Annotated in this window: 111 protein-coding genes, 1 tRNA gene and 1 pseudogene (2 of these 113 only partly in view); 25 read left to right on the forward strand and 88 right to left on the reverse strand. The window is 37.7% G+C overall.

Annotation, left to right across the window (positions count from 1 at the left end):
• The 9 genes from IGJ00_RS09515 to rpsB all read right to left on the reverse strand — a co-directional run.
• Nucleotides 1–2707: the 5' portion of a PolC-type DNA polymerase III gene (locus tag IGJ00_RS09515; RefSeq protein WP_065096790.1), read on the reverse strand. Its footprint begins 1646 nt before the window's first position; 2707 of the gene's 4353 nt are visible here — the first part of the coding sequence; the start codon lies at nucleotides 2705–2707; its stop codon lies off the left edge, out of view.
• Between the two features lie 404 nt (nucleotides 2708–3111).
• Entirely contained in the window at nucleotides 3112–4821 is a 1710-nt protein-coding gene (locus IGJ00_RS09520) for a proline--tRNA ligase (protein ID WP_010735191.1), read from the reverse strand.
• Nucleotides 4822–4879: 58 nt separating this feature from the next.
• Complete coding sequence (gene rseP, locus IGJ00_RS09525) at nucleotides 4880–6148, reverse strand: RIP metalloprotease RseP (protein WP_019723222.1); 1269 nt, start codon at nucleotides 6146–6148, stop codon at nucleotides 4880–4882.
• A 199-nt stretch (nucleotides 6149–6347) separates the two neighbouring features.
• Nucleotides 6348–7148 carry a phosphatidate cytidylyltransferase gene (locus IGJ00_RS09530; protein ID WP_023519848.1) on the reverse strand — a complete coding sequence of 267 codons (801 nt, stop codon included), beginning with the start codon at nucleotides 7146–7148 and terminating at the stop codon, nucleotides 6348–6350.
• A complete protein-coding gene (locus IGJ00_RS09535; protein ID WP_142433746.1) occupies nucleotides 7145–7951 on the reverse strand; it encodes an isoprenyl transferase in 807 nt (268 codons plus the stop codon). Before IGJ00_RS09535 ends, IGJ00_RS09530 begins: the two co-directional genes overlap by 4 nt.
• Nucleotides 7952–8131: 180 nt before the next feature.
• A complete protein-coding gene (gene frr, locus IGJ00_RS09540) occupies nucleotides 8132–8689 on the reverse strand; it encodes a ribosome recycling factor (protein ID WP_023519849.1) in 558 nt (185 codons plus the stop codon).
• Between the two features lie 3 nt (nucleotides 8690–8692).
• Complete coding sequence (gene pyrH, locus IGJ00_RS09545) at nucleotides 8693–9415, reverse strand: UMP kinase (RefSeq protein ID WP_010735186.1); 723 nt, start codon at nucleotides 9413–9415, stop codon at nucleotides 8693–8695.
• 234 nt (nucleotides 9416–9649) lie between these two features.
• The gene (tsf, locus tag IGJ00_RS09550) at nucleotides 9650–10531 is read right to left on the reverse strand and encodes a translation elongation factor Ts (RefSeq protein ID WP_010735185.1); all 882 of its coding nucleotides are present in this window, start codon (nucleotides 10529–10531) and stop codon (nucleotides 9650–9652) included.
• A 102-nt stretch (nucleotides 10532–10633) separates the two neighbouring features.
• Nucleotides 10634–11416 carry a 30S ribosomal protein S2 gene (rpsB, locus tag IGJ00_RS09555; protein WP_010735184.1) on the reverse strand — a complete coding sequence of 261 codons (783 nt, stop codon included), beginning with the start codon at nucleotides 11414–11416 and terminating at the stop codon, nucleotides 10634–10636.
• Nucleotides 11417–11790: 374 nt separating this feature from the next.
• On the opposite strand from rpsB, the gene IGJ00_RS09560 reads away from it, so the two are divergent.
• The 5 genes and pseudogenes from IGJ00_RS09560 (at nucleotide 11791) to IGJ00_RS09580 (ending at nucleotide 16885) form a co-directional block, all read left to right on the forward strand.
• Nucleotides 11791–12270 (forward strand): arginine repressor, encoded by a 480-nt coding sequence (locus IGJ00_RS09560; RefSeq protein ID WP_010735183.1) that lies wholly within the window; start codon nucleotides 11791–11793, stop codon nucleotides 12268–12270.
• 404 nt (nucleotides 12271–12674) lie between these two features.
• The gene (locus IGJ00_RS09565; RefSeq protein ID WP_438844366.1) at nucleotides 12675–13655 is read left to right on the forward strand and encodes a hypothetical protein; all 981 of its coding nucleotides are present in this window, start codon (nucleotides 12675–12677) and stop codon (nucleotides 13653–13655) included.
• A 45-nt stretch (nucleotides 13656–13700) separates the two neighbouring features.
• Nucleotides 13701–14684 (forward strand): hypothetical protein, encoded by a 984-nt coding sequence (locus IGJ00_RS09570; protein ID WP_438844367.1) that lies wholly within the window; start codon nucleotides 13701–13703, stop codon nucleotides 14682–14684.
• A gap of 45 nt (nucleotides 14685–14729) precedes the next feature.
• A complete protein-coding gene (locus tag IGJ00_RS09575; RefSeq protein ID WP_438844368.1) occupies nucleotides 14730–15713 on the forward strand; it encodes a hypothetical protein in 984 nt (327 codons plus the stop codon).
• A 188-nt stretch (nucleotides 15714–15901) separates the two neighbouring features.
• Nucleotides 15902–16885: pseudogene (locus IGJ00_RS09580) on the forward strand (hypothetical protein).
• A gap of 16 nt (nucleotides 16886–16901) precedes the next feature.
• Here the strand turns inward: IGJ00_RS09580 and IGJ00_RS09585 are convergent.
• The gene (locus IGJ00_RS09585; protein WP_438844369.1) at nucleotides 16902–17327 is read right to left on the reverse strand and encodes an EndoU domain-containing protein; all 426 of its coding nucleotides are present in this window, start codon (nucleotides 17325–17327) and stop codon (nucleotides 16902–16904) included.
• Nucleotides 17328–17519: 192 nt separating this feature from the next.
• Here IGJ00_RS09585 and IGJ00_RS09590 point away from each other — a divergent pair, with 192 nt between their 5' ends.
• On the forward strand, nucleotides 17520–18503 hold the full coding sequence (locus tag IGJ00_RS09590; RefSeq protein ID WP_438844370.1) for a hypothetical protein: 984 nt from the start codon (nucleotides 17520–17522) through the stop codon (nucleotides 18501–18503).
• A 20-nt stretch (nucleotides 18504–18523) separates the two neighbouring features.
• Here IGJ00_RS09590 and IGJ00_RS09595 read toward each other — a convergent pair whose 3' ends face one another.
• The 5 genes from IGJ00_RS09595 to arcA all read right to left on the reverse strand — a co-directional run bounded on the left by IGJ00_RS09595 (nucleotide 18524) and on the right by arcA (nucleotide 26563).
• Entirely contained in the window at nucleotides 18524–20557 is a 2034-nt protein-coding gene (locus IGJ00_RS09595) for an EndoU domain-containing protein (RefSeq protein WP_438844371.1), read from the reverse strand.
• 355 nt (nucleotides 20558–20912) lie between these two features.
• Nucleotides 20913–22604: an arginine--tRNA ligase gene (gene argS, locus IGJ00_RS09600; protein WP_195514519.1), complete on the reverse strand. Its 1692-nt coding sequence runs from the start codon at nucleotides 22602–22604 to the stop codon at nucleotides 20913–20915.
• A 537-nt stretch (nucleotides 22605–23141) separates the two neighbouring features.
• Entirely contained in the window at nucleotides 23142–24095 is a 954-nt protein-coding gene (gene arcC, locus IGJ00_RS09605; protein ID WP_142433756.1) for a carbamate kinase, read from the reverse strand.
• Nucleotides 24096–24208: 113 nt separating this feature from the next.
• The gene (gene argF, locus IGJ00_RS09610; protein WP_010735175.1) at nucleotides 24209–25228 is read right to left on the reverse strand and encodes an ornithine carbamoyltransferase; all 1020 of its coding nucleotides are present in this window, start codon (nucleotides 25226–25228) and stop codon (nucleotides 24209–24211) included.
• 105 nt (nucleotides 25229–25333) lie between these two features.
• Complete coding sequence (gene arcA / locus IGJ00_RS09615; protein WP_062805084.1) at nucleotides 25334–26563, reverse strand: arginine deiminase; 1230 nt, start codon at nucleotides 26561–26563, stop codon at nucleotides 25334–25336.
• 459 nt (nucleotides 26564–27022) lie between these two features.
• Here arcA and IGJ00_RS09620 point away from each other — a divergent pair, with 459 nt between their 5' ends.
• Nucleotides 27023–27724, forward strand: coding sequence for a Crp/Fnr family transcriptional regulator (locus tag IGJ00_RS09620; protein ID WP_023519859.1), 702 nt, complete (start codon nucleotides 27023–27025; stop codon nucleotides 27722–27724).
• A gap of 110 nt (nucleotides 27725–27834) precedes the next feature.
• On the opposite strand, the gene IGJ00_RS09625 is transcribed toward IGJ00_RS09620, so the two are convergent.
• The 27 genes from IGJ00_RS09625 to galE form a co-directional block, all read right to left on the reverse strand.
• Nucleotides 27835–29253, reverse strand: coding sequence for an oligosaccharide flippase family protein (locus tag IGJ00_RS09625; RefSeq protein WP_010735172.1), 1419 nt, complete (start codon nucleotides 29251–29253; stop codon nucleotides 27835–27837).
• Nucleotides 29254–29257: 4 nt separating this feature from the next.
• Complete coding sequence (locus IGJ00_RS09630) at nucleotides 29258–30424, reverse strand: nucleotide sugar dehydrogenase (RefSeq protein WP_438844372.1); 1167 nt, start codon at nucleotides 30422–30424, stop codon at nucleotides 29258–29260.
• Nucleotides 30424–31596 (reverse strand): O-antigen ligase family protein, encoded by a 1173-nt coding sequence (locus IGJ00_RS09635; RefSeq protein WP_238046352.1) that lies wholly within the window; start codon nucleotides 31594–31596, stop codon nucleotides 30424–30426. Before IGJ00_RS09635 ends, IGJ00_RS09630 begins: the two co-directional genes overlap by 1 nt.
• On the reverse strand, nucleotides 31596–32753 hold the full coding sequence (locus IGJ00_RS09640; protein WP_238046350.1) for a glycosyltransferase: 1158 nt from the start codon (nucleotides 32751–32753) through the stop codon (nucleotides 31596–31598). The genes IGJ00_RS09635 and IGJ00_RS09640 overlap by 1 nt, the downstream gene beginning before the upstream one ends.
• On the reverse strand, nucleotides 32750–33394 hold the full coding sequence (locus tag IGJ00_RS09645; protein WP_108173774.1) for a CatB-related O-acetyltransferase: 645 nt from the start codon (nucleotides 33392–33394) through the stop codon (nucleotides 32750–32752). Before IGJ00_RS09645 ends, IGJ00_RS09640 begins: the two co-directional genes overlap by 4 nt.
• On the reverse strand, nucleotides 33391–34515 hold the full coding sequence (wecB, locus tag IGJ00_RS09650) for a non-hydrolyzing UDP-N-acetylglucosamine 2-epimerase (RefSeq protein ID WP_108173775.1): 1125 nt from the start codon (nucleotides 34513–34515) through the stop codon (nucleotides 33391–33393). The genes IGJ00_RS09645 and wecB overlap by 4 nt, the downstream gene beginning before the upstream one ends.
• A 3-nt stretch (nucleotides 34516–34518) precedes the next feature.
• The gene (locus tag IGJ00_RS09655) at nucleotides 34519–35628 is read right to left on the reverse strand and encodes a capsular polysaccharide biosynthesis protein CapF (RefSeq protein WP_108173777.1); all 1110 of its coding nucleotides are present in this window, start codon (nucleotides 35626–35628) and stop codon (nucleotides 34519–34521) included.
• Nucleotides 35625–36647, reverse strand: a complete 1023-nt coding sequence (locus IGJ00_RS09660; protein ID WP_438844373.1) for a polysaccharide biosynthesis protein — start codon at nucleotides 36645–36647, stop codon at nucleotides 35625–35627. The genes IGJ00_RS09655 and IGJ00_RS09660 overlap by 4 nt, the downstream gene beginning before the upstream one ends.
• A 2-nt stretch (nucleotides 36648–36649) precedes the next feature.
• Nucleotides 36650–37861: a glycosyltransferase family 4 protein gene (locus tag IGJ00_RS09665; RefSeq protein WP_238046348.1), complete on the reverse strand. Its 1212-nt coding sequence runs from the start codon at nucleotides 37859–37861 to the stop codon at nucleotides 36650–36652.
• Between the two features lie 10 nt (nucleotides 37862–37871).
• A complete protein-coding gene (locus tag IGJ00_RS09670) occupies nucleotides 37872–38846 on the reverse strand; it encodes an ATP-grasp domain-containing protein (RefSeq protein ID WP_108173806.1) in 975 nt (324 codons plus the stop codon).
• Between the two features lie 11 nt (nucleotides 38847–38857).
• Complete coding sequence (locus IGJ00_RS09675; protein ID WP_238046346.1) at nucleotides 38858–39373, reverse strand: GNAT family N-acetyltransferase; 516 nt, start codon at nucleotides 39371–39373, stop codon at nucleotides 38858–38860.
• Nucleotides 39360–39983 (reverse strand): sugar transferase, encoded by a 624-nt coding sequence (locus IGJ00_RS09680; RefSeq protein WP_438844374.1) that lies wholly within the window; start codon nucleotides 39981–39983, stop codon nucleotides 39360–39362. The genes IGJ00_RS09675 and IGJ00_RS09680 overlap by 14 nt, the downstream gene beginning before the upstream one ends.
• On the reverse strand, nucleotides 39958–41091 hold the full coding sequence (locus tag IGJ00_RS09685) for a DegT/DnrJ/EryC1/StrS family aminotransferase (RefSeq protein WP_108173752.1): 1134 nt from the start codon (nucleotides 41089–41091) through the stop codon (nucleotides 39958–39960). The genes IGJ00_RS09680 and IGJ00_RS09685 overlap by 26 nt, the downstream gene beginning before the upstream one ends.
• 16 nt (nucleotides 41092–41107) lie before the next feature.
• A complete protein-coding gene (locus tag IGJ00_RS09690) occupies nucleotides 41108–42925 on the reverse strand; it encodes a polysaccharide biosynthesis protein (RefSeq protein WP_071867867.1) in 1818 nt (605 codons plus the stop codon).
• A 21-nt stretch (nucleotides 42926–42946) separates the two neighbouring features.
• Nucleotides 42947–43687, reverse strand: coding sequence for a tyrosine-protein phosphatase (locus tag IGJ00_RS09695; RefSeq protein ID WP_071867866.1), 741 nt, complete (start codon nucleotides 43685–43687; stop codon nucleotides 42947–42949).
• A 17-nt stretch (nucleotides 43688–43704) separates the two neighbouring features.
• Nucleotides 43705–44382: a CpsD/CapB family tyrosine-protein kinase gene (locus IGJ00_RS09700; protein ID WP_065096447.1), complete on the reverse strand. Its 678-nt coding sequence runs from the start codon at nucleotides 44380–44382 to the stop codon at nucleotides 43705–43707.
• Nucleotides 44383–44394: 12 nt separating this feature from the next.
• A complete protein-coding gene (locus tag IGJ00_RS09705; RefSeq protein WP_010735161.1) occupies nucleotides 44395–45171 on the reverse strand; it encodes a YveK family protein in 777 nt (258 codons plus the stop codon).
• Between the two features lie 20 nt (nucleotides 45172–45191).
• Entirely contained in the window at nucleotides 45192–46046 is an 855-nt protein-coding gene (locus IGJ00_RS09710; protein ID WP_010735160.1) for a hypothetical protein, read from the reverse strand.
• Between the two features lie 9 nt (nucleotides 46047–46055).
• Nucleotides 46056–46703, reverse strand: coding sequence for a class D sortase (locus tag IGJ00_RS09715; protein WP_161642526.1), 648 nt, complete (start codon nucleotides 46701–46703; stop codon nucleotides 46056–46058).
• A 31-nt stretch (nucleotides 46704–46734) separates the two neighbouring features.
• Nucleotides 46735–47316 (reverse strand): hypothetical protein, encoded by a 582-nt coding sequence (locus IGJ00_RS09720; RefSeq protein WP_074800761.1) that lies wholly within the window; start codon nucleotides 47314–47316, stop codon nucleotides 46735–46737.
• Nucleotides 47317–47609: 293 nt separating this feature from the next.
• Entirely contained in the window at nucleotides 47610–48653 is a 1044-nt protein-coding gene (tsaD, locus tag IGJ00_RS09725) for a tRNA (adenosine(37)-N6)-threonylcarbamoyltransferase complex transferase subunit TsaD (RefSeq protein ID WP_438844375.1), read from the reverse strand.
• The gene (gene rimI / locus IGJ00_RS09730; RefSeq protein ID WP_375148205.1) at nucleotides 48650–49120 is read right to left on the reverse strand and encodes a ribosomal protein S18-alanine N-acetyltransferase; all 471 of its coding nucleotides are present in this window, start codon (nucleotides 49118–49120) and stop codon (nucleotides 48650–48652) included. Before rimI (IGJ00_RS09730) ends, tsaD begins: the two co-directional genes overlap by 4 nt.
• Before the next feature lie 6 nt (nucleotides 49121–49126).
• Nucleotides 49127–49669 carry a ribosomal protein S18-alanine N-acetyltransferase gene (gene rimI / locus IGJ00_RS09735; RefSeq protein WP_074800770.1) on the reverse strand — a complete coding sequence of 181 codons (543 nt, stop codon included), beginning with the start codon at nucleotides 49667–49669 and terminating at the stop codon, nucleotides 49127–49129.
• Complete coding sequence (gene tsaB / locus IGJ00_RS09740; RefSeq protein ID WP_195514520.1) at nucleotides 49653–50375, reverse strand: tRNA (adenosine(37)-N6)-threonylcarbamoyltransferase complex dimerization subunit type 1 TsaB; 723 nt, start codon at nucleotides 50373–50375, stop codon at nucleotides 49653–49655. The genes rimI (IGJ00_RS09735) and tsaB overlap by 17 nt, the downstream gene beginning before the upstream one ends.
• 134 nt (nucleotides 50376–50509) lie before the next feature.
• The gene (locus tag IGJ00_RS09745) at nucleotides 50510–51505 is read right to left on the reverse strand and encodes a LacI family DNA-binding transcriptional regulator (protein WP_086334824.1); all 996 of its coding nucleotides are present in this window, start codon (nucleotides 51503–51505) and stop codon (nucleotides 50510–50512) included.
• 29 nt (nucleotides 51506–51534) lie between these two features.
• Nucleotides 51535–53019, reverse strand: coding sequence for a UDP-glucose--hexose-1-phosphate uridylyltransferase (gene galT, locus IGJ00_RS09750; protein WP_430603700.1), 1485 nt, complete (start codon nucleotides 53017–53019; stop codon nucleotides 51535–51537).
• A 10-nt stretch (nucleotides 53020–53029) separates the two neighbouring features.
• Nucleotides 53030–54019, reverse strand: coding sequence for a UDP-glucose 4-epimerase GalE (gene galE, locus IGJ00_RS09755; RefSeq protein ID WP_065096439.1), 990 nt, complete (start codon nucleotides 54017–54019; stop codon nucleotides 53030–53032).
• A gap of 245 nt (nucleotides 54020–54264) precedes the next feature.
• On the opposite strand from galE, the gene IGJ00_RS09760 reads away from it, so the two are divergent.
• On the forward strand, nucleotides 54265–54432 hold the full coding sequence (locus tag IGJ00_RS09760) for a DUF3042 family protein (RefSeq protein WP_010735150.1): 168 nt from the start codon (nucleotides 54265–54267) through the stop codon (nucleotides 54430–54432).
• Nucleotides 54433–54804: 372 nt separating this feature from the next.
• Here IGJ00_RS09760 and IGJ00_RS09765 read toward each other — a convergent pair whose 3' ends face one another.
• The 14 genes from IGJ00_RS09765 to IGJ00_RS09830 all read right to left on the reverse strand — a co-directional run bounded on the left by IGJ00_RS09765 (nucleotide 54805) and on the right by IGJ00_RS09830 (nucleotide 65697).
• Nucleotides 54805–56607 carry an FAD/NAD(P)-binding protein gene (locus IGJ00_RS09765; RefSeq protein ID WP_438844376.1) on the reverse strand — a complete coding sequence of 601 codons (1803 nt, stop codon included), beginning with the start codon at nucleotides 56605–56607 and terminating at the stop codon, nucleotides 54805–54807.
• A 176-nt stretch (nucleotides 56608–56783) separates the two neighbouring features.
• On the reverse strand, nucleotides 56784–56978 hold the full coding sequence (locus IGJ00_RS09770; protein ID WP_130029277.1) for a hypothetical protein: 195 nt from the start codon (nucleotides 56976–56978) through the stop codon (nucleotides 56784–56786).
• Nucleotides 56941–57336, reverse strand: a complete 396-nt coding sequence (locus tag IGJ00_RS09775; RefSeq protein WP_010735146.1) for a rhodanese-like domain-containing protein — start codon at nucleotides 57334–57336, stop codon at nucleotides 56941–56943. Before IGJ00_RS09775 ends, IGJ00_RS09770 begins: the two co-directional genes overlap by 38 nt.
• Before the next feature lie 14 nt (nucleotides 57337–57350).
• The gene (locus IGJ00_RS09780; protein WP_438844377.1) at nucleotides 57351–58316 is read right to left on the reverse strand and encodes an ROK family glucokinase; all 966 of its coding nucleotides are present in this window, start codon (nucleotides 58314–58316) and stop codon (nucleotides 57351–57353) included.
• A gap of 2 nt (nucleotides 58317–58318) precedes the next feature.
• Nucleotides 58319–58528, reverse strand: coding sequence for a YqgQ family protein (locus IGJ00_RS09785; protein WP_065096497.1), 210 nt, complete (start codon nucleotides 58526–58528; stop codon nucleotides 58319–58321).
• A 19-nt stretch (nucleotides 58529–58547) separates the two neighbouring features.
• Complete coding sequence (locus IGJ00_RS09790; protein WP_065096498.1) at nucleotides 58548–59252, reverse strand: rhomboid family intramembrane serine protease; 705 nt, start codon at nucleotides 59250–59252, stop codon at nucleotides 58548–58550.
• Nucleotides 59253–59270: 18 nt separating this feature from the next.
• Nucleotides 59271–59822 carry a 5-formyltetrahydrofolate cyclo-ligase gene (locus IGJ00_RS09795; RefSeq protein WP_065096499.1) on the reverse strand — a complete coding sequence of 184 codons (552 nt, stop codon included), beginning with the start codon at nucleotides 59820–59822 and terminating at the stop codon, nucleotides 59271–59273.
• Between the two features lie 360 nt (nucleotides 59823–60182).
• Nucleotides 60183–60539, reverse strand: a complete 357-nt coding sequence (locus IGJ00_RS09800) for a hypothetical protein (RefSeq protein WP_065096500.1) — start codon at nucleotides 60537–60539, stop codon at nucleotides 60183–60185.
• Between the two features lie 5 nt (nucleotides 60540–60544).
• Nucleotides 60545–62074 (reverse strand): transposase, encoded by a 1530-nt coding sequence (locus IGJ00_RS09805; RefSeq protein ID WP_161642531.1) that lies wholly within the window; start codon nucleotides 62072–62074, stop codon nucleotides 60545–60547.
• The gene (locus IGJ00_RS09810; RefSeq protein ID WP_086334752.1) at nucleotides 62071–62418 is read right to left on the reverse strand and encodes a DUF3958 family protein; all 348 of its coding nucleotides are present in this window, start codon (nucleotides 62416–62418) and stop codon (nucleotides 62071–62073) included. Before IGJ00_RS09810 ends, IGJ00_RS09805 begins: the two co-directional genes overlap by 4 nt.
• Nucleotides 62418–62699: a TIGR04197 family type VII secretion effector gene (locus tag IGJ00_RS09815; RefSeq protein WP_086334828.1), complete on the reverse strand. Its 282-nt coding sequence runs from the start codon at nucleotides 62697–62699 to the stop codon at nucleotides 62418–62420. Before IGJ00_RS09815 ends, IGJ00_RS09810 begins: the two co-directional genes overlap by 1 nt.
• A gap of 207 nt (nucleotides 62700–62906) precedes the next feature.
• Nucleotides 62907–63911 (reverse strand): FecCD family ABC transporter permease, encoded by a 1005-nt coding sequence (locus tag IGJ00_RS09820; RefSeq protein ID WP_074800798.1) that lies wholly within the window; start codon nucleotides 63909–63911, stop codon nucleotides 62907–62909.
• Nucleotides 63908–64897: a FecCD family ABC transporter permease gene (locus IGJ00_RS09825; protein ID WP_195514505.1), complete on the reverse strand. Its 990-nt coding sequence runs from the start codon at nucleotides 64895–64897 to the stop codon at nucleotides 63908–63910. Before IGJ00_RS09825 ends, IGJ00_RS09820 begins: the two co-directional genes overlap by 4 nt.
• Nucleotides 64897–65697 carry an ABC transporter ATP-binding protein gene (locus IGJ00_RS09830; RefSeq protein WP_023519886.1) on the reverse strand — a complete coding sequence of 267 codons (801 nt, stop codon included), beginning with the start codon at nucleotides 65695–65697 and terminating at the stop codon, nucleotides 64897–64899. The genes IGJ00_RS09825 and IGJ00_RS09830 overlap by 1 nt, the downstream gene beginning before the upstream one ends.
• A 165-nt stretch (nucleotides 65698–65862) precedes the next feature.
• On the opposite strand from IGJ00_RS09830, the gene IGJ00_RS09835 reads away from it, so the two are divergent.
• On the forward strand, nucleotides 65863–66819 hold the full coding sequence (locus IGJ00_RS09835; RefSeq protein ID WP_438844378.1) for an iron-hydroxamate ABC transporter substrate-binding protein: 957 nt from the start codon (nucleotides 65863–65865) through the stop codon (nucleotides 66817–66819).
• 153 nt (nucleotides 66820–66972) lie between these two features.
• Here IGJ00_RS09835 and IGJ00_RS09840 read toward each other — a convergent pair whose 3' ends face one another.
• From IGJ00_RS09840 to rpmG, 7 genes are all read right to left on the reverse strand, one after another.
• Complete coding sequence (locus IGJ00_RS09840) at nucleotides 66973–67656, reverse strand: response regulator transcription factor (protein WP_074800804.1); 684 nt, start codon at nucleotides 67654–67656, stop codon at nucleotides 66973–66975.
• Nucleotides 67634–70258, reverse strand: a complete 2625-nt coding sequence (locus IGJ00_RS09845) for a DUF4118 domain-containing protein (RefSeq protein ID WP_438844379.1) — start codon at nucleotides 70256–70258, stop codon at nucleotides 67634–67636. Before IGJ00_RS09845 ends, IGJ00_RS09840 begins: the two co-directional genes overlap by 23 nt.
• 27 nt (nucleotides 70259–70285) lie before the next feature.
• Nucleotides 70286–70807 (reverse strand): potassium-transporting ATPase subunit C, encoded by a 522-nt coding sequence (locus IGJ00_RS09850; protein ID WP_071868013.1) that lies wholly within the window; start codon nucleotides 70805–70807, stop codon nucleotides 70286–70288.
• A gap of 36 nt (nucleotides 70808–70843) precedes the next feature.
• Complete coding sequence (gene kdpB, locus IGJ00_RS09855; protein WP_086334832.1) at nucleotides 70844–72874, reverse strand: potassium-transporting ATPase subunit KdpB; 2031 nt, start codon at nucleotides 72872–72874, stop codon at nucleotides 70844–70846.
• A gap of 15 nt (nucleotides 72875–72889) precedes the next feature.
• The gene (kdpA, locus tag IGJ00_RS09860; RefSeq protein ID WP_438844380.1) at nucleotides 72890–74566 is read right to left on the reverse strand and encodes a potassium-transporting ATPase subunit KdpA; all 1677 of its coding nucleotides are present in this window, start codon (nucleotides 74564–74566) and stop codon (nucleotides 72890–72892) included.
• Between the two features lie 314 nt (nucleotides 74567–74880).
• Entirely contained in the window at nucleotides 74881–75372 is a 492-nt protein-coding gene (locus tag IGJ00_RS09865) for a dihydrofolate reductase (RefSeq protein ID WP_086334834.1), read from the reverse strand.
• A gap of 82 nt (nucleotides 75373–75454) precedes the next feature.
• Nucleotides 75455–75619 carry a 50S ribosomal protein L33 gene (rpmG, locus tag IGJ00_RS09870; protein ID WP_373865805.1) on the reverse strand — a complete coding sequence of 55 codons (165 nt, stop codon included), beginning with the start codon at nucleotides 75617–75619 and terminating at the stop codon, nucleotides 75455–75457.
• 217 nt (nucleotides 75620–75836) lie between these two features.
• Between rpmG and IGJ00_RS09875 the strand changes: the two genes are divergently transcribed.
• Complete coding sequence (locus IGJ00_RS09875; protein WP_010735127.1) at nucleotides 75837–76283, forward strand: DUF2188 domain-containing protein; 447 nt, start codon at nucleotides 75837–75839, stop codon at nucleotides 76281–76283.
• A 129-nt stretch (nucleotides 76284–76412) separates the two neighbouring features.
• Here IGJ00_RS09875 and asnB read toward each other — a convergent pair whose 3' ends face one another.
• The gene (asnB, locus tag IGJ00_RS09880) at nucleotides 76413–78308 is read right to left on the reverse strand and encodes an asparagine synthase (glutamine-hydrolyzing) (protein WP_071868009.1); all 1896 of its coding nucleotides are present in this window, start codon (nucleotides 78306–78308) and stop codon (nucleotides 76413–76415) included.
• Between the two features lie 652 nt (nucleotides 78309–78960).
• On the opposite strand from asnB, the gene IGJ00_RS09885 reads away from it, so the two are divergent.
• Nucleotides 78961–79524 (forward strand): hypothetical protein, encoded by a 564-nt coding sequence (locus IGJ00_RS09885; RefSeq protein ID WP_086334835.1) that lies wholly within the window; start codon nucleotides 78961–78963, stop codon nucleotides 79522–79524.
• 814 nt (nucleotides 79525–80338) lie between these two features.
• Here IGJ00_RS09885 and IGJ00_RS09890 read toward each other — a convergent pair.
• Nucleotides 80339–80426 (reverse strand) — tRNA-Ser (locus IGJ00_RS09890).
• 319 nt (nucleotides 80427–80745) lie between these two features.
• The gene (locus IGJ00_RS09895) at nucleotides 80746–81312 is read right to left on the reverse strand and encodes a TetR/AcrR family transcriptional regulator (protein WP_023519894.1); all 567 of its coding nucleotides are present in this window, start codon (nucleotides 81310–81312) and stop codon (nucleotides 80746–80748) included.
• Between the two features lie 253 nt (nucleotides 81313–81565).
• Between IGJ00_RS09895 and IGJ00_RS09900 the strand changes: the two genes are divergently transcribed.
• From IGJ00_RS09900 to IGJ00_RS09915, 4 genes are all read left to right on the forward strand, one after another.
• A complete protein-coding gene (locus tag IGJ00_RS09900) occupies nucleotides 81566–82900 on the forward strand; it encodes a DUF1576 domain-containing protein (protein ID WP_142433466.1) in 1335 nt (444 codons plus the stop codon).
• Nucleotides 82869–83204 (forward strand): hypothetical protein, encoded by a 336-nt coding sequence (locus tag IGJ00_RS09905; RefSeq protein WP_176285314.1) that lies wholly within the window; start codon nucleotides 82869–82871, stop codon nucleotides 83202–83204. The genes IGJ00_RS09900 and IGJ00_RS09905 overlap by 32 nt, the downstream gene beginning before the upstream one ends.
• A gap of 204 nt (nucleotides 83205–83408) precedes the next feature.
• A complete protein-coding gene (locus IGJ00_RS09910) occupies nucleotides 83409–84005 on the forward strand; it encodes a TVP38/TMEM64 family protein (RefSeq protein WP_010735121.1) in 597 nt (198 codons plus the stop codon).
• Between the two features lie 101 nt (nucleotides 84006–84106).
• Complete coding sequence (locus tag IGJ00_RS09915; RefSeq protein WP_177187683.1) at nucleotides 84107–85906, forward strand: glycerophosphoryl diester phosphodiesterase membrane domain-containing protein; 1800 nt, start codon at nucleotides 84107–84109, stop codon at nucleotides 85904–85906.
• A gap of 58 nt (nucleotides 85907–85964) precedes the next feature.
• On the opposite strand, the gene IGJ00_RS09920 is transcribed toward IGJ00_RS09915, so the two are convergent.
• A complete protein-coding gene (locus IGJ00_RS09920; RefSeq protein WP_034687708.1) occupies nucleotides 85965–86159 on the reverse strand; it encodes a hypothetical protein in 195 nt (64 codons plus the stop codon).
• Between the two features lie 345 nt (nucleotides 86160–86504).
• Between IGJ00_RS09920 and IGJ00_RS09925 the strand changes: the two genes are divergently transcribed.
• Nucleotides 86505–86654 carry a hypothetical protein gene (locus tag IGJ00_RS09925; RefSeq protein ID WP_010735118.1) on the forward strand — a complete coding sequence of 50 codons (150 nt, stop codon included), beginning with the start codon at nucleotides 86505–86507 and terminating at the stop codon, nucleotides 86652–86654.
• Between the two features lie 143 nt (nucleotides 86655–86797).
• On the opposite strand, the gene IGJ00_RS09930 is transcribed toward IGJ00_RS09925, so the two are convergent.
• Nucleotides 86798–87187 (reverse strand): phage holin family protein, encoded by a 390-nt coding sequence (locus tag IGJ00_RS09930; RefSeq protein ID WP_086334840.1) that lies wholly within the window; start codon nucleotides 87185–87187, stop codon nucleotides 86798–86800.
• Between the two features lie 317 nt (nucleotides 87188–87504).
• Here IGJ00_RS09930 and IGJ00_RS09935 point away from each other — a divergent pair, with 317 nt between their 5' ends.
• From IGJ00_RS09935 to IGJ00_RS09950, 4 genes are all read left to right on the forward strand, one after another.
• On the forward strand, nucleotides 87505–87867 hold the full coding sequence (locus IGJ00_RS09935) for a helix-turn-helix domain-containing protein (protein WP_071866811.1): 363 nt from the start codon (nucleotides 87505–87507) through the stop codon (nucleotides 87865–87867).
• A 6-nt stretch (nucleotides 87868–87873) separates the two neighbouring features.
• Nucleotides 87874–88302: an ImmA/IrrE family metallo-endopeptidase gene (locus IGJ00_RS09940; RefSeq protein WP_019722947.1), complete on the forward strand. Its 429-nt coding sequence runs from the start codon at nucleotides 87874–87876 to the stop codon at nucleotides 88300–88302.
• A 514-nt stretch (nucleotides 88303–88816) separates the two neighbouring features.
• Nucleotides 88817–90994, forward strand: coding sequence for a C40 family peptidase (locus tag IGJ00_RS09945; RefSeq protein ID WP_438844381.1), 2178 nt, complete (start codon nucleotides 88817–88819; stop codon nucleotides 90992–90994).
• Nucleotides 90995–91142: 148 nt separating this feature from the next.
• Nucleotides 91143–91556 carry a nucleoside deaminase gene (locus IGJ00_RS09950; RefSeq protein WP_086335232.1) on the forward strand — a complete coding sequence of 138 codons (414 nt, stop codon included), beginning with the start codon at nucleotides 91143–91145 and terminating at the stop codon, nucleotides 91554–91556.
• Between the two features lie 293 nt (nucleotides 91557–91849).
• Here IGJ00_RS09950 and IGJ00_RS09955 read toward each other — a convergent pair whose 3' ends face one another.
• The 6 genes from IGJ00_RS09955 to gdhA form a co-directional block, all read right to left on the reverse strand.
• Nucleotides 91850–92047 carry a cold-shock protein gene (locus IGJ00_RS09955; protein ID WP_019722950.1) on the reverse strand — a complete coding sequence of 66 codons (198 nt, stop codon included), beginning with the start codon at nucleotides 92045–92047 and terminating at the stop codon, nucleotides 91850–91852.
• A gap of 213 nt (nucleotides 92048–92260) precedes the next feature.
• Nucleotides 92261–92653 (reverse strand): hypothetical protein, encoded by a 393-nt coding sequence (locus IGJ00_RS09960; RefSeq protein ID WP_071868102.1) that lies wholly within the window; start codon nucleotides 92651–92653, stop codon nucleotides 92261–92263.
• A gap of 205 nt (nucleotides 92654–92858) precedes the next feature.
• Nucleotides 92859–93317 (reverse strand): GNAT family N-acetyltransferase, encoded by a 459-nt coding sequence (locus tag IGJ00_RS09965; protein WP_071868101.1) that lies wholly within the window; start codon nucleotides 93315–93317, stop codon nucleotides 92859–92861.
• A gap of 352 nt (nucleotides 93318–93669) precedes the next feature.
• Entirely contained in the window at nucleotides 93670–93867 is a 198-nt protein-coding gene (locus IGJ00_RS09970) for a cold-shock protein (RefSeq protein ID WP_019722950.1), read from the reverse strand.
• 570 nt (nucleotides 93868–94437) lie between these two features.
• Complete coding sequence (locus tag IGJ00_RS09975; RefSeq protein WP_074800827.1) at nucleotides 94438–95784, reverse strand: glucose-6-phosphate isomerase; 1347 nt, start codon at nucleotides 95782–95784, stop codon at nucleotides 94438–94440.
• Nucleotides 95785–95895: 111 nt separating this feature from the next.
• Entirely contained in the window at nucleotides 95896–97245 is a 1350-nt protein-coding gene (gene gdhA / locus IGJ00_RS09980; protein WP_438844382.1) for an NADP-specific glutamate dehydrogenase, read from the reverse strand.
• Nucleotides 97246–97357: 112 nt separating this feature from the next.
• Between gdhA and IGJ00_RS09985 the strand changes: the two genes are divergently transcribed.
• Nucleotides 97358–98617: an NAD(P)/FAD-dependent oxidoreductase gene (locus IGJ00_RS09985; RefSeq protein ID WP_071866814.1), complete on the forward strand. Its 1260-nt coding sequence runs from the start codon at nucleotides 97358–97360 to the stop codon at nucleotides 98615–98617.
• Nucleotides 98618–98729: 112 nt separating this feature from the next.
• Here IGJ00_RS09985 and ybaK read toward each other — a convergent pair whose 3' ends face one another.
• From ybaK to IGJ00_RS10000, 3 genes are read right to left on the reverse strand one after another with little or no spacing between them, the layout of a single operon-like run.
• Nucleotides 98730–99215: a Cys-tRNA(Pro) deacylase gene (gene ybaK / locus IGJ00_RS09990; RefSeq protein WP_010735105.1), complete on the reverse strand. Its 486-nt coding sequence runs from the start codon at nucleotides 99213–99215 to the stop codon at nucleotides 98730–98732.
• Between the two features lie 20 nt (nucleotides 99216–99235).
• Complete coding sequence (gene aroD, locus IGJ00_RS09995) at nucleotides 99236–99991, reverse strand: type I 3-dehydroquinate dehydratase (RefSeq protein WP_071866815.1); 756 nt, start codon at nucleotides 99989–99991, stop codon at nucleotides 99236–99238.
• A gap of 16 nt (nucleotides 99992–100007) precedes the next feature.
• Nucleotides 100008–101177, reverse strand: coding sequence for a class I SAM-dependent rRNA methyltransferase (locus IGJ00_RS10000; protein ID WP_438844383.1), 1170 nt, complete (start codon nucleotides 101175–101177; stop codon nucleotides 100008–100010).
• A gap of 385 nt (nucleotides 101178–101562) precedes the next feature.
• Here IGJ00_RS10000 and IGJ00_RS10005 point away from each other — a divergent pair, with 385 nt between their 5' ends.
• The 3 genes from IGJ00_RS10005 (at nucleotide 101563) to IGJ00_RS10015 (ending at nucleotide 105474) form a co-directional block, all read left to right on the forward strand.
• Nucleotides 101563–103761 carry an LTA synthase family protein gene (locus IGJ00_RS10005; RefSeq protein WP_373865792.1) on the forward strand — a complete coding sequence of 733 codons (2199 nt, stop codon included), beginning with the start codon at nucleotides 101563–101565 and terminating at the stop codon, nucleotides 103759–103761.
• 485 nt (nucleotides 103762–104246) lie between these two features.
• A complete protein-coding gene (locus tag IGJ00_RS10010) occupies nucleotides 104247–104975 on the forward strand; it encodes a hypothetical protein (protein WP_019722957.1) in 729 nt (242 codons plus the stop codon).
• Nucleotides 104962–105474: a hypothetical protein gene (locus IGJ00_RS10015; protein ID WP_438844384.1), complete on the forward strand. Its 513-nt coding sequence runs from the start codon at nucleotides 104962–104964 to the stop codon at nucleotides 105472–105474. The genes IGJ00_RS10010 and IGJ00_RS10015 overlap by 14 nt, the downstream gene beginning before the upstream one ends.
• A 77-nt stretch (nucleotides 105475–105551) precedes the next feature.
• Here the strand turns inward: IGJ00_RS10015 and IGJ00_RS10020 are convergent, their stop codons facing one another.
• The 3 genes from IGJ00_RS10020 to IGJ00_RS10030 are packed head-to-tail and all read right to left on the reverse strand — an operon-like array spanning nucleotide 105552 to nucleotide 108041.
• On the reverse strand, nucleotides 105552–106994 hold the full coding sequence (locus tag IGJ00_RS10020; protein WP_438844385.1) for an ATP-binding protein: 1443 nt from the start codon (nucleotides 106992–106994) through the stop codon (nucleotides 105552–105554).
• Nucleotides 106994–107710: a response regulator transcription factor gene (locus IGJ00_RS10025; protein ID WP_010735098.1), complete on the reverse strand. Its 717-nt coding sequence runs from the start codon at nucleotides 107708–107710 to the stop codon at nucleotides 106994–106996. Before IGJ00_RS10025 ends, IGJ00_RS10020 begins: the two co-directional genes overlap by 1 nt.
• Nucleotides 107691–108041: an SdpI family protein gene (locus IGJ00_RS10030; RefSeq protein ID WP_019724437.1), complete on the reverse strand. Its 351-nt coding sequence runs from the start codon at nucleotides 108039–108041 to the stop codon at nucleotides 107691–107693. The genes IGJ00_RS10025 and IGJ00_RS10030 overlap by 20 nt, the downstream gene beginning before the upstream one ends.
• Nucleotides 108042–108183: 142 nt before the next feature.
• Here IGJ00_RS10030 and IGJ00_RS10035 point away from each other — a divergent pair, with 142 nt between their 5' ends.
• Nucleotides 108184–108957, forward strand: a complete 774-nt coding sequence (locus IGJ00_RS10035) for a Cof-type HAD-IIB family hydrolase (protein WP_019724436.1) — start codon at nucleotides 108184–108186, stop codon at nucleotides 108955–108957.
• Nucleotides 108958–109250: 293 nt separating this feature from the next.
• On the opposite strand, the gene IGJ00_RS10040 is transcribed toward IGJ00_RS10035, so the two are convergent.
• The 8 genes in view from IGJ00_RS10040 to IGJ00_RS10075 are tightly spaced (at most 16 nt apart) and all read right to left on the reverse strand, a layout consistent with a single transcriptional unit that may run on beyond the window.
• Complete coding sequence (locus IGJ00_RS10040; protein WP_438844386.1) at nucleotides 109251–110645, reverse strand: oxaloacetate decarboxylase subunit alpha; 1395 nt, start codon at nucleotides 110643–110645, stop codon at nucleotides 109251–109253.
• Nucleotides 110646–111185: a citrate lyase holo-[acyl-carrier protein] synthase gene (gene citX, locus IGJ00_RS10045; protein ID WP_438844387.1), complete on the reverse strand. Its 540-nt coding sequence runs from the start codon at nucleotides 111183–111185 to the stop codon at nucleotides 110646–110648.
• The gene (citF, locus tag IGJ00_RS10050; protein ID WP_438844388.1) at nucleotides 111178–112710 is read right to left on the reverse strand and encodes a citrate lyase subunit alpha; all 1533 of its coding nucleotides are present in this window, start codon (nucleotides 112708–112710) and stop codon (nucleotides 111178–111180) included. Before citF ends, citX begins: the two co-directional genes overlap by 8 nt.
• Before the next feature lie 2 nt (nucleotides 112711–112712).
• Entirely contained in the window at nucleotides 112713–113600 is an 888-nt protein-coding gene (gene citE / locus IGJ00_RS10055; RefSeq protein WP_438844389.1) for a citrate (pro-3S)-lyase subunit beta, read from the reverse strand.
• Nucleotides 113588–113896, reverse strand: coding sequence for a citrate lyase acyl carrier protein (citD, locus tag IGJ00_RS10060; RefSeq protein WP_010735091.1), 309 nt, complete (start codon nucleotides 113894–113896; stop codon nucleotides 113588–113590). Before citD ends, citE begins: the two co-directional genes overlap by 13 nt.
• Nucleotides 113893–114903 (reverse strand): [citrate (pro-3S)-lyase] ligase, encoded by a 1011-nt coding sequence (citC, locus tag IGJ00_RS10065; RefSeq protein ID WP_438844390.1) that lies wholly within the window; start codon nucleotides 114901–114903, stop codon nucleotides 113893–113895. The genes citD and citC overlap by 4 nt, the downstream gene beginning before the upstream one ends.
• Nucleotides 114904–114919: 16 nt before the next feature.
• The gene (locus tag IGJ00_RS10070; protein WP_010735089.1) at nucleotides 114920–115045 is read right to left on the reverse strand and encodes an OadG-related small transporter subunit; all 126 of its coding nucleotides are present in this window, start codon (nucleotides 115043–115045) and stop codon (nucleotides 114920–114922) included.
• 15 nt (nucleotides 115046–115060) lie between these two features.
• Nucleotides 115061–115343, reverse strand: the end of a protein-coding gene (locus IGJ00_RS10075) for a sodium ion-translocating decarboxylase subunit beta (protein WP_034691433.1). It continues 833 nt past the right edge of the window; 283 of the gene's 1116 nt are visible here — the last part of the coding sequence; its start codon lies beyond the right edge, outside the window — the gene reads right to left on this strand; the stop codon is at nucleotides 115061–115063.

The following is a 115343-nucleotide window of genomic DNA, read 5'->3' on the forward strand; positions in this document are numbered from 1 at the left end:
CAGTCATGGTAGCTACGAAACTAGAACCAACCGAGCCACGAGAACCAACTAAATAGCCATCTTCATTACTTTTATGCACTAACTTTTGTGAAATCAAATAAATCACTGAGAAGCCATTACCATTGATCGAATCCAGTTCTTTTTTCAGACGCTTTTCTACGATATCCGGTAATGGATCACCATACATTTGTTTTGCCTTCGTATAACTTAGATCTGTGATTTCATCTTCCGAACCAGGGATTTTAGGCGTATATAATTCATCTTTAACTGGCACGACTTCTTCACAGATATCTGCAATCTTATTGGTATTTTCAACTACGATTTCTTTTGCTAAATCTGTCCCTAAGAAGGTGAAAGCAGTCAGCATCTCATCCGTTGTTCTGAAATGCACTTCAGGCAGACTGTGACGATTCAATGGATTGGCTCCTCCCATCGAATTGACCAAGATTTTACGATAGATCGCATCTTCTTCATTCAGATAGTGGACATTTCCTGTCGCTACAACGATCTTATCTAATGATTTGCCGATTTCTACTAAGTTACGAATGATTTCTTCTAAATCATGTTCATTTTTGACAAGCTCTTGCTCCAGGAGTGGTGCATAGACAGCTTTAGGCATAACTTCGATATAGTCATAAAATTTCGCCCGATTACGTGCTTCTTCTACCCCTTTTTGCATCATAGCTTCAAAAATCTCACCTTTGTCACAGGCAGAGCCAACTAACAGATCTTGTCGGAATTTTTTCAGTTGTGATCGGGGGATTCGTGGCACACGTTCAAAATAATCGACGTTTGACATCGAGATCAATTTGAACAGGTCTTTTAATCCAGCTTGGTTTTTCGCCAGTAATGTGACATGGAAAGGTCGCGCCCGTTTGTAAGAATCACCCTCACCTACATGGGCATTCAACTGATCGTGGTAATACATTTCGTGATTTTCCATCGCTTCTTTGATAAATATCCAAGCCAGATGCCCGGTTGCTTCCGCGTCATAAATCGCGCGGTGATGTTGTTCCAAGCTAACACCGAATTTTTTTGATAGTACACCTAAACCAAACCGTTTGAATTGTGGATATAAATAACGAGCTAATTCTAAGGTATCTATAACTGGATTGGCGGCTTCAGGGATATTGTATTTGGCATAACTTGTATTCAAAAATCCCATATCGAATGCCGCATTATGGGCAACTAGGATCGCATCTTTTGAGAATTCTAAGAATAAGCGTAAAACTTCTTCCTCAGATTTTGAACCGCGAACCATTTCATCTGTGATTCCTGTCAAATCAATGGTTGTTCGTGATAAGGGATGTCCAGGATCGATAAATTCATCAAAACTTTCAATGACATTTCCTTTATACATCTTAACAGCAGCTAACTCGATGATCGTATCATAAACAGCAGACAAACCTGTTGTCTCCACGTCAAACACGACATAAGTGGATTCACTCAATGAATCATGGGCGTCATTATACGCAATCGGCACTCCATCATCGACCACATTCGCTTCGACACCATACAAGATCTTCACACCAGCTTTTTTCCCTGCACTATGTGCCTCTGGAAATGCTTGTGCACCGCCATGGTCAGTGATTGCAATTGCTTTATGTCCCCACTTACCTGCTTGTGCCACAAGATCTGCAATATTGTTCGTCGCATCCATGGTACTCATATTACTATGAAGATGTAATTCGACACGCTTTTCCCCTTCAGGAGAATAATCTTTACGTGGTGCATGTTTGACTTCTAAAATGTCTTGGGCATTCATCACTAGGTCACGAACAAAGGTGTCTTCTTGGACACTCCCACGAACTTTCAACCAACTACCCGTACTGATTGCTTCAAAGATTTGTTCATCTTTTTCATTATTTGAAAACTTTTTGACGATAAATGAAGAAGTGTAATCTGTGATCTTCAATGTCAAAATCTTACGTTTTGAACGAAGCTCGCGTACTTCTTTGTCGAACACGTAACCTTCGATCGTTACCCGGCGTTCCTCTTCCAAGATATTGATCATCGGTGTGATAGGCTCATCATTCGGGATATTTCTACCTAGTTGGATCGGCCCGTCAAGCGCTGGTAATTGCTCTTTGCGCTCTTTTTTCTTTTGTTCATGAACAATCAAGCTTTCAGCCGCTTGTTTCATAAACGCCTCAGCCTGTTCTTGTCGTCTTTCTTCAAAAAGCTTTAGGACTCTTTCTGCTTGTTGCTCATCAACTTCTGGTTCGATCCGAAACTTAGGAAAGCCGTAACTAACAAATAACTGTTCTACTAATGGCAGATATTGTTGTTTAAGATAGCCGATCGCTCCCTCACCATCAACAGGCAAAATCACCTTATGATCTTTGATCGTTGGCACTTGCGTCTTTAATACCTTTTGTACTAAAGGCGTATCGCATTGCTGACTCTCCAGTGCTTGCGACCAATAATCCTGTAAGAGTTGTTCATCAAATGTTTGATCCGCTGCTTGAACTGTGATTTTCACCTCAGCAATTTCTTTGAATGCAAGTATGACATGTTGCACCAACGAGCGATAAAGCATCACAGGCAAAATAGCTGGAAAACGTAACGTAAACTCCCACAAACGAGATTTACGATGGACCACCACCTGTTCCATTTCACCAGCAGAAATAAGCGGATGCGCTTTTTCTGTTTCTTCTAATTGGATCTGCTCCAATAATTTCTCAAATAACTCTCGTTTTTCTGACAAAAATATACGCCCTTTCTGTCAAGACCAGAAATCATTCCATTTCCGACCCTTACTTTTCAATACTATCTAGTATAACCCTTTTTAGGGAAATTTTCATCAAGGTTGTGAGAAAAGCGCTTTGACCTGAGCAGTAAGATGGAAAATCAGAAAATAGCTTCTCATATTTTTTGATTTTCCATCTTAATGTTGAAGGTTAGCTTTTCGAACACCGTTTATCAGGTTGTGAAAGAAGCGGTCAGCACAGAGTAATAAGACAAGAAAATCGAAAATGGCTTTTTCATTTTTGATTTTTTTGGCTTATTATTGAAGTGTTGCTTCTTGAACACCCTTTATCCCAATCACCAAAGGAAATGAAAAAGTCGCTTCCGTCTTTTAAAAGACTGATACGACTTTTCCACTCTTATTTATTCGCCTTGATTCAATAAAATCGGTAATGTATTTACAAGTTCTTCTTTCCGAACTTCGACCATTTCACCTGTTTTTTTGATTTTCACTTCGACGATGCCATCTACTGCTTTTTTACCGACGGTGATACGGATTGGACATCCGATCAAATCAGAATCAGCAAACTTAACACCGGCACGCTCATTGCGATCATCAACAAGTACTTGATAACCGGCTTCGTTCATTGCTTTTTCCACTTCATTCGTCAAGTTCGTTTGGAACTCATCTTTTAAGTTCATTTGTACGACATGCAAATCAAATGGTGCAATGCCTTTTGGCCAGTGAATACCGTTTTCGTCTGCATTTTGTTCAACGATTGCTGAAAGTAGACGGCTCACACCGATACCATAACAACCCATGATCACGTGTTTTTCACGACCATTTTCATCAAGAACAGTAGCACCCATTGATTCACTGTAACGTGTCCCTAGTTTGAAGATATGCCCGATCTCGATTCCTCGAGTGAAGGCTAATACGCCATTATTATCTGGCGAAGGATCGCCTTCTTGGACAAAGCGTAAGTCTTCATATGCTAGAACATTGAAATCACGTTCTGGATTGACATTGATATAATGGTAGCCAGTTTCATTCGCTCCCGCAATCGCGTTTGCCAGATCTTGAACATGACGATCCGCATAGACTTTGACCTCTTCAGCTACACCGATTGGTCCAACTGATCCAAAATCAGCGCCTAAATAGTTTTTCGCTTCTTCTTCTGTTGCTTCTTCTAAGAAATCTGCACCTAAGAAGTTTTTCAATTTCACATCATTGACTTCATGATCGCCGCGAACTAAAACTAAAACAGGTTGCTCATCTGCTGTGAAAAGTACAGATTTGATGATTTTTTGTGGTTGAACGTCAAAGAAAGCTGCAACCTCTTCGATGGTTTTCACATCTGGTGTTTCTTTCTTTTCCATTTCCAATTGTGTTTCATGGGATTTTTTTGGCACATAGTAGCTCGTCGCCATCTCTAAATTTGCTGCATAGTCACTTTCTGTTGAATAACAAATCGTGTCTTCACCAATTTCTGAGATCGCCATAAATTCTTTTGAGTCTTTTCCGCCCATCGCGCCACCGTCACCGATGATTGCACGGAACTCTAGACCACAACGCTTAAAGATCTCTGTATAAGCTTTTTCGTAATCTTTGTATGTTTCATCCAAACTCTCTTGAGAAGCATGGAAAGAATAAGCATCTTTCATGATAAATTCGCGTCCACGTAATAATCCAAAACGAGGACGTTTTTCATCACGGTATTTTGCTTGGATCTGATAAAGATTCAAAGGTAATTTTTTGTATGAATTGACTTCATCACGGATCAATTCTGTAAATGTTTCTTCATGTGTTGGTCCTAAGATCATCTGACGATCGTTGCGATCATTCAAGCGATATAAGTTGGGACCGTATGTTTCATAACGACCAGATTCTTGCCATAACTCAGCAGGTAAAATTGCTGGCATCAACATTTCTACTGCGCCGATTTTTTCAAATTCTTCGCGCATGATCGTTTTTAATTTTTCTAATACACGATTTGCAAGTGGTAAATAAGAATAGATTCCAGCCGAAACCTGACGAATGTAACCGGCACGTAGTAAGATTTGATGACTTAATACTTCCGCATCATTTGGAACTTCTCTTAATGTTGGAATCAACATTTTTGATTGTCTCATTATATAAACTCCTTTATTCCTCAAATAATCTAACGCATGTCATTATACCCTACTTTTTCTAGAAAAAGAATCGTTGAATGTCATTCCATGTTACTAATACCATCAATAGCATCAGGAAGCCAAAACCAACGAGCGTCAAAACGCCTTCTTTTTCCTGACTAAGTGGTTTACCACGGACACCTTCAAAAATATTCAAGACTAGTTTTCCACCATCTAATGCTGGAATCGGTAATAAATTGACGATCCCTAAATTCATGGATAAGATCGCCATCAAACCAATGACTGTCATGATCCCTTGATTCGCTGCCTCAGAAGACAATTGGAACATCATCACCGGTCCACCTAATTTGTCCAAGCTAAAGCCGGTAAATAATGAACCTAATGCTTTGAATATTTCCAAAGAGCTACTAAATGCACGTTGTGTTCCACCGATGATCTTATCGAAGAAGCCAGTTTTCATTGGCGCTTGTATCCCAAGTTGACCAATTTTTTCACCATTCGACTCAATTGCTTTCGGTGTCACTTCAACAGAAGAAACCTGTCCATTTCGTTCAACTTCAAAATCAAGTGGTTTATCTGGATTTTCAGTAATGATCGCTGTCAGATCATTCCATGTTCGGATTGATTTTCCCTCTACCGAAAGAATTTCATCATTTTCTTTCAGTCCAGCTGCAGCCGCAGCTCCGTCTGGCGTAACAACACCGATTTGGTTGGTATTTGTGACAGTCACCCCGCCTTGCATGAACGCTAATACGATGAATAATAGAATTGCTAGAATAAAATTATTCATTGGACCCGCAAAGTTCGTTAACATTCGTTGCCATAATTTGGCTGATTGGAACTGCACATCTCTCGGTGCGATCCTCAATTCAGTCCCATCCGCCTCGATGATCGAAGCATCGTGATCCACTGCATACGTTACTTCTTGCGTTTCATCACCATTCACATAACCTGTGATCGTGAGTGCTTCATCAAGATCATAACGGATCAATTCCATGGGGATCGCATTGGTCAATTGGATCTTTTTGCTTAAATTGATTTTCTTTACGACATGATCTGAATCCATCAAGAGTGATAACGGCATTCCTGGGGCCATTTCCGTTTCGTCGTCCCCATTCCCAGCCATTCTCACATAGCCACCGATCGGTAACAAACGCAATGTATAAGTCGTGCCGTCTTTTGCTTGATGACCGTAGATTTTAGGTCCCATGCCAATCGCAAACTCGCGAACTAGGATTCCTGATCGTTTCGCAAAGAAGAAGTGGCCAAATTCATGTACGATCACTAAGATGCCAAAAACGATAATGAACGTGATAATTGTTCTCATCCTATTCTCCTTTACATTAATCATTATTTTTTATTCAGTTAAAATAAAACTACTTAATTTTACCATATTATCGACACTTCACCAAGCACCTATTAAAATGTAAAAAATAAAAATCCTGTAAAGAATCTCCTTACCGATCGTGTCTGATTGACGGACGAAAAACTTTTGGTTTCGGAAGCTTCTTTTACAGAATTTTTATTTAAATCAATCCAAATAAGTACATGACAGGAAAGACGAACAATAGACTATCGAATCGATCTAAGATCCCACCATGTCCAGGTAAAATGTTCCCTGAATCTTTGACTTCATAGTGGCGTTTAATTGCCGACTCGACTAGATCCCCAAATTGGCCTACGATCGATAGAATGATCGTTAGGAGTAACATGACGAATAAGCCATGTCCAAACAATTCTTGTGGTGGATAAAGTAAGAAATATAGTAAGGCAACAACTAACGCACTACCTATTCCCCCTAATGCACCTTCAATTGTTTTGTTGGGTGAGATATCTGGCCATAGCTTACGCTTACCAAAACGTCTACCAACTAGATATGCGCCAATATCGGTTGCCCAAACGATGAATAAGCCAAAAAGCAATACGTTGATTCCTTCTGTACGCGCACTAACAAAGTTTTGAAAACCAAAACCGACATATAAACTGGTAACAACTGGAAAACCAGCTTCATCGATCGTATACATATTTTTTGAGAAGACAGCGGCACCCAATAGGATCATCACAGTCAAATAAAACAACATAAATTCATTTGTTTGTTCAGGTAAAAAGAAAAACCAGCGCTCTTTCGGCAGGACAAGAAAAACTGCACCGATGGCAGAAAGAACTCCTTCAAAACTTAATAGTGTCAATCCTTTCATACGAAAAAGTTCATAGACACCAACTACTGCTAATAAAGCCGCTACTAGCTCAAGCCCAATTCCTCCGATCCAAATGATCGGAATAAATAATGCCAATGCTACGACCGCAGTGATCACACGTTGCTTCATGATTGTTCTCCTTTATCTACACTTTTTACACCACCAAAACGACGGTCTCGATGTTGATAAGAAGCAATTGCTTCTTCTAAATGGGCGTCGTCAAAATCTGGCCATAAGGCTTTTGAAAAATATAATTCACTATAAGCAATCTGCCACAATAAGAAATTACTGATCCGTTCTTCGCCACTTGTCCGGATGACTAATCCTGGATCGCGAAGTTCGGGAGGTAAGAAACCGGTCATCAGATGATCCGCGATCATGTCCTCGTCGATGTCTTCCGTAGAAAGATCGTTTTCTTTTACTTGTTCACTGATTGATTTGACTGCAGAGATGATTTCTGCCCGACTACCATAATTCAGTGCGAAGTTTAAGATCATTCCCGTATTTTCTTTGGTTTGTTCAATAGCACGGCGTACTGCATCTTGCGTATGTTCCGGCAAGAGTTCTTCATAGCCCATCACTTGTACCTTGACATTTTCAGCAATCAACTCAGGGACGAACGTATCAAAAAAGTCTACAGGTAATTGCATCAAAAAATTGACTTCCTCTTTTGGACGTTTCCAATTTTCGGTTGAAAACGCATAGAGCGTTAACACCTTTACCCCAAGTCGAGAAGCTTTTTTTGTGACTTTCTTAACGGTTTCCATGCCTTCTTTGTGGCCAGCCACTCGTGGTAGACGACGGTTTTGTGCCCAACGACCATTCCCATCCATGATGATGGCGATATGTTTCGGGATATCTCTCTGCGCATCAAAATGGTACTCACTTTTTTCTTGAATATATTTGTTTTTTTGCGGAAAAAAACGTAACATTCTTTTTCCTCCCATACTAAAAAATTACAACTATCTTTACCATTATAGCAATATCTATCGTTATTTCCTATGGTATAGCCCTTTTTTTACGCAAATTCAAAGGATTTTTTAGTTTTTCTTAGTCAAAAAGTAAAAAACAGGAGACAGCACTTCACACTGTCCACCTGTCTTTATTGATTCTTATACTTCAAGCAATTCTTTTTCTTTGTCTGCAGCGATACGATCTACTTCTTTGATACTGTCATCTGTTAGAGTTTGCACTTCTTTTTCTAAGTCACGCAAATCATCTTCTGTGATATCGCCATTTTTTTGTTGTTTTTTGTACTCATCGATTGCATCACGACGAATGTTACGGACAGCGATTTTCGCATTTTCAGCTTCTTTTTTCACGTCTTTCGCTAATTCTTTCCGACGTTCTTCTGTTAACTGAGGAATGACTAAACGGATCACATTTCCGTCATTTGTTGGGCTGATACCGATGTCGCTTGCCATGATCGATTTTTCGATGTCTTGAAGCACACTTTTATCGAATGGTGTGATCATCAATACTCTTGCTTCTGGGATCTGAATCGATGCTAATTGGTTCAATGGTGTTGGTGCGCCATAATAATTAACAGTGATACGATCTAATAAGCTCGCATTCGCACGGCCGGCACGGATCTGTCCAAGTTCACGTTGTAGATTTTGTGCTGCTTTTTGCATCTTGTCTTTTGCTTCTGTCATAATTGCATCTGCCATTGTTTATTTCCCCCTTACGGTTGTTCCGATATTTTCACCTAAGATTGCTCGGCGAATGTTTCCATGTTCATTAAGATTGAACACAAGTAACGGGATATCATTGTCCATACTCAATGAACTAGCAGTTGAATCCATTACTTGTAATCCTTTTGCAATGACTTCCATGTGTGTCAATTCATCGAATTTCACTGCTGTTGAATCGATTTTTGGATCGGCAGAATAAACACCGTCAACATTGTTCTTAGCCATTAAAATAACATCAGCGCCAATTTCAGCTGCACGTAATGCCGCAGTTGTATCTGTAGAAAAATAAGGGTTTCCAGTACCACCGGCAAAAATAACGATGCGCCCTTTCTCTAAATGACGCTCTGCTTTACGACGGATGTATGGTTCTGCGATTTGTCGCATTTCAATTGAGGTTTGGACGCGTGTAGGAACACCAACATTTTCTAATGTATCTTGTAATGCTAAAGCATTCATCACAGTTGCTAACATGCCCATGTAATCCGCTTGTGCACGTTCCATCCCCATTTGTGCGCCAATTTGACCGCGCCAGATATTTCCACCGCCGACAACAATTGCCATCTCTACGCCTAACTCGTGGACTTCTTTGATCTCTTGGATGATTTCTTTGATAACTGGTGGTTTGATTCCAAACCCTTCATCTCCAGCTAAAGCTTCTCCACTTAATTTTAAGACGACACGCTGATATTTTGGTGTGACCATGTTCATTCCTCCAATATTTTCTATTGACATTCTACCATATCCAGATAGTTTAGGCACGAAAATACCTATGCTCTTGATATCTCTTGCCCTAAAAAAAAGAGCTGTGACGAATGTCGCTGCTCCTCATTTCATTCAAATAAGCGATGGAACCGATGTGGTCACAAAGAAAATGCAGAATAATCTCTATTTTCTTTGGACCAAACATCGTACCATTAATCAAGTCCGTAAACCGGATTATTTTTTCACTTGGTTCATTACTTCTTCTACAAAGTTATCTTCGCGTTTTTCGATACCTTCGCCGACTTCAAAGCGGACAAATGATTTCACAGTTGCGCCTTTAGAAGCAACAAATTTTTCAACAGTCATATCAGGATCTTTAACGAATGGTTGGTCAACCAATGCGATTTCAGCTTTAAATTTGTTTAAGCGTCCTTCAACCATTTTTTCAACGATGTTCGCTGGTTTGCCTTCGTTCAATGCTTGTTCAGTCAAGACTGTACGTTCGTGATCTAATTCAGCTTCAGGGATTTGTGTTTCGTTTACATAACGAGGGTTGATCGCTGCTACGTGCATCGCTACGTCTCTAGCTACCGCTTCGTCAGTTGTACCTTCTAAAACAGCTAATACAGCAATACGTCCACCCATGTGTAGGTAACCGCCAAATGCAGCGTTGTCATCTTTTTCGATTACTTCAAAACGACGGAAGCTGATTTTTTCACCGATAACTTGTGTTGCTTCGATCAAGTCAGATTCAACTGTTCCTTTTGATGTTTTGATTTTCATTGCTGCGTCCATGTCAGCTGGTTTGTTTTCAGCGACTAGTTCAGCGATTTCTTTTACTAAGTCTTGGAACATTTCGTTTTTAGAAACGAAGTCTGTTTCTGAGTTAACTTCAACGATTGCTGCAGTATTACCTTTCACTGCAACTGAAGCAAGACCTTCAGCGGCGATACGATCGTTTTTCTTCGCAGCTTTAGCCATTCCTTTTTCACGTAAAAGATCTACCGCTTTTTCGATGTCACCTTCAACTTCAACCAATGCTTTTTTCGCATCCATCATACCTACGCCAGTCATGTCGCGTAGTTCTTTTACCATTTTAGCTGTAACGTCTGCCATTTTTACTTCCTCCTAGTTGTATGCTTTTTCTTTAAAAAAAGCTGTTTCAAAGGAGAGTGAGGCTTGTCGCCTAGCCTTTGAAACAGCTCCATCATTTAAAAATTATTCTGCTGAAGAGTTGTCGCCTTCAACAACATCAACGATTTCTTCGATTGAAGTCGCTGTGTTTTCTGCTGAAAAATCTTCTTCAACTACTTGATCTTCCCCTTGATTTCCTTCGATGAAAGCATCAGCCATTTTTGAAGTAATCAATTTAACGGCACGGATTGCGTCGTCGTTTGATGGGATAACTACGTCGATCTCATCTGGATCACAGTTTGTATCAACCATTGCTACGATTGGGATATTCAATTTGTGTGCTTCTTGAACGGCAATGCGTTCTTTACGTGGGTCAACGATGTACATTACATCTGGGATTCTTGGCATATCAGCGATACCACCTAAGAATTTTTCAAGACGTTCACGTTGTTTGTTCAAACCAGCAACTTCTTTTTTAGGTAGAACTGCAAAAGTTCCATCTTCTTCCATTGCATTGATTTGTTTCAAACGAGCGATACGTTTTTGGATCGTATCCCAGTTTGTCAATGTTCCACCTAACCAACGGTGGTTTACAAAGTATTGTCCAGCACGAGTAGCTTCATCTTTGATTGCTTCTTGTGCTTGTTTTTTCGTACCTACGAATAAAGCAACGCCGCCTTCTTCTGCTACGCTCTTCATATAATCGTAAGCTGCATCTACTAATTTAACTGTTTTTTGCAAGTCAATAATGTAGATTCCGTTTCTTTCTGTGAAGATGTATTTCTTCATTTTTGGGTTCCAGCGACGAGTTTGGTGACCAAAGTGTACGCCGGCTTCTAGTAATTGTTTCATTGAAATTACTGCCATGTTTGTTTCCTCCGATTTGGTTTTTATTTTCCCTCTTCTTGTCTTCCAACTCGCTAGCCAACTTTTTCAAGCACCGACCAACGATCCAACAAGAATGTGGATTTATTGAGTAGTGACGTAAGATACACCAAAGTGATCTTTTTCTGCTCAACATTCAATAGTTTAACTGAATTGGGCATAAATTTCAAGAAAAAAAATCAACTTACTTATTTTTTTGTGTCTTCTTTTTCTCCCTCTCATTTTTTTACTTTATTTCTTTTTTTTTTAATAAGCAATTCGTGAAAAAATAAACAGGTAAATGTAAAATAAAGATGGGCAATTCAACGTTTTTTTGTTATGATACTTGTGAAAAGTTTCGTTAAAGGAGAACTAAAATGCGAAAAACTGAGCGACACTTGTTGATTAAACAAATCATTGAAGATTATACGATCCGTACACAAGATGAAATGTTAGCTAAACTGACTGAAATGGGTGTATCTGCGACTCAAGCGACGATTTCAAGAGATATACGTGACTTAAAAATCGTCAAGGCGCCTGATGAAAATGGTGTTTCCCATTTTGTCCTGTTCAAAGAAAAGGAGACAGCTGAATCAAAAAGCGAAGATGAAAAACGTTTGATCCAGATGATTGAAGATATCGTGTTAAAAGTGGAACGAGTTCATTTTTTGACTATCGTCCATACCTTACCAGACAACGCACCGTTGTTCGCAGCTGTCTTAGATGAAATCAAACCGCCTCATATCGTTAGTACGATTGCTGGCTTTGATACAACGATCATTATTTCGAAAGATGATGAAGATGCGCAGTTAGTTGAAAACTTCTTGCATCATCCCACTACAGCAACAATTTTTTAAATGCCATAACAGTTAGTAATTGTATATATATTTTTTGATGTTGGTGAAATTTGCCAGCATCTTTTTTTATTTAAATCAATACTGGAGAAGAACCATGAACCTCTCTCAAGTTGACTTAACCTTTCGTTGCTATGAAAGCCCACTATACCTCGCACTCAATGCCTCATAGAAACAATAATAGTATTGTTTTCCACTAGTAGAATAAATTCAAATATCATGGAGAAACACAACAAGCGCTAAAAATCATATAAAGCTTAGTTAACTTTAAGTTAGGTAGGTATTGCTTATTTCATTATGAATTCTCACTTTCTTCTGATTATCGAAAAAACAGTCCCCCACACTCCTTATTTACATGTCATACTTTAATTTAAAAAAATTTTATAGCATAGAAAGGAAAAACGATTATGACCTTCTTCCCCTTTGTCGATCCCAATCGTCGCCCACAAGCAGAAATCAAAAAAATGACAGAAGAACTCACTCAAAAGTTCCATGCAATCGATCCAGATTTGACTTTGATACATAATGATAACTTTATTGATTATGGTCCAGAGGTCTTTCCAAAGTTATCGAAAATTTATTGGGACCCTCGTGTACCGAATCATCCGATGGAACATTTTGTGTATTCGGAGTATCGTTTAAAAGGTAAGTTCTATACTGCTTATTGGGTTACCCCTTATGGTGTGATTATTGATAAATCACGATTAACAGATAGTCATGAAAAAAATTTGCAAAAAAAAGTAAGTAGCATTAATGATGCAATTCTTGAAGTCATTCGAGATTATCAAGTTCATAATCTTCTTTATTGGAAAGATTTGTTTTCACAAAAACAATTCGCACAACATGCTTTGGCCCTATATAAACAAAATCAACAAATAATCGGAGACACAAATATATGGAACTCCCCATTTGATTTCAGTGATCTAAAGTACCGACCTTTAGCAGCTGTTAAAAAAAATACTGAATTTCTAGAGACACAGCTGAGACAGTTAGATTTTCACTTAACTCTTACTCACGATGATTCATTTATTGATTTTGGACCAGAAATTGGTCATTTATTAGCTGATGCGCCTTATGACTCTGAACAAGATGAGCCTGATGATCCAATTGCTACCATATCTAATTATGAATATAATATTTATTTTAACCAGATACCTATTTACAGTCTCTCTCCTTATAGTATAGGAACGTGTTTTCATGGCGACTTCTTTAATGGTGGAATTACTAATGTTAAGTATCTGGGGCTAAATAAGGTGTTAGCTGATGCGATTGAAGTGATTATGAGAAAATATATGCTTTACAACAAATACTATTGGCGTGAAACCTATACGCCAGAACAATTTCAGCACAAAATACGTGAAGATAAAGAATGGTGGACTTTATTTTAACAGTTTATTCAAAAAATAAAATCTTGAACAGAAAGGATAGTAACTATGACCTTCTTTCCCTTTGTCGATCCCAACCGTCGTCCACAAGCAGAGATCAAAAAAATGACAGAAGAACTCACAAAAAAATTTCAAGCAATCGATCCAGACTTGACCTTGATCCATAATGATAACTTTATTGATTACGGTCCAGAGGTCTTTCCAAAGTTATCGAAAATTTATTGGGACCCCCGTGTGCCATATCACCCGATGGAACATTTTGTGTATTCAGAGTATCTGCTTAGATATGGCGGCTATCCTCTTTACTGGTTTACGCCTTACGATGAACAAATTTACGAATATTATAGAAAACCGAGCGGGGCTTCAGATTCTTCTAGACAAGCAGTAAAAGTGATTGACCAAGCTATCTTAAAAGTCATTCATGATTATCAAGTGCATAACTTGTTCTATTGGAATGACTTATTTTCAGAAAAACAATTGGAACAGAAAAGGTTAGAACCTTATAATCGACCATCACAATTCATTGGACCTGGCGAACTAATTAGTTCACCAATTAGTTTCACTGACCCCAAGCACCGACCTTTAGCTGCTGTAGAAAAGAATACGGAATTTCTAGAAACTCAGTTAGATCAATTAGATTCTCGATTAACCGTGATTCATGATAAATCATATATTGATTTTGGTCCAGATATCGGTCATTTTCTTGCGGAGTGCCCTTACGATCCAGAGGAAGACGAGCCAGATGATCCTAGACGTGATTTATCTCGTTACGAGTACGACATTTATTTTAATAAAACATTACTTTTCTCTCTCTCTCCTTATTGTAGTGGGACTGGATTTCATGGCGATTACTTTAATGGGGGAATACCGAATGTTACCTACCTTGGACTAAGCAAGAAGCTAGTTGATGCGATCAATGTGATTATGAGAAAATATATGCTTTACAACAAATACTACTGGCGTGAAACCTATACGCCAGAACAATTTCAGCACAAAATACGTGAAGATAAAGAATGGTGGACTTTATTTTAACAGTTTATTCAAAAAATAAAATCTTGAACAGAAAGGATAGTAACTATGACCTTCTTTCCCTTTGTCGATCCCAACCGTCGTCCACAAGCAGAGATCAAAAAAATGACAGAAGAACTGACCCAAAAATTTCAAGCAATCGATCCAGATTTGACTTTGATACATAATGATAACTTTATTGATTACGGTCCAGAGGTATTTCCACAACTTTCTACTATCTACTGGGACCCTCGTGTACCGAATCATCCGATGGAACATTTTGTGTATTCGGAGTATCTACTTAGATATGGAGGTTACCCTCTTTACTGGTTTACGCCCTATGGTGAACAAATCTATGAATATTATAGAAGACCTGGAGGGAATGCAGACTCGCGAAGAAAAACTTTAAAAATGATTGAACAGACTCTCCTAAGAATCATTCATGACTATCAAGTGCATAACCTTCTCTATTGGAAAGATATATTTACTGAAAAACAATTTGAACAGGAGAAGTTAAAACCCTACAAGAGAGTATCGCAATCTATTGGACCTGGCGAATTAATTAGTTCACCAATTAGTTTCACTGACCCCAAGCACCGACCTTTGGCTGCTGTAGAAAAGAATACCGAATTTCTGGAAACTCAGTTAGATCAATTAGATTCTCGATTAACTATTTCTCATAATGATTCGTATATTGATTTCGAACCAAAAATAAGTCGTTTCTTAGCTGAATGTCCCTATGATCCCGAAGAAGACGATCCTAACGATCCAATAAATAAATTATGTAGTGAAGAATATAAAATTTATTATGAGAATATTCTACTATTCAGCTTTTATCCTTTTCAATTAGGTTACGGTTATCATGGTAATTTCTACGAGGGAGGCATTCCTAACACAACGTATCTTGGGTTAAGCCAAGAATTCATAAATCAAATTGATAATATTATCTCAATGTATATGATTTTTAATCTATATTATTGGCGTGATCAGTATTCTCCAGAGCAATTCCAGTATGAAATTCATAAATATAAAAAAATGTGGTGCTTAGAATAACCAAGTAACACTATTCTTTACTATGATAAGCAAATCAATTTAACGCTTAGATAGGTGTCCAACCTACATGTTTATTATCGCTTTACTCATGTTCTCTTCACTTCGACTTTTACGAAAAAATTCTTTAGAATGCCTTTTAACTTGTTGTCTTTCAAATGAAAAATCTTGAATAGAAAGGAATAATACCTATGACCTTCTTCCCCTTTGTCGATCCCAATCGTCGCCCACAAGCAGAAATCAAAAAAATGACAGAAGAACTGACCCAAAAATTTCAAGCAATCGATCCAGATTTGACTTTGATACATAATGATAACTTTATTGATTACGGTCCAGAGGTTTTTCCAAAGCTATCGAAAATTTACTGGGAGCCTCGTGTGCCAGATCACCCGATGGAACATTTTGTGTACTCGGAGTACCAACTTAGATATAAAAACTATCCTCTTTACTGGTTTACTCCTTATGGTGAATGGATTTACGAATCTTATAGAAGACCTGGAGGAAATTCAAATTCGGCAAGAAAAATATTAAAGATGATTGATCACACTATCCTAAAAGTTATCCATGATTATCAAGCGCATAATCTCTTCTATTGGAAAGACTTATTTTCAGAAAAACAATTAGACCAGGAAAGGTTAGAACCTTATAACCGACCAACACAATTCATTGGACCAGGAGAAATTATTAGTTTACCAATGGATTTGACAGATCCTAAACATCGTTCTCTAGAAGCTGTTAACAAAAATACTATATTTTTAGAGAAGTAACTAAGTAAACTTGATTACCAATTAACAATTATTCATGACGAAACATTCATTGATTTTGGCCCAGATGATGGACGTTTCATAGCTGAATGGGGATACGATCCCGAAGAGTATGAAGCTGATGATCCAATTTTGAGCTTATCTTATACGGAATATACAATATATTACAACAGTACTCCTATTTTTAACTTTACTCCCTACAGTCAAGGAAGTAACTATTGTGGAGATTATTTTAAAGGTGGGATTTCCAACGCTGAGTATCTAGAATTACCTAAAGAACTGGTCGAAACAATTAACAATATCATCAGCGAATATATGGTTTTCAATTTGTATTACTGGCGTAATCAGTATACTCCAGAGGATTTTCAGTATGAAATTCATAAATATAAAGAAATGTGGCACTTGGATTAACCAAGTACCACGTTTTTTATTTGATAAGTGGATAAGCTGTTACAACAGTTATTTTACCGTTTGCTTTTACGTTAGTTCTACCCTTGATTTCAATTTCCCCGCTACTATCTGTTCCCACAAAATCATGTCCACCTGGTATATTCGGAACCTCTTTTTTTACAATTTGCTCTACTTCACTCGTAATTTTCTCTGCATCCCAGTTGTCAGGAAAAACAGTAGAGTTAGTTCTCTTATATTTCCCATCATATCTAACTTTCGCCTCAAAAGGTCGTCCTTCCACCACTGTCCCAGTTGGTTCATAATCCACTCCACTGTCTGGATTATAAAAATCAGGGTGGCGTGAATGAGCACCTTTAAGTACAGGTACACCATCTTTCCCCGGTCTTACCTCTCCCTCCACATGACGCAAGGCTTTACGGTTATAGTATTCAGTGATTTTCAATTTTTCTACTAAGGACTACTTGATCTGTTCAATAGTCGATTTATCGCTTAGATAGATGTCCAACCTAGATGTTTATTATCGCTTTACTCATGTTCTCTTTACTTCGACTTTTTCGAAAAAAAATTCTTTATACTGTCTTTCAACATGTTATGATTCAAATGAAAAAACTTGATATAGAAAGGAATAATATCTATGACCTTCTTCCCTTTTGTCGATCCCAATCGTCGACCACAAGCCAAGATTCGAAAAATGACAGAAGAACTGACCCAAAAATTTCAAGCAATCGATCCAGATTTGACTTTGATACATAATGATAACTTTATTGATTACGGTCCAGAGGTTTTTCCACAACTTTCGTCAATTTACTGGGATCCTCGCGTGGCAAATCATTCGATGGAACATTTTGTGTATTCAGAATATCAGCTAAAATATAGGAATTATCCCTTTTACTGGTTTACTCCTTATGGGGAACGGATTTATAAATCTTATAAGAAACCTGCGGGAGAGTCAGATCCTTGGAGAGAAGCTTTAGATGTAATTGATTCTAACGTCCTTAAAGTCATTCATGATTATCAAGTACATAACATCCTCTACTGGAAAGACTTCTTTACAGAAAAACAATTGGAACAGGAAAGATTAAAACCCCACAAGAGAGTATCAGAATTCGTTGGACTAGGTAAAATCATTAGTTCACCATTTAGTTTTATTGACCCCAAGCACCGACCTTTAGCTGCTGTAGAAAAGAATACCGAATTTCTGGAAACTCAATTAGATCACTTAGATTCTCGATTAACAGTGATTCATGATGATTCTTATATTGATTTTGGTCCGGATATCGGCCATTTTCTTGCGGAATGTCCTTACGATCCAGAGGAAGACGAGCCAGATGATCCTATTCGTTACTTATCTCATTATGATTACCACATTTATTTTAATGAGACACCCATTTACGGACTTTCTCCTTATAGTATAGGAACTAGTTTTCATGGCGACTTCTTCAATGGGGGGATTGCCAACGTTACGTACCTTGGACTTAGTAAGGAGCTAGATGATGCGATCGAAGTGATTATGAGGAAATATATGCTTTATAACAAATATTACTGGCGCAACAATTATTCCTATGAAGATTTCCAAGAAATAGTGCGTAACTATAAAAAGTCATGGAAGTTGAATTAATTCAACTTCCATGACTTTTTTTATTTCACCGGATAGGCTGTTGCAACAGTTATTTTACCATTCATTTTGACATTAACACTCCCTGCTATTTCAAATCCAGCTGTACTATTGCCACTAAACGGATGATTTCCAGGAGTAGTAAAATTATGTTTTTTTACAATTTGTTCTACCTCACTCGTAATTTTTTGAGCATCCCAATTATCTGGGAATACTGTAGATTCTTTGACCTTCAATGTTCCTGGATAAGTTATTTCGGCGTTATAAGGTTGCCCTTCCACCACTGTTCCTTTCGGCTTATAAACCACTCCACTGTCTGGGCTATAAAAATCAGGATGTCTCGAATGGGCACCTGTGATTTCAGGATTGCCAGTTCTTCCCGGTCTCACCTCTCCTGCCACATGTCGCAACGACTTGCGGTTATAAAATTCAGTGGTTGGTAACTTCTCTACTAAGGCTTCATTTGGACAGCCCTTGGTAATCAGAGCCTTTTCCGCTTCCAATACGCGAGCGGCTTCAGCTTCTTCAACTTCGATCGCTGTTACGAAGACTTCTTCGGATTCAACTGCTCGTAAGACAGAAAACATTTCAGACAACGGTAAGCACATAATGATCAGTAAGATGTCTGTTTTTTCGAGCTGGATTTGGGACTGTTTGATGACCCAGTCGGTATTTTCGTAATTTGGTAAATTCTTCAATACATTGCCACCGACTTCAGAAATCGCTGCAATGGTGGTTTCATCTAGACTCCTTGGTAAGGCATTCGTGCGTTCTTCATCGAACAAGCCATCGGCTAACGCATAGTAGTTGCAATAGACACCGAAAAAGCTTTGCACTTTGCGGATCGTATAGATGACTTCTTGGTTAAAGCCGATGTCGATTTGGTCTAAGGGAACAATTTCTTGCGTTCCCCGATACACAAACTCACCTTCCCGATCAATGACAACTTCTTTGTCATTGGCTTTCGCTGCAATCCGGAATAGATTGGTCTGAAACGTATCAGGTAATTGATCAATCAGCGCATCCCGCTCATCGATCATTTTACGGGTGATTTCTTTTCCGACTTCATTGACGGAATCGACATCTGTTAGGTCTACTGCCCCGAATTGGACCGAAGAATATTCTTTAACCAGTTCCAAGGCTTGTTCAGGTGTGGCGATTTCTGCTAAAAATGTATCAAAGTCCGTCTCCATGGGAATCGTGATGCCACGAACATCATATTGTGTATATAATTGTTGACGATGGTCATAGGCGGTATAGCTCATGGTCACATTGACATAGGGCGTTCCTGGACCATTATATGGAGAAAAATTGATTTGTTTCAGGGCGCCGATCCGCGGAGGTAATTTTTCATTTCCCGGTAAGTATTCATTCAGCGAACCATCTGGATAAACTAACAGACTTTGATTGTTCGTGCTTTTCGGCACGAATAATCTGCTCACACCGTCTGTGCCAGTTCGCATCTCATATCCAGATAAGTCGGGGGTCGTTTCTATGTATTCGAGAAACTGGTTTTGGACTGAAATCCAGCTAGCCAACTCGATTTTGGTGGTCGGATAAATCTCAACGGGGTCTTCTGGAGCATCAATGGCGTCACCAAGTAAACTGATCGATTGTCTTAAGATATTGGTGGAGGTCACACGATACAACTGACTGACAGCCGTCTCTTTGGACGATTCTTTTAAGTAGGGTCGGGTAAATTCAGCAAAGGCGGTAGCTTGGATGATCGGTGCAATTTTTGAACGAGCAAACCGTGCACTGAGGGGTAACGTACTTGGCCCTTCCATCATGTCTAAATAATCCGCTAGAACCAAATTATCAAATACGTTATGTTCGGCAGTCAAAGTATCCGTAAATCCTCGGAGTTTTGCCCATTCGTTCCATGTTTTTTCATCTTTCGCTTGCGAAGTGCCGCTTAAATCAATCTCAACAGCCGGACGCGAGATCGCTTCTCTGAAGGATCGATCACTCGCAAAGGCTAAGAGTGTCGGTTGGAAAACCGACGACAACAACATCACAACCATCAACAACGAGAACCATTTCTTTTTCACTTTCATTTTTCCACTCCTTTTCTTTTTTATTTACACCGAGAGTATACCGCAAGAAAAGAAAGCGCTTAACAAAAAGTGAAGATTCTCATGAAACGACTTTTTCTAAAATAAGAAAAGGAAATTCAATTATTTATTCATAAAAATTTTTGTATGTACAATTCAACATAAAACAACTATGAAAATGTATGCCGTACCAAAAATACATCAAAAAAGCCGGGATTTTTTCAAATCCCGACTTGGCTCGTTTCTAAAAGAGAACCTTCTAGATAAAAATCAATTCAATTGTAAATATGCAATGGATTATTGACTGATAAATAACTTTTAGATTTCTCTTCAGAAAATCATTGAGCAATGAAACTTTTTACATTTTATCTGGTGCATGTAATCCTAATAGACGTAAGTCTTCTTTTAGTAAAACAGTTACCGCATAAACTAACGCTAAGCGCGCATCTTTTTGGTCATCGTCCGCTAAGATTTTTGTATGTGCATAGTATTTATTGAATGCTTGTGCCAGTTTGATCGCATGTTTTGCAATGATCGATGGCTCATATTTTTCACCCGCTTGAAGTACTGTTTCAGGGTATTTCTGTACAAGCTTCACGACTTCCCAACTATTTTCATCATTCAACGCATAAGCTTGATCTTCAGAAGGAACAAAACCTGCTTTGTCTAATAAACTCATCGCACGAGCATGAGTATATTGGACATAAGGACCAGTTTCCCCTTCAAAACGAACCACTTCTTCTAAATTGAAGTCAAAGGTATTCAAACGATCATTTTTTAAATCGTGGAAAATAACAGCACCAACACCGACTTGTTTTGCGATGACATCTTTGTTTTCCAAATCAGGATTCTTTTCACTGATTTGTTGTTTCGCTGAGTCGATTGCTTCATTCAATACTTCTTCTAGTAAAACGATCTTTCCTTTACGTGTAGATAGTTTTTTACCACCTTGTGTGATCAAACCAAACGGGATATGGTGCATATCATCTGACCAGTCAAAGCCTAGTTCTTTCAAGACAGCTTTCAATTGTTTAAAGTGATAACTTTGTTCATTACCAACTACGTATAGTGATTGACTGAAATCATACGTACGTTTACGGTATAGTGCAGCTGCCAAATCACGCGTAATATAAAGTGTCGCACCATCTGATTTTTTGATCAAGGCAGGATTTAGATCATAAGCAGATAAGTCAACGATTTCTGCACCTTTGTCTTCTTGTAAGAGATGTTTTTCTTCTAGTAATTCGACAATCTCATCCATCTTGTCATTGTAGAAAGCTTCCCCGTTCAATGAATCAAAACGAACTTCTAACAAGTCATAGATCTTGTTGAATTCTTTCATTGATTCGTCACGGAACCATTGCCATAACTCCATCGCTTCTTCGTCGCCTTCTTCTAGACGCTTGAACCAAGAACGAGCTTCATCATTCAATTCAGGTTGTGTTTCAGCTTCTTCGTGGAATTGGACATATAGACGCAATAATTCATTGATTGGTTCAGCTTTTACAGATTCAGCAGATCCCCATTTTTTGTAGGCAACGATCAGTTTTCCAAATTGTGTTCCCCAGTCTCCTAAATGGTTGATACGTACTGGTTGGTAGCCTAATTTTTCCATAATAAAGCCAATTGAGTTTCCGATTACTGTCGAACGTAAGTGACCCATTGAAATTGGTTTTGCAATGTTTGGTGAAGACATATCGATAGGCAGGCTTCCTTGGTTACCGATCGTGCTATCACCATAGTGTTCTTTTTCTTTTACTACTGTAGCTAACACTTGCTTACTAATGATCTCTTTGTTCATAAAGAAGTTCAAGTATGGTCCGACGACTTCGATTTTTTCAAAATTTGTTGCATCGATTTTCTCAGCAAGATCCGCTGCGATCTGTTGTGGTGCTTTGCGGAAGATTTTTGCTAAAGAGAACGTGGGAAATGCGACATCTCCATGGTCCGCTGATTTTGGATTTTCAAGTAATTGTGCGACTTGCTCCAATGTCAAGTCATCTTGTACTACTTCATATAGTGCTTTTGCAACAACATCTTTGTTATTCATTTATTTTCCTCCTACATATTGTTTGCTGTAAAACAAAAAAATCTCTAGCAAATCCATATTTCCTATGAATTTACTAGAGACGAGAATTCCCGCGGTACCACTCCAATTGTCCTAAAAAAGGACCTGCTCGATCTGATATCGGTAGACGACCGTCTGTCAAAGACAGAGTTCTCCAAGTGCGCTTCATTGGGATTTGTCCGTCCGGCTTCCACTCTACCCAGACTCGCTTTGAACGAAATGACACCAATTACTCTCTTGTTCAGCAAACGTTGCTCTTATTTAACTTGATTTGAATTATAGCAGATATCCAATCGACTGGCTAGAGTTTTCTTCATAAATAAACGGTGTTCGAAAAGTTGACCTTCAACAATAAGCTAAAAAATCAAAAAATATAAGAAACTATTTTCTGATTTTCTATCTTATTGCTCAGGTCAAAGTGCTTTTCTCACAACCTAAAATGTCCAGGAGGTCTAAAGGAGATTAAAAACCAACTGGACATTTTATACACATGGTCATGGTAAAACGATAAAAAGTTTCTTACGCTTCATCAGCAACAATGATCGTTCCTTCTTCTGAAGCCAATAGATTCTCAATGTTTTCTAAGGAAGTGATAATTGCTTTCCCAGTAGGTCGAGCCTCAACAAAGGCAATCGCTGCTTCCACTTTTGGCAACATGCTTCCTGGAGCAAATTGGTTTTCAGCAATGTATTGTTTCATTTCTGAGACATCAACTGTTTCTAGTTTCTTTTGATCAGGTTTTTGATAATTCACATAGACATTATCGACACCCGTCAACACGATCAATAGATCTGCTTCGATGATCTCTGCTAATTTTTCAGAAGCAAAATCTTTGTCGATCACGGCTTCTTTTCCTTCAAGACCTGTTGCAGTTTCCACTACTGGAATACCGCCACCACCTACAGAAATGGTGATCACGCCTTGTTCCACTAATGTTTGGATGACACGAGCCTCTTTGATTGAGATTGGTTTTGGAGAAGCAACGACCTTACGCCAACCACGTCCTGCATCTTCTTTGAATGTTACGGAAGAATCAGCCTTCATTTGTTCATTTGCTTCTTCTTCTGTATAGAAAGGTCCCACTGGTTTGCTCGGATTTTTGAATGATGGATCATTCTCATCAACGATGACTTGTGTTACTAAAGAAACGACATCTTTATCGATCCCTTTTTCTTTCAACACTTCACCCATTGCATTTTGCAACCAGTAACCGATTGAACCTTCCGTCATTGCCACACATGTATCTAATGGCATTGCCGGTGTTTTTTCTGAGTCAGCTGCTTGTTGTTGGATCAATAAATTTCCAACTTGTGGCCCATTTCCGTGTGAGATGATCAACTCATCTCCTTGTTCAATAAATTTCACTAAGTACTTTGCTGTTTCCATCAATGCGTCTTGTTGTGCTTTTGCACTTGCATCTGTTGATAAAATCGCGTTTCCGCCTAATGCAACAACCACTTTTCTGTTTGCCATGTCTATCTCCCTTTCTTTCAGAACATTCTGAATTTTACCGATGACAAAACAAGCCAGCGTTCTTTCTGAACGATCCTTACGCTGACTCGTTTTGATTATTTACTTGTTAGTTGTTACACACGAGGAATGAATAAGTTTCCAAGTGTTGCTGCCATGATTGCTTTGATTGAGTGCATACGGTTTTCTGCTTGCTCAAATTGACGTGCATATTTACTGCGGAATACTTCGTCTGTTACTTCCATTTCAGTGATGCCGAAGCGTTCTTTCATTTGTTCACCGTAAACTGTCTTCGTATCATGGAAGGCTGGTAAGCAGTGTAAGAAGATCAAACGATCTGTATTGTTTGTTTTTTCGATCATATCCATATTGATTTGGTAAGGTTTCAATAATTTGATACGTTCTTCAAATTTATCTTCTTCACCCATTGATACCCAAACGTCTGAGTAAAGAACGTCTGCTCCGTCAACCCCTTTAGCAACATCGTCAGTGATCATTAATTGTGCACCTGATTTCGCTGCAAACTCTTCAGCCATTTTCACGATTTCTTCTTCAGGTTGTAATTCTTTTGGTGCAACAATACGCATGTTTGTTCCTAAGATCGCACCTGTTACTAACAATGAGTTCGCCATGTTGTTACGTCCATCGCCACAATAAGCAACTGTGATGCCTTCCACTTTACCGAAGTTTTCTTGGATCGTTAAGAAGTCAGCGATCATTTGAGTTGGGTGCCATTCATCAGTTAAACCATTCCATACAGGTACGCCTGAGAATTCAGCTAATTCTTCCACCATTTTTTGGCTGAAACCACGGAACTCGATTCCGTCAAACATACTACCTAATACTTTGGCAGTATCTTCTGTAGATTCTTTTTTACCTAATTGGATGTCATTCGCACCTAAATATTCAGGATGCGCACCAAGATCGATTGCTGCAGTTGTAAATGCTGCACGAGTACGTGTTGATGTTTTTTCAAATAGTAATGCAATATTTTTTCCTTCTAAGTAATGATGTGGGATGCCACGTTTTTTCAAATCTTTCAAGTGTTGAGAAAAGTCGATCAAATATTGTAACTCTTCCTTTGTAAAATCTTTTTCTGCTAATAAACTTCTTCCTTGAAATACTGATTCTTTCATATGAACATTCTCCTTTAAAATTGTATTCTATTTGATAGTACATAAAGTACTTGGTATTAAGAGGAAATCTGATGGCAGCTGACAGTGACTGCCATCAGGAATAAACTATTTTAAATCTTCACGAACTAACGGTTGGCTCATGCAACGAGGGCCGCCACGACCGCGTGACAATTCACTTGAAGTGATTTCCAATACTTTGATGCCGTAGCTTCTCAATAATTCGTTTGATACATAGTTACGATTATAAGTAACTACAACCCCTGGAGCGATCGCTAATGTGTTTGAGCCATCATTCCATTGTTCACGAGGTGCAACGATCGCATCGCCATTACCTGTTGGGATCAATACAAGATCATCTAAACCTAGAACTGATTTCAATGACTCTTGTAAATCATCTGAATGAGAAATTTTGATATCATCGCCAGCTTGTTCGATTGTAAAGACGTCCATTTTTCCTTCTTTACTTTGGATTGCTGGGTGGATCGTGAATTTGTCATGGTCAACCATTGTAAATACTGTATCTAAATGCATCATCGCACGATTATTCGGAATCTTGATTGCCAAGACTTTTTCAAATCCTGCGTTTTTCGCAAATAAGTGACGTGCTAAACGCTCGATCGCTTTTGCATTTGTTCTTTGTGAGATACCAACAGCGACAACTGTGTCACTAAGGATCAATTCATCCCCACCTTCGATATGATCTGGATTTTCTCGATCCAACCATACGTCAACACCTTTATTTGCAAAACGTGGATGGTGGTTCAAAATGTATTCTGTGAACATTGACTCACGACGACGCGCTTCAAATGCCATTTTATTGATTGTCATCCCATTTCCCATTGATGCGGAAGGGTCTCTTGTAAAGTATAGGTTTGGCATTGGGTCCATGTAGAATGGATAGTCGTCATCAGATGATAAATCGTATAAACTACGTGATTTCACATCGATATCTTTTGTACGGACACCCGCCATGATCTTATCTACCATATCTTGAGTTTCCATTGATAGAAGGAACTCATGAAGACCATCTCTAACAGCATTAGATGCAATAAAAGATTCATCTAACATTTTATTTAAAAATTCCTCTTTGACATTACCTGCATCGATTGCTTCAGCCGCTAATTTTTCTAAATATAATGTTTCAGCGCCTTCACTTTGGAGCACTTGTGCAAATTCATCATGCTCAGCTTGTGCAATCGGTAGATACGGAATGTCGTCGAACAACAAACGATCCATAATATCAGGTGTTAGATTTTCAACTTCTTGACCAGGTCGTTTTAATAATACTGTCTTTAACTTTCCTATCTCAGAGAAAACGTGAATCGGTTTATCCATGTTGTGTTGCCTCCTTCGTTTTGATTACATACTTAGAATAAACTGCTTTTGTAATCACTTTCATGCTTTTCTCGCATTTTAAATGAGAAGAATCTCTCATTATTAAAGCTTAATTAAATAATTACACATTTTTGCATCTTTTATTAATAATTTCTCTTTTTTTTATACTGAAAACTCTATCAAAAAAATTTTTATTCATCAAAAAAATTTTTCTGTATATTTTTAAATCCCATTTAAATTAAGGTTGTTAGCGTTTACTTTATGTATATTATTTGTTTTTTATACACTTTTATGATCACTCATCAAATTATATTCATCTGTTTTGTATAAATCCTACATAATAACAAACGCAATTGATTTTTTACAAAATATAGCTTTTCTCGGAATGTATTATGGCTTTACAAAAGAAATAAAAGAAGTCACAATAGAATTAAAGAATAATAGGAAGCAGGGATGTTCATGCGTGTAAATAAAATCGATTATCATTTTTCTAAACTCAGATATCAACCTGATTTTGAACACTTTACTGATGAGGAATTTGAAGAAATCAAAGAGCAGACTGTCCTACGTTCATATAAGAAAGGACAAGTGCTTTTTGATGAAGGAGATGAGCGGCAACGTTTCTATGTCTTAACAGAAGGATTGATCCGTTTAGAGCGTTATGACGAAAGTGCGACTTATTACTACTATGATTATGTCACAGCAAATAATCTCTTTCCAATGTCTGGTATTTTTGAAGAAGAACCTTATACGTATACAGCACAAGCCATGACAGATATCGAGACTTTTTATTTTCCTGTAGCTTGTTATGAAAAAATCGTCAAAAACAACCCCAATCAATTGATTTACATGATCCAAAAGTTAGGAAAAGTCGTTCAGATGCACGAACTACGCATTCAAATCGGCTTGACCTCCAGTGCATTTGACCGAGTGAAACAAAACCTATTTGTTTTAAAAGAAGAATTAGGAATCCCTACAGAAGACGGTCATATATCGATCCCCTATCCAATCACGTTGAAAGAACTAGCAGTCAATAGCGGGACCACTCGTGAAACCGCCGGACAGGTGATCAAACAGCTGAAAGATTCCGGCTTGGTGAATTATGATAAGAAGCGGTTCACGTTTTGTAAGGAGGCAGTGACACCGGGGTGGCGGGAGTGATTCTTTGCCATCCTCTACTATAAATATTAATAGATGAGCCAAAGGTATTTGACGATATCCACTACCTTTGGCTCATTTTTTGATAAATAAAAAAAGAAGTAAGTAATCATTCACTTACTTCTCCTCTCTTGAATAAATGAAACAATAGGATTTGTTCTCATTACTACTGTAAAGATAAAATACAGGGTAATAGCAATTAAACCTTGTACTATATTAGTTATTAAACTTGCTTGCATAGAATTAGTCAATATTCTGGTGATAATCATCATTGCAAGTGCTGAAATAAAATAAATACTTATTCGCCGAAAATTAAAAGAAAAGTTAGTAGATTTGAGAAACGAGCGCACTCTTACTGCAGTAACAAAGAATTCAGCCAATAAATTAGAAATGACAACTCCAAAAAAACCGACAGTTGGTAGTAAGATTAGATTACTTATAATGTTTATACCTGCACCAATAATCACAGATTTATTATATTCTCTAACTTTACCTATAGGAATAAGGTACTGTCTTGAAACAGCCATACCTAGCGGAATAATTACTATTAAAGGAGTAAAAAACGGGATAACATTATTAATAAATAAGAACTTTTCCCCAAAAAACCATGGAACAAGCTTATCATATACAGTTAACATCCCAAACATGATCGGTAAACTAAAAAACAACTGTAGATCAATCGTTTTATCCATCAGCTCTACAATTCGCTCAACATTTTTTTTAGCAAACAAACCACTCATATGTGGAAGTAAAACAATATCAAGTGTAGTGATGATTGTTATAAACACTGTATTTAATGTGAGTGAGTTTGTATAAAATCCAACTGCTGAAGCCCCTATGAATAAGCCTAATAAGGTCTTATTTAAATTCGTATATAAGGTAATCGCTACTTGTGGTATAAAGAATTCAAACGAGCCTTTGATGTGACTAAAACTTTTTTTTAGATTTATTTTTTGAAATGTTATATAAGGTTTGATAAAGAACCAAACTAACACTTGTGAAACAAATATACCAGCTGTTTGGATCAAAATATAGATACCTACATCATTTGAATCTTTAATAAAAAGCAGTATCAACACAAAAGTAATTATTTGAACGAATAAACTCGATACACTAGTTAACTTAAAATCTTCAATTCCCATAAAGAACCATGATATATCAAAAAGCACTGCTAAAATGGTTAAACTTTGAAAATAAAAATAATTACTGTTAGGTAAGAAACTGACAACAGCGATGTAGATAAAAAAAACTGCTAATGTCAATATCGCTTTAAATACAACAATTTCCCAAAATAATTTAGAGATGTCCTCTTGTCGATTATACGCAAGTGCGATTTCTCTGTTCCCATACATAGCTACACCTAAGCTAGCAACTAGTACAAAATATTGTGCGATTGAATTGGTATAGTTGAAGATCCCTATTCCAGCAGGACCTAACGCCATAGATACTATAGGTATGGTTATAATTGGAATAACTATTTTCATTATCTGGAATATGGATTGATAAATGAAATTACGAGCTATGTTTTTCACTCAATCAATCCCTTCTAAAAATATCTCTAGTATAAACTTTTTCTTCAACGTCATCCAATTCTTCATCAAATCGATTGGAGATGATTACATCACTTAGATTTTTAAAATCTGCTAGTTCAGTTATCATCGGAAAACCTGAAAATTCCTTCTCATCTACAGTAGGTTCATAAACAATAACAGAAATACCTCTCGCCTTCAGTCTTTTCATTACGCCTTGAATTGAAGAATAACGAAAATTATCTGAAGCAGCTTTCATAGTCAAGCGATAAATCCCTACAACTTTGGGACTTCTAGCTAAAATTTGTTCAGTGATAAAATCTTTTCTCGTCGCATTTGCATCAACGATTGCACCAATCAAATTGCTTGGGACACCACTATAATTTGCACGCAATTGCTTAGTATCCTTTGGTAAACAATACCCTCCATAGCCAAATGATGGGTTATTATAATGCGAACCAATTCTAGGATCTAGTCCGACACCTTCGATAATTTGCTTACTGTCTAAACCATTCGATTCGGCATACGTATCAAGTTCATTGAAATAAGCAACTCTTAAAGCTAAGTAGGTATTTGAAAACAATTTGATTGCTTCCGCTTCTGTTGAATTCGTCAATAGTATCGGGACATCATTATCATGAGCATTTTCCTTAAAAAGATTAGCAATTTCTTGTCCCTTATCTGAGTTTTCGCCAATCACGATTCTTGATGGGTGAAGGTTATCGTATAGTGCTTTACCCTCACGCAGAAATTCTGGTGAGAATATTATCCGCTCCGTTCCATACTTTTTCTTTAATTCTTCCGTGTACCCTACAGGAACGGTTGATTTGATTATAAAAGTAGCATCTGATCGAATTGCTAAAGCTTGTTCGATTACTTTTTCAACTGATGAAGTGTTAAAATAATTCTTCTTTTCATCGTAATCTGTTGGGGTTGCAATAATTAAGTAATCACCGAAAATCACAGCTTCATCAAAGTCTTTGATAAAATTAATTTTTAGATTATCCTTTTTTAAAAATTCACTAATTTCTTTATCCTCTATAGGAGAAATTCCTTGATTCAACTGGTCTATTTTTTCTGTTACAATATCATATGCTTTGACCTCTTCGCTTTGGCTTAGAAGTAGTGCATTTGCTAAACCAACATAACCTAAACCGAATACTGAGATATTCATCAATTATTCTCCTCTGATCTAATTTTATTTTGACTGAATTCCTGTCCCAATAAGAACCATAACATAAATTGAGAAACCCCAGGTCCAAATGGATAAGTATATTCAAAAAGACTAACAATTAATCCTAAACCTAAGATCCATGGTGAATAATTCTTATTGTGAGAATATTTAAAGAAAAAAAACCATAAATATAAATAAAATAAAATGAACGGACTAGCTCCAATATAACCTAATTGTACTAATTTATTAATTACGTAGTTATGTGGCAATATTGTATTTGCATAGGGTTGTACGGAGGTTATACTTCCGAAAAAAATATTTTCTCTGATATAATCTAATCCTTCTTTATAAGTATTAATTCTTCCAGCAGAGATTGAGTCAATATCATGAACATTATAGTTACTGAATAATGAGGCATAGACATATTCAAAAATATTTCCACCTATTGGAGATAGAATTAAGAAGACCAATCCTAACAATACAATTGAGCTAAAAACAATTGTAGATTTCTTTAGCTTTTTAGTATTTTTAACAACAAAAAAAGCGAACACGATCATTACTCCTACAATTCCCGATCGATTTCTTATAACAAGTAGAGATACGAACAACAGAATAGTACATAAAAACAAAAGAATATCTATCTTGCTTTTTCTGAATAGCATACAAATTGATAACAATAGTGCTGTTGCAATAATTGGTCCAACTTGATTTTTAGAAGGTATATTATATATTTCTGAAATTGAAAAACCATTGTTATAAAATAGTACGATACTGACTGCTAGTATTGTAGCAATAAAAATAAAATATTTTATGAATGTATTCTTTTCATTTTCTTTAAAAAAATAATTATTAGAAATAATCATAATACCAAATGGGATGGCAATTTCAAAAATAGAAAACATACCATTTTTTGAAAATAAATTTACGACACCTATCATTAATGTGTACAAAAATAGTAGTCCCATATATATCCATAATTTATTTCTAGGAATTTTATAATGAAATATGAAATAAACGATTCCAATGATTAGCATCACATATAATACAAGTCGGATCGTACTATAATAATTATCAAATATAATTGGTAAATGCTGAATGATGATAAATGTAATCAATACATAATAATATACTAAAAAAATTTTTGATTTTCTTGAATACTTTTCTCTACTCATTATTCTAAGCTCTTTTCAGCTATTTTACTGTATTCAAATTCACAAGCAACTTCCTTAGCTTGTTTTTCTAGGTTTTGATAAATAGTATTTTTATCAATTAATTTTTTTAGTTGTACTATCATTTCAGCTTTATCTGCATTCTCAAGAAAAATAACATTCCCATTTATATTTACATGCTGTGTTCCAGCCCATTTTTTCACCATCATGGGTCTTCCTAAAGATGCACCCACTTCCCAATAAACCGAGTGTCTTCCTGGAAAGACGAGCAGATCACTTTGTAACATTACTTTATAGGCTTCTTCGTTATTTACCCATCCTTTATAAAATATTTGTTTGTCATCTATCATTTGATTAAAGGACTCTTGAAGATCTAGAGAGACACTGCCATAAATAAAGAGCTTTACTTCTAAAGATAATTCTTTTACAGCTTTCATTAGTTCCAAAACTTCTTTTTTAGCAGAATTTATTTTTCCTAAGGTCACGATAACAAAATCATTTTCTTTAATATTCTCACCAAAAACAGTTTTTTTATTTAGTTGATCACTTTGAACCTTTTTTATTAAATCATTATCTCCTCCCATGATCAAAAGACTTATCTTTTCTTCTGGTAGTTTATATACGTTTTTAAGGAAATCTACTCTAGCAGGAAGTACTCCATAAAAATCAGTAGTAAATGGTTCGATTTTTGATGCTTGATGCTTCCAAATGATTTTATGCAGGATATTTTTTGAAACCCAATTCGTAGCACTGTTCGAAAAATCAGCATGATTATCTATTTTTATTATCGTATCTGGATTATTTTTCTTATATTCAATAATTTCATTCAAATTAGTAAATTGCACCCCATGTATGAAAATCAAATTTGGTTGATATTCATCTAGAAAAAATGTGATATCAGTAAACTTCTTAAGTTTTTTTCCAAATTTTGTATAATTTTTATAGGGTATACGAATCACTTCAATATCATCTGAATTAATGTACCTCTTTACCTCTAATTGCTCCGGCACGATAAGCTTTCCATTTTGGTTAAATATATCCGGACTGGCAAGAATTTTAACTTCATGTCCCATTTTTTTATGGAATTTTGGTAAAATGTTTTCTTGATATGAATAATCATCTATATAAAATGCTGCAAGGCAAATGTGTAAAATCTTCATTTTCCACCTCTTATTTCATGTGTGAATTCTTCAATAGTATTTGTCTTATTCAATAAAGTTTTTATTTCCAAATCTGATAAATCAGGCCAACTGACGCTTAATAAATCTGCTTTTACACTATCTGGAAATCGATCTCTAATTTTCTTAGCTGGATTACCTGCCCATATTTCATAGTCTGGTACATCATGAGTCAAAACTGAACCCATACCTATTACGGAACCTTGTCCGATTTTTACTCCCTGTTTGATCATACAATTAGCACCTATCCAAACATCGTGTTCTATAATGGTTTGGGAACGATATGATTTTGGTTCCATATTTGTGAAATTTTCGCGAAAAATATTTTTCCCTGAAAAGAATACAGGCGAAGTTGAAATATAATTCAAATCATGCTCTGGAGCTCCAATCAAGCATTTTTCGCCAATTGAACAATATTTTCCTATACTAGTATTAAATACCCTTGTATTATTACCAATATAACTGTAGTCATTTATTGTACTCCAATAAACACGACCACCACTTAGTACTTTAACTTTTTTTGATAGGTTTGAGTCTCTTATTAGTACATTTAAGGCTTGTCTATTAATTAAGCGAGAGGGAATTTGTAAAATATTTTTCAACAAAAAAACCGCTTTGTTCATTTCTGCCACACCACCCGATTCACATAATCGGTATAAGACAAAATAATTCGTAACACTTTCTCTGAAACATTTGGCATTGAATAATCTGAGACCTTTCTCAAGGTATCATTGTCTTGTGTTTCTAACACTTCTAGACCTTGAAGGATTCTTTCTTTTTCCAGTCCGACCATCATCACACTTGCTTCTTCCATTGCCTCTGGGCGTTCATGTGCTTGACGGATATTCAATGCTTTAAAATTCAAGGTAGAAGCTTCTTCACTAATTGTTCCACTATCACTTAACACTGCTTTGGCATTGAGCTGTAACTTATTATAGTCATTGAATCCCATCGGTTTCATTGTTTGGACCAATTGATGAAATTCGATTCCTTTCGCTTCAATCATTTTCATTGTTCGAGGGTGCGTACTTACAATGATTGGTAACTGATATTTCTCAGCAATCGTATTTAGACTATCTACTAAATTCATAAAGTTGTTTTCGGAACTGATATTTTCTTCCCGATGGGCGGAAACAACAAAATATTTTCCTTTTTCCAGACCTAAACGTTGGATGATGTCAGAATTCTGAATGTCCTCTTTTCTCGAATGAAGTACTTCAAACATCGGACTTCCAGTTTTAATGATGCGATCGGCAGGTAATCCTTCACGTAAAAGATATTCTCTTGCAATATCACTATACGTAAGATTAATATCTGCTGTGTGATCTACGATTTTTCGATTTGTTTCTTCGGGCACACGTTGGTCAAAACAGCGATTCCCAGCTTCCATATGAAAAATAGGAATATGTCTTCTTTTTGCAGCGATTGCACATAGACAACTATTTGTATCACCTAATACTAGAAAAGCATCAGGCTTTACTTCATCTAAAATAGGATCAATCTTGATTAAGATATTTCCTACTGTTTCAATTGCTGTGCCATTTGCAGCGTTCAAGAAGTAATCAGGTTTTCTTAATTTAAAATCTTCAAAAAATACTTCATTTAATTCATAGTCATAGTTTTGACCGGTATGAACTAGCACGTGCTCAATCGCTTCTGAAGTCTCTAAACGATTGATTACTGCAGATAGTCTGATGATTTCTGGACGAGTACCTACAACGGTCATCACTCTTAATTTTTTCATTCATTAAACCTCCACATAATAAGTATCAGGATGTTCTGGATCAAATGGTTCATTGACCCACATGACGGTTACCATATCTGATTTACCTAGATTCTCAATATTGTGTGTATAACCAACTGGGATATCCACTACTTCCAGTTTTTCACTAGAAACAAAATATTCAATCACTTCATCTGAATCTATTTTTCTGAAACGAATGACTCCTTCGCCATTTACTACTAAAAATTTTTCATTTTTTGTATGATGCCAGTGATTTCCCTTAGTGATCCCTGGTTTTGAAATATTAATTGATACTTGGCCACGATCCTTTGTTCTTAAAAATTCTGTAAAAGATCCACGATCGTCTACATTCATTTTTAAAAAATATGAAAATTCGTCTTCTGGTAAAAAACTTAAATAAGTGCTGTAAAGATTTTTTTCAATTTTTCTCGAAAAATCTGGTAAAGTTAAGCTCACTCGACTTTCTTTAAAAGAAATAATCAGTTCTTTCAATTCGCCAACAGTGATTTGATCAACTTCTCGAACTGAGCAATACCCTTTTTCCATATATGGTTTATCATTTAAACAAAAAATCAATTCCTTGACTACGTCATCAATGTAACACAATTCAATCATCGCATTAGGGTCATTGACTGTCACTTCTTCATCACGAGCAATCTTGTAACAAAAAGTAGCAACTACCGTATTATAATTTGGGCGTGACCATTTACCATACAAATTTGAAAAGCGATAGATATAAACTGGTGCGCCTGTTTCCTCATGATATGATTTTAAAAGATCTTCCCCAGCTTTTTTACTCTTACCGTAAGAGTTATCCAAAGAAGCTTGAATAGATGAAGAAATCATCACTGGGCATGTATTATGATGTTCTTTTAACTTTCCAAGTAACTCTGAAGTAAATCCAAAGTTACCTTTCATGAACTCGTCCTCTTCTTTCGGGCGATTCACACCTGCTAGATGAAAAACAAAATCTGCTTTTTTGCAATATTCGTCTAATAAATTTTTTGGTGTGTCGATATCAAAGCTGAAAATATTTTCATATCCTTCATTTTTTAATTCAGCAATCAAATTTTTACCTACAAATCCATTGGCTCCAGTTACTAAAATATTCATTTTGTGTGCCACGCTTTCAACTCTTTTTTTACATAATCCAATTCAAGGAGCTTCTCTTTGATTTCTGCTACTGATAATCGATGAGTATTATCTGAATTGTACTCACCTTCTTGTGTTAATTCTTTACTACCTTCAAAAAAGTATTTATCGTAATTCAAATCACGCGTATCCGCAGGCACACGATAAAAATCACCCATATCTTTAGCAACTAGATACTCTTCTTTGGTAAGCAAAGTTTCATATCTCTTTTCGCCATGGCGCGTTCCAATCACATGGACTTCGTTATCTACATCAAATAATTCAATTATTGCTTGAGCTAAATCCCCAACAGTTGAGGCAGGTGATTTTTGAACCATGATATCGCCAGCTTTGGCATTCTGAAATGCAAAGATGACCAATTCTACAGCTTCGTCTAAACTCATTAAAAAGCGAGTCATTCCTGGATCAGTTACTGTCAGTGGCTTACCCTCTTTGATTTGCTCAATAAATAGTGGAATGACCGAACCACGAGAAGCCATGACATTTCCATAGCGAGTCCCACAGATCGTTGTTCGTTCATCCGCTACTGTTTTCGCCTTAGAAACGAAAACTTTCTCCATCATTGCTTTAGAGATTCCCATGGCATTGATTGGATAAGCTGCTTTATCTGTAGAAAGACAAATCACTTTTTTTATCCCCATCTCAACAGCTGCTGTAACTACATTATCCGTTCCGATAATATTTGTTTTTACAGCTTCCATTGGGAAAAATTCACACGATGGTACTTGTTTAAGCGCAGCGGCATGAAAAATGTAGTCCACACCGTACATAGCGTTTTTAACACTGTTGATATCTCGAACATCACCAATATAAAATTTTAATTTATCATTATTGTATTTCTTTCTCATGTCGTCTTGTTTCTTTTCATCACGAGAAAAAATACGTATTTCTTTAATATCAGAATCTAAGAATCTTCGCATCACCGCGTTACCAAAAGAACCAGTTCCACCGGTGATCAATAATATTTTGTCTTTAAACATATTTACTCTTCTCCTCTAAAGTGCTGCATGATCGTATTGTAAGTTTCTTTTACCTCATAATTTTCTTTCAAATACATATATGCATTCTCACCTAAAATTCTTCGTTCTTGTTTATCCAACAACTGAATAATATTATTTCTAAAAGACTCTATATCTCCATGTTCGGACCAAAATCCTAACTGTCCATTCATAATTATATCTCTCAAATCAGTATGTTTATCTGTCGCTGCCAATATTGGAATTTTGCTATTCATATATCCTAAAATTCGAGAAGGTATATTGGGAATTGTAAATCGTTTATCTAAAAATACTAATCCAACATCAGCAATCTGTTCTATCTTTTCATATTCTTCTTTTGGAAGCTGGTCTAACAAAATAGCATTGCTCGGTTGATTATCCAAGAAGAATTTTTCTAGTTTATATCTTTCTGTTCCATTACCAGCGATAATAAAAAAAGTATTTTCTACCTGTTCTTGTTTTAAATATTCAATTAGAAAGTCAATTCCTTGAGGTTTCCCAAGATTTCCTCCAAACATAAAAACAATAGATTCTTTATTTATATTAAGTTCTTCTTTGCATTTTTCTCGTTCTTTTTTATTTATTGCTATTTCACGTATCTCAATTGTATTAGGATTGATTTCTACCTTTGAATTTTTTATCTCTGGATTGTGATTAATTAAATAATCAAGATTACCTTGGGACATGCAACCTATATGATCAGATATCTGATATAATTTTTTTTCTTTATTTCGAAAGAACTGGTGAACCAAACTCTTGTTTCTGATCATTTGTAAATCTACAGCATTTTGAGGAAATATATCTTTTAATAATAAATATGCTTTTGCATTATCTCTTTTTTTAACAAACGAAACAACTTTCTCGAATGTAATAGGAGGTGTAGCATACAGTACTAAATCAAACTTTTTATTTTTTGTATACCGCTTTATTGCGTTTATATAATGCTTCTCTATCATAGATTGACTGATTGTTTTTTCAATAGGATTTGTTTTTTGGAAATTCCCAGTTTTAACCTTAATAAGAGTAACACCATCCACTTGTTCAACTATTGTTTTACCTATTTTTTCTCTACGTTGAATTGGCGTAATAACTGTTACATCATGGTTTTCTGCTACAAATTCTCTAAGTAAATCAGTATAAATCCCAGATTGGTCTATATTATTTATTTTTGAAACAGTTATAAAGAGTATATTCATAAAGCACCTCTTATTTTTCAATTAAAATTTGTTCACTGTATTTCATCATATAAACATCTTCTTTGTAGTAAAAAATATCTTGTTTTTCTAATCTCTTACCTAAACTATTCTCAATTAAATATTTAGTAAAATTTACACCGGATTCATATGCATGAGGGTAGCCACCTCCGAATCGTGGGTTAACCTCTGATAAATAAAATTCGCCATCTTTTTCAAACAAGTCAAAATCATTCGGACCAGCTAACCCTGGAGAGTTTGCCACAAATTTTTCAATTATTTCCTTTGCCTGTTGAATATGAATAGATTTAGATTTGTCTGTTTCACCCGCACGCATTCTTAGTTTTTCTTTCACAAATATGTCTATCACTTCACCGGTAAAGATATCAATATAACAATCAATACCATATTCTTTCCCATTCATATTCTCTTGAATCATTAGAGGTGTTTCTGAAGTCTTAAAAAGTATTTCTAGATGTTCGATACTATGGATCAATCCGACTCCGATGCTAGCACTTCCACATATAGGCTTAACAAAAACTGGCAGACTAACTTCACCTTTTTGATAAGCAAACAGAAAGTTATCATAATTAAAATAACTTTTCGGTGTATTGATTCCTAATTCAAGAAGTTGATTGTACATCATCTCTTTATTTAAACACATTTGAGCCATATCATAAGAAGGTGCAAAAACCGTTATATTATTATCTTCAAATAATCGGCGATTCTTGGATAATATCTCTATCTCTGTATCAATTAAAGAGAATATTGCATGTATGTCGTTATCCTGACAGATTTTTAGAATTTCTTTGAGATAAACCTCACTAGTGAAGGGCGGAACAATAAAATAGTCGTCACACATATAAAGTGCGGGTGCTAAAAAGTTACTATCCGTTCCGTAAACTTTCCCACCGTTTTCTAAAAGTTCTCTTTTAAAGTATTCAACTATTTTGTTTCTTGTTCCGCAACTTAGTATTAAAATATTCATTCTAGATCTCCCTATAAAAACTTTTCTCGTATTTCTACATCACAGTATTTTCCCTGTATATAACGATCTTCTTTCTTTACGCCAACCAATTTATAAGAGTTTTTTTCCCAAAAGCTTACTGCCCCTATATTTTCACTAACTACTGATAAAGAAATTTTTCTAATATTCAAATAGTTTTTAGCATACTCTTCGATCAACTTTAGTGCATCAGTCCCAATACCCATATTAAGATAATCCTCATCTCCGATATATAAGCCTACTTCACAATTTCGGTGAATATTATTGATATCATATAGTCCTATTAGTCCAATGGGGAGATTGTTTTTTGCATTCAAAATAATAAACCGGTAATTTTTTTCTGTTATTCTACATAATTGAGGTAAAAATTCATTTAATTCAAAAAATGATTGAGGTTTAAATCCGCCCCCTAAATATTTGAATACTTCCTCTGAATTTTTCCATTTGTACAGGTGTTTACCATCTTCTATTTCCAGCGGTCTGAGTTTGATACGCTCATTCTTTATCACGTGTGATTTTCCCCTCATCGTAAATATCCTGTATTTTAAATACCTTTAAAATTGTTTTATAAATTATTTTTAAATCATTAGTAAAAGATATTTCTTGTATATATTGTAAATCAATTTCTATACGCTTATCCCAGCTTACAGAATTTCTTACAGTACATTGCGCCAAACCTGTAATACCAGGTCTGACCGTAAATCGTTTCTTGGCCCATTCTGGGTAAGCATTAAATCCATCATAAGGAAAATAAGTAACTGGTGGTCTAGGTCCGATAAGTGACATATCCCCGATAATGATATTTATTAGTTGTGGCAGTTCATCCAAACCAGTCTTTCTTAAAAATCCTCCAACTTTGGTAATTCTATTATCCGAAGCAGTCTTAATCGTTAATCCATCACCTATAGTTTCTGCTCCAACACACATTGTTCTGAATTTATAGATAAAGAAATTCTCTCCATTTAGCCCCAATCTCTTCTGTTTAAAAAAAACTGGTCCTTCTGAAGTTAACTTTATTAAAATTGACAAAATTATAATTATAGGAGAGCAGATTATTAATACTACTATAGATATACACACATCTAGTACTCTCTTAAATATCTGTTTGTATAGGTTCATTTTGTACAACTCCCTTTATCACCAAGCATACTTTTAATATATCTTCATCAGTCATTTTGGTATCGGATGGTAGACAAATTCCTTTATTAAATAGATTTTCCGCATTTCTATTACCAATATAATCGAAATCTTTAAATATAGGTTGTAAATGCATAGGTTTCCAAATAGGTCGCGCTTCAATATCTTCAAGAGCCAATGCATCCATGATTTTTGTGGGATCAACACCTTCTACTAAAATAGCGCTCAACCAATAGTTAGGTTTATCCCAACTATTTTCAGGCATAAATGTAATGGCTGAAAAATCAGCTAACTCCTGTTTATAAAAATCATATATATATCTTTTTTTGTCGATTCTTTCCTGAAGTACTTTCAGTTGACCTCGGCCAATTCCAGCAGCTACGTTACTCATTCTATAGTTATAACCAATTTCACTATGTTGATAATGTCTAGCATTATCACGTGATTGGGTTGCCCAGAATCTAGCTTTATCTATTTTTTCCTTTTCATTAGAAACAAGCATACCACCACCAGAAGTAGTAATGATTTTATTACCATTGAAAGAATAAATACCATATTTACCAAAAGTACCTGTATATTGGTTTTTATATTTTGTCCCTAAGGATTCTGCCGCATCCTCAATCAACGTAACATTATATTCTTTGCAGATTGCAATAATCTCATCTAATTCAGCAGATAATCCATATAAATGGACCACGATCACAGCTTTTGCATGAGGATATTTTTCCAAACCCTCTCTTAATGCCTTAGGATCCATGTTCCATGATTCCATGTTACTATCTATAAATACCGGGATAGCATCTTGGTAAATAATAGGGTTCGCCGTTGCTGAAAAGGTTAAAGATTGGCAAAGCACTATATCTCCTTTTTCAACACCGGCTGCTTTTAAAGCAAGATGAATCGCCGCTGTTCCAGAAGATAATGCCGCAGCATATTTTACCTGCACAAATTCTGCTAGTTCTGATTCAAATCCATCTACATTTGCTCCTAATGGGGCAATCCAGTTTGTATCAAATGCTTCTTTCACGTAAGCTTGTTCATATCCTTCATCACTCATATGAGGTGAAGACAACAATATCTTCTTTTTCATCTCTATCTCCTATCGTCTACTTACTCGAAGCCCTCGCAAATGCTACGACTTCTTTTGCTAGTTGTTTGTCATCGTCGGATAAACCTGTTACAAATTCCATGACTTCTTGGATCGGGTAACCTTTGATATTCCCGACAAAAATTTTTTCATACACCTGTTCATCATTTCGTTCTTTGTCCAATAACAGTTCTTCATACAATTTTTCGCCAGGTCGAATGCCTGTTTCGACGATTTCGATTTCTTCTTCAGTGTATCCACTCAAGCGGATCATATTTCGTGCAAGATCTAAGATTTTAACTGGTTCACTCATATCTAAGACAAAGATTTCGCCACCTTTGGCTAATGCACTCGATTGGATGACTAAACGGCTTGCTTCTGGGATCGTCATAAAGTAACGGGTCATCCGAAAGTCGGTGATCGTGATTGGTCCGCCTTTTGCGATCTGTTCTCGAAAAACAGGGATCACGCTTCCGCGGGAGCCTAATACATTACCAAATCTTACGGCCGAAAACTTGGTACAGTTTTCTCCATTCAAGCCTGTCACGATCATTTCTGCGATTCGTTTGGTGGCTCCCATTACATTTGGTGGGTTATTTGCTTTATCTGTGGAAACCATTACAAAGTTTTTGACATTCGCTTCTTTGGCAGCTTCAGCTACGTTTTTTGTTCCTTTGATATTGTTTTTCACTGCTTCTCTTGGGTTATATTCCATTAAGGGCACATGCTTATGTGCTGCTGCATGATAGACGATATCTGGCTGATGTTCTTTCATGATATGGAAGATCTTTTCACGGTCTTGGATATCAGCAATAATTGGAATGATTTCTGTTTTATTATAAGAGGGATCTCCTGATAGTTCGCGATGAATCAAATAAATCGAGTTTTCACCATGTCCTAATAAGAGTAATTTTTTTGGCGAAAAAGCAAGTACTTGACGACAAATTTCTGAACCAATAGAGCCTCCAGCTCCGGTAACAAGTATGACTTTTTCTGAGATGTGTGATTTTAGTTTGTCTAAATCTAATTTGACTTCTTCTCGTCCTAACAAGTCGACCACGTCGATTTCTTTCAGCCGAGAAACATTGATTTTCCCTGATGCGATTTCTTCAATCGAGGGCATGGTATTCATCTTGACTTCTTTTGATTCGATAAGATGGAAAATTTCACGAATTCTTTTTCGTGGCAAGGAAGGTATCGCGATCGTTACCATGTCAATCGACAATTCATCGATCAATCTTGGTAAGTCTTTGGTATTCCCTACGACTTTTATCCCAGACAAATATGTTTTATATTTGTTCGGATCATCATCCACAAAGCCAATCACTTCCAAATCGTTGATTGCTTTTGAACTAAGAATACTATTGCATAGGATACGTCCGCCTTCGCCAGCTCCGATAATTAGTGTTCTGTGTTTGTTTAGTGGCGATTCTTGACGCTGTGCTTTATGTTCGATATATATACGCCAGAATAAACGACTGCTGATGATGAGAAACATAGATAAGATGTAAGTTAATAATTGTAATCTAAGGCTGATTTTTTGCATAAACAAATATTGAATGATAAATGATGAAATAACGGTACAAGTAATGGCTGAAAAAATAGCTGCCATCTCATTTAAATTCGTATATCGATTGATTCGCGTGAATGTTTTGAACAGCATGCCATATCCAATATAAAAAATTAGTGATACGCCTAAATTCACGGCTAAATAATCTTGATCGATACCAACAAATGGTGTCATAAAATAATAGCTTGATAATATAGAGATGCCTAATAGCAAACTATCAACCAAAACTAAAATGATTACTTTTCTTCTTCTAGTAAGTTCAAACAACCCCTGCGCCCCCTAAAACTTTTATACAATAGGTCGAAAATCTTTTGCATGCACTTGCTCCCCATTGATGATGTCTCTTGTTACTTGATCCATTTCTTCGATAACTCTTGGTCCAAATTTTTTCTCTACGATACTATAGGCTTTCTCCATATAAAAATCCCGATCTTTTCGACTATGGGCATCTGAGGCGATCATCTGGACAAGCCGATGTTGAACCAGTTCTTCACTTAACTTCTTGATCTGTTTGCCATAAACTCCTGCAATACTTGGTGCAGTCAACTGCGCCAAACAGCCCATATTCAAGTAGGGTAATAATAGATTAGGACTTTCTTGAAAACCACGGTTCCGCTCAGGATGGACAATGATTGGTACGATCCCCATCTGACGTAATTCATAAAACAAACTTTCTGTGTATTCGGGAATGCTGTTTGTTGGTAGCTCAGCTAGCAAATAGCGATCGGTAACATCTGCAAAAAGAATCTTGTCACTTTTAATTTCATCTATTAGATTTCTTTTTATTCGAACTTCTTGTCCTTCAAATAAAGTTAGGGGGATGGACTGTCGATCGAGTTCTTTTTGCAAGTCTTCGACAGCTAGTAATACATCTGCTTTTTCATTGGTGAAACGTTGATTGTGATGAGGGGTGCATAAAATGTGGGTGATTCCTTGTCGAACAGCTTCTTCTGCCATGGCGATCGATTCTTTGACCGTTTTTGGTCCGTCATCTATACCAGGTAAAATATGACAATGTAAATCAATCATTTTTGCTCACTTCCTCATCAATAGTAATAATAATTAAAATCTGCATTCTTCTTCGCACCATTGTAAACAACACCTAAAATCGTTGCTTGTGCAATGGATAGCAGTTCTTTCGCTTTGATTAATTCTTGTTTCATTGTTTTGCGTTCTCGGACGACTAAAAGTGTCCCATCTGTTTTTGCGGCTAAGATTTGAGCATCAGTGACTGTTGCAATGGGTGGTAAATCAAAAATGATCAAATCAAATAATGCTTTTAGTTGATCGATCACTTCTTCCATTCGTTTCGAATCAAGCAGTTCTGATGGATTAGGTGGCTTCGGTCCACTTGTCATGACCCAAAGATTTTCAACGGAACTGGTATGATAATATGATTCCGGTCTTCCTTCACGATCACCTAAGAAATTACTTAATCCATTGACATTTGGCAATTGAAAAGTCAATGCTACACTTGGTTTTCTCAAATCAGCATCAACCAGCAAAACTCTTTTGCCACTATTTGCGAATACGACAGCTAAGTTAGCAGCTGTTGTTGATTTTCCTTCACCTGGTCCAGATGAAGTCACGACCATCGTCTTCAATTCACGATCGACAGAAGCAAATTGGATATTTGAACGAATCGTCCGATATTGTTCGGAAACCATGGCATTTTTATCGGTAATGCTGAGGAGTGAAACAGGTAAAATAGTGTTTTTCTTCATAAATACTTCTCCTTATACACGTTTTCGTGAACGACGGCTTTCTCTTTGTTCAGTTGTTTCAATCGTTTCGACTTCTGCCGGTTGAAACATACGGCCGTTTTCGAGTTCTTTCTTCGTCATTTCATTGACATCTCCAAGAATCGGCAATCCTAATTCTTCTGTGACAAAACGTTCATCTTTGACTGTTTTATCTAACAACTCTAGAAGAAAGGCTAATCCGACTCCAATCATCAAACCAAGCAACCCGCCGATAACTACGTTCAGCATATTGTTTGGTGAAACAGGTGTAGGATTGCTTTGTGCTGCAGAAGTGATCGTCACTTTATTGACATTCAATACGTCCGTGGCTTTTGATTGGAATACTTGTGCTGTGACGTTGGCGATATCCGTCGCATGATCTGGATTATCGACAGTTGCAACGATTTGGAACATTTGTGAGTTTTGTGATTGATTGACACTGATCACTGATTTCAACTCACCCTTTGTAAGACTTTGTCCATAATTTTGTTCAAGTTCTCTTTGAACATCATTGATGACAACATCGCCTAAAATCATATCTTTGTAAGTATTGATCAACAATACGTTAGCGTTGACATCTTGTAGATTCGTATTCGTATTTTCTGCTTTTGACTGAACGATCATCTCAGCTGATGAACTGTATTTAGGTGTGATCAAAAAGAACGTGACTCCAGCAGCTAATGCAAATCCGGCAAGCGTGGTCGCAAGAATCAGCAACCAACGCTTTCTTAAAATCTCAAATAATTCTCCTAGACTAATCGTTTCTTCCATGTTTTCTCCACTTTCTATCGTTAATATCTTTTCTTAACTTTTCGTCTTCTTAATAATTCGCTCAACATCCAGATGATGAAACTACAAATTATGAGCACGATTCCCCATTGGATAAATGTTACAATAAAGTTGCTTAGATACGTAGTTAAAAAATGATAGAGCGACTTTGAATTGATGCCGATACGCTCGACCATTTTGGAAAGGTACACAAAAAGAGGTAACGCTAACAGCATTAGACCTGCGCCCCCCACTGCATAACTTAAATAGCGTAACGCACGATGGAAAAAACGTGTGTCGATCGCAATGATCGCAATCACTAATAATGCAGAAACTGTCATTGTGAAGAAAATCAATAAGGTCAGCGTTCTTTTGTACCCCATCACTTGCTTGCCATAGGTCAAAAGATAAGGGATCTCAATATATTCACTATAGGTTTCGATGGCAGATTTTTTTAGATTATCAATCGATTGTTGTGTTTCTGCATTGATTTCATAATTGTTTTCTTTCGCATAGTCTTCGACTTTTTTCTGGATGATTTTGTCTACATCCTCTGTCCGTTCAATCAAAAAAGGAATGTCTGTATAAATGGTGCGTATATAGTGTTCAACATTCGATTGTACATAAGCTTGAGGAACAGTGTCTGCCAATACATCTGCAGGAATATTGCTTCCTCGACCTAGATCGCTGATTCTTTGATTGATCTCAGAGGTGATCGTTTCTGAATAATTGGCTTCTTCCATGGCTTTTTCCATAAACTGTTGGTTGAACAACGTTAGTCTCAATACAACTAACGTCATGCCGGCAAACAAACTCAAAGAACAAATAAAAGTAAGTAGCCAACGAGACCCTTTTTGCATGAATTTTTGCGTACTCATGATTTCCTCCTATTTATTAGGATTGATCAACGGACCTTCAACTAACTCACAGATAACAAAAAGTCGTTCATCCGTCATGCCTAAACTATCAACAGGATAGCATGTATAAAGAAGCAGTATTGGTTTATCTTTTTGACTGATCAATTCATTGATTTCCGGATCATCTTTATGACGAATCACCATTTCTTTTACTCGATAGCGGTAATTCGCATAGGTCGTCTTAGCTGTCACGATATCATTTGTTTGAATACCGCTTAGCTTACCAAACCCATCAACATTGTGCCCACCAACTAGTGAAGTTCCAGTCTCACCTATGTAGACAGAACCCATATATTGTCCGGCACCTTTTCTTAATATCTCATCGGTATCTCCAAAATACAAAGGCACATTCAGATCTAAAGAATCCACCATGATGTCACCATAGCGTTCGCCACCTCTAGGGTAAGCGACACTGCTAGATGCCAGTTCATTGTTCTCATCTTTAGCGACATCTTCTTCTTTTACAGCTTCAAAGCTTTGTTCTTGCGTTTCGAATGTTGGGACATCTGAAAGTAAAAACAAATTTAAAGAAGAAGTGGCAAAATGAATGACAGGTCTTCCTATGACGTACATTAGAGAATAACCAGCTGCCAAAAAAAAGACAGGGACAAAAAGCATTGCCCCTAGTCTCTTAAGCAGCTTGCGTTTTTTACGCAATCTTTGTCTTTCTTCCTACTACGACCGCACCTGCTGCGACTAATAGTAATGAAGCAATTGCCATTGCACTAGCGGTATAGTTACCACCTGTTTGTTTAATTGGAGAACTAGTACTAAAAGCTGGTGATGTTGTTCCATCAGCGTTTTTCGCACCGATTTGGATGTTGCTACCATTCCAACTTAGTACAACTAATCCCAACGCGTCAGCAACTCTCGTTACCTCTTGTTGGATTTGCATGATGACATCCCGTGGTAAAGCACGGATCAAATCATCAAGCGTGTTGACTCCTGTCATATCTATTGTTACTGAACCTAACAGATTACGCACATTTTGAATACCTGTAACGGCAGTTTCTACTTGTGCATCCGTTAAATCATTTTGTTTCAAATGGTTTTCGGCTTGTGTAATGTAAGTATCAGGGACAGTGAATTCTTTTCCTTGAACACTTACTGGTGCTTTCAACAAGTCTAGGATCTGTTGCTCATTCGCAGAAATCGCGCCAGCGGCATCTACAGGGACAGTGAACAATAATGCAGTGAAAAATACAACTAAATATCCGACAAACTTTTTCATCCATTCGACCTCCTTTGCATTGAATTGTGAAGGCTTTCAACCTTCAGTTTAAACACTATAGAAAATAACATTATCCTTTTTATTTTCTACAGTTCCTATACTATCACATAGAATTAACTGACACAATTTATATAACCTGAGTTAATTTAAGTTTTTTGGGCCTTTCAGCCTTGTCAATGCTAAGTGTATGGAAAAGGAGAAGTCTCCAATTCCATAACTATACTTATAATAACCTAGATTATATCCATATAATCTTTTTTGCATTCAAATTTCTTAGATGAATGTCAGGTAATTTACCTGACATTTTCTATTGTCTCACCTAACACTAAACCTGGTTCTGCGTTCAGTCGATAATCAGCAAGACGTCCTTTTCGCCATTCGACGGATGCAGCGGCACCGATCATTGCCGCATTGTCCCCACAAAGGCGTAATGGTGGTACGATCAGTTCCAATTCAGGTAATTCTGTGGCTAAACTTTCTTTTAAGCTTTCTCTTAGCCCTTGATTGGCAGCAACGCCACCTGCAAGGATCAATTGCTTCACCGGATTACTCTTGCAAGCACGTATCGTTTTTGTTACCAAGACTTCCACAACACTGGCTTGGAAACTCGCAGCAAGGTCTGCTCGATCCAATTCTTCCCCTCGTTGCTCCGCGTTGTGGACTAAATTGATAAATGCACTTTTTAAGCCACTGAAACTAAAATCATAGTTATCTTCACGAAGCATTGCCCGAGGAAAGTGATAGGCATCTTTACCTTGATGGGCTAATTCATCGATTTCTTTTCCACTTGGATAGCTCAATCCTAAAACACGTCCTACTTTATCGTAGGCTTCTCCAGCGGCATCGTCTCTTGTTTCACCGATGATTTCATACGCGCCATCTTCTTCCATATAAACTAACTCCGTGTGTCCTCCGCTGACCAACAACGCCATTAATGGAAATTCATACGCTTTTTCGAAGCGGGCGGAGTAAATATGTCCTGCCATATGATTCACTGGGATCAATGGTAGATGATTTGCCCAAGCAAAAGCCTTTGCTGCTGAAATACCGATGAGTAATGCCCCTACAAGACCAGGTCCTTCTGTGACAGCAACCGCGGTAAGTTGTTCAGCAGTCACGCCTGCTTCCACCAACGCTTCTTCGAGACATAAAGTAATTTGCTCTACATGATGGCGACTGGCCACTTCAGGTACGATCCCGCCAAAGCGTTTATGGCTGTTGATTTGAGAGGCAACGATATTCGATAAGATTTCTTGACCATCTTTCACGACCGCTACGCTTGTTTCATCACAGCTTGACTCGATTGCTAAAATCAATTCTGTTTGTTTTTCGTTCATGGTTTCATCACCTCTGTTTTTAGCTTTGTACACATGATGACCGCATCTTCGACCGGATCATGATAGTAGGCTTTTCGTTTACCTACTTGGCGGAATTTTTCTGATTCGTAAAGGTGTTGGGCAGCAATATTTGACTGTCGTACTTCTAAAAAAACACTATGCGCTTGGTTAGCTTTTTCTCGTTGCAGCATCTCTTGTAATAATTGTCTTGCTACACCTTTGTGTTGTTCAGCAGTCAGAACTGCAAGATTCGTCACTTCTACTTCATCAAGTACTTTGGCATATCCAATAAAGCCAATGATTTCATCTGCCTGGTGAAGGACTAAATAATTGGTTTGCGGTTGTTGGATATCAGACAAAAATTGCTCTTTTGTCCAAGGTGATCCATTTAAAAAAGCATCGTCACTGACTTGCCAAAGCGCTTGAGCTAATTTTGTATCCTTGAAAGCTGTTTTTTCTTCAATCACTTTATTTCACTCTTCTTTTAATAGTTTTACCATATCTAAGGCATCTTCATTCGTTTCTGTATAATACCCTTTTTTTACTTTTCTTGATTGGAAACCTAGTTTTCTGTATAAGCGTTGGGCATTCTGATTACTGATCCGTACTTCTAATGACATGGTCTCGCATTGATTCATCCGTGCGAATGTCTCGATCTCGTTGATTAAATAGGTGCCGACACGCTGCCGTTGGTAACTGGGACTGACCGCAATGTTCGTGAGATGGCAATCGAGTCCTAATACTCTAGATCCAACAAAGCCGAATAATTCTTCTCGATCGAATATCCCTAAATATAAAGTCATAAATGGGGAAGTCAGCTCTGAGATAAATGCACTTTTTGTCCAAGGTAACTCCCCTAAATAAACTTCCCGTTCGATACTTAACAATGCCTTGACATCATCAACTGTCAGTTCCCGTATTTGAAATTGCTTTTCGCCTACAGTGATCGTTTTCTCTGGATAATCTGCTTTTTCTTGAAGCATGGTCCGTAGATAGGCTTTAAATTTTTTCAACATAGCTTTCTTCTCCTGGCGTATGTGTCTCCAACCATTTTTCTTCTGCTTCCACTCGTTTTAAGTAACGTGGTAAAAAGGCTTGGATATCGTTGACCGGATTACTTGAAGCCCCTAATTGCGCGACGACAACTCCACTAGGAATATCCCAAAGTGGCAAGGAGTTACGCTTAGCATCAGGCATTGATTCAGCGATTTCTGAGTTGAATTTGTGGCAATCGCTACCGACAAAAGTGATCGATCCATCCATTTGTTTTAATTTTTCGGTTAATTCTGCGAAAGCAATATGGGTGTCTTCTAGAACGTTTTCTAATGTTCCATGATGCCAGCGATAGGCACCAGCATAAACATTTTTTCTTCTCGCATCAAACATCGGTACAATGATTCCTTCGATTCCTACGCAATTTGCTGCAAGTACAGCAAGACTGGAAACACCCACCAATTCTTTATTTAAAGTATAGGCTAATGTCTTGGCAGTTGTGACACCGATTCTCAATCCTGTATAAGAGCCTGGACCACTTGACACAGCAATTCGATCGATTTGTTCTGGTGTGAGTTGGCAATCTGAGATCAATTGATCCAACGCTGGCATCAATGTCAGACTATGATTTTTCTTTCTATTGATTTGGATTTGACCTAACACTGTTTCGTCTTCCAATACGCCAACAGCTAAGGTTTGATTTGCTGTATCGATCCCTAATGTAATCATTTGACCGTTCCCTTCTACTACTCTAATGTCGTTTATCATTGTAGCATACTTCGAGGTAAAAAAGGGGAGGAAAAATCAAGTTTGGCTCTCGCCGCTGTTGAAATTTCCACCCCTTTACTTAGGTTGATAATCGTCTATTTGATCGTGGCTTGTTTTGTTGATTCTCGTAAAATTAGTTCTGTCGCGATCGTGATTTTTCTTGAAACCGGTGCAGTACTATGGATCAACTGGCTCAATGTCTCAACTGCCAACTCCCCCATCCATTCGGTGTACACTTTAACTGTAGAGAGAGGTGGTGAGACATACTTTGCTACACTGATATCGTTGAAGCCTATCACTGAGATATCTTGCGGGATAGTCAATCCTGCTTCTTTGATTGCCTTCAATGCACCAATTGCTAACGCATCATTCGCAGCAAACAACGCATCAGGTAATTCCTTTTCTTGCAATAAAAAATCATGAACAGCTTGATATCCTGCCTCCACTGAAAAATCCGCTTCAATGATTTTTCCTGAGAGGTTCTTTTCTTCACTGATCAGTTTTTGAAAAATTGCCGTTCTAGGATCAGTCACCGGTGTTCGGTGTTGCTTCGTGTACTCTTTTCCGGCTATCATCACGAGTTGTTTGACTTCTTCTTGTAAGAAATGATCCATCACTAAGCGAAGACTCGACTCAAAATCAACGACTAAAGAATCGATGCCAAATCTTGTGCCATCTGAATCGACAAGTAAAAGGTTTTCTTGCGTACGTTTCAATTCTTTCAATTGCTCTTCGTCAAACTTTCCTAAAGCAATCGTTCCATCTGCAGATTGCTCACTAATGGCATCCCAGGTTTCCTTGATCAGGCGAATATTCGCTTCCTCCGCTTTTTTTTCGATTCCTAAGCGTATAGAAAGATAATAAAGATCTTCTAATTCTTCTTGTGTATCATACCATTGGATCAATTTGATCGTTTGTTTTTCAGAGGCTAGATTCTTATGATGTTTTTTATAATTCAAGTGTTCAGCTGCTTCAAAAATTTTTTGTTTCGTTTCCATGCCTACTGACAATTTCTCATCATAATTCAGCACTCTTGAGACAGTGGCAGGAGAAACTCCCGCCAACTGAGCAATATCTTTGATTGTGGCCATTCGTTTCCCCTCCTGTAACTGACCGATGCTTATAATGTTTCAGTAAAGCGCAAGAACGCAGCTCTTCCTTGTTCGTCCCGTTTGAAGACGCCGGCATCTTCTAAAACTCTGGCGAAGACTTGCCCAACAGCATTTTGGATAACAACTGTCGCAGTCTCTTCAGTCAAATCAGGATTTGCTTGTTTTAGCTGTTCTGCCCATTCACGATGATAGTCCGCGAGTTGATTTTCTTCACCCAGTAGATATTGCTTCACTTCTTCCAATTCTGGTTTTAAGCGTGGTGGCAAGACGGCCAACCCCATAACTTCGATCAAGCCAATATTTTCTTTTTTGATATGTTGGATATCACGATGAGGATGGAAAATCCCTTCAGGATGTTCTTCGGACACATTGTTGTCGCGCAATACTAAGTCGATTTCAAAGTAATCCTCTCTGCGACGAACAATCGGCGTGATCGTGTGATGTGGCGTACCATCTGCTGAATAGGCGATGACTGATACTGATTCATCTGAATAGTTCTGCCATTTGTTTAAGACCGCATCCGCTGCTTCTACTAATAAATCTTTATCGGGCGACTGTAAACGGATCACAGACATCGGCCATTTGACGATCCCTGCAATTACCTGTGGATACTCGCCTAGCTTGATCAATTTCTCCATCGGCGCTTTCGCCATCGGAAATTCATGACGCCCTGCTTGATAATGGTCATGTGAAAGGATCGATCCACCAACGATCGGCAAATCAGCATTTGAACCTACGAAATAGTGTGGTAAGACTTCAGTGATCTTCAACAACCGAGCAAACGTTTCTTTTGTGATGCGCATTGGTCGATGTTCTTCTGATAAAATGATCGAGTGTTCATTGTAGTAGGCATAAGGCGAATACTGAAATCCCCAACTTTCTCCGTCTAAGTTCATTCGGATGATTCGATGATTGGTTCGTGCTGGGTAATTCAATCTTCCTTTGTACCCTTCATTTTCCATACATAACATACACGATGGGTAATCGACATGCACCGCTTTTCTTTCTGCAGCGATTTGTTTTGGATCTTTTTCAGGTTTAGATAGATTGATCGTGATTTCCAAGTCTCCGTATTCAGACGGATAAGTATACACGATATTTTTTGCGATGGCTCGTGTTTTGATATAGTCATTGTTGCGGCTCAACTGATAAAAATAATCCGTCGCTTCTTCTGGACTTTTTGAATAATGTTGAGCAAAAAAAGCATTGACAACAGAAGGTGGTGGCGTCAAGAAATCCATCAATTGTGCCTCAAATATTTCTCGGTCAGCTGTTACATCCGTCACCAAGCCATTTTCTTTTGCTTGTTCAACTAAACGATTCAATAGATCGACCGATTCTTCTTGCACTGGACGTACTTCAAAAGAGTCGCCGGCTTCTTCGCCAATAAGACCTAAAATACGATTTTGTAAGTAGATACGGTCCATTTCCATCCAACCACCAGACGCGATTGCTAGTGTGACAAAATCTGCAATTGTTTGACTAATCGTCATTTTCTTCCACCTACTTTTCATACCCGTTAGGATGGCTTTCATGCCATGCCCAAGCAGTTTTGATGATTTCTTTCACATCTGTATATTCAGGTGCCCAGCCAAGGATTGCTCTCGCTTTTTCACTTGAAGCTACTAAACGACTTGGATCACCCGCTCTTCGTGGTGCGATTTTCGCAGGGATATCGCGGCCTGTGACTTCTCGTGCTGCTTCTAGCATCTCTGTGACTGAATAACCTTTATTACTTCCCAAGTTGAAGAAGTTACTTTCATTTCCAGCTTTTAAATATTCTAAAGCTAAAATATGTGCAGCAATCAGATCTTCTACTTGTACATAATCTCTGATGCATGTTCCGTCTGGGGTATCATAATCATCGCCATAGATCGCTAATGACTCTCGTTGGCCTAAAGCCACTTGTAAAATGATCGGTACTAAATGAGTTTCAGGTGTATGATCTTCGCCGATCGACGCATCATTCTTAGCTCCTGCTACATTAAAATAGCGTAAAGCCACATAACGCATGCCATATGCTTCGTCACACCACTTCATCATTTTTTCCATCATCAACTTGCTTTCGCCATAAGGATTTTTCGGATTCGTTGGTGACTCCTCTGTGATCGGCGATTCTTTTGGCTCACCGTAAGTCGCAGCTGTTGAAGAAAAGACGATCCGTTTCACATCAAACTCGTGCATTACTTCTAATAATACTTGCATGCCATAAACATTATTATTGAAGTAGACTAAGGGTTTTTCAACTGATTCACCGACTAACGAGCTCGCTGCAAAGTGCAAGACGCCCTCAATCGTTTCTTTTTGGAAAACTCCGCGTAGAAATTCTTTGTCACGAATATCTCCTTCATAAAACCGTGCATCAGTATGAACTGCTTGACGATGGCCTGTCAAAAGATTATCCACGACTGCTACATCATAGCCCTTTTCAATTAATTGATCGACGGCATGGGAACCAATATAGCCTGCTCCGCCTAATACTAAAATTGTCATGTTAAGACTCCTTTATCCATATAATTATATTCGTTATTTATTTTAACAAAAGTGATGACCAGAAAACAGGGACTTTTTTGACAAAACCTTCTTTCATTTTATTTAGTAAATTTATAATAAAACATTTAGTAAATTTTTTCAAGAATTTATTGTAAAGGGTTTCAAATAAAAAAACGAAAGACTAGCGTTTTTCCTTGTTTTGCTTCATAATAGAAGTGTCAAATAGATAAATGAGGTGAATCATTATGAAAAAATTTGTATCAGGTATCTTAGTAGGTAGCTTGGCTACTGTAGCAGCTGTGGCTGGTTTAGTAACTTCTGTGAAGAAAACAGTCATCGACCCAATCGACGAAAAAGAAGCAATGATTGAAGAAAATCGTAAAAAAGCAATGAGAAAACGTGTATCACGATAAGAACGAGTGATTGAAGCATTCAGCTTCAAAAACGAAAAACCCAAAAATTGTTCTTCAATTTTTTGGGTTTTTTTATTTCTAACAAGTTTTTTCTAAAACTCACATTTTTAAGTTACGATAGAAATGGAAGCTGACGAATAGCACAGTCAGGTTTCTTCTATCTCCCTCGTGCTATCCAAAAAGAACGTTCCTACAAGAGGTCGGGACAGAAGTGTTTAGCCTAGAGAAATAAGGCGCCATCCACGAAAATTGTTCTTCAAATTTTTGTGGATGGCGCCTTATTTCTGAAGAGGTTACTTCTGTTCCCGCCGTTTATTCGGTTTTAGGTGGTGGGAGAGAACTAATGTCCCACTCTCCTGAAAGAACGTTCTTTTATGATTCTTCAGCTAAAATCAGTTGTGCGATACGATCGATTTGTCTAAGGTTCCAAAAATCGACATGGGGTCTCGGAACGGAGGCCGTTAACCATTCTACCCCTTCTGTTGGGATGCCGATACAATACAAATTGTTTTGTACTTCCCCATGTGCATCGATCACACGTGAACTTTCTCGTTCGATCGCTACCGCACCAGAAACGAAATCGCCACTTGGATCATGCAACTGGAATGGCTGAAGGACCTGGGCATCACGTAGACTGATCAAGGCTGGATTTCTCGTTGTTCGTAAGTCATTTTTTGGTAATCGTGCCTCAATTAGATAGCTACTTGAAAGCCCTTCTCGTTCGAGGTAAAATCCTTTGTCCTTTCCTACTACAGTAAAAGAAGGTTCCACCAAATGGAATATCCCTGCATCGATCAATGCTGCTAATTCCTGGGTTCTTCGTAAAGGCGGACCAATAGTAAAAAAAGCATCAAACGTATTGAACCATTGCCACAATACTTCTTTATATTCTTTTGCAGAAAAAACTTCCCATAGCATTGCTTGATGCACCATGTTTCGCCAATCTTTCAATGCATCCAACGTCGCAATCAATGGACCGTCCACATTCCCTTTTTGCGCTTCATTGATTTGATCTTCGATATATCTCCGACTCATTTGTGGATAGGGTAACGTGTGGTCGGTCAAGTGATCAAGTAGGTTCCAAGACCACAAATGGTTTGCTAATGCAGGATATTTTTGCAGCCATTCCTTTTCTGTAGCTCCAAGAAAGACTTCTTGAAATTCGCTGAGAGCAATCGACAACCCATGTTCCTCAATCACTTTTTTATAATAGAACAATTCGAGATCTTTTTTTAAGTCCGCAAAGAAATCTTGTCCAGTCAGTTTTTGGGTCCGATAGTACGTATTTAATCGTTCTTGCGTCAGAATAACTGGCTGTGCCACCTCGCCAACTTTTTTCTGGTTGCGTCCATGGGGATAGTAAGGTAACCCTCGCCGAGAGCCACAATAGACGATAGGCTCTTCTCCCGACGGACGATAAACCAATCGACCTTCCAATTCTTCAAAGCGACCGCCTCGTTGTTGTGTCAACAAACCGATATAATCGAAAAAACAGAGTCCTAACCCCCGAACAAACACCGGTTCTTGGGCAGGTATCATCGATAAATCAACATCGGCTGGATTAGCTGGTCCTTGGTAAAATAAGTGATGCTCAGCCGCATACTCACTTAATTGTCTTTCTTCTGACGTTCGTTCATGTTCCCAATGACCCGTTGCTAGGATCAGATGGTCCACCACATAGGCTTCGTCTTTAGTTTGTAGAATGAATTGTTTCTCTTTCTTGGTGGCTTCGATGACTAATTCTTGTATATAATTGAAACGATCAGAAAATCGTTCTTGTAGACGCGCGTAAAACCATTGGAGATAGACGCCAAAAAAGCGACGACTTGTTGGTTGGTTTTCTAATAAATTAGCTGCTTCACACAAAAACGCTTCTTTTTCTTTGATAGTTGTCTTACTAAGATAAGAAGGAGCAAATTCTTTCGCCCATTGATAAAGATTCACTCCGTTAGCGACCACGCCGCCACTACTTAATGTCTCATCCGTAAACATCGTCACTTGTGACGCCAATGAATTCATCAGTACTTCTTTTGGCTGATCGACTCGCCAAACCTTGCCACCGATTCCACTTGGATCAAAAAGGAGGATCTCAATATCTTCTTCTTGTTGATTATAGAGTAAACGCTCTAACATGCTAAGTCCACGAGGACCTGCCCCGATGATCCCAATTCTCATCTATCCACCTACCTATATGTATTTGCTTGGTTATCACGCATCTTTTCTCTTGATTTCACTCAATACGCGCTACAATGATTTACTTGGCTAACTCACTAAGGAGCAACAGTTCTTCATGTTTTTCATTCTGTGAACAACTGATTTCCAAATCACATCCGTAAATCAAAAAACCGAATTTAGGAAAATACTTGGTGCTGACTACCTTTGTTATATCCTCTCATTCCATCATAGCATAATTTTTCTGCAATAAGAAAAAACAACAAGAAAAAAGAGCGAATAACCGCTCTTATTCTTGTTGCTACTAAAGTAACATAAGAAGTACAAGACTCCTCGTTAGATTTTTTTACTTTTGATTTTACCTGACCAACCATCATAGCCACCTTTTAAGATATAGATATCTTGGTAGCCTGCTTTACGCAGTTGGTTAGCTGTACGAATACTCAAACTTTTCTTTTGATCATAAATATAAACCGGTTGGTCTTTACGAATCGAACCAAGTGAATTTTTTAGCACTGTATAAGGAATATTTCTAGCGCCTAAAATATGACCCGCGTCAAAGACATCTTTTTCACGAACATCGATGACTTGTGCACGACGCATTCCTTCACGAAATTCTTCTTCTTCAAGCATTGTTGCAGAACGTTTAGCCATTACTCGTAAGTAAACTTCCCAAAATACGATAGCTAAGATGATCAGTAATAAAATGATGTTAATAATCCATAAAACCATGTCGTGCCTCCACTTTATTCAGCATATTTCAAGGCTAATGAGGCAGCACCGATGACGCCTGCTTCATTTCCTAATTCAGCTAATTTGATTTTTGTTGATTCTCTCACTTGTGGGAAGGTAAATTCTTTGAAGTATTTCTCCACACGACTGCGTAAAAATTCTCCCGCAGCTGATACACCTCCACCGATGACAATACTTGATGGATTCAACGTGTTTCCTAAATTCCCGCAAGCTAGTCCTAGATATAGACAGACACGATCGACCACCATCAAACCAAATGGATCATCTGCTTCTGCTAATTCAAAAACATCTTTACTTGTTACTTCTTCACCATTATCAAGCATCGCTTTCAAGCGTGAATCACCGGCATATTCTTCTGCCAAATGACGGGCCACTCGAACGACACCTGTCGCACTTGAGACAGTTTCTAAACAACCACGTTTGCCACAAGTACATTCGAATCCATTTGGATCGATCGTAATGTGTCCTACTTCTCCAGCGGCTCCAGTCACACCATGAAGTAAATGACCATCCGCCACGATACCGCCACCAACACCTGTACCTAGAGTGATGAATACGACATCAGGATCATTTTCGCCTGCACCTTTCCAACGTTCGCCTAGTGCTGCGACATTGGCGTCATTATCGATGGCAAATTTGATGCCCGTTCCTTCTTCAATCATTTTTTTGACAAATTGAAGCTCGCGCCAGTTTAAATTGTACGCACCAATCACTGTACCAGCTTTGCTGTCGACTGTCCCTGGTGTCCCCATACCGATACCGATAAAGTCTTCAGCTTTCATACCGTATAAGTTCAGACGATGATTGATAGATTCAATGATTTCAGGAATAATGTGTTTGCCATCATCCAAAATATTGGTATCGATACTCCATTTCTGTTGAATTTCTCCGTCAGGTGTCAAGATCGCAAATTTTGCTGTTGTTCCACCTAAATCAATCCCAATAATTTTTTTGTCCATGATCAAATTCCTTTCTTTCTGCTCTCTTCGATTCGGTGTTCTCTTTTTAAGATGTGCCACGCAGTCATATATGTTTCGTGATCGATCAAATGATTATCATAAAGCTTACGTAATTCGATCGTCATCAATTCAATATCATAAATCCGTGCGCCCACATAAATATAGATACCAAACCTCTTGAATAGCTGTTGTACGTCGTATAAGCTTTCCATTTAAAGCACTTCCTTCACATTATACAAGTATTCCATAATTTTTTAAACCCACTAAAACACATATTATAAAAAGAAAGAGAAAAACGATCGACGATATAATACGATGATGGATCGAGTAATCATTGGATCGATTTGGTAATCCTAATAGATTCCCTATCAGGAAACCTCCGATCAAGCCACCCACATGTCCCCAGATATCCACTGAGGTATCTGATATACCGAATATAAAAGAAAAAACAATGAATATCATGTAACGGCGTACCAGCTGTTTTACCACATAATCATTTTTGTAATGAATACCTAGAACAAATAATGCACCAAATAAACCAAAAAGCGATGTACTTGCCCCACCAGATAACACATTCATTTCATTGAAGGCAAAACTGGTCACATTTCCCATGATACCACTAAGTAAATAAATCAAGAAAAAGCGCCAATGACCGTATACCGTTTCGATTTGTGAACCCATAAAATACAAGACGACAGAGTTCAGTACAAAATGCATCATCCCAAAATGAATAAATATTGGTGTGATCAAACGCCACCATTCATGTAGGTAGGCAATATGCTGGCCAGACATGCCTAGTTCAAAAGCCACGCTATTACCAGGTAATACCTCCATTGCGAAAAAGACGATTGTTTGGATCACTAAAAAAATCTGTGTTAAAAATGGCCCATCGAGCCAAGATTTTAATTTGAATTGTTGCTGCCGATTTACTTTCATATATACCCCCTTGTTTTTTTAGTCGTTCAATAAATGTTGGATTTTCTTATCAAAGTCTTCTGGTTCCCAATCATTATGAATCATCTCTTTGAACGTCAAGCTGCACGTTTGATGCGGATACTCTTTCAGATAGCGATCATAGTACCCTCCACCAAAACCGATTCTGTACCCATCTGGATGAAAGATGATTCCTGGGACGATCAATAAATCGATCATCGTTGCCTCATAAAGATGCGTTGAAACAGGTTCTAACACACCAAAACTTGAACGTTCCAATACTGTGTTCTCAGAGAACTCATAAAATGCCATTTGACGTTTCGGCAATGTCTTAGGGATCACAACGATTTTCCCTGAAGCTCTCGCTTGTTCGATCAACGGTCGTGTATCTATTTCAAATTCATTTGAAAGAGTTATACCGATGACTTGCGCCTGTTTCCAATACTCGGTTGCAAACAATTGCTTATAGATTTTTTGTTCTTTTTCTTTTTTATAGCCACTTGCAGCAATTTTTTTAAGTTCATTAATGCCAAATTGACGGAGCTGTTCTTTTTTCTGCTTTTCGTGTCCCAAATAATCACCTGCCTACCTTCTGTTAAAATGGTAGCGGAAAACGGAGAAAATAGCAATTTAACTTTTTAGATTTTTGGATTTGTTCTGTCTAATTTTAGTTAGGACATCGATCTATCCCCATTTGATGTTAACAATCGTCAATCATTCATTCGTTAGATAACACTGAAAATCATTATAGTTTATGTGGAATCGATGAATAAAGTTTACTCTTTCTTGATGTATACGGCAGAAGAAAAATCATTCACAGACTAGATGAACACTAGTGATGCGAATGATTTTTTTGTTTATATTTGTTTTTCAATTTTCAACTTAATAATTCATGAATAGAGAATTTTTACCATCTATAATTTCTATCTTTTATTATTCGTAGTTGATATAGATTTTACTTAAGTAATTGTGTTCTAAAAATAAAACAATTGCTTGAACTACTTCTTCCAAGCTATCTTTCATTGAGGTTTGATTGATTTTGTTGATATCAAAACATTTTAATTGTTCAATAATAAGGGATTTATCTTTGATTAACCACGGTGAATCATCATACCATCCCTCATGATGAAAGTATTCTTTCAAAATCCCCTTTTTTTCTAAATTACAATCTAATAAGTGATCTAAAATTGTATCAAAATACCCGTTCCAAATTATAAGTTTATTGCCATCAGCTACAAAAGAAAGCTCTGCTTCTCCTTCAAAACCTTCATAAAACTTATTGTCAATCATACCATTCACTCCTTCCAATGACCTTTTTCCAAAATTATAATTTGTTCTGTAGTAGCATTTCCTTTTTTTCTTGCATTTATAGCATCATACCATTTATACGCTTCTACCCATTCATTATCACCAATTTTGAAAAAATTTTGGGGCTTGTTCCCTCCATTTCCAGGTAGTATTCTTTGGATAACCCATGTATTGCCCTGTTCTACAGGTGCTCCTGGAGTTCTTGTATGCCACCTCACTTCATACTTAAATTCACCATCATTCCACTTATAAGTAATCTGTTCATAACCAGCATTCATTGTCTTGGCATTAATTTTTACGTTATCAGGAATATCTATAGGTGCTGTTTTCTTATATTGATTTGCAATTTTAAGTTTCTCTGCTTCAGTTAGCGTGGATAGCTTTGGTATATTTCCACCACCCACCTCCTCAATCTTACCATTCTCCACCTGTTTCACACCAGTAGTCGTCAATACTTTGTATGAGGCGTAAGTAAAGCCTAATACCATCAAGGCTTGACCGAGTTCGGATTCATTGATCCATGTGTAGCCGTCTTTGACGTATTGCGAGGTAGAGACAATACTGCCTAAGAGTGGGTCTAGTTTTTCGCCGGTTTCGTAATTGACACCTTGACGCCATGCTGCATTGACTTTCTCTTGGTAGGTATCGTACGTCATGAATTGGATCAGTTCAGGGTCTAAGTAGTGACCTACTTTCGTGACATATTGATACAGCTCGGGATTCACGATGCCGTAGCCTGATTGCTTGTCTTCGATTTTCCAAAAGACACGTGGGTTGCCCTCGTTATCGTGAATAATGAGAGCATAGACGTTGTACTTTTCTAGTTCTTTGTTTTTAGTTGGATCGATGCCTTTTTTCTCGTTGTCTGCTTGTTGCCATTTGTCTTGGATCGTAGTTGTCCAGGACAAATCTTTTGGCATAGAGAATGTTTTCGTTTGGCTATTCCAAGCAGTTTTCGTTTGAGCAAGTCCTTGATTGACTGCTTGTTCGAGACTTTTGATTTCTGTAAAAAATTGCGCGGAGCTTTGGTTGTAAGCTAAGAGTTTTTGGAGTTTTTCTTCCAGTTTGTGTTTCAAATCATGATACATCGTGAGTAACAACGTATTCTGACTGAGTTGAAAGCTTTGATGTTCTTCTGGCATATGAGGTGAAAGAAGCAATTGTCTTATTCCCTCGGCTTGAGTGATATACTGATTCATTTGGCGAATCTGTGCTTCTAATTCGGATTGTTTCAAGCTGATGGAATCAACTTGATTTATGTATTCCTGTGGAAATCGTTTTGCTGCTTTTTCGACCGCTTCGGAGAGTAAGATTCCTCCTTGGACGAGTGGGTAAAGTACTTGGGAAAAATAGGCTTTCGCAGCGTCGTAGGTTTTCCCTTGGAGATTGGGCGTTTGTAAAGTGAATTGAGTGATGGCTTGTTGGAGATTTTGGTAATCAGTGACTTGTTTTTGGCAGAAGTGACTGGCGCTCGTGGCTTGGGCTAAGGAATCCGAAAGATACATATCGATACTCATGTGTTTTGATCCTCCAACAAAATTTTTCTTTTCTCAAAGCTAATCTCATCAAGCTTTTGCGTGATTTTTTGTTGTTGGATCATTTCGTAATGTTGGCATTCATCAAAGCCATTCATCAATCGCCTACTTTGATGTGAAAACTCCGAGGTGAATGTTTCGATGGACGTAAAGGTATTCGATTTCTGGTAAGACAATTGTAATCGAAATAAGAAGTTTCCGATTTCTTTAAAGTGATTCTGGTAATCTGAACGGCAGGCATCAAGTTGTTTCATTTTCTTTTCCTGTTCTTCTCTTTTTGCTTGCAGCAACGTTTCCTCGGTATCAAGATTTGTCCATTGATTCATTAGCGTCTCTCCTTAAAAAGATCTCGACTTAACTGAGTGTCTAGTGTAGAAAATCCTTGAGCAGCAGTTTGCAATTGATTAGCAGCGCCTGAGATGGCTGAGGCAATTTGATTGGCTGAGTTTTTAGCGGACGTTATGCTACTTTGAATGTCTTGATTGCCAATTAGCGTGGTGCGTGTGTCATTTTGAAGCGATGATGCTTGGTTTAAAGGGCTGGTTGCACTGGTGATTCTTGAAGTGGACTGTTGGGCTTGTTGAGAATTACTGCTGAATGTGGCCATAACTTCCTCCTTTACCATAATGTTTAGATAGAACGCTTACATATTCATTATAACAATACATAACCTCTCGGTGGGTGAGAATTGTATTAGATAGGTCTTGTTACTTTATTTCCTATCTAATTGTTGAAGGTATTTCTCAATCTACAAAAAAACACTGAAGGCAAAATCTCCTTCAGTGTTTCCCAATCCCAACATTCTGCTCTTCTCTTATACAGATAGTTGTTTCTTCTGAATGTAAAATAATAAATAAAGAAAATACGGCGCACCCAAGACAGCAATCAGGATTCCTGTTGGTACTTCTCCATCGGGTAAAATGACGCGCGCAAGAATATCAGCAATGTTGACAAATAATCCTCCGAACAAACCACTGAATAGGAGTGCCCATTGATTTTCTTTACGTACAATGATTTTGGCAGCATGCGGTGCGAGTAACCCCACAAAGGACAAGCTACCTGCGACAGCCACACTGCCACAGGCTAAACCAACAGCAAGCAGTAATAAAACTGACTGACTTCGTGACACATTCAGTCCTAAGCTTTGCGCACGTTCTGGTCCAAAGGATAAAAGACCAATCCTGCGACTATAGAAAAACGCTAAAGGGATCAGAATAAGTACCCATGGCAAAAAGGCAGTGACATAAGGCCAACTGGCGCCCCATATCGAACCTGCTAACCAAGCGTTTACAAAGCCATAATTTTCTTTTGATATCTTTATCGTACTTAATAACATTGCCGCAGAAAAGCCGGCATTTACAGCGATACCTGAAAGGAGCAAGCGATTCATCGCCACTTGTCCCGAACGCTGATATGCCACAAAATAGACTAGACATGCAGCAAGCGTGCCGCCTAGAAAGGCAACAAAAAGCAACAAGAAAGGTGACGCATGGCTAGTAAAAAAGCCTAAATATAGCATCACGAAAAAGCCTGCACCGGAATTGATGCCTAAAATACTTGAATCGGCTAATGGGTTTCTAGTTACTCCTTGCAAAAGATAGCCAGCGATTCCTAGACAGGAACCTGCGAATAAACTGATCAATAGGCGTGGCAAGCGAAATTCTGTCAGAACCAATTGTTGGACCTGTGTTCCTCTACCAAGTGCGACATCGATCAATTGGTCAATATAAAGAAACGGTGTACCGATCATTAAACTGATTCCCGCAGTCACAAGCCATAAAAATAGTAACAGGCCAATCCCCCAATATATTTTTTTCACACGCGTTCCCTCCTAACTTGTACTAATAAGAAAGGGACACCGATCAAAGAGATGACTAAGCCAAATGGTGTTTCAAAAGGTGGATTGATCATTCGTGCCACAAAGTCTGCTAACATGACTAAGATTCCCCCAGCGATAAATGAAGCTGGCAAGACATACCGATAATCCGTACCGACAAAGCCACGAACAACAGGTGGAACCATCAAACCAATAAAAGAGACGGGCCCAACTAAAGAAACAGCTAACGCTGCTAAGATCGAAACAAAGATGAAAACCAGTACCCGTGTGCGCTGTGGATGTCCTCCTAAGGCGATCGCATGGGATTCACTCAAATGGATCAAGGAAATCGACTTTCCTAATAGAAAAGAGGCAATAACCGCCAATAAATAGATAGGAGAAAGAACGAGCAACTGTTGCCAAGTAATATTAGCCGCACCGCCAACAAACCAAAAAGTCAAATCTTGTTGTAGATTAAATAACTGGGTCAGTGCTTGGCTGATTGCCGTAAAAAAAGAACTGATCGCCACACCGGCTAAAATCATCTGCATGGTGCTGAGTCCGATTTTTGAAAAACTAAAGAAACCTAGAACCGTCATCGTCACGATCAACGACCCGAGCAATGATAGTAGAAAAATTGAAAACGGCGAAGCTTTAGGTAAAAAAGCAAAGCTAAATGCCATGGCTAACGACGCACCTGCATTGATCCCTAACAATCCTGAATCTGCCAAGTTGTTTCGCGTTACCCCTTGCATCAAAGCGCCACTGAGGGCGAAACAGCTGCCCACGACAAATGCTCCGATGACCCGAGGCAGACGGATATTACGAATGATCTGCTGGGCTTGATCAGTTGGATCGAACTGGAACAACGCCTGCCAGACTTCATTGCCTTTAACTGTAGAAGCACCATTATACAAAGCAAAAAAGAAGACAATGATTGCCAATAACAGAAGCAGCCATAGGGTATTTATTTTTTTCCCTTTCCTCATCATTTTCCCTCCGGTTTCTTGATGAGATCATATGTTAAAAAGACAGGTTTATTTGTTTCAGGTAATTGAACGATTTGTGCTTCGATCTCAAAAATCTCTCTCATCCATTCTTTCGTGATGACTTGTTCTGGGGTCCCATTGACGATTAATCGCCCTTCTTTCATTGCGACTAAATAATCGGAAAAGCGGGAGGCATGATTGATGTCATGGATCGACATCAAAATCGTTGTTTTTTTCATTCGGTTGATTTCTTTCAGCAGATCTAAGATCTCCAGTTGATGCGCAGGATCTAAAAAAGTTGTTGGTTCATCAAGGATCAAGATATCTGCTTCTTGAGCTAACGCCATCGCAATCCAGACTCGTTGGGCTTGACCTCCGGATAAACTCGCTAAGTCTCGATCTTTTAGCGAGATCAGATCCGTCGCTGTCAATGCCCACTCAATGGCCTGCAGATCTTGATCATCCATGCCACTGAATAGTTTTTGATAAGGATATCTACCGTAAGAAACGACTTCTTCGACTGTCATTCCTAATGGGTATTCACTCGTTTGGGCTAGTAAGGCAAGTTTCCGAGCTAGTTCTTTCGAATGATAGGTCGTCAAGTCACGATCGTTGACTAATATTTTACCGTTTTTTACAGGAAGTATGCGGGTAAAGCTTTTTAATAGTGTAGACTTTCCACTGCCGTTCGGGCCAATCAAACTGGTGATTTTCCCTTCTGGTATAGCGACAGACAAATTTTCAATTATCGTTTTGTTGGGGTAACCGGTAGTAATTTCAACTGCATTTAATCTAGACATATACTTCCCCCTCTCATTGAAAATCATTCTCAATTATGACGGTACTTCACAAATTCGTCAAGCACAAATTTCGTCGTTTACGTTAGTAAAAAGAGTTGACAGCGCCCTTTTCTTGGGGAATAATAGCAATTGAGAAACATTCTCAATTACGATCGGAGGAAAGACATGAGACTTAAAAATAAACTATTCACAATCTCTAGCGCATTACTTTTGGTGGGATTACTTAGTGCTTGCTCGCCAGGCTCATCCACAACCGAAGAAACAACTGCATCATCGACTACTGCTGATAATGGTACGCATACCTTGACAGATACATTAGGACATTCAGTTGAAATACCTAACCAACCCAAGCGGATCATCGGCAGTTATTTAGAGGATTATCTTGTTGCGTTAGGTGAAACCCCGGTTGCTCAATGGACAGTCGGCAGTGGTTCGATCCAAGATTATTTACAAGATGATCTGAAAGATGTCCCAACTATCTCCTATGATCTACCCTATGAAAATGTGTTAAGTTTTGAACCTGATTTATTATTGATTTCTTCTTCAGCCACTGTTGAAGGCGGCAAATACGAGCAATATAGTAAAATTGCTCCAACCTATGTTGTTAAAAATGGTACCGATGTTACATGGGAAGAACAGTTGCAAGACATTGGCAAAGTATTGAATAAAGAGGACAAAGCAGAGGAAATCATTCAAGATTATCAAGATTACGCGAAAGAAACACGCGAAGAATTGAGTGATCAGATTGATGGAAAAACAGCGGCTGTCTTATGGATCACGAACAACTCTGCCTTTATGGTCAGCCAGAATCGTTCAAGCGGTCGCATCGTTTATGAAGATCTACAATTCGGTGTACCATCTTTAGTAGAAGAAGTATCAAAGGAGGCAACCTCTGATTGGTCAGCTGTTTCATCAGAAAAATTAGCTGAATTAGACGCAGACTATATCATCTTAGTCAATAGTGATGAACAAGCAGCGATGTTCAACGAGCCCACTTGGCAAAATCTGAAAGCAGTCAAAGCGGGTCAAGTATTCGAATTTGGTCCAACTTCTAGCTGGTTATATAATGGACCAATCGCTAGTCGTCAAATGATCGATGATATCAAAGGCGAGCTAAAGTAAAAGCGTGAAAACCACAATTTGGCTTGAGCTGTAAATAAAAGAAGTGTTCAGTGTGCTAGCTGGTAAACAGCACATCAAAAAACGACAATCACCAAGAGGTAAAATTCTTCGGTGATTGTCGTTTTTTTCGATGTTCAATTTGTTTGTCACTTACTAAGAATTTCGGTAATCACGTAACCGATAGCCAACTCCGATCTCAGTGATTAAATATTCTGGACGAATGGTATTTTTCTCGATTTTTTTCCGAATGTTTGACATATTCACTCGCAACACTTGGGAATCTGTTCCGTAAGGCCCCCAAACTTCTGATGTTAATACGCGATAAGTGACGACCTTCCCAAGGTGTTGGAATAATACGAGCAAAATGCGATATTCATTCTTAGTGAGATGGATCGGTTCTCCTGCTTTGGTTAACAGCTGGCTTTCTGTGTCCAAAGACAATTCCCCATTGGTGATGACTGAAGGTAATTCCTCTTGTTTACGATGACGAAAAGCGGTTCTGATCCTAGCAAGTAATTCATTCATCCCAAAAGGCTTAGTGACGTAATCATCAGCACCGAGATCAAGGGCTTTGACTTTTTCATGCTCGTTGTTTCGCGCAGAGATCACGATCAACGGTGTAGCCAGTCGTTTACGAATGATTTTCAATAATTCGATGCCATCAATATCTGGCAAACCTAAATCGAGCAAAATCAAGTCAAAGGAATCTTCTTGGAACACATGCAAAGCTTCCATGCCAGTTGTGGCAATCGTAACGTGATAATGTTCTTTTGCCAACACGACTTCCATAAAATCAGTGATCGTTGGGTCATCTTCAATCAATAGTACTTTTCTCATGTAACGTCACCTCCTCACTCTTGTTCAAATAGATGCGAACCACTGTTTTCCCTTCTGATACAGCCATCTCTAATTTCCCATTATGGGCATGGATGATGGTTTTGACAATACTTAATCCAATGCCAAGACCATTTTTTGAATCGATTGGTACTTCTTCTTCATTGGATAGATTCATCTGGATTTTTTCATATTGCTTCAATGAGATTTCACCCTCATTTTTTACTTCACAAATGACCTGTTCTCCCTCTTGGAACACGCTGACTTCTACTTGACCTTGTGTTGATCCATGACGAAACGCATTTTCCACCAGATTGAACATCGCTTGCTCAATCAAGATAGGGTCAACTTCGACAAATAAAACCGCTGTCGGTAAATGGACCAATAATTCCTTGTCAGGATAAACTTTTGTGACATGTTCATAGACTGCTTCAATGATTTCCTCAATCGGTTCTGTTGTTTTTTTCACTTGCATTGTGTCCATATTGATCCGTGTGATCGACAACAGATTCTCCACCATGCGAATCAACCATTGGGATTCTGTCTGGATATCGGTCAGCAATTTTTGGCGCGTCGCTTGTTTCAGCTCTTCATCTGTTTGCAAGAGTGTTTCTGCAATCCCATAAATTGCAGTCAATGGCGTACGCAAATCATGGGATATCGCACGTAATAAATTACTGCGAACTTTTTCACGTTCATTTTCTAACTCGATTTGTTCTTTTTCATTCTTAAGCTCTGTTTGCTCTAAGATAACAGCAAGCTGGGTCAACACTAACCGTAAGTAGTTCAATTGACTATCCTCGATCGGAAGCCCGCGACTGCGACGAATCCCTAAAACAGCTAACGTCTTCCCATTTGCGACAATCGGTAAATAAAAACCTTTTGCGCCACTTAATGTATCAGTTCCATAACCTGAATCTTTTTGATTTTTAGCCGTCCAATAAGCCACTGCCGCTTCTTCTGGATGATCGAGTAAAAATGGGGCATCTTTTGGTGTGTATTGACTTTGCTTGATGGCATGTTTATCAAAGAAAATCACTTCCCGATCCAATAGTCTGCCTAAATAAGTGGCAGATAATTCAACGATTTGTTGCTGGTCTTCTGCTAAAACAAATTGCTTGTTCAGTTCATACAGAATTTCCATCTGTTGTTCTTTTTCTCTGGCATGGACAGCCTGTTTTTTCAGACGAACCATCAAATTACTGATCATCAGTGCAACGATCAGCATGATGACTAAAGTAATCGGATAGCCTTGTTTATATACGGTCAAGGAATACAGTGGCTCGACAAAAAACCAGTTGAAAGCCAAGACACTTAAAATAGAAGATAATGCGCTCCAAAAATAGCCAGAGGTCAAACGGGCAACAAGTAAGATAAAGAAAATGTACACCAACATCAAGTTTTGTTCTCCAAAGTGAAGATATTGCATCACTTCAGTCAAGAGCGTTGCTACGAACACACAGATCAATGAAATCGCAAAATCTTTTCCTCCCCCTTCCACTAGTTTCTTGGAATGGGAAAGGATGGTTGAACGTTTTTCTTTATAAGGAATCAAGTGAAGTTCAGTTTCTGGCAATCGTTTGAGCAGTCGTACATCCAGCTCTTCTGAAAACAATCGCTCCGTCCACGGTTTCGCCAAATTTTTACCGATGATCAAATCGGTTGCGCCGACCAGTTTAGCATATTCGACGATCGTTTCAAATGAATGATCCTCCTCGATCACCACGACTTCTGCGCCAAGTTTCTCCGCTAAGTCATTCGTCCCTTGTAAACGATCATCGGAACGAATGTATAGCACGATCCATTCTGCCCCCAAGCCTTGAGCTAACCGAGCAGTCCACCGAATACTTTTCTCAGCCATTTTAGGGAAAGCATCTTGAACGATCGTGATCAATTTACTTTGGACACCATTTGTTTTACCAATCACACGATTGATATGATCCGAAGCCCGTTGGATCGCTAGACCTCGTAACTGTTCCAATTTTTTAGGAATAAAGAAGTGCTGCAAGGCGCGTTTTGCATTTTCATCCGCATAGATTTTCCCTTGCGCTAAACGATCGATCAATTCATCTGGTTCCACATCGATGACCTTCAATGTCGCCTGTTGGAAAAACGTATCCGGAACCGTTTCTTTTACTTCGATCCCAGTCACTTCTTCAACGATATCATTCAAGCTTTCAATATGTTGGACGTTGATCGTCGTATGGACATTGATTCCTGCATTCAATAATTCTTCGATGTCTTGATATCGCTTGCGATTTCTTGATCCTGGCGCATTACTATGGGCTAATTCATCGATCAAAACGATCTCTGGCTGACGTTTGATAATAGCATCGATATTAGGTTCACTCAAAGTCAGCCCCTTATACGTAACTTCTTTTAAAGGAATCTGTGGTAATCCTTCTAATAATTGGTTCGTATCCGGGCGATCATGAGGTTCGATGTAGCCAACCACAATGTCTTTACCTAGTACGCTAAGCTCTTGTGCTTCCGCCAGCATCGCATAAGTCTTGCCGACTCCCGCCGCAAAGCCAAAATAAACCCGTAGACGTCCTCGCCTTTTTTCACGCTGGTGTAACATTTCTGAAACATCCTGTCTTTCCATCTTTGTTTCTCCTAACCCCTCTGCCACCTACATGTTATCAAGTGACAGATTCAATTCAAGCACATTGACAAACATTCGATCTGAAAACCAATCTTTCTGTGCTTTTTCCTGTATTATAGCACGAATTTTGGCAACGTCTTGTCCCCGCTCTTTAGCGATACGAGAGACTTGATTTTCTGCGGCTGCCACACTGATATGCGGATCAACACCGCTTGCAGAGTTTGTGACTAGATCGATTGGGATCTCCGTAGTTTGATTGCTTTGTTGTGCCAATTCTGTTTTATCTTCTACTAATTTCTTTTGCTCCGATGAGGTTGGTGAAAGTTGGGTCACGTCTTGCCCTCTTCCATTAAAATAAGCTGCCTGTTGAAAGGATTGTCCAATCAACGAAGAGCCGACCACCTTCCCTGAAACAACTCTCTGACTACCATTGGCTTGCTGGGCAAAGAAAAGTTGACCGATACCAGTAACAGCGAAGGTGTATAGCCCACCAAGGAGTAGTATGCTGAGGAATAAAAAACTAAGCTGTGCTCTAAGGATATTTTTCATAGGTGAATTCCTTCTTTCTGTAAAATGTCTTTCTTTTTATATCAAGAAAAAGCTCAAAGCGAGATCGATCAGTTTGATGAATATGAATGGGGCAATTAAACCGCCTAATCCATATACCAATAGATTGTGTCGTAAAATTTGACTGGCAGGTTTTTCTGTATACTTGACTCCTTTTAACGCTAAAGGAATCAATGCGACAATAATCACTGCATTATAGATAACAGCCGATAAAATCGCTGTAAGAGGACTACCTAGTGCCATGATATTCAACTGGGCCAATTCGGGATAGATCCCATAAAACAAGACTGGGATCACAGCAAAATATTTTGCGACGTCATTTGCAATACTAAACGTGGTCAAAGCACCTCTAGTCATCAATAATTGTTTACCGATACGTACGACCTTCAATAGCTTCGTTGGACTAGAATCTAAATCGATCATATTGCCCGCTTCTTTTGCTGCTTGTGTCCCTGTATTCATCGCCACTGCCACATCCGCTTGTGCTAATGCTGGCGCATCATTCGTTCCATCCCCTGTCATTGCTACAAGATGGCCTTTTTCTTGATAGTCACGAATAAGATCCATTTTATTTTCAGGTGTTGCTTCTGCAAGAAAGTCGTCGACCCCCGCCTCAGCCGCAATCGCCGCTGCTGTCAAAGGATTGTCTCCTGTGATCATGATAGTTTTGATCCCCATTTTACGCATATCTGCGAAGTTTTCCTGTACACCATTTTTTACAATATCTTTGAGATAAATGACCCCCATCACTTGATCATTTTTTACAACCACCAAAGGAGTTCCGCCAGCTTGGGCAACTTTTGCGACGATTTGATCACATTCTTCTGGATACTGTCCACCACGTGCCTGCACATATTTCTTGATCGTATCTGCGGCACCTTTACGAATCTGATCGCCACGATAATCCATGCCGCTCATGCGGGTTTGCGCACTAAAATCAATGAATTTCACTTCAGATTTTTCAAAAATGCGTTCTCGCAAAGCAAATTTTTCTTTAGCTAAAATGACAATACTGCGGCCTTCTGCCGTCTCATCTGCCAAAGATGAGAGCTGTGCTGCATCAGCTAATTGTTGTTCTGTGACGCCATTGACAGGTAAAAACTCACTTGCCCGACGATTTCCTAAAGTAATCGTTCCTGTTTTATCTAACAGTAATACATCAACATCTCCCGCTGCTTCGATGGCACGACCACTCATTGCGATCACGTTCTCTTTCGTTAACCGACTCATTCCAGCAATCCCGATCGATGAAATCAATGCACCGATCGTCGTTGGCGCTAAACATACGAATAAAGCAATGACAACGATCGTCGCAATCGGCGCCCCTTTACCTGACAGCTGACTACTGAATTCGGTAAAAGGAACTAAACTAACAGAGACCGCTAAAAAGATGATCGTTAACGTGATCAAAAAGATTTGTAACCCGATCTCATTCGGGGTTTTCTTTCGTTGTGTCCCTTCCACCATCGAAATCATTTGATCTAAAAAGGAGTGTCCATTTTCGGATGTCACACGGATCACCAAGTAATCAGAAACCACCGTCGTCCCACCAGTAACGGCACTTCGATCGCCCCCTGATTCACGGATCACTGGTGCTGATTCCCCTGTAATGGCACTTTCATCCACTGAAGCAGCTCCTTCGATTACATCACCATCCGCTGGAATTTGTTGACCCGATACTACGTAAATCAGATCCCCCTTTTTGAGATCAGAAGATTTGATCTCAATAAATTCTTGGTTTTCAATGTCTTCTAAGCGATTGATCTTATAAGTGATCACTTCTTTTTTTGCTTGCTTCAAGCTATTTGCCTGCGCTTTTCCGCGACCTTCTGCCACTGCTTCGGCAAAATTTGCAAACAACAAGGTGATCCATAACAAACAGGTGATCGTTATAGTAAACCATAAAGGCACCGTTGTTTGTTCAAAACAAAGGATCGTCGCTAAGATCGCTCCGATGTAGACCATGAACATCACTGGGTTTTTGATTTGTTGTCTTGGGTCTAATTTGACAAAGGCTTCTTTGATTGCCCATACATAAATAGTTTTCATTTGATTTTGCTCCTTCTAACTTAAGGTAAAATGATCAGCGATCGGACCTAACGCCAACGCTGGTAAAAAGCTCAATGCTCCGACAACAAGGATAACGATCATCAACATGGAGATGAATGTGCCATTCGTTGTTGAAAGTGTTCCATCATTGATCGCGATCGTTTTCTTCCTTCCCATGTTTTCAGCCAAGAACAAAATAGCAACGATCGGAATGTAGCGAGAACACAACATCAAGACACTTCCTAAAAGATTTAGAAACGGTGTATCTGCCGTCACCCCACCAAATGCACTCCCATTATTATTTGCTAGAGAAGTCACATTATAAAGCAACTCACTAAATCCATGAGGCCCTTTATTGGTCAACCAAGTTAAAACATCAGGATGCAGTGAAACTGCCATCGTACCAAACAAAGTCAATAATACAGGCGTCAAAATCACTAAACTAGCCATCTTGATGTCGAAAGCCTCGATTTTCTTGCCTAAATATTCTGGCGTACGTCCAACAAGTAGACCGGCAATAAAAACCGTCAACAGCAGAAATGCCAACATGCCATACAAGCCACTACCCACACCACCAAAGATGATCTCCCCTAATTGCATCAAGAAAAGCGGGATACCACCACCGAGAGGCGTAAAACTGTCCAACATTGCATTGACTGATCCATTCGATGCCGCTGTTGTGCTAACAGCCCATAAACTTGACCAACCTACACCAAAGCGTACTTCTTTTCCTTCCATATTCAGCGAACCCAGTACATCCGTAAAAGCGGGCCCATGATATTCACTAATTGCTACACCTACAAAAGCTGCAAAAAGAAAAACAAACGAAACGATCAAAATCGTTCGACCTTGTTTCCATTCTTTGACCCAATAACCAAACGCAAAAATCAACGCTGTAGGTATCAACAAGATGGCGAGATTCTCGATGAAATTAGAAAAGATCGTCGGATTCTCAAATGGATGAGCGGAATTTGCACCGAAAAATCCACCACCATTGGTTCCTAATTGCTTGATAGCTACTTGACTGGCCACAGGTCCTAGATACAACCATAAAGATTCTCCTGATAGACCAGTGTAAGACAGCCCATGACTAAACGTTTGAACCACGCCTTGGGAAATCAGAAGTACAGCAGTAATCAATGAAAGTGGTAAAAAAATGTAAAGTAAACTACGTACTAGATCTTGCCAAAAATTGCCCAATTGGCTCGATTTCCTTTGGATGATGCCGCGGATCAATGCACAAAGAACTGCTAAACCTACAGCTGCTGACAAGAAATTTTGAACAGTCAAACCAAGCATTTGCGTCGTATTCGAAAGTGTCAATTCTCCCGTGTAAGCTTGCCAGTTGGTATTTGTCACAAAACTAACAGCTGTATTCACGGCTAAATCAAATGACAGATTTTCCACGCCATTATTGCCAGGAAGCCAACCTTGGACCATCAATAATCCCGTTAAAAATAGCAAAGAACAGATCCCAACACCCAACACATGCGCTAAATAGCGCTTCGCCGTCATTTTCTTTTGACTCTCAGGACCAATCAATTGATAAAAAAAGCGTTCGATTGGTTGGATGAAACGTACATATTTTGGTGTTTCCCCTGTCATGATCAACTTAATGTACCACCCAAGAGGTGCGGCTAAAACAAGTAGAATAAAAAAGAAAAACAATCCTTGAAATACTGCACTCATCATTGCTCTTCCCCCTTAAATAAAAACCAGAATAGATAAGCTAACAAAATCATACTGATACAACCTAAAAATAAGACCATTTTCTTCCTCTCCTTTGTTTTCATCATAGACAAAGGACTATAAAGATAGTGTTAATATTCAAGAAATTTCTTTATATGTTCTTTATACAACACAAAAAACAGCTAAATCTTAAGGAGCAACCCTCGCTTGACTTAGCTGTTTCTCAATAAAAAAGACAAAAAAAAGATGCTCCCATGATCTTGAACATCTCCCTTTATTTCTTTCACTCATTCATTTTATACATCAATGATCAGAACTTACTTTCTTACCCATTTTTGGAAGCGATGCGCATAATGGTTTTCTTGATCCGTGATACCGATATGTTCTTCTGCTAGTTCAAAATCACTAAAGTCGATCTCTCCAATATACGTATCTCCATCAAACTCACCATCGATCAGTGTTCGCCAAATAATCCCAGTCTGGGGCAATAATTCTTGAAAGATCCGACTTCCACCAGAAACATAAATATCTTCTGAAACAGTCTCAGCAAAAGCCAATAATTCATCGATCGAATGCATGACTTCTGCATTTTCTTTGACCTCAAAATCTTCTTGGGTAGTCAACACGATGATGTGGCGATAAGGAAGAGATAGGTCGCCCATGCCTTCGTATGTTTTACGCCCCATCACTAATAAACGATCCACCGTATGTTCTCTGAAAAAACGCATATCATTTGGCAAACGCCAAGGCAATAACCCATCTTTACCGATCAATCCATTCTTGTCTTGGGCCCACATGGAAATAAACATTTTGACTCGCTCCTTTCATCTACTACTTGATTATACTAAAAATAAAAAAGCTTGGGTACAGACCCAAACTTTTTTAGACATATTATTTTGTTTCGCGGTGCAAAGTAACTTTACGTTCGCGTGGGCAATATTTTTGCTTTTCCAAACGATCAGGATTGTTACGTTTGTTTTTGTTAGTTAGGTAGTTACGTTCTTTACAAGAAGTACACTCTAAAGTAATGTTTACGCGCATGATTTTCCCTCCCATTTATACTAGAATCCTCTAAGATGACTCTCAGACTTGATTATCTTACCATGATTTTTATCAGATTGCTAGCCTTTTTGACGATTTTGTTAAGTAGTTCTACTTGACGAGCAAAAAACAAGCTCAGGAAAAATTGAAACAGATGATTTTTCTTTTTACCAAGTTGAGATTACACTTGTTATAGTAGTAAAATCAATTATTCTTTTAGGAGGAGTTAACTATGCCTTGGAATATGAAAGATTTCCCACCAGCCATGAAGAACTTGGAAGAGTTGACCAAAAAGAAAGCAATCGATATCGGCAATGCGCTTTTAGATGAAGGTTATCCTGATGATCGAGCAATCCCGATCGCAATCAGTCAAGCGAAAGAATGGGTGGAAAGTGCAGATGAGAAAGAGAAGAAAGCTTTCTCAAAAGAGAAAAATCCACAAAAAAATGACAAGCATGATAGCAATCCGCGAGCAGCTAAATTATTAGACGCCACAGTCGAAGTCAAATTCGAAGAAGATCATTGGATCGTTCGCTCTAAAGGCGCTGAAAAAGCAAGCAATCACTTCGATCATAAAGAAGATGCCATTGAAAAAGGAAAAGAAGTAGCTCGTAATAAAGAAACATCCTTAATGATCTATAAAAAAGATGGCACATTCGAGCGAGAAGTCCATTACTGATTGTATATTATCGTCCCTTTGAATAAAAAATCAACTCATTCCGATTTACGGCAAAAAAAAACGAAGAGTCTACCCATTATGGATCGGCACTCTTCGTTTTTGCGTTCAATAGAAACATCGTTGGATCGTCTAAACTGTTACATATTGGATCGGTTCAGCTTGAGGAATCGTTTCATCCACAAAATAAACTTTGTACCACGTCAAGAAACTGAAAATCGTCCAAATCTTACGTTGTTCTTCACTTCTACCTTCATGATGGTCATCAAGTAATTGGATGATTTTCGCTTGATCAAAGAACTCTTTCGCAAAATCAGCTTCAAATAATTCTTTTACTTGGTGATAGCCATGTTCTTCTTTCAGCCAAGCTTTGATCGGTACAGGGAAACCAAGTTTTACACGATTTGACCATTCTTCAGGCAGATGCTTGTTCGCAGCTTGTCTAAAGACATCTTTCGTATTGTTTTGATTCAATAAATACTTACTTGGGATTTGTTGCGCTAATTTCATTACTTCGATATCAAGAAGTGGTACCCGCACTTCCAGTGAACTTGCCATTGAAAGTTTATCGGCTTTTAACAAAATATCTTTTGGCATCCATTGGTGTAAGTCAACATATTGCATCTTGTTGATCTCGTCTTGGATTCCTTCAGTTTTCGCATAATGTTCTGCCATGATTTCTTTGACTGTTGGGGCTTGTTGAAATTCTGGCGTCAACAGGTTGGCCGCTTCGTTTTCTTCAAAGATCCGTGCATGTCCGATAAAATATTCTTTGGCAGGCGCTAATGATTCATATAAATGGATCCTACCATGGAAATTACGCATCTTACCGATTTTTCTACCTAAGTTATAGCGAGTGCCTTTCGGTAATTTTTTCAATCCTTGAGCAATCACTCGGATAAATTTTGAATTTGTGTGGAAGCCATATGATTGATAGCCAGCAAATAATTCATCTGCCCCTTCGCCAGATTGAACGACTCGTACACTTTGTGCCGCAAGATTCGCTAAGAAATACAACGGTACACAAGATGGATTAGAATCTGGTTCATCTAAATGATATTGAATCAAAGGGAAAGCCTTAAAGGACATGTCTCCATCAATGACAGCTGCGGTGTTATCCAAGTCAAGCATTTCTGTTAATTTACGTGCCTCGATTGCTTCATTATAAGTTTTATCATCAAAGCCTATTGAGAATGAATGGTCTGGTTTCAAAACAGAAGTCACATAACTTGAATCGACCCCACTTGATAAGAACGAGCCAACTTCCACATCACTGATCGTGTGTGCTTCGATCGATGCTTTCACTGTGTCATCAATTTGATCGATCCATTCTTGACGGCTTTGTGTGCCTTTTTCTTCAAAGTTCGCATCCCAATACTGTTGGATATCCATGTGGCCATCTTTGTAAGTGAAATAATGACCTTCTGGTAAACGATAGACGCCTTTAAAGAACGTTTCTCCATTTAAAGGAGAATATTGGAACGTCATATATGGTTTCAATGCTTCCCGATTCAATTCTTTATTGAAATCTGGATGTGGTAAAAAACTCTTGATTTCAGAACCAAACATCAAAGTTCCGTTCATTTCAGCATAGTAATACGGTTTGATCCCAAAATGGTCTCTTGCACCGAATAATTCTTTTTTCTCATTATCCCAAATCGCAAAAGCAAACATCCCACGTACTTTTTGCAATAACTCAGTTCCCCATTCTTCATAGCCATGTAATAAAACTTCTGTATCTGCATGAGTTTTGAAAATATGACCTGCATCGATCAATTCTTTTCTAAGTGGTTGATAGTTGTAGATTTCTCCATTAAAAATAATGATTTTTGTTTGGTCTTCATTGTAAATGGGCTGTGTGCCCCCTTCTAAGTCAATAATACTTAGACGTCTAAAACCCAAAGCCACATCACGATCAATGTATTCACCTGAACTATTCGGTCCGCGGTGAATGATGCGATCCATCATGTCATTGATGATTGCTTTTTTATTATCTTTGTTATTAACAAATCCTACGATTCCGCACATTTATTTCACATCCTACTAAAATTACTATTCCATTATTATGTCCACATGAATCTTATCACAGGAAGGCATTCAGAATGAATGATTTTCACTCTTACAATTTCGTCACATGAAAACAAATAAAATGAAAAATCTCTATCTTTAAAAAAAGTAGACTCAACAATTAATTTAACATGTTTTATCCTAGGAAGCTACTGGATTCTCCTATAGTTTACAAATATTTCATGTTATTCATAAATAGGGAGATTTTTGTAGACATATATCTTCAAAATAACAAGCGATTTCATTTTTTATTTCAATCTAAAATCTTCGTTGTTTGCGCTTTGATAGGATACCTTTTATCCATCACTGTCTTTTACGTCGGCATGTAAGAAAATCATCATGCGAGAAAAAAAGTACGTTATTCTGTTTGGTAGAAGTGAGAATTACTCAGCACAATATATAAAAAAACTTTATATTCACCTTTTATTTCATTTGAAAATAACTGAGTATCTCTTTGTACTACCTGCTTCACTTTGCAGAATAGGTAAATTTCAAGAAATAAAAATCAATATACAATAACTATAACCTGCTATCAAATCACTTGACGAAAAAACGAATTTCGGAGATGCTCAATTTAAGAACATATTTTATTTTAAAGTTAGGAAGGATCGACATGAAAATCGGAAAAGTACTATTAGGGATATTGTTAGGGGTAACAACTATTATTGGAGCATTTATATTAGGTATCATGCTATTCCCGTTATTTGCACCAGAAATCCAAAACACCACAGTTCAAGAAGCCACGAATACTTCACAGACAAAAAGTACCGAACGTTCATTAACTACAACAGAAACAACAAGCTCAAATGATCAACAGCTGGTAAATCAAACACCTGCAGAACAAGGACAAACACAAGATCCAATTTTGGAAAAAGCATTAAATACACCTGCTACACCATTGACCGCCTTTAGCTCAGATCCTTATGATTGGGATCTAAATCAAGCGAATATCACGAATGGCACCGCTCAGTCAATCGGCTGGATTCAAGCAGAAGACCCAACTGGACGAATAGAGGTAGAATATCACTGTTTCGCTTGCGACACGAATTGGAGTGGCAGAAATTACGCCTATGAATGGAATGGCCAAACGACGACGACTAAAATAACTCCTTTCACGATCGTTGGAACACCTTGCGAACATCAAAAATCCTTAAAAAATCATGGCTATATTAGTTGATTTCAGATAAATAGAAAATCTATATCAAAAAAGAGAACAGATTACTTGAATACAAGAAAACAAGCGCACAACCCAAAAAAGACTACACCACCATTTGGATTTCTGCGCTTATCTTCTTGTAAATAAATTTTTATTGTTTGCCCAAGAAACGAAGGTCACCGATTTTCATATTGCAATCCAAAAAGTCACTGGAACCCCGATAACATAAAAATCAAAATGGGCAATCACTACTTTTATAAAATTTTTTCTTCTATCCTGCTTATTTCATGAATTTTTTAAAACAACCTATTCCATCATAGTGAAAAAATAATCCTCATGCTCACTCAACCATCCAGTATAATCAAATTATCAACGAGCAAAACGTTGAAATAAATCAGGATGGTAGATAGAGATGGCAATTTATTATTTTAACAAAAACACAGATGATCGAGGAAATCACGAAGTCCACGTGATCTCATGTACGCATTGTCCAGAAGATGCACTTTTTATTGGCGTATTTTCTACATGTGAAGAAGCCCTACATCAAGCAAGCACAACCCACACATCCAAAAGTTTCGATGGTTGTTCTCACTGCTGCAAAGACTGTCATAACGATTGATTGCAAGAAATAACTAGGCTGTCCCTTGTTGTCTCTTTATTTTTACAGAGAACTTTATTTATACATAAAATCGATCATGTTTGAAAATTCAAAAATCATATGAAAGGAGTATGTAAAAGTATAAAAGGAGTACCAAAAGGGGAGTCAAAAAATATTTTAGGGTAAAAATACAGCAAAAAAGACACGACCTAAATCGTGTCTAACTGTTGGTATATAAGGAAGGTACAGGATTTGAACCTGCGCGCCGGTGTTAGCCGGTTCGCCGGATTTCGAGTCCGGTGCATTACCACTCTGCCAACCTTCCACGCCTACTATTTTTAATCTTTTTTCTAAAAATGTCAAGAGGTATTATGCACTCTTGTTAATCTTGTTTGTTTTGTAAACTGGTCATTTAAATACCATAACTGTTATGTTTAAATCCAAGAACACTGTTCAAGTTATTCGCTAAGAATAAAGTAGCTTATGCAATATTCATCCTCTCGCACCATCTACAACTGAATAAACGGCGGTAACCTCTTCGAAAAAATAAAGCGCCATCCACATAAATTTGAAGAACAAATTTCGTGGATGGCGCTTTATTTCTCGAGGCTAAACACTTTTGTCACAACCTCATGATGTGGCAATTAGCGTATTTTTTCTGGATTTTCAATTGCAAGTACGGAATCGACCGTCGTTTTGATGATCGAGATGATTTGCTCTTCTGTAGGATGCATGATACTAGAAGACATCAATGAAGCGATACCAGTGATAGTTACCCAAGTACCAGTATGCAGTGCATCGATATATTCTTCCGATAAATCTTTATAACGTGCGTCCTCTTTTAATAACTTGCGGAAATAATTATAAGAAAAATCATGCATCTTTTGACCATTTCCATGCTCATCGATATATAAAGCCATATAAAGGCTATGGTTTTTCTTAGCGAAATAAATATAATTCAATCCTAAATCGATGATTTTATCTCCTGTACGCTCTACAGGAAACACTTCTTCTTCTAACTGTTGGAAGATAACATCTAATAGCGTATTTTTTAAATCTTCCATATTTTTGAACTCTAAGTAAATCGGTTGGGTAGATATCCCCATCTTCTTCGCGATATTTCGTGCAGTGAAACCTTTAAATCCTTCTTTAGCAACAACTTCATATGCAGCTTTCAGAATTTGATCCTTCGTATAGACTTTTCTTCTCATAATAAACTCCCCCACTTCATGCTACAGTCTCTGTTCTTTTATTTTAACCGATATTGATCAATTTTTGCAAATAATATACCTAAATTGTTATATTTTAAAGCATATATGTGTTTTTTATTGGTTTTCTCAATTTTCTAAATATTTTTTTACGTAATTTGTTTCCCCTTACAATTTTTGATTTTGTGTTGAATTTAAGTTGACCTAAAGTTTTCTTTCAAGTTATAGTTAAATAAAAAGGAAAAGAAGGTGTGTAATGAAGAATAAAAGTGACGTTATTTATATTCATCCTAAAAAAAGAATCATTTCTCAAAGGAAAAACTATTTTTACCTTATTTTTTCAGGATTGTTTTTTTTGATTATTGGCTTGCTCAGTGATTCTTTGACAAATAATCTTGTTGGACTAACGGTCATCATGACCTCTCCAAGTAATCTCTTGACTGATTATATTGCTTTAGGCGGATTTGGAAGCGCATTTATGAATGTAGGCTTACTTACACTCTCTTCTGTGTTACTCGCCTATCGCCATAAAGTCATGTTGAATGGTGCGATGTTTGCTTCCATATTGACTGTCGCGGGTTTTTCATTCTTTGGGAAAAATCTATACAATTCCATCTCCATTATCCTCGGTGTTTATTTATATGCCTATTTTATGCACAAACCATTTTCTCAATATGTAATGATTGGCTTATTTGGTAGTGCACTCTCTCCAGTTGTCAGCTATATTACGTTCGGGATGGGTTTACCAATCCTTCAAGGTGCTTTCTTGGGTAATTTAGCCGGTTTGATCGTTGGTTTTTTATTGCCGATCCTAGCTGTTCAGACTCTGACCTTTCATCGTGGTTTTACACTTTATAATATTGGTTTTACTTCAGGGTTGATTGCTATGTTGGTAACAGGTATTCTTCGGCAATTTAGTTATTCGATCGAAGTACACTCGATTCTTTCGACTGATTACCACCACGAATTGACTTGGATCATTTTTTTATTCTTTTTATCAACCGCTGTTTGTGGCTTCTTCTTTAACGCATTCAAATTGAAAGGATTACGTGAAATCTTTGAGTCTTCTGGAAAACTAACAACAGATTTCATCGGCACATCAGGTATCGGCGCCACCTTGATCAATATGGGCTTGGTTGGCTTGTTATTGATGTCTTACGTCTTGCTGATCGGTGGTGTGCTAAATGGGCCTGTGGTGGGAGGAATCATCTCAGTGGCTGGTTTCAGCTCATTCGGAAGTCATGTTAAAAATTGTTTTCCGATTTTGATTGGTATCTACATTGCCTCAATATTAGGAACGATGCATGATATGACCGATACGACCATGCTCGTAGCTGCGATTTTCGGTACAGGGCTTGCCCCGATCAGTGGATTTTATGGCGGCGTTTATGGAGTGATTGCAGGCTTTTTACATATTACTCTTGTCCATAATCTCAGTAACTTGCATGGAGGATTGAATCTATATAATAGTGGGTTTTCAACGGGATTTATTGCTGGTATACTAGTGCCTATCCTAGAAAATTTTACGTTTACCGGGAAGGGAAAGAACGCACATGGAAATGGAAAAAGAACTATCAAAGAGGATCATTGATGAATTTCTCACGTATCTTTACGAACACGAGATCAAGGAGATTCGTATTGGCTTAGAGTATACAGATGAAGGACTATATATCGAATTCCAAGGAACAACAAAAAATCCGCCAAAAGATTTGAATACATTGGCCTCACTGTTGAATACACCTAGAGATCCTAGTATGGAGATCTATTACCACGAGTTGCTAGGCACCCCTTCTCATGGCCAAGAATCCTATCGATTACTTGGGAATCTGATCGATGATGTAGAAATCATGTATGATTCGCCAATTTTAAACATCAAGATTTTTCGCCGAATTTAAATGTGAAATAGCCATGAACCTTTTATAGATCATAAAATTAAGTAAATAAGACTCTAGATGGATGTTTTATTTTGTTTCATCCTCTATACTTGGTTTGAACTTACAAAATTGTTTGTTGTTTCTCACTTGAAATAGTGGCGCGCAGTTACGCTTTTCAGGTAAAATACAATTATCAGATGAAAACCTCGAAGGAGTTGACTAGGGATGAACGTTGCAGTATCACGTAAATTAATGAATATTATATCGATCATCGGTATTGGTTTTTCAATTGCACTTACGATTTATTTTATTAATCTAGGCGTCTTTAAAGATTTGAACGCATTAAGAGGTCTTGTAGGTGATTCAATTATTTTAGGACCGATAATCTTTATCTTGATCCAAATACTGCAAGTCGTTATACCGATCATTCCTGGGGGGATCAGCACCGCAGCAGGTGTCCTGATTTTTGGTCCTTACGCTGGCTTTATCTATAATTACGTTGGTATTTGTATCGGTTCGATCATTATTTTCCTATTAGGTAGAAAATATGGGAAACCATTTATCCTGTCGATGATTAGTGATAAAACATATGACAAATATATTGGTTGGTTAGAAAACCAAAGTCGTTTTGAAAAGCTTTTTGCGCTAGCGATCTTCTTACCAGTAGCACCAGACGATGCCTTGTGTTTAATGGCTGGCTTGACAAATATCTCAGTCAAAAAATACACGTTGATTATTTTGATTGCTAAACCCTTATCGATCTTTTTGTACAGCATGGCATTGATTTATGGTGGTAACTTCCTGACTGGCTTGTTAGGATAATTTCTTAATAGATACACTGTGAGTACTGCAATGAAAGATTCCTGCAGTACTCCTTTTTTATGTTTTTTGCGCTATAATGTTAGGAGTAGGTGATAATAATGATCGTTTATTTAAAACGAAGTTTAGGAAATGCTTGGGACTTCCTTAAAGGAACACAAGCTTATTTTCGTGATGTAGTTCTGATGCATGGGTTTATTTTGTTTATTTGTTTGCCTTTGCTCGGTAGTATGACACGCTTGATTTTACAACGTGGGTCGATCGATTATCTTTCAACGGATAATATCCCCACACTGATTTCGCAACATCCAGGAGTTTTCTTCTCCTTGATTGCTGTCTTATTGTTGATTTTGCTCTTAGTCTATTTTGAGTTTACTTTTTTGCTAATGAGTGTTTATTTCATCAAAAAACAAGAACCAATTTCATTGAAGCAATTATTGCAGTTGACCATCCGACAAATAAAAAAAGTTCGTCCGATGATTTTTTTATTTTTCTTAGCTTACTTTTTTTTGATTTTACCAATCAGCGGATTAAGTTTTAATTCAGACTTACTTTCTAAAATAAAAATTCCTGCATTTATTATGGATTTTATTTTCACTAACCGCTGGATCATCGTAAGTTCTTTTCTACTTGTCTATGTCTTCCTCGGCTATATCGGGATTCGTTTAATCTTTGCATTACCTGAAATGATTTTAAGAGATCGCCCTTTTCGTGAAGCGATCCGTGAGAGTTGGCGTTTGACCAAAGCACGTTTTTTTGCGATTTCAGGTCAATTTTTAGTGATCAGTGGTACGATTTTATTGATTTCAACAATCAGTTACTTGGCAATCTTGTCAGGTCAGATCTTTGTTGAGGAATATTTCTCCGATTACTCATTGATTAGTGCTGTTTTTGCCATGACACTCTTACAAGGCGTTCTTTTGTTCAATATTGTGATGTCTACCGTCGGAATTTTTTACGTCATTGTAGACTTTATGGATGATGAAGGTTTCTTACCAGATATTCCCAGCTGGTTCTCTTCACAAGAAGTGCCCAAAAAACACACAGCTTTAAAAAATACTGCGTTTACTTTATTTGCTGTTTTCTTTGGTGTTGGTGTTTGTATTTACAATATGAATTACCTGACATCTGCTTCTGAAACAAAACCTTTAACGATTTCCCATCGTGGCGTTAGCTTAGGGAACAGCGCACAAAATACGATTGCTGCACTAGAAAAGACGAGCAAAGATTATCATCCAGATTATGTAGAAATGGACATCCAAGAAACAAAAGATGGTCAATTCGTGGTCATGCATGATTTCAATTTAAGAAATTTGACTGGAGTCAATAAAGCACCGCAAGACCTAACTTTAGCAGAACTGGAAAAATTGACTGTGACTGAAAATGGTGCCAAAGAACCATTGGTTTCATTCGATACGTATTTAAAACGAGCAAATGAATTGAACCAGAAGTTGTTGATCGAAATCAAAACGACTCGAAAAGATTCGGATAATTTAGTCAAAAACTTTGTTAAAAAATATGAAGAAACTATTTTAATACATGGACATATTTTACAAAGTTTGACTTATCAAACAGTCTCAGATCTAAAAGCTGAAAACCCCAATTTTTATGTTGGCTACATTTTGCCTTTTAATCTAGTTGGCCCTCCAGTAACACCTGCGGATTTCTTAACCATGGAGTACAGTACGATCAATCGTAACTTTATTGATTCTGCCCATCAGGATGGTAAGAAAGTCTATGTATGGACACCTAATGATTCAGACGACATGAGCCGAATGATGTTTTATGGTGTAGATGGTATTATTACAGATGATATGCAAGCATTGAATGATACGGTCAGAGAGTCAGAAGGAGAAATTACTTACTCAGACAAGTTATTAAACTTTGTTCTAGGTGTTGGTTAATATAAAAACGTGTCGCTCACTATCCCATCGGATAAGTAAGCGACACGTTTTATTTAGTTTATCTTTGCTTTGATTCCTTAATAGCTCGAACGACTGCTAAAACAGCAGGTATAGCAGATATAACTGCTAGAAAAATGCTTAATTTACCAGAATTTTTTCTTTTTTGCATAGCGATTCGCCCCCTTTCTTTTATTATAATGAAGTTTGCGAAATATCTCAAAGCAAGTGTTTGCTCAACGCTTTCAATTTTCACTATTTTGATTCCTGTTTTGCTATTATTTCAGTCATTTCAACCCAAAATATGACAATTTTGTTTGAACATTATCCCCCACTGTTCGTGAGTCCAAACCAAAAAAGAGATACACTGGGCTTAAAGAGGTGAATAATGATGGTCTATATTCAAACTGGTATATTTATCTTATTAATGATTGGATTATTGATGGGAATTTCAGAGAATTAATTTCAAGTAAACTAGCAACAGCTATCTTATAGCACATTGATTGCCCAAATTTTAGAATGGTGCTAAACTTAAGGTGTATTCGGAAGTTTTATGAAAAATTTCATGAATGCACAAATACTAATGAAAGGAGAAATATCTATGACATTCACAAAAACAAGCATCAGCTATCGTGTAGCATTTGATAGTTCAACGAATCGCTTCATGGCAATCGATGCAATGAACGAACAACACATCGCTTATGGGATCACCATTGAGCAAGCAGTAAAAGCGCTACACGAATCTAACTAAGGAGTGTTCCCTTTTCATGTCAGCTGATAATTCTATAGAGAATTAAAAGACGTTTTTGGCTAAACGAGCCATAGAAACGTCTTTTTTGTTTGCTCCAAATAATAAGAATATCCTTGCAGTACTTTTTAAGAAAATCCTCTCGATCATTTTTTGTACTTCCCCTGCTCCTCTGAGAAATCACGCCATTTTTTCAAACGTACTTTAACAAAATCAGGTACAGGTATTCCTAGTTTCCTTAGATTTTCAATAACAGACAAGCCATAGATGGCAGAATACGAGAACACCAAAGCAATACCAATTGCTTCAAATCCTGTAATCTTTAGATAGGGATAAGCAATCATAACAATAAGGAAAATCAGTAAATATTTGATCACATCTTTCATCACAGAACGTTTAAATCGTTTCTTTTTCCCTGTTTTCAGACAGATACCGCTAATAAAATCAAGACATAGAATCAATACAAAAATCTGAAGGTACACATTATTTACAAGATTTCTAAACTCATTCAATACCACAGCATTCTCTACAATCATTTTGCTCACCCTCCACTTTATGAAATACCTAACCTTTGTTTATCCTTACCCATCGCAACCTGCTACTACATTGTTAATTACAATTCAATGTTCATCATCTTTGACACCAAATAACTTTTAAGCTATTATAAAGTCATTAGAAATAAAAAGAATACGCTTTATCTTAATCGTGAACGATTGAAAAAACTTTTAAGTGACTGTATTCTTCACTTTTCGAACAATTGAATCAATCTATAAGCAAACTATAATAGCTTAAAAGCTAATTGTCAACTATAATAACTTTTATGCTATCCAAATATCAAGAAAGGTGGTTCCTTATGACACTCGTTGCGCGAATCAAACAATTAGCAGAAGAAAAAAACGTAACCTTTGCTGAAGTCGAACGTGCCGTGGGAATCTCTAATGGCCAGATCAGAAGATGGGATCGTGTTTCACCAAAGTCGGAAAATTTAAAAAAAGTTGCAGATTATTTTGGGGTAACAACTGATTTCTTATTGGGCAGCAACCAAGCGCCAAAATGGGCAAATAAAGATGATTTATTTGAGTTAGACAAAATGCTCAATTCAAATGTCAACATGGCGTATGGTGGAGAAACTTTGACAGAACAGGAAAAGCAACGTGTAAAAGATGTATTGACGGGACTTTTCTGGGAATTTCGAAAACGCGGCAAAGAGAAGTGAGCATATATGGAGATGGATATTATCAAACTAGTAAGCGAACTGAAGCGTACCTATGATACCGCCAATCCTTTTGTGATTGCTGAAAAATTAGGAATAGAAATCAGATATGTTTCTTTTCTCGATAATCCAAAAGGACAGTTTCAAGAACTATTAGGCTCCCCTATTATTTTATTGAACAACTCACTGAAAGAATCAGAAGAACGTTTTTACATTTGTGCCCATGAACTTGGACACGCTTTGTTCCATCGGGAAATATCTAGTTACTATGTGTCCTCTAGAAATTCAAGAAGCAAATCTGAAAGCGAAGCCAACTGCTTTGCTTCGAATTTGATCGTTTCCTTGTACAAAGAAGATACGGAAACTTACCCAAGAGAAGTGGAAGAGCTGACAAGACTTTATGGCCTTCCAGAGAGTTGTTATCGGTTTTTGATTTAATACAGAATAAGCTACAGGTCTTTTTTCTAAAAGTCTTGTAGTTTTATATTTTTTTCATCTAATAGCTATTTTCATTCATTAAACTTATTTAATATTAACAATCAATATATGGCATCTACCTCTAAAAGTACAATGAAAAAACCTCTATTTTCTTCTATAAAAGACAAAATAATAAATTTAGAAAAAGTATAATTCACTCATTATATATAACTAGTTTATTTTTTTCGTATTATAGCAAATCATCTATTTCAATAACAATAATAAAATTATAAAACAAACTAATCATATTATTTTTAGAGAATTTCTCGTAAATTACTTATTGTGCTACATAACAAACCCTTTATATAAAAACGAATGATAAAGCAACACATTAATTTTATTTTTTTCATAACGTTATATAACTCAATTAACATTAAATAAAAATAAATTGTTTTAAATAATATTTTACAATAACATCTAAAATATGTTACCATTTTATAGCAAGCGCTTGCAAAAAACTATATGGAGTGTCATTATGAAAAAAAAACTGAATGTTAGTGGTTATATTGTTGCATTATTTTGTTTAGGAGTTTTTTTCTCTTTGTGTACTGTAAATACTTTCGCTGATTCAGATAATAATAGAGCGATTGATTACGATTCTGAGAAAAAGAATGCTTTACAAGCTGGATTTACTGAAGAACAATTTGAACAAATTATGAAGATTCCTAATTTTACAAAATCAACCAGTGATGAAACTATTGCCCCCTACGCTTCTATGACTCCAAATCAAACTAAAGTTATCAATAAAGCAATGGAACAGATAGGAAAGCCTTATGAGTGGGGAGCATCTGGACCTAATTCTTTTGATTGTGGTGGTTTGGTAAAATATGTTTACAAACAGGCCGTAAACATGGAATTGCCTATGGGTACAACAAATCAAGAAACATATGGTACGGAAGTAAGTTTAAATTCTTTATTACCGGGCGATTTGTTGTTTTACGGAACACGTGGTAATACTTATCATGTAGGCATTTATAAAGGTGATGGCATTATGATTCATGCGCCTCAACCTGGACAACCAGTCACCACTGTGAACATTCAATATTTCTATCCTAGTTTTGCAAGACGTCTTCTATCTTCTGAACCAGACTACCCATTTACAGAATACAACAAAATGGTAACAGTTACTCAAGCATGGTCCATATGGTCAGACTTGCAGTTTAGTAGAGAGATTAAAAAAGCAACAGTTGGAGATAATTATAAAATCGGAAAATTATATACTAATCCTATTAATAACGCCAAATATGCAGAAATATTAGATAATGGTCAAACGTATGGTTACATTAATTTTGATGCTGTGAAAGAATTAACTTCTGATCAAATAAATCGGTATTTGACTGCTAAGGCTAGTGGACAAAAAATATGGGGAAACTTAGAACAAACAAATATAATCGGCCAGACTGCTAAAGACAAAATTTATTTTGTAAAAGGTGCCTATAAATTAGGAGATGGTAAGTACCTGTATTCAATTTACAAGCACCAAAATTCTTCCGAATGGATTGGCTACCTAAAAGCTGATGACAGTTTGGCTTATACTCCAGTCGAAGAAATAAATCAGACAATTACGGTCACAAAAAGTTGGTCGATTTGGAATAACCTTCAATGGGAACACGAAATTGAAAAACCAAAAGTTGGTGCTGTTTTCTCAGCAAGATTAAAATTAACAAATGTTACCAATAATGCAACTTATTATAAAATATATAAAAATGGAAATTTTTACGGATTTATCAACGTCGAGGCTGTTAGAAATTTGACAACGACAAGCCATAATAAATATGTCACATTTACTAATAATAATGAAGATTTTTGGTCCTCACTTGATACAAATTACTCGAAAGGAAAAACTGAACAAGGGCGTGTATTTTACATTAGTGCCTCCTATGATACTGCAGATAATCAACCGATCTATTCGGTTTATACAGATGAAACTTGTACTGAATGGCGAGGTTATTACAAAGGAAATAATTTTGAAGATACATTGATTACAACGCCAAATAATAAGCGAGTAAATGTTACTAAAGCTGGTTACACCATCTGGGGTGATTTAAACTTTTGGACAAAAACCTCCCTCTCTGTGATTGGTAATCATTACAATGTGAATAGAAAATTCTACAATTCAGTTAGTAATGCTAGTTACTACGAATTGCTAAAAGACAATAAAATATATGGGTATATCAATTCTGAAGCAGTTGAAGAAGTAAGCGTAACTAGTCACAATAAGTATGTGACTTTCAATACAGATGGGGAAGATTTCTGGACATCATTAGATACTAACTACTCGAAAGGGAAAACTGAACGAGGCCGTGTTTTCTATATTGGCGTCTCTTATGATACACCAAATAATCAGCCAATCTATTCTGTCTATACAGATGAAACTTGTACTGAATGGAAAGGTTATTATAAAGGAAATAATTTTGAAGATACAAAGATCACTCTTCTAAATAACGCAACTGTACAAATCACTAAATCAGGATATACTATTTGGGGAGATTTAAATTTCTGGTCTAAATCATCTATTTCAGTAATAGATGATAAGTACACTGTCAATCGAAAGTTCTATAATTCAATTAATAATTCAAGTTACTATGAATTACTAAAAAATGGTACAATTTATGGATACATTAATACAGAAGCTGCGGATCAGATAAATTGAGCATTTTGAAACAGTAAGCGATTTGCTTACTGTTTTTTTCTTCATCACCAATTCTGCTTTTTTCTTTCATCAACAAAAAATATGCTACAATATCTTTATAAAATTTCAGGAGAATGTACTATGAATTTTCATCCTCAAAAAAAGTATCATGCATAAATTGATTCAGTTACAAAAGCAAGATCATTCCATCGTTGCTGCTGTTGTAGACAACAATAATATGATTATATCCATCGGAAAAACTACTGTCTTAGATAATCATGATCCCACTTCTCACGCTGAAGTAAACGCCCTCAGAAGTGCGTGTAAGCAATTAAAAACACATATATTACCTGAGGGTTATTGGTTATATAGCACTTTTGAACCATGTCCTTTGTGTAGCTCAGTGATTATTTGGGCAGGTATAGATGGAGTAGTCTATTCGAATAATCCAACTTACCGAGGTAAAGAAGAAAACTGGTCTTTCATTTCTTGCGAAGAGGTTCTTAAAAAAGGCTCTTACATTCACGATGTTTCATTGATCAAAGACTTTATGATTGATGATATAAAAGATTATTTTACTTAACTATTGTAGTTTAATAAATAGTTAAGTAAAATTTTTTCTCGGATTTATTCGTTTTGAATCTAAAAAAATAATAAAATCTTATGACAAGTTTTTTATTATACTTTTCCTATTAAATTCTTTTCTATCACCTGTACCAACTGTCTAAACCAATCATTTCCCTTATAGTTAGCCCCTTTTAGCCAGATGGACTATCTATTTGCCAAGATCAAGTAGTCCATATAGTTTTCCTCTTATGACTTTTTAATAACAAAAAAACCATCTCACAAGGAGATGGTTCAAATTCGTCTATTGAATTATTTATTGATATTTACTGCTTGTGGTCCACGTTGACCATCTTCAATATCAAAAGTAACTGCTTGACCTTCATCTAAAGTCTTAAAGCCTTCACCTTGGATAGCTGAAAAATGTGCAAACACATCTTGTCCATCTTCACCAGTGATAAATCCAAAACCTTTGTCTGAGTTAAACCATTTTACTGTACCGTTATTCATATATATTTCCTCCTATTACGTAGTTCATACGTGTTTTGTTGCAATTAACATTACTTGGTAAAAGGAGTTTTTATAGTGTGAATATATCGCTCAGATTACGTTTCAAATTAGATTACTTATTTAATATACCATGTATTACCTAAGAATACAAACATTTACGCTTATTCTTTTGATTCATCATTCTAGTAGCATAAATTTGTACCATTCACATTTTTATTTTGTCAATGTGTACTCAATACCATGGATCGTAATATTTTTGATAGTATCAGGCCATCCTTTGCTCTGCCATTTCTCTTCATTTGCCTGTTTTTCGATTTGATCAGCACCTTGGTTATAAAACTTCAGTTGGTTTTTATTATACCAAGGATCTTTATGTGGATTTGGACTTAATTGGTAGCGATATTTCCCTGGGTTGATTTCATATCCTCTGTTCGTACCACCAAATGACGCTTCTCTCCATTTATACTGTTTTCCTTCTATTCTCATGGTACACCCTAGAAGGTAAGTGCCACTTTGTTCCTTTGCTGCCACATCTTTACTATTCCAAAACATACTCCCACTTAATAACACAGTTATACCTAAAACAATCACTAAAATTCTCTTCATGAAAAAATTCTCCTATCAGTATTTTTGAATTCGCTTAATCTTACAAATAATATGTGAAAAACATATTGAATTTCCCATGATTTTTACTAAGAATGAGCTTACGAAAACGACAAATCAATGTTCAATAAATACGAACAAAGATGTCTGCATACTTGTTTTACTTATTCAAATAACTGATTAATCGCTTAGTATGAACCGACCCTATTCATTCGGATCTTTCATTCATCAAATTTTTTTCTAATATCCGCATCAATCGTCCAAACCGATCATTTTCCTTAGCTACTTCCTGATAACCCCATTTTTCATATAACCCTTCATGTTGAGTTGTTATATATACACTGCCGAAACCAATTTCCTTTAGTTTATTTTCACCTGTTGCAACTAATTTTTGGCTGATATGCTTCCCTCGATATTCTGGCGCGACAAAAACAGTGGCAATGTTAGGCGTGTAGTCCTTCGTATCAATAATGTCTTTTTTTACAAGAGTACAGAATCCTACAACAGGATTTCCATCTTTTGCAATAATCACGGATTCCCAATCTGTAAATTCTTGTTTTTCCATTTTTTCTGCTATATACTTTGCTGCTTTCCATTCAAATTGACGAATAGAATGAGCTACTGAAAGCCAATCAGAATGTTCTTGGGTTATAATGACGTATTTCATATACTTTTCCTCTTTTCTAATTACTTTAAGAGCATTTGATTTTCTGATTTTACGCGTATTAAAAATAGCTGTATGTTTCAAAAACTTAATAAAGTGACAGAATAGTTATTCCTTTTTGTTCGATCTATTCTCTAATGGCCAGAAGAATCATCTATTATTCTTTGAATTTTATGAATGATACAAAATTCATGTATTCCTTATCAACTACTTATGGTGATTCTTGCTATCTCTACCTACTGATCATTAAATAATAGTTTACTTGATTTTTCAAATGTTTCCAAAATTTTCGTATCTATTCCTAATAACAAAAAAAACCATCTCACAAGGAGATGGTTCAAATTCGTCTATTGAACTATTTATTGATATTTACTGCTTGTGGTCCACGTTGACCATCTTCGATATCAAAAGTAACTGCTTGACCTTCATCTAAAGTCTTAAAGCCTTCACCTTGGATGGCTGAAAAATGTGCAAATACATCTTGTCCATCTTCACCAGTGATAAATCCAAAACCTTTGTCTGAGTTAAACCATTTTACTGTACCGTTATTCATATATATTTCCTCCTATTACGTAGATCATACGTGTTTTGTTGCAATTAACATTACTTGGTAAAAGGAGTTTTTATAGTGTGAATATATCGCTCAGATTACGTTTCAAATTAGATTACTCATTTAATATAGCACGTATCACCTCAGGATACAAATTATAACTCTCACCAACTGTTTTTTTGAGCTTATTATCTAAATAGTCTTATGTAACTTTGGTTCAATTGATATCGATACCTTCTTGAATTTATTTTGTAGATACTATCCACCTTATCCCCTTTCGTTTTAATTGAACTGTCTATTAAATAGGTTAATTTGCATTTTGGCTCTCGGTTTATTGTATTCTATCTTGAACCAAAAAATACTTTACCTAACAGATGATCGTAGCTCTATTCAAGCTAAATACTACTTTTCTTTACTCAGAGTATATTTCAAAAAGCCACTATCTAACTAGAAATAAAAAGGATGGCTAAATCAGCCATCCTTTCGTTTTGGGTACCAGAATGGGTACCACATTTTATTTCGAAGGGAACATATTTTGAGCACTGATTTTTTATCAGTAATCTAACCCCCATCTTACAGGCGTTCGTTCAATTCTTTCGCAAGGTCTTCAAACCCTGGTTTGCCTAGTAGAGCAAACATGTTTTTCTTGTAAGCTTCTACTCCTGGTTGGTCGAATGGGTTGATACCATTCAAGTAACCTGAAATGCCGACAGCAATTTCAAAGAAGTACATTGTGTAACCTAATGTGTAAGCATCCATTGTAGGGATTTTAACTAATAGGTTTGGTACATCGCCGTCTGTATGAGCTAATAATGTACCTTCAAAAGCTTTTGTATTTACAAAGTCGATTTCTTTTCCTTGTAAATAACCAAGTCCGTCCAAGTCTTCTGCTTGTTCTGGAATCGTAATCGATTTACGTGGTTTTTCAACTTTTACGATTGTTTCGAAGATATTGCGACGTCCTTCTTGGATGTATTGTCCAAGTGAGTGCAAGTCTGTTGAGAAGTTTGCACTTGAAGGGTAGATTCCTTTTTGATCTTTACCTTCTGATTCGCCGAATAATTGTTTCCACCACTCAGAGAAGTATTGCATTCCTGGTTCGTAGTTGATCAATAATTCAGTAACTTTGCCTTTACGGTAAAGAATATTACGCATTGCTGCATATTGGTAAGCTTCGTTTTCTTCAAGTTTGTCGCTTGAATAAGCTTTGCTTGCATCGGCAGCACCTTGCATCAAGGCATCGATATCTGCTCCGCTTGCGGCGATCGGTAATAAACCAACTGCTGTCAATACAGAGAAACGTCCACCGACGTCATCAGGAATCACAAATGTTTCCCATCCTTCTGCGTCTGCTTCTACTTTAACAGCCCCTTTTGCTTTGTCTGTTGTAGCGTAGATACGTTTGTTTGCTTCTTCTTGACCATATTTTTTAACAAGTAATTCTTTGAATACACGGAATGCAATGGCTGGCTCAGTCGTTGTTCCTGATTTTGAAATGACATTTACTGAGAAGTCACGGTCGCCGATCACTTCGATCAAGTCAGCAAGATAAGTTGAGCTGATTGAGTTTCCAGCGAAGAAAATTTGTGGTGTTTGGCGTTTGTCGCTTCCCAACAAGTTGTAGAAGGTATGTTGTAAGAAATCGATTGCTGCACGAGCGCCTAAATAAGAACCACCGATACCGATGACCACAAGGACTTCAGAATCAGATTGGATTTTCTTAGCAGCAGCTTTGATACGATCAAATTCTTCTTTGTCGTAGTTCGTAGGTAGGTCGATCCATCCTCGGAAATCGCTGCCTGCGCCAGTTCCTTCTCGTAATAATTTGTCTGCAGCAGTAACTTGACTCTGCATATAGCCTAACTCATGTTCATTGACAAATGGTGCAACTTTTGAATAGTCAAAATGAATGTGTGCCATTTTTGTTCCTCCTTAAAAGTTTCAATCTACAGATATACTTTACGTTTTTTTTTATTATTTTTCAAGCAAATATGCGAGAAGCTTCTAATATTTGCAAGAAACTTCCATTTTTTAGACTAAACCTTGCATAGCCATTACTTTTGCGACTTTTTCAAAACCTGCCACATTGGCACCAAGCAAAAGATTTTTTTCGTTGCCAAATTCTTTGGCAGTTTGACGACACGTTTGATAGATCGTCGCCATGATCTCGTCGAGTTGTGCATCGACTTGGCTGCTTTCCCACACCAAGCGTTGTGAATTTTGACTCATTTCTAGCGCAGATACAGCTACACCACCAGCATTGGCAGCTTTTCCTGGACAATACCAGATGTCTGCTTTTTCATAGACTGAAACAGCATCTAATGTGGATGGCATGTTCGCACCTTCTGCGACGATCTTCACGCCATTTTCTACAAGGATCTCTGCCAATTGTCCGTCGATTTCATTTTGTGTTGCACAAGGTAAAGCAATGTCAGCCGCTTGTTTCAATGTCCAAACCGATTCATTTTCGTGGTATTCAGCCGATGAGCGTTCTTTGGCGTATTCTGTTAAACGGGCTCTTTTGACTTCTTTTAATTCTTTTAATAGATCAAGATCGATACCTTCTGGGTCATAGATATAGCCACCTGAATCAGAACAAGTAACGACTTTCCCACCCAGTTCATGGACTTTTTCGATTGCATAGATTGCCACATTCCCACTACCTGAGACCATCACTGTTTTGCCAGTAAATGAATCTTGTTCTTCGTTCAATAGATGTTTCACATAATAAACTAAGCCATAACCTGTTGCTTCTGTGCGGATCTTACTTCCCCAGAAATCTAAAGGTTTACCTGTCAAAACACCTGCATCATATTGTTTCAATCGTTTATAGGCACCATACATATAGCCGATCTCACGAGCACCTACACCGATGTCGCCTGCCGGTACATCAATTGAAGGTCCGATATGTTTTGCCAGTTCCAACATGAAACTTTGACAAAAGCGCATGATTTCATTATCCGATTTTCCTTTTGGATCAAAATCACTTCCGCCTTTACCGCCACCGATTGGTAGGCCTGTCAGGCTGTTCTTGAAAATTTGTTCAAATGCTAAGAATTTTAAAATACTCAAATTGACACTTGGATGAAAACGTAAGCCACCTTTATATGGTCCGATGGCTGAATTGTATTGGATTCGGTACCCACGATTCACTTGCCAGTTTCCTTGATCATCTTGCCAAGGAACACGGAATTGGATCACTCGTTCTGGTTCAACTAAAATCCCTAGAATATTTTTTTCAATGTATTCTGGATTTTTTTCTAAAAATTGGATGACCGTAGGCATAAATTCATCGACCGCTTGTAGAAACTCGATTTGGCCGTCATCTTTTTGGTGAAGTTTTTCTTGTATCGCTTGTACGTATTCTTTTGCATTTGACATAGGTTCACGCTCCTTTATTCATCTGACTTTATTTTAGCTTATTTCAATCATAGGTCAAAACATTTTCTGCGAATCGTCTTCAAATATGCTACACTCTCTGTGAGGTGAGAAAATGGAAAAAACTTATGACGTGATTGTTGTTGGCGCAGGAACAAGTGGCATGATGGCTGCAATCAGTGCAGCCGAGTATGGTGCCAATGTCTTGTTGATCGAAAAAAATAAAAAAGCAGGAAAAAAATTATTGATGACTGGTGGCGGTCGATGTAATGTCACAAATAATCGCCCTGTTGATGATTTGATTGCGCATATCCCAGGAAATGGTAAATTTTTATATAGTACATTTTCTCAATACAACAATTTTGACATCATGGAATTCTTTGAATCACAAGGAGTTCACTTAAAAGAAGAAGATCACGGACGGATGTTTCCAGTGACAAATAAATCAAAAACGATCATTGAAGCGCTGGTTCATCGTCTGAATGAATTGAACGTCACGATGTTTTTTGGCGAACGTGTAGAAAAATTGATCCATAAAGACAACCAAATCTATGGTGTGCGTACTGAATTTGATGAATTTAAAGCAAAATGCGTCATTTTGACGACTGGTGGACGCACGTATCCTTCTACAGGTGCAACAGGTGATGGGTATAAATTGGTCAAAAAAGTAGGCCACACGATCACACCACTTTATGCAACAGAGTCTCCTTTGATTTCTGAGGAGTCATTTATTGCGGATAAAGTGTTGCAAGGTCTTTCTTTACAAGATATTACGTTACGTGTCTTGAACCAAAAAGGAAAAGTGATCACGGAGCACACGATGGATCTTTTATTTACCCATTTTGGGATCTCTGGACCAGCAGCTTTAAGGTGTTCCAGTTTCATCAACACTGAGCTACAAAAAACGCAGGCACCTGTAACTGTTTCTTTAGATTGCTTCCCGACGAAGTCAGTCGAAGAACTGATACGAGAGTTAGTGGAACTAAGTAAAGAATCGAAAAAGAATTTGATCAATGCGTGGCGTGGTTTTCTACCTGAACGTCTACTCCAATTTTATCTTGAACGGCTAGAAATGACCGAACTAACTGGTAGCCAAACATCTGAAAAACAAATCCAAGAATTTGCTGAATTATGTAAAAACTTTGAGCTATTGATCCATAAGACATTTCCCATCGAGAAATCTTTTGTTACTGGTGGTGGCGTTTCATTAAAAGAAGTCAATCCAAAAACCATGGAAAGCAAAGTATTGAACGGACTGTTTTTTGGCGGTGAATTACTTGATGTAAACGGGTATACAGGTGGCTTTAATATCACGGCAGCTTTTGCTACGGGACGTGTTTCAGGAATGCACGCAGCGATGCAAAGTCAATGGTAAGAGAAGAAAAGCAAAACATTGCTTGAATGAAACATCCATGAAAGGCAACGCGTGTCGTTCGCCTTTCATGGATCGATCTTTCAGCATTTGTTTTGCTTTTTGTTTGTGGTTTTTAAATTTTGATATCGACAAATGTTGCATTGGTCAACTCAGCGATTGCTTCTGGAGCAAGTTCCATTTGAAGTCCGCGTTTTCCAGCAGAGATAATGATCTGGTCATATTCTTTTGCCTGTTCTTCAATAAATGTTGGGAATAATTTTTTCATACCAATCGGTGAACAGCCACCTCGAATATATCCGGTCGTTTTTTCCAAGTCCTTGAGATGGAGCATTTCTACTTTTTTATTGCCGGAGACTTTTGCTAGTTTTTTTAAATCAAGTTCAGTGCTTCCAGGGATAACGGCAACGATCGGACCTGTGTTATTCCCCACTGCTACTAATGTTTTAAAAATTCGTGATTCACTTCCTGGCAACTGAGCAGCAACGGATGAGGCACTGATATGTGCTTCATCCCAAGCATATTCATGTTCTGTATAAGCAATCTTTTTTTGTTCTACCATACGGATAGCATTAGTTTTTACTGGTTTCTTCTTTGCCAAAATCTTCACCTTCGTCTAGCTTAATTTTCATTGAGTAAACTAATGATTTGTTTTAATTCTTTAACTGGTAATTGGCCAGGTGCAGAAGCTCGTGTCGCATCTAACGCACCGAAAGTGATGGCTGAACCTGTCACGTTGCCTGCAAGTCGAGAGACCATGCCAAGCTCACCCATTGACATAGTGACTAGAGGCATTGACACAAACGCATGAGCGCGACGAGTCAATTCCATCATCCGCAAAACATCACGTTCATTATTTGGCATCACAGCAATTTTGCCAATACTTGCACCAAAATGTTCCATCATATTCAAACGATACAGCAAGACCGGATCTGCTGGTGTTTCTTTAAAATCGTGACTACTGATGACCAGTGGGATCTGGCGGCGGTGGATATCATGGAGCAGATCCTTTTCCATACTTTCGATTTTGAACAACTCAATATCTAGCATTTCCACTAATTCTGTGTCGATCAAAAATTTATACAGATCGTGGTAGTCTTTGATTGAAATATCTTGCGTTCCACCTTCTTCTAAGGTTCGAAAAGTCAAAAGCAATGGTAGTCTTTCTAACATTTCATAGATCAGTACTAACGTTTCCTTTAGTTGTTCTTTGTTGAAGACATCATGATAACAATCAAGACGCCATTCAGCTAAATCAGCACCGGCTTCCCTCGCTAGGATTGCTTCTCTCAGAAGTTCTTCGCGAGTTGTACCAGTCAAGGGCGCACAGACTTTTGGACGTCCAGTACCAAATCTTACTCCTTTTACTTGAAACATTTACTTCACGCCCTCTCTATTTTTTTATTTCATAAACAAATACCTTTAAATAATTTCCTTCTGGGAAAGAATCAATGGTTTGAAAATCATCAGGCAAACGATAAACACCGCTGATTTGGTACTCATACTCAGCAGAGATTAGTTCATCTTCGATCATTGCTTGAAATTGATCAATCGACACATTGGCTGCATTTGTTGAGGCAATCAGGATTCCTTCATCGGCTAAGATCGACAAGCTATCTTTCACCAATTCACCATAATTTTTGGCTACACGAAAGACTTTTTTCTTGTTCCGAGCAAAACTTGGAGGGTCCAAAACGATTACATCATAAGAGAAACCTTTACGTTGTGCATATTTAAAGTATTCAAAAACATCCATGACGATGATTTTATGGGCATCAGGTGTCAACCCGTTGACCTCAAATTGTTCACGGGTTTTTTTCAAACTTCGTTTTGCTAGATCGACACTTGTCGTTTCTGTTGCCCCACCCATAGCAGCAGCTACAGAAAAAGCACCGGTATAGCTAAACATATTCAGTACTGATTTCCCTAAAGCTAAGCCATCGATCAACGCCCCTCTGACTTCTTTTTGGTCAAGGAAAATCCCTGTCATTAGACCTTCATCCAAATAAGTGGCATAAGTCACTCCATTTTCTTGGACAAGTAGTGGTTCTTTGGCCACTTCTCCAGTCACATGCTGGCTCTCCGGTAATCGTGTTGTTTCAAAGCGAATTTTTTCGTAGATTCCGACAATTTCAGGATAAGCAGCTTGAAAAGCTTTTAATAAAACTTCACGAGCCAAATATAAGGTTTCATTGTACCAAGAAAAGACAGCAAAGCTATCGTAGTAGTCAATGATCAAACCACCGATCCCATCTCCTTCTCCATTGAACAAACGAAAAGCTGTTGTCTGCTCATCATTAAAATAGCTTGTCCTTTTTTCTTTAGCTGTCAGAAATTTTAGTTCAAAAAATGATTGATCAAATGGTTCATCTTTTTGGCTGAGTACCCAACCAATCCCTTTGTTTTGTTTTCCTAAATAGCCTTTTCCTAAAAATTTTCCTTGCTGATCAATTAATTCTACCCAATCTGTCGTTTTTTTCATTTGGACTAGATCTTCTTCTTGGATCAATGGATAGCCTTTTAAAAATTTCTTGACTGCTCTTTTTTTTATTGTTAGTTTCATTGGCTCACCTGCTTTTTCATTCTCCCTTTCAGTATAACAAAAAACACGCTTCTTGTCTTAGAGATTCCTTGTCTTGTAGGTAGTTTTCCTCAGAAAAAAGCTAAAATAAAAACTCCTTATCTCCCACTAAAACTAAATACACAGTGTTCCGAAAGTAGCTCCTTCAGAAAACATTTTGAAAAAACGACAATTTGAAGAAGGATTTCCGATTTTTCATCATGATTTTTCAGTGCTGAGCACTTCTGTCTCCCTCTTCATGTGTAGATTTTTGTACAAAACTTAGCGATCTTAAAGAAAATCTTAATCTATCAAGCTTGATTTGTACTTTCAATTGACACTATTTTGGTCTACTAGTAAAATGGTTAGGAGTATGTGAGTCGTGAGTATGTTTCATGTCACTCTTTTTTTATGTAAGAGTGCAGAAAGGAAGATTAATTTGAAAATAAAAACACCCGCTTTTTTAAATAAAAGGCTCGGATTTTTTTCTTTACTAGCAGTTTTGTTATGGGTCAAAACGATTGCTACTTATCTATTTGATTTCCATTTAGGGATTGAAAGTGGCATCCAATATTTTATCTTGTTCATCAACCCAATCGCAACGACTATCCTTCTTTTAGGGATTGCCTTATATGTTAGACGAACGAAAGCAGCGTATATCACGATGCTAGTCATCTATTTCTTGTTGACCTTGCTCTTATTTTCTAACATCATCTATTATCGTGAGTTCACTGATTTTATTACGATCAACGCGATCCTAGGCGCCGGAAAAGTCGCAAGTGGTTTAGGCGAAAGTGCCTTACGGTTATTCCGTCCTTATGATGTCCTTTATTGGATCGATATCATTTTGATCGTCGGACTTTTAGCAACGAAAAAAATCAAAATGGACACACGTCCTGTACGCGCTCGAATGGCGTTTGCTTTTACTACTTTAGCAGTGATGATCTTTTCAGGAAATCTCTTTTTAGCTGAAGCAGATCGTCCAGAGTTATTGACACGTACCTTCTCTCGTGATTATTTAGTTAAATATCTTGGACTGAACGCGTTCATGGTGTACGACGGTATCCAAACCTACCAAACAAACCAAGTACGAGCTGAAGCAAGTCCAAATGATATGAAAGAAGTAGCGACTTACGTCAAAGAACATTATGCTCAACCAAACCAAGATCTCTACGGATTAGCTGAAGGTAAGAATGTCATCTACATCCATTTAGAAAGCCTACAACAATTTGTGATCGATTATAAACTGAAAGACGAAAATGGCGTAGAACATGAAGTAACGCCTTTCTTGAATAGTTTGTTCCACAGTAATGAAACATTTAGTTTTGACAACTTCTTCCATCAAGTAAAAGCTGGTAAAACAAGTGATGCAGAAACATTGATGGAAAATTCATTATTCGGGTTGAACCAAGGGTCCCTATTTACTCAACTTGGTGGTAAAAATACTTTCCAAGCGGCACCAAATATTTTAAAACAAACAAAAGGGTACACCAGTGCAGCATTCCATGGTAATGCTGGTACATTCTGGAACCGTAACGAAACTTATAAGAGTTTTGGGTATGATTACTTCTTTGATGCTTCATACTATGACGTGAATGACGATAACTCATTCCAATACGGTTTACATGACAAACCTTTCTTTGAACAATCCGTCCAATATTTAGAACGGATGCAACAACCTTTCTATTCAAAATTCATTGCTGTATCGAATCACTTCCCTTATTCAAAATTCACGAATGAGGAAGCTGGATTCCCAGTAGCAAATACGAACGATGAAACAATCAATGGTTACTTTGCGACAGCTAACTATTTAGACACAGCGGTAGAAGAATTCTTCAACTATTTAAAAGCAAGTGGCTTGTATGAAAACTCAGTCATCGTCTTATACGGTGACCACTATGGGATCTCTAATACAAGAAACAGATCTTTAGCTGAATTAGTTGGTAAAACAAGTTCGACCTGGACAAATTTTGACAATGCAGCGATGCAACGCGTGCCATATATGATCCATATCCCTGGACAAACAAAAGGCGGAATCAATCATACGTATGGTGGCCAAGTCGATGCTTTACCGACATTGCTTCATTTGTTAGGTGTTGATTCAAAAAATTATATCCAATTAGGACAAGATCTCTTCTCACCTGATAATAACCAGTTAGTTGCTTTCCGTGATGGTGACTTCGTTTCACCTAAGTACACCTATTATGGTGGAGCTGTCTACGATACCCAAACAGGTGAAGTCCTATCCGATATGACTGAAGAACAACAAGCAGAAGTTACTGCCTTACGTGAAGCAGTCAGCAAGCAACTCGCTGTTTCAGACCAGATCAATAATGGCGATCTACTTCGTTTCTATACAGAAAGTGGTTTAGAACCACTTGATACTTCTAAGTTTGATTACAAAAATGGCTTGCAACATCTAAATGATGCCGAGCGTTCACTTGGTGACAAATCAACAAGCGTCTTCAGTGAGAATAACAATCAAACGACACAAAATCTTTACGAAACAAAAACCTTCCAAGATATCCATGGTATTCCTACCGAGGAACCTACGGATAGTGAAGATTCAGTGGAAAACAACGAATGAACAACGTGACAACAAGTAGCTAATGTCATCACTCAACGAACAGCACTCGAGGAAATCCTTTCTTCGAGTGTTTTTTTTGATCTAATAACTAGAGATATAAATAGATTTGCTTATTTCTACTCAGTGATTTTTTTACCTCCACGATTGAAAGTGCAAAGATATGCTACTAATCATATTCGATGCATCTCTGTCCCCTCATACATACTCTAAGTCTGAAACGAATAAGATCCCAGACAAATCATTTGATTCTTGGGGACTCATCGCTCGTTCATAAATCTTGAAATTGATACATTTCCCTATTAGTTTTTGCACTGGATCTCATAGTAGGGCCAAAAGAATAGCGTCACTAAAGAAGTTTTTTTTACGCCTTCAGGTTTCTTTTTGCTTGTCCTACTTGACCAGCCTTCCTTTATTTCGGTTTTTCACTAAATGATTTTCATACTTTATTCATATTCATTTTTTATACTATTCTTGAGGTGAAAAGTATGAATATGATCCGTTATTCTACCGCACGATTACTTTATTACAAAAAACAAACATTTCTATATACTTTGTTTTCAAGCTTTTCTGCTTTTCTATTATTGATCAGCTTTAACTTATATAATCTACAAACCACTTTACACAAACAAATCCAAGATCGGGTGTTGATATTTGACGCTTCTGATGTCAAAGAGAACTTACCTTCATCAGAAACGCTTCAACAAGCCTATCTGGTTGTGATCAGTTGCATACTGGCACTGTTTGCCTTGTGTTTCTTTTTTTTCTTTTTACTCTCACTCTATCGTCATCGCATGGAAATCATCAATTGGCGATTAGCGGGTCTTTCCAAACCAAAAATGTTCTTCTTTGTTTTTTGGCAATCCTTGATTCCATTAGTCCTGAGTTGTCTTGGCGTTCTTTTGATCGTTTTTGCTTTCCAAAATGGCTATCAAGCTTTACTCCAAAAAATCAATTTGGCTCTATTAGATTTCTTCGAACTACCGAATTTACCAAGTGTCTTTTCATCTGGAAATGGTTTATCGATCTCGATTGACCAAAATAGTTTTTTTATGATCGACTTTTTTAGCGATAACTTTTTAGTAGATACCTTAAAAGGGATCGGACAGACGATCATTTGTTTAGTTAGTATTAGCACATTACTTAGTACCTGTCTTTTCATGATTTCAAATCGACTTTTAAAAAGAAAGAAGCTGATCATTGATGAACCAACATGATTCACTGATATCATTTAGCGGTTTTACCGTTCTGATCGGTTCGAAAGCCGAACAACAGGTGATTTTCACAGAGATCAAAGCACAACTCCTTGCTTCAGAACGAACAGATCTGATGATCGTTCAAAAAAATTGGCCGTTCTTTCCTTACCTTAATTTAAAAGAACAAGTATTTTTGGACATCCCCGAAAAACAAAAAAAAGCCAAACAGGAACAAGCGCAAGCTAAGCTAATGATTGATTCCTCGTTGCTCAAAAAATCAGTAAGTGAGTTGAGTACGTATGAAAGAATCAAATTGCAACTGATGCATGCGATCCTCGCCGATAAAAATAAACTGATCATCGAAGACCCTATCGATGATTTGTCAATTATCGAGATTCAAGATCTTTTGACAAATCTTTGCGATTTAGTCAACGATCATTCTTTTTCGATCTTATTGTTGACGCATGATCTTTCCATAGCCGAAAGCCCATATGTCACTGATTGTAAAGAAGCGAGTTGACTTTTGCTTGTTGATCTTCATAAAAAAACCGTTAAAACAAGAGAAACGTCTTGTTTTAACGGTTTTTGATTTAGTTATCATTCGATTTCAACATCTGGTAATTTTACAGTAAATGTCGTTCCTTTTCCTAACTCACTTGTTACGTCGAGTTTTCCTTTATGCAATCGAACTAATTGTTGAACGATCGGTAACCCTAAGCCGGATTCGCCATATTTTGTATTTTTTCTAGATGGATCAACTTTGTAATAGCGATCCCATATGCTTTTCATTTGTTGTTCTGACATACCAATACCGGTATCGGTCACTTTGATGATCGTTTCAAGATAACCTTTTTCTAATGTGACTGTGATCGTTCCATTTTCAGTGAATTGGATCGCATTTTGAATAATGTTGACCATGATCTGTACAAACCGATCATAATCAGCGTATACGTCTAATTGTTCAGGTGCTTCTAAAATCAATTGATTACCCGCAGCTTCTGCTTTTGCTTCCAATTGAGCAACAATGTTTTTTAACGTTTCTGTCCCATCAAATTTTTTGATGACCATACTGATTTGATTCGTTCTGATTTTTTCATAATCTAAATTCTCATTGACTAGACGAATTAAACGTTCAGTTTCATTTTTCATTAATTTAATGGCATTTTCCCGTTGGTTGTCTGGGATGGCATTATACTCTAAGCCTTCTAACAAGCCATTGATGGTTGTTAAAGGGGTCCGCATTTCATGGGAAGCATCTGCCATGAATTGTCTGCGCCGATTCTCTTGTTCCTCGATTTCTGCTCGTGATTCTTTCAGTGAGTTGGTCATCTTATTGAAATCGTCTGCTAATTCATCAAATTCATCTTTGTCATTTACAGGTAATTGCACATCGAAGTTGCCATTCGTGACTTCTTTTGTAGCATTTCTCAAACGATTGATCCGTTTGACTTGGAAAGCCGCAAAGGCATAGCTTGCGATGATTGCTATAATACTTGAGAAGATAAAGCCTTTGAAGAGATTCAAGGTGACTGATCGCACGCTATTGTCGATGTTTCTGGCTGGTTGGCTTACAACTAATCCCCCATAAAACTCATGATTCAAGTTGAAAGGAACCAAAGCATAGGATGTAGCTTGATTCTCCCCTGAGATATTTTTATTTGAAGTAAACTTGACTTGGCGACCGCTTCTCAAACTTTCCCATTGATCTGCTGTAATCGTAAAATTCAAGTAAACCCCAGCAGTTGGATAGATCACTCGCTCATATTTATCAATAAAGATAAAATTGACATTTTGTTCAGTTAATACTTGTTCAGTCAATTCCAACGCATTTTGGAATGCTTGATCTTGATTGAATTGAGGAAACGTATCCGCAAAGGTTTGGGTCGTTTTCTCCACCGACTCGGCATAACCAAAAAGTTGTTGGTAATTATTTTCTTCGATGGTCTGCTTGGTCAATTGCGTAAAAGAAATACCGACGATCAAGATGATCATCGCGATCATCCCACAAAATGCCAGTAATTGTTGGTATAAATAGCGCATCAGGCAACACCTGAATCATCAAATTTATAGCCTACACCCCAAACGGTCTGGATCACTTGTGGGCCTACTTTCTCGATTTTTTGACGCAGTTTTTTGATATGGGCGTCGACGGTTCGTTCATCACCAAAATATTGATAATCCCAAACTAATTCCAATAACTGTTCTCTTGAAAATACTTGTCTTGGTTTCTTTGCTAATGTAAATAAAAGATCAAATTCTTTTGGTGTCAATCCATCGATCGGTTGGTTATTCAAGTAGGCTTCACGCGTTTTCGTATTCATCTTGAAGTGATCGGTTTGGATATCAAAATTCTGATCAGATAATGGATTTTCTTCTTTTGTTTCGACTAATTCGCTACGACGATGTAATGCCTTCATACGTGCAATCAACGTCAAAGGACTAAAAGGTTTCGTCACATAGTCATCGGCTCCCATTTCTAAACCGATCACTTGATCACTTTCAGAATCTCGGGCGGTCAACATGATGATTGGTACCGTACTAGAAACTTTTCGGATTTCTCGTCCAACCATCATGCCATCCATTGTCGGAAGATTAAGATCCAACGTGACCATATCCCAATGTTGTGGATTCTCTAAAAACGCATCTAATCCTTCTTTTCCGTCGTATTTGAAGGTTGCTTCCCATCCTTCATTCAAAAAAAACATCTGCATCATTTCAGATACGGATTGATTATCTTCAATCATTAAAATGTTCATGCTCGTCTCCTCCATTTATCAAATCGTAAGTTTGTAATTTTTTTTCTGTTAATATAAAAATCGGCATGATCGGAAACACTAAGACCAACATTTCAATAATAAAAAAATTGGTATGTTCGGTGATTTTTAATCCGTAGCCGATCAAGGTCATCAATAATCCGAAAATCAAGAAATATTTTCCGCTTGTTCGTTGGGCAATCCGCCAATGTTCGTCGGATCTAGTGGCACGTTCTGAATGATAACCATAGAAAGGTAAATTACCTTTAGAAGGCAAAATTAAAAATAAGAGCCCTATCAAGGTCAAAAAAAGACCAACTGTTAAAAAAATCATGATTTCACTCTCCAATCTCTGTCTATAGTATACTCTAAAATGGTTGCTGAACCAATAAGTTCAGTAATTCTTCACGAAACGTTTGTCTTTTGTTCATTCTTTGATAAGATAAAGATAGTCAAATGAAAAAGGAGTTTTATTTGTGACAAACTATCAAGCAATCACATTTTTCGATCTCGATGGAACTTTATTAGATGGACATTCTAAAATAACTCCTGAGATCGCCGCAGCAATCCAAGCATTAAAAGAGAATGATATCCTACCTGTTATCGCTACTGGACGGACAGAAATGGAAATCAAACAAATCATGCGTGATGCGGGTATTACTTCCGCTGTAACAATGAATGGTTCTTGCATTAGCGTAGAGGGAGAAGAAATTTATTCTGTACGCTTTTCTAAAGAAGAATGTCAAAAAATGCGTGACCATATCGAAGAGCAAGGTCATGCCCTTTGTTTTTATAATAGAGAGAATATTTGGAGTACTCACCACACAGAAACGATGAGAAAAGCTTATGGCTTTATCCATTCAGATGTGCCACCAATCGATCCTTCCGCTTTTCAGGATCATCCGATCAATATGCTGCTGATCCTTTCAGAATCAGGAGATGAATATTATCATGAACGTTTCCCAGACATGACTTTTTACCGCAATAGTCCCTATTCGATCGATACGGTCAGAAAAGGTATTTCAAAAGGTGCAGGGGTCAAACGCTTAAAAGAAACATTAAAATTAGAGAATGTCCCAACTTTTGGTTTTGGTGACGGGCCGAACGATTTTGCCTTACTTGAAGCTTGTGATCACAAAATCGCGATGGGTAATGCTTACGATGAGTTAAAAGAACTTGCAACCTTCATTACGAAGAAAAATACCGAAGGCGGGATCGTTCACGCATTGAAGCATTTTGAATTGATTTGATTGTGGAACTGCTTAAACATGACAAAACGAAATAGCCGTCACTTTAACAGAGGACGACTATTTCTACTATACCGAATGAAATTTTTGGCGCCGTTTTTAGCGGCGCTTTCCAAAGGGACTGTTCACGCAGTTCCTTTTTTATTGTTAATCTCGCCCAAGACTGAGGATTCAGACATCGCCCCTCAGTTCATGAGTAGGGAATTTTATCTAGACAACTTCTCTAAAATGATAAATACCCACCTTTATTTTACTATCTCTCAACCGCGGCTAAAAACCGAATCCTTGTTTTGACGTCAGTCCATGTCGATCATCACTTCAACCGTTTGCAGTGGTACGTCATAAAAGCGGTCTTCGCGACGCCCTAAGAAATCTTTGGCTTGTTGAGGGAACAAGGCATAGCTTAAAAGATCTTCTGGTGATTTTGCATACTCACTGATTTCTTTTTTGAGTAGCGGCAATTGAGGTGCTAGTAAATCTGCGGGTCGCTCTTGGATCACTTGTTCATCGCCAATGATTATCTGTTGGATGGCTTCAGCGATTGGTGCTGGAGGACGGCCGTACAACCCTCGAACATATTCTTTGATTTCAGTTGGGACGAGTTTATATCGCTCACCAGAAAGTACATTCATCAGCGCTTGCGTTCCTACCATTTGGGATAACGGAGTAACAAGTGGCGGAAAGCCAAGATCTGCTCGAACTTTTGGCACTTCTGCTAATACTTCTTCATATCTCTCTTGTAATCCTTGTTCCGTCAACTGACTTAATAAATTAGATAACATACCGCCAGGCACTTGATAAATCAATGTTTTAGGTTCAATGTCCTTGACTTTAGGATTTAACATCCCTTCTTCGCGAAAATGATCTCTGATCGGATTGAAGTATTCTGCTATTTTTGTTACTTTTTTCATATCTAACCCTGTCTCATAGCCCATTTCTTCAAGCACCAAAGCCATTGATTCAGTTGCAGGTTGACTCGTTCCACCCGCAAAAGAAGAGATAGCCGTATCGATGATGTCCGCCCCTGCTTCAACCGCTTTTAAATAGGTCATTTCAGCGATCCCACTTGTTGCATGAGTATGGACTTCTAATGGTAATGGAACAGCATCTTTGATTCGACTGATCAATTCGTAACCAGTTTGCGGGGTCAATACGCCCGCCATATCTTTGATACATAACGAATCTGCTCCAGTATCCGCCATTTCTTTTGCTAACCTTACAAAATAATCGATCGTATGGATCTCGCTCGTCGTATAAGAAATAGCTGTTTGGCAATGACCACCAGCTTCTTTAGCTGTCACAATAGCAGTCTGTAAATTTCGAACATCATTCAATGCGTCAAACACACGAATACTATCAATGCCGTTCTTGATCGATTTCTCAACAAATTCTTTGACTACATCATCTGCGTAATTTTTGTACCCAAGGAGGTTTTGTCCTCGAAGCAACATTTGTAGCTTTGTTTGTTTGACTTGTGAACGAATCATACGCAAACGCTCCCATGGATCTTCATTTAAGAATCGTAAGCACGCATCAAAAGTAGCGCCACCCCACATCTCTAATGAATGGTAGCCTGCTTGATCCATTGTTTTCAGGATTGGCAACATGTCTGCTGTAGTCATTCTTGTGGCAATCAAGCTTTGTTGTCCATCACGCAAAACAGTTTCCATCATTTGGATTTTTTTTGCCATTTACTTCCTTCCTTTCTCAACGAGTTGCTGGATATGTGTGCGTATCATTTGCAGGGAATGTTTCTGTTCGCGACTACAAACTTTGGCTACTTCGTTACACACGTAACATGTCCGTTGGTTATATCCCAGCATCTCGCGACTCAACTGCTGCATCTTTCCTTCTTCCCAAAAAAGTACATCAAGATCAACTAATCGACCATAGGGGCATGTTTCTTCGAGTTCGATCATGCGCTTTTTTAGTAGCTCTTTTCTTAAAGGAAGAAGTAAAAAATACTCGTAACCTGTTTTTTTCTTACGGTACAACTGGACCAATGGAGTGACTTCTGAAACACATTCTTCTATAGCTTCGACCACTATATGAAAGACTTGTGCGATTTCTTCTGACGTTTTGACAGGACCTGGTATATTCATAGTTGCTGAAAGCAACATATGTTGTGGATTTGCTTCCAATAATTTTCTTTGTCTGTTAGCACGGGCCTCTCTTGCGATAAGGATCTCTTCATGCGTCACAATTGGTCCATCGAATAATTTGCTACACATTTTTGACCACATCGATCAGTGTGCCATCACGATATTCCACCAAGGCAACGATCTTTTCGCCATACTGGATGGCTGAAGGTTCGCCAACGATGGCATATGCTTTTTGTTTAAGCTCGTCGATCGTATATTGCGGTATATCTACACCCTTGAAATACTCGATCAGATCTTGTCGTTTAGGATTGATGGCGATACCTACTTCCGTAACTAAGACATCAATGCTAGTTCCGGGAGTCACAACCGTATTGACATGATCAACAACAGTGGGTATCCGTCCACGAACGAGTGGCGAGATCACTAGGCTCATTTTACAACCCATGCTGGTATCTGGGTGGCCGCCAACAGCTCCACGAATCACTCCATCTGAACCAGTCATGACATTGACATTGTAAGCCGTATCGATTTCTAGCGCAGACAAAATGGCTGTATCTAGCTGATTTACCATAGCACCTTTACTTGCTGGAGAAGCGTACATACTTGCATCGATTTCATAATGTTGGTTGTTTTCGCCTAAAGAAATCGCAGATAAATGATCGAAATCCTGGACATCGATAATCTTTTCTACTAAACCTTCCTCTAGTAATTCCACCATCGCATTTGTAATTCCACCTAAAACAAAACTAGCAGTCATTTGGTCTTTCAACATTGCTTCGCGTAAAAAACGGGTAACTGCCAGTGCCGCACCACCTGTGCCAGTTTGAAAGGAGAATCCCTGTTGATAATAAGGCGAATGAGTGATAACTTTTGCTGCATACTCTGCGATCAAAAGTTCTTTAGGATTTTTAGTAAATCGTGTCGCACCTTTTGCAATGCCTTCGGGATCACCTATCGCTTCCACTTCTACAACATAATCGACATCCGTCTGTGCAATACTGATTGGGATATTAGGAAAAGAAACTAATGTATCTGTGAGGATGACCACTTGATCCGCATATTTTGCATCGACCATGGCATAACCTAGTGATCCGCAAATGGCTTTTCCAGTGGTTCCATTAGCATTTCCATATTCATCTGAACTCGTCGCTCCTAAAAAAGCGACATCAATATGCAGGTCACCGGATGCGATCGCTCGCGCTCGTCCACCATGGGAACGAATGACTACTGGTTTTTCCATGATTCCTTCCGAAATTGCGGCACCTACTTTATCCCGCAAACCACTCGTGGTAATTCCAGTCACAACGCCATTTTTTATATGCTCGATCAAAGGTTCATGGACATTTGCGATTGAACTTGGTGCAATCGTGATATTTTTGATTCCTAACGAGGCAATTTCTTCCATGACCATGTTTAGTACAAAGTCACCTTCACGGAAATGATGATGAAAAGAAATCGTCATTCCATCTTTCAGCCCTGTCTTTTCAATGGCTTCTTTGAGACTTCCCACTATTTTTTTCTCATTTGGACGGACAGGATGGATGTTTCTACTGGCTTCTTTGTATGGTTCCATATGGTCCAATTCACCTTCGTACAGACGATGAGCAACTGTTGCTGTTTGTGGAATTTCTTTGCTAACTTTATTTACAACCATTTCTAGATCTCCTCCTCTCTGATCAACTTCGCTGCTTTTGCAAGAGCAATCACTTTTTCTGCTCGCTCGACGATTGGTTTGTCCACCATCTTGCCATTCACAGAAATCACGCCTGAACCTTTTGCTTCCGCTTCTTGGATACCCCAGATCACTTCTTTCGCTGCTTGGATCTCTTTTTCTGTTGGTTCATAAATAGCATGGACTAATGGAATCTGACGTGGGTTGATCACTGATTTCCCATCAAAGCCTAGTTGCTTGATCAGACGGACTTCTGCTTGAAATCCCTCAAGATTTTCGACATCTGAATAGACAGTATCGATTGCTGCAATACCAGCAGCTCTAGCTGAATGAAGGATCATATTTCGAGCAAAAGACAATTCTTGCCCATCTGGATATCGTTGAGTTTTCATATTGGTCACATAATCTTCGGCACCTAACGCGATGCCAACTAACCGTTTGGAAGCTTTAGCGATTTCTCTTGCATTCAATACCCCTTCTGCAGATTCGATCGCTGCCATCATTTTTGTGGTTCCCATTGGGATATGATAAGTTTCTTCCACTGAAGTGATGACCTGATCAACCTCGATGATGTCTTGTGCGGTTTCTGTTTTTGGCAAGCGAATGACATCGATCCCTGCTAATACCATTGCCTCAATGTCTTGGTCACCCCCAGCCGTCAATGCGTTGATTCGAACGACCGTTTCTACTTTGCTATAGTCAAATGTTTTTAATGCCATATGAACGAGCAAGCGTGCCGAATCTTTTTCTTTTAAGGATACGGCGTCTTCCAAATCAAACATGAGTGAATCTGCACCGTATAATGGCGCATCTCTCAGCATCGCTGCATTTGCACCAGGAACAAACATCATCGTTCTTCTTAAACGTTCCATGAATTGATCTCCTTCCAATCATAGCGCTCTTGCTTTCCAGCTCGATGGACTGCTGTAATCGTCCTTGCCTGGATCGTGCAATCAAGCGCACCTTTATCGACAGCTGTTACTTTGGCGGCTTCAATGCCTAACTGTTGAAGGGTGTCCATAATGACTTTTCTGATTTGGTGACCAAATTGTTTTTCGACATTGCTTGTCAAGGAAAGTTCAATGCCTTTTTCTATCTTTGGATCGATCGTGATCATGATATCACTGGATTCAATTGTTCCAGCCACTGCACTTTGATAAATTTTCACTTCCTGTCACCTCTATTACGTTTATGATTTTTGATATAGTTATAAGTCGAAGCAGGCAAATACGCTTGTAATGTCTGCACGTCATCTTCTTGTAAGGCTTTTCGGACTTTTGTTGCACTGATTACTTCGTTTTTGATACATTTTCGCGGTAGGACGATCAAAGAAAGCGATTCTCCAAATACCTTCTTCAATGTTTCATTATAGATTTCAGTTACCTTAGAGTACGGTTCTTCACCGACAAATCGACTTTCAATTGCAAGTATCGGTGCGATTTTTTCTTTAAAAAGTAGCGCATCCAATGTACCTTGCGCTTTTGCTGCTTCTTCTGTAGCATGTTCCTTTAAAAAATAGGCAGGAAATGTGGCGGAAGAAATCAGATAATCTTCTGTCGGCAAAATCGTGACATTTTTTACATGCGCGATCCCTTGCTTGACCATTTCGAACCGTTCGGAAAAGGAAAATTCTGAACGATCTTCTGAAAGAATAAAAAGGTAGACTTGGTCTGCTTGTTTGGCTGCGCACTCCACTAAGTACTGATGTCCTTTTGTAAAAGGATTGGCATTCATCACAATCCCACAGCCTGTACCTTTTTTCTTTTTTGCCTTCAACATGGCAAGATAATCTTGAAAGTCAGGTGTACCTTGTTCCATAAACAATATGGTTTCAGTGGCAATGATCTCTTTAAATCCCATAGCATGAAAAATCGGGTGATTACTAGGATCTGTGTAGACAAAGAAATGCCTTTTGTTTTCTTCGGATAAATGATCAATTAATTGCTGAACGATCTTCGTCAACAAATTTTCTGATTGGAAATCCTTCGCAACAGCCAAATATTTTAAAATATTGCGCTCATAAGAACCGGTGGCAATCAGCCGCTCTTCTTGATAGATCCCAACGGTATAGTCAACCTTTTCATTCAATGTGAGACCGGATTTTTCGATCAGCTCCAGCCATTGTTGATAGACTTGAGCATCCTTTTCCAACCATAATCTTTTGATTGTATACATGTACAAGACCTTCTTTTTATTTTCTTACTGGAAACAAGCGACTCAATAGCATCGAAGCAAGATAAATGATCAAGATAACAACGAATACGCCACCCCATCCTAAAACTAGTAGTTCAAGAGATTTGATTAACTCTGCTGACATCGTTTTTCTCCTTTCTTATACCAATAAGGCGAGCAATAAGCCGCCGGCAATCACTGAAGCAATCTGACCAGATACATTGGCTCCAGCTGCGTGCATCAAAATGAAGTTCTGTGGGTCTTCTTCTGTTGCCATTTTCTGAATGACGCGGCTAGACATTGGAAAAGCAGAGATTCCTGCTGCTCCGATCATTGGATTGATTTTCTCTTTTCGGAATAAATTTAATAATTTAGCAAACAATACTCCACCGATCGAGTCCATAATGAAAGCAACCAGCCCTAGACCGATAACCATCAACGTA

It is taken from the genome of Enterococcus sp. AZ062, from assembly GCF_051715065.1.
Classification (GTDB): domain Bacteria; phylum Bacillota; class Bacilli; order Lactobacillales; family Enterococcaceae; genus Enterococcus_B; species Enterococcus_B mundtii.

Excerpts from the sequence above, each read along its gene's own strand:
- IGJ00_RS09645 (WP_108173774.1), bottom strand. The coding sequence starts at position 33,394 with ATGAACAAAGCGGTTTTTTTGTTGAAAAATATTTTACAAATTCCCTCT.
- IGJ00_RS09520 (WP_010735191.1), bottom strand. The coding sequence starts at position 4,821 with ATGAGACAATCAAAAATGTTGATTCCAACATTAAGAGAAGTTCCAAAT.
- IGJ00_RS09970 (WP_019722950.1), bottom strand. The coding sequence starts at position 93,867 with ATGAATAACGGTACAGTAAAATGGTTTAACTCAGACAAAGGTTTTGGA.
- kdpA (WP_438844380.1), bottom strand. The coding sequence starts at position 74,566 with ATGATGAGTGCAGTATTTCAAGGATTGTTTTTCTTTTTTATTCTACTT.
- asnB (WP_071868009.1), bottom strand. The coding sequence starts at position 78,308 with ATGTGCGGAATCGTAGGATTTGTTAATAACAAAGATAATAAAAAAGCA.
- IGJ00_RS09660 (WP_438844373.1), bottom strand. The coding sequence starts at position 36,647 with ATGTTTAAAGACAAAATATTATTGATCACCGGTGGAACTGGTTCTTTT.
- IGJ00_RS10025 (WP_010735098.1), bottom strand. The coding sequence starts at position 107,710 with ATGAACATTTTAATGATTGAAGATAATCAATCCGTATCTGAAATGATG.
- IGJ00_RS10010 (WP_019722957.1), top strand. The coding sequence starts at position 104,247 with ATGAATATGATCCGTTATTCTACCGCACGATTACTTTATTACAAAAAA.
- pyrH (WP_010735186.1), bottom strand. The coding sequence starts at position 9,415 with ATGGTCACACCAAAATATCAGCGTGTCGTCTTAAAATTAAGTGGAGAA.
- IGJ00_RS09775 (WP_010735146.1), bottom strand. The coding sequence starts at position 57,336 with ATGGTTTTATGGATTATTAACATCATTTTATTACTGATCATCTTAGCT.
- IGJ00_RS09590 (WP_438844370.1), top strand. The coding sequence starts at position 17,520 with ATGACCTTCTTCCCTTTTGTCGATCCCAATCGTCGACCACAAGCCAAG.
- IGJ00_RS09635 (WP_238046352.1), bottom strand. The coding sequence starts at position 31,596 with ATGAGTAGAGAAAAGTATTCAAGAAAATCAAAAATTTTTTTAGTATAT.
- rseP (WP_019723222.1), bottom strand. The coding sequence starts at position 6,148 with ATGAGAACAATTATCACGTTCATTATCGTTTTTGGCATCTTAGTGATC.
- citC (WP_438844390.1), bottom strand. The coding sequence starts at position 114,903 with ATGTATACAATCAAAAGATTATGGTTGGAAAAGGATGCTCAAGTCTAT.
- IGJ00_RS10030 (WP_019724437.1), bottom strand. The coding sequence starts at position 108,041 with ATGATTTTTTTAACAGTTGGTCTTTTTTTGACCTTGATAGGGCTCTTA.
- IGJ00_RS09760 (WP_010735150.1), top strand. The coding sequence starts at position 54,265 with ATGAAAAAATTTGTATCAGGTATCTTAGTAGGTAGCTTGGCTACTGTA.
- IGJ00_RS10040 (WP_438844386.1), bottom strand. The coding sequence starts at position 110,645 with ATGGCAAAAAAAATCCAAATGATGGAAACTGTTTTGCGTGATGGACAA.
- IGJ00_RS09805 (WP_161642531.1), bottom strand. The coding sequence starts at position 62,074 with ATGAGTATCGATATGTATCTTTCGGATTCCTTAGCCCAAGCCACGAGC.
- IGJ00_RS09845 (WP_438844379.1), bottom strand. The coding sequence starts at position 70,258 with ATGGAAAGACAGGATGTTTCAGAAATGTTACACCAGCGTGAAAAAAGG.
- tsaD (WP_438844375.1), bottom strand. The coding sequence starts at position 48,653 with ATGAACGAAAAACAAACAGAATTGATTTTAGCAATCGAGTCAAGCTGT.
- IGJ00_RS09905 (WP_176285314.1), top strand. The coding sequence starts at position 82,869 with ATGGAAAAAGAACTATCAAAGAGGATCATTGATGAATTTCTCACGTAT.
- IGJ00_RS09670 (WP_108173806.1), bottom strand. The coding sequence starts at position 38,846 with ATGAATATTTTAATACTAAGTTGCGGAACAAGAAACAAAATAGTTGAA.
- IGJ00_RS09945 (WP_438844381.1), top strand. The coding sequence starts at position 88,817 with ATGAAAAAAAAACTGAATGTTAGTGGTTATATTGTTGCATTATTTTGT.
- IGJ00_RS09935 (WP_071866811.1), top strand. The coding sequence starts at position 87,505 with ATGACACTCGTTGCGCGAATCAAACAATTAGCAGAAGAAAAAAACGTA.
- IGJ00_RS09680 (WP_438844374.1), bottom strand. The coding sequence starts at position 39,983 with ATGAACCTATACAAACAGATATTTAAGAGAGTACTAGATGTGTGTATA.
- IGJ00_RS09900 (WP_142433466.1), top strand. The coding sequence starts at position 81,566 with ATGAAGAATAAAAGTGACGTTATTTATATTCATCCTAAAAAAAGAATC.
- frr (WP_023519849.1), bottom strand. The coding sequence starts at position 8,689 with ATGGCAGATGCAATTATGACAGAAGCAAAAGACAAGATGCAAAAAGCA.
- argS (WP_195514519.1), bottom strand. The coding sequence starts at position 22,604 with ATGAATAACAAAGATGTTGTTGCAAAAGCACTATATGAAGTAGTACAA.
- IGJ00_RS09850 (WP_071868013.1), bottom strand. The coding sequence starts at position 70,807 with ATGAAAAATATCCTTAGAGCACAGCTTAGTTTTTTATTCCTCAGCATA.
- IGJ00_RS09705 (WP_010735161.1), bottom strand. The coding sequence starts at position 45,171 with ATGGAAGAAACGATTAGTCTAGGAGAATTATTTGAGATTTTAAGAAAG.
- IGJ00_RS10020 (WP_438844385.1), bottom strand. The coding sequence starts at position 106,994 with ATGCGCTATTTATACCAACAATTACTGGCATTTTGTGGGATGATCGCG.
- IGJ00_RS09815 (WP_086334828.1), bottom strand. The coding sequence starts at position 62,699 with ATGGCCACATTCAGCAGTAATTCTCAACAAGCCCAACAGTCCACTTCA.
- citF (WP_438844388.1), bottom strand. The coding sequence starts at position 112,710 with ATGGTTGTAAATAAAGTTAGCAAAGAAATTCCACAAACAGCAACAGTT.
- IGJ00_RS09895 (WP_023519894.1), bottom strand. The coding sequence starts at position 81,312 with ATGAGAAGAAAAGTCTATACGAAGGATCAAATTCTGAAAGCTGCATAT.
- IGJ00_RS09925 (WP_010735118.1), top strand. The coding sequence starts at position 86,505 with ATGACATTCACAAAAACAAGCATCAGCTATCGTGTAGCATTTGATAGT.
- tsf (WP_010735185.1), bottom strand. The coding sequence starts at position 10,531 with ATGGCAGACGTTACAGCTAAAATGGTAAAAGAACTACGCGACATGACT.
- IGJ00_RS09695 (WP_071867866.1), bottom strand. The coding sequence starts at position 43,687 with ATGATTGATTTACATTGTCATATTTTACCTGGTATAGATGACGGACCA.
- IGJ00_RS09965 (WP_071868101.1), bottom strand. The coding sequence starts at position 93,317 with ATGAAATACGTCATTATAACCCAAGAACATTCTGATTGGCTTTCAGTA.
- IGJ00_RS09655 (WP_108173777.1), bottom strand. The coding sequence starts at position 35,628 with ATGAATATTTTAGTAACTGGAGCCAATGGATTTGTAGGTAAAAATTTG.
- tsaB (WP_195514520.1), bottom strand. The coding sequence starts at position 50,375 with ATGATTACATTAGGGATCGATACAGCAAATCAAACCTTAGCTGTTGGC.
- IGJ00_RS09565 (WP_438844366.1), top strand. The coding sequence starts at position 12,675 with ATGACCTTCTTCCCCTTTGTCGATCCCAATCGTCGCCCACAAGCAGAA.
- kdpB (WP_086334832.1), bottom strand. The coding sequence starts at position 72,874 with ATGAAAACTATTTATGTATGGGCAATCAAAGAAGCCTTTGTCAAATTA.
- IGJ00_RS09940 (WP_019722947.1), top strand. The coding sequence starts at position 87,874 with ATGGAGATGGATATTATCAAACTAGTAAGCGAACTGAAGCGTACCTAT.
- aroD (WP_071866815.1), bottom strand. The coding sequence starts at position 99,991 with ATGTTTCAAGTAAAAGGAGTAAGATTTGGTACTGGACGTCCAAAAGTC.
- galT (WP_430603700.1), bottom strand. The coding sequence starts at position 53,019 with ATGACGATTAGTCAAACAATTGCAGATTTTGTCACACTAGCAATCGCG.
- IGJ00_RS09865 (WP_086334834.1), bottom strand. The coding sequence starts at position 75,372 with ATGTTTATTTCCATGTGGGCCCAAGACAAGAATGGATTGATCGGTAAA.
- IGJ00_RS09800 (WP_065096500.1), bottom strand. The coding sequence starts at position 60,539 with ATGATTGACAATAAGTTTTATGAAGGTTTTGAAGGAGAAGCAGAGCTT.
- IGJ00_RS09640 (WP_238046350.1), bottom strand. The coding sequence starts at position 32,753 with ATGAAGATTTTACACATTTGCCTTGCAGCATTTTATATAGATGATTAT.
- IGJ00_RS09700 (WP_065096447.1), bottom strand. The coding sequence starts at position 44,382 with ATGAAGAAAAACACTATTTTACCTGTTTCACTCCTCAGCATTACCGAT.
- IGJ00_RS09710 (WP_010735160.1), bottom strand. The coding sequence starts at position 46,046 with ATGAGTACGCAAAAATTCATGCAAAAAGGGTCTCGTTGGCTACTTACT.
- IGJ00_RS09790 (WP_065096498.1), bottom strand. The coding sequence starts at position 59,252 with ATGAAAGTAAATCGGCAGCAACAATTCAAATTAAAATCTTGGCTCGAT.
- IGJ00_RS09720 (WP_074800761.1), bottom strand. The coding sequence starts at position 47,316 with ATGAAAAAGTTTGTCGGATATTTAGTTGTATTTTTCACTGCATTATTG.
- IGJ00_RS09765 (WP_438844376.1), bottom strand. The coding sequence starts at position 56,607 with ATGAGAATTGGGATCATCGGGGCAGGTCCTCGTGGACTTAGCATGTTA.
- argF (WP_010735175.1), bottom strand. The coding sequence starts at position 25,228 with ATGAAAGAATCAGTATTTCAAGGAAGAAGTTTATTAGCAGAAAAAGAT.
- IGJ00_RS09930 (WP_086334840.1), bottom strand. The coding sequence starts at position 87,187 with ATGATTGTAGAGAATGCTGTGGTATTGAATGAGTTTAGAAATCTTGTA.
- arcA (WP_062805084.1), bottom strand. The coding sequence starts at position 26,563 with ATGGATAAACCGATTCACGTTTTCTCTGAGATAGGAAAGTTAAAGACA.
- IGJ00_RS09825 (WP_195514505.1), bottom strand. The coding sequence starts at position 64,897 with ATGAGGAAAGGGAAAAAAATAAATACCCTATGGCTGCTTCTGTTATTG.
- IGJ00_RS09885 (WP_086334835.1), top strand. The coding sequence starts at position 78,961 with ATGAAAATCGGAAAAGTACTATTAGGGATATTGTTAGGGGTAACAACT.
- citX (WP_438844387.1), bottom strand. The coding sequence starts at position 111,185 with ATGTGTAGCAAATTATTCGATGGACCAATTGTGACGCATGAAGAGATC.
- IGJ00_RS09665 (WP_238046348.1), bottom strand. The coding sequence starts at position 37,861 with ATGAATATACTCTTTATAACTGTTTCAAAAATAAATAATATAGACCAA.
- IGJ00_RS10070 (WP_010735089.1), bottom strand. The coding sequence starts at position 115,045 with ATGTCAGCAGAGTTAATCAAATCTCTTGAACTACTAGTTTTAGGATGG.
- IGJ00_RS09835 (WP_438844378.1), top strand. The coding sequence starts at position 65,863 with ATGAGACTTAAAAATAAACTATTCACAATCTCTAGCGCATTACTTTTG.
- IGJ00_RS09810 (WP_086334752.1), bottom strand. The coding sequence starts at position 62,418 with ATGAATCAATGGACAAATCTTGATACCGAGGAAACGTTGCTGCAAGCA.
- IGJ00_RS09985 (WP_071866814.1), top strand. The coding sequence starts at position 97,358 with ATGGAAAAAACTTATGACGTGATTGTTGTTGGCGCAGGAACAAGTGGC.
- rimI (WP_074800770.1), bottom strand. The coding sequence starts at position 49,669 with ATGTTGAAAAAATTTAAAGCCTATCTACGGACCATGCTTCAAGAAAAA.
- IGJ00_RS10005 (WP_373865792.1), top strand. The coding sequence starts at position 101,563 with ATGTTTCATGTCACTCTTTTTTTATGTAAGAGTGCAGAAAGGAAGATT.
- IGJ00_RS09875 (WP_010735127.1), top strand. The coding sequence starts at position 75,837 with ATGCCTTGGAATATGAAAGATTTCCCACCAGCCATGAAGAACTTGGAA.
- IGJ00_RS09910 (WP_010735121.1), top strand. The coding sequence starts at position 83,409 with ATGAACGTTGCAGTATCACGTAAATTAATGAATATTATATCGATCATC.
- IGJ00_RS09975 (WP_074800827.1), bottom strand. The coding sequence starts at position 95,784 with ATGGCACACATTCATTTTGACTATTCAAAAGTTGCACCATTTGTCAAT.
- IGJ00_RS09950 (WP_086335232.1), top strand. The coding sequence starts at position 91,143 with ATGCATAAATTGATTCAGTTACAAAAGCAAGATCATTCCATCGTTGCT.
- IGJ00_RS09595 (WP_438844371.1), bottom strand. The coding sequence starts at position 20,557 with ATGAAAGTGAAAAAGAAATGGTTCTCGTTGTTGATGGTTGTGATGTTG.
- IGJ00_RS09745 (WP_086334824.1), bottom strand. The coding sequence starts at position 51,505 with ATGGCCACAATCAAAGATATTGCTCAGTTGGCGGGAGTTTCTCCTGCC.
- IGJ00_RS09530 (WP_023519848.1), bottom strand. The coding sequence starts at position 7,148 with ATGAAGCAACGTGTGATCACTGCGGTCGTAGCATTGGCATTATTTATT.
- IGJ00_RS09560 (WP_010735183.1), top strand. The coding sequence starts at position 11,791 with ATGCGAAAAACTGAGCGACACTTGTTGATTAAACAAATCATTGAAGAT.
- IGJ00_RS09715 (WP_161642526.1), bottom strand. The coding sequence starts at position 46,703 with ATGCTTTTTGTCCCTGTCTTTTTTTTGGCAGCTGGTTATTCTCTAATG.
- wecB (WP_108173775.1), bottom strand. The coding sequence starts at position 34,515 with ATGAAAAAATTAAGAGTGATGACCGTTGTAGGTACTCGTCCAGAAATC.
- IGJ00_RS09620 (WP_023519859.1), top strand. The coding sequence starts at position 27,023 with ATGCGTGTAAATAAAATCGATTATCATTTTTCTAAACTCAGATATCAA.
- IGJ00_RS09570 (WP_438844367.1), top strand. The coding sequence starts at position 13,701 with ATGACCTTCTTTCCCTTTGTCGATCCCAACCGTCGTCCACAAGCAGAG.
- IGJ00_RS09785 (WP_065096497.1), bottom strand. The coding sequence starts at position 58,528 with ATGGAAAGCTTATACGACGTACAACAGCTATTCAAGAGGTTTGGTATC.
- IGJ00_RS09955 (WP_019722950.1), bottom strand. The coding sequence starts at position 92,047 with ATGAATAACGGTACAGTAAAATGGTTTAACTCAGACAAAGGTTTTGGA.
- IGJ00_RS10000 (WP_438844383.1), bottom strand. The coding sequence starts at position 101,177 with ATGAAACTAACAATAAAAAAAAGAGCAGTCAAGAAATTTTTAAAAGGC.
- IGJ00_RS09770 (WP_130029277.1), bottom strand. The coding sequence starts at position 56,978 with ATGGTTGGTCAGGTAAAATCAAAAGTAAAAAAATCTAACGAGGAGTCT.
- citE (WP_438844389.1), bottom strand. The coding sequence starts at position 113,600 with ATGGAACGTTTAAGAAGAACGATGATGTTTGTTCCTGGTGCAAATGCA.
- arcC (WP_142433756.1), bottom strand. The coding sequence starts at position 24,095 with ATGGCAAACAGAAAAGTGGTTGTTGCATTAGGCGGAAACGCGATTTTA.
- IGJ00_RS09840 (WP_074800804.1), bottom strand. The coding sequence starts at position 67,656 with ATGAGAAAAGTACTATTGATTGAAGATGACCCAACGATCACTGATTTT.
- IGJ00_RS09830 (WP_023519886.1), bottom strand. The coding sequence starts at position 65,697 with ATGTCTAGATTAAATGCAGTTGAAATTACTACCGGTTACCCCAACAAA.
- rpmG (WP_373865805.1), bottom strand. The coding sequence starts at position 75,619 with ATGGGAGGGAAAATCATGCGCGTAAACATTACTTTAGAGTGTACTTCT.
- IGJ00_RS09960 (WP_071868102.1), bottom strand. The coding sequence starts at position 92,653 with ATGAAGAGAATTTTAGTGATTGTTTTAGGTATAACTGTGTTATTAAGT.
- IGJ00_RS10015 (WP_438844384.1), top strand. The coding sequence starts at position 104,962 with ATGAACCAACATGATTCACTGATATCATTTAGCGGTTTTACCGTTCTG.
- IGJ00_RS09535 (WP_142433746.1), bottom strand. The coding sequence starts at position 7,951 with ATGTTACGTTTTTTTCCGCAAAAAAACAAATATATTCAAGAAAAAAGT.
- galE (WP_065096439.1), bottom strand. The coding sequence starts at position 54,019 with ATGACAATTTTAGTATTAGGCGGAGCAGGCTATATTGGTTCCCATGCC.
- IGJ00_RS09630 (WP_438844372.1), bottom strand. The coding sequence starts at position 30,424 with ATGAATATCTCAGTATTCGGTTTAGGTTATGTTGGTTTAGCAAATGCA.
- IGJ00_RS09780 (WP_438844377.1), bottom strand. The coding sequence starts at position 58,316 with ATGGACAAAAAAATTATTGGGATTGATTTAGGTGGAACAACAGCAAAA.
- gdhA (WP_438844382.1), bottom strand. The coding sequence starts at position 97,245 with ATGTCAAATGCAAAAGAATACGTACAAGCGATACAAGAAAAACTTCAC.
- IGJ00_RS09575 (WP_438844368.1), top strand. The coding sequence starts at position 14,730 with ATGACCTTCTTTCCCTTTGTCGATCCCAACCGTCGTCCACAAGCAGAG.
- rpsB (WP_010735184.1), bottom strand. The coding sequence starts at position 11,416 with ATGGCAGTAATTTCAATGAAACAATTACTAGAAGCCGGCGTACACTTT.
- IGJ00_RS09685 (WP_108173752.1), bottom strand. The coding sequence starts at position 41,091 with ATGAAAAAGAAGATATTGTTGTCTTCACCTCATATGAGTGATGAAGGA.